Below are 115,343 nucleotides of genomic sequence, written 5' to 3' on the forward strand. Positions count from 1 at the left end.
AACTGGACTGGCCTCAGCCCGCGCGCTACGTCTCCGGGACGCTGGTCCCGGCCACCCGCCCCCGGCTGATCCACTGGCCGGACGCCCCCACCCCGTACACGCCGCCGATCCCCTTCTACCTGATGGTCTGCCAGCTCGCGGGGACGACGCCTACGTGGGAGGCGCAGTCGTCTCGGGGAGAGATCCCGATGCGGCAGCGCGGCTGACGACGCGGGCCCTGGGCGGGGCCTTTGCCGACGGGGCCTTCTCTATACGGAGAGCGAGTTCCAGGTGCTCTCGTCGGCCGACAGCAGGTCCCGGGTACGGTCCGGCGGCAGCAGCGGGCCGTGGTCGGCCGCGACGCGCAGGGCGGACGCCGCCGTCAGATGGCCGAGGCGCAGGGCCCGTACCGGATCGTCGTGGCGCAGCAGACCGGCCAGGAAACCTCCGGCGAACGCGTCGCCCGCGCCCACCGGCTCGACCACCCGCACCGTCGGCGCGCGCACCGTGTACGTGTCGGGGCCGACATACGCGGTGGCCGCCCGCGCCCCGTCCTTGACGACCAGCACGCGCGGCTCCGGCAGGAGGGCGCGGACCGTGTCGGCGGAGGTCAGGGCCGTGCCCCAGAGCGCCTGGGCCTCGTCGAGCCCGACCAGGACGAGATCCGCGCGGGCCGCGAGCGACAGCAGGACATCGGCGGCCGGCTCGTCGCCCCAGAGCGCGGGGCGGTGGTTGACGTCGAAGCTGACGGCGTACGGCCGCTCCGGGCGCAGCGCCCGCTCCACCAGGGCGCGGCAGGACGCCGAGAGCGCCGGGGTGATGCCGGTGAGATGGACAAGGGCCGCGTCCCGCACCGTCGGAGAGTCCAGGGCGGACGGTCCCAGCGCGGAGGCCGCCGATCCGGCGCGGTAGTAGTGCACGGTGGTCGCGTCCGTGCCGGGATTCTTGACCAGCAGGCCGGTGGGGCGGGCCGGGTCGGTCCGTACACCGGAGACGTCGACGCCCGACGCGGCGATCCGCTCCCGGACCCGCCGCCCGAAGGGGTCGTCGCCGAGCGCTGACACCCAGCGGGCCGGCACACCGTGGTCGGCGAGATACATCGCGACGTTCGACTCGGCGCCCGCGACGTCGAGCCGCAGCAGTTCGGCGGTGTCGAGCGGTGCGACCGGGTCGGGCGCCAGGGCCGCCATGGTCTCGCCGACACAGACGACCGGTCCCGGGCGCAGGAGCGGACCCGTACTCACGAAGGGCCGCCCTGGGCACCGGCGCGTACGACGTCCAGGAAGACGCGAGCGCGGGCGCGCAGCGCGTCGTCACCGGCTCCGCCCGCCGGGCCGGCGGCGTCCCCCACGAGGGGGGATCCGACGCCGACCGCGAGCGCCCCGGCGTCGAGATACGCGCGGGCGGCTGCGGCGTCGACACCCCCGACCGGCACGAACGGGACGTCGGGGAACGGGCCTTGGAGCGCGCGCAGATACTCCGGGCCGCCGGCCTGGGCGGCGGGGAAGAGCTTCACGGCGCAGGCTCCGGCGCGCAGCGCGGCGACGATCTCGGTGGGCGTCATCACTCCGGCGAGTACGGGCAGTTGGAGCTCCCGCGCGGCGGTGACGCCTGCGCAGACGGCGGGCGTGACGACGAAGTCCGCGCCGGCCCGGTGCACGGCGCGCGCGTCGTCGGCGGTCAGGACGGTGCCGGCACCGAGGGGCGCGCCGGGTCCGAGCGCGGCGCGGGCCCGCGCGATGACGTCCAGCGCGTCCCGCCCGCTGAGGGAGACCTCCACGAGGGCGATGCCCTCCTCGACCAGGGTGAGTACGGTCCTGAGCGCCGCGTCGGGGTCGTCGCCGCGCACGATGGCGACGAGTCGATGGGCACGCAGGGCGGCCGGCAGATCCACGGGGGTTCCCTTCTGGGTGGGTGGTGGCTGGTGGGCGGTCGAACATTCGAGGCTACGTGCGCCTCGGGGACCCACCGCGCGCGGTGGGTGCGCTTGATGACGGGGTGCGGTCGACGCCCCCCGGTGGCCAGTGCCAGGTGGGCCCGGCTGTCGCCGGTCGACGGTCGACGGGGGACGGCCCGTCCAACCGATCTCGTGCGCCCCGGACGCCTCCGCACGCCGTCCATGGGGGCGCGGGGCTCCCCCTCGTCCCTCGGCGTACGCGGGCGACGGCCACCGGCACACCCCACGTGTGCCGGTGGGCCTGGCTGTCGCCGGTCGACGGGGGACGTGGGACGGCCCGTCCAACCGATCTCGTGCACCCCGGACGCCTCCGCACGCCGCCCCAGCGGGCGCGGGGCTCCCCCTCGTCGCCCGGCAGACGTGGGCGACGTCGGCGACGCGGCGAGCGGGCGCCCAGGGGCGTGAGCCCGGACCTCCCGGCCATCGGTCGCTACCGGCGCACCCACGTGTCCGGCCGTGTTCACGGGGACGGCTCGTCGGTCGTCGCCGTGATCGTCAGGCGCCAGTGGGCCTCGCCCGACGTCGGGACCCGTGCGGCGTCGGTCTCTCCCGCCGTCGACAGGTCGAAGACGCGGCCGAGCATCGGTTCGACGCCGATGGAGCGGTACGGCGCGTTGGCGGGGAAGCCGCCGAGGTTGCGCCAGAGGGCGACGGAGACGGGCCGGCCCGGTGCGTCGACGCTCAGGTGCAGCGTGTTCCGGCCGTCGCGCACCGACACCCTCGGGGTGGCGACGATCGCGCCCACGGCCGTGCCGTCGTCCGGGCCGAGCCGGTCGAGCGGCACATCGGCGACCAGGGGCCAGGCGCCCGCGATCCGGCGCGCCCCCTCGTCCGGGTAGAGGTGGGTCGGCGTGCCGTCGGGGATGCCGAGGGTGGCGTCGGGCGACACGTCCAGGAGCGCGTGGGCGGCCCAGAGGAAGCGGTGGCCCGGTGCGGCCGTGAGCCGGTAGTCGGCGACGAGCGCGTCCCCCTCGCTGCGGATACGGCGTACGAGATGGAAGTCCGGGCAGTCGACCCACTCCTCGTCGCCGGCCCGGTGCCAGGGCCGGGACCACGCGTCACCGTGGTCGGGGGCGCCGCGCACCGTCGGGACGCACTCCTCTACTCCCCCGGCGTCGGCGAAGGCGTCGCCCGGCGTGACGAGGGCACGGCGCGGCTCGTCGCGCCGCCACAGCCACTCCCGGCCGCCCGCGCGCAGCGATGTCCACCGGCCGCCGTGCGCGCGGTCGGTCTCGGCGCGGACCGGCACGCTCACCATTCGGCGAACGAGCCGTCGTCGTGGCGCCAGAGCGGGTTGCGCCAGGCGTGCCCGGCCCGGTCGGCGGCGCGTACGGCGTTCTCGTCGACCGTGACGCCGAGCCCCGGCAGTTCGGTGCGGTGCGCGTGGCCGTCGGTGAAGCGGAACGGTTCGGTGTCCACGACGTACGACAGCAGGTCGGCGTCCTTGTTGTAGTGCAGGCCCCTGCTCTGCTCCTGGATGAGGAAGTTCGGGGTGCAGAAGGCGACTTGGAGGCTGGCGGCCAGCGCGATCGGGCCCAGCGGGCAGTGCGGTGCCAGCTGCGCCCCGTAGGTGTCGGCGAGCGACGCGATGCGGTGCACCTCCGATATGCCGCCGGCGTGCGAGAGGTCGGGCTGGGCCACGGCGATGCCCGCGGCGAGCGCGGGCAGGAACTCGGCGCGCCCGTAGAGCCGTTCGCCGGTCGCGACGGGTACGGGGCTGGACGCGATCAGCCCGGCCAGCAGATGCCCGTGCTCCGGCAGCAGCGGCTCCTCCACGAACAGCGGGTGCAGCGGGGCGAGTTCGGACAGGACCCGGCGGGCGCCCGCCGGGCTGAAGCGGCCGTGGAAGTCGACCGCGACGTCCCGGTGCGGGCCGAGGACCGCGCGTGCCGCCGCCACCCGCTCGACCACGGCGGCGGTCTCGGCGGGGCTGGTGATCGGGGACGTACGCCCGGCGGCGTTCATCTTCACGGCGGTGAAGCCGGCCTCGACCTGTGCCGTGACCTCGTCGGTGAGCCGGGCGGGTTCGTCGCCGCCCACCCACGCGTACACCCGCACCCGGTCCCTGACGGGCCCGCCGAGGAGGGCGTGCGCGGGCGCGCCGTACGTCTTGCCCGCGATGTCCCACAGGGCCTGGTCGATCCCGGCGACGGCGCTGGAGAGCACCGGGCCGCCCCGGTAGAAGCCGCCCTTGGTCATGACCTGCCAGTGGTCCTCGATCCGCAGCGGGTCCTGGCCGACGAGAAACTCGGCGAGGACGTCCACGGCCGCCCGTACGACCTCCGCCCGGCCCTCGACCACCGGTTCGCCCCAGCCGACGGTGCCGTCGTCCGTCTCGATACGGCAGAACAGCCAGCGGGGCGGGACGAGGAATGTCTCCACGCGAACAATCTTCACTTCGCCTCGGAGCCTTTCGTCTCGGGGGCGCCCGGTGCGCCCGCCGTGCCGTGCACCTTGTCCAGGTCGCGGACCGCCTGGTCGAGCAGCGCCCGCATGGCCTGCTGCGCGGCGTCCGGGTCCTGGGCGCGTACGGCGTCCAGGACGGCGCGGTGGCTCGGCACGGGATCCTCGCCGTGCGGTGAGGAGTGCACGATCCGGTCGCGGTGGGCGAGGCCGGACTCGATGACCATCTCCATGCGTTCCAGCAGCTCGTTGTGGGTGGCGGCGAGGAGCGCGCGGTGGAAGGCGAGGTCGGCCTCGACCGCGTGCGCGGCTCCGCCGTCCCCCTCCCCCATCTCCGTCAACGCCGCTTCCAGCGCGGCGAGATCGGTGTCGGTGCGCCGCTCGGCGGCGAGCCGGACGGCGGCCGGTTCGATGATGCCGCGCACCTCGCCGAGGTTGCGCAGCAGGTTCAGGTCCGTGCCCGTGCTGGTGCCTTCGGCGAACTGCCAGCGCAGGACGTCGGCGTCGAGGAGGTTCCAGTCGGAGCGGGATCTGACGAACGTCCCCCGGCGCTGCCGCGCGTCGACCATTCCCTTGGCGGCGAGCACCTTCAGCGACTCGCGCAGGGCGGTCAGGCTGACGTCCAACTCGCGCTGGAGTGCCACGAGATCGAGGGTGGCGCCCTCGGGGATCTCGCCGCTGAGCACCCGGCGCGCGAGAGTCTCCACGGTCTGGCCGTGCACTCCGCGGCGCGCGTATGGCGTCATGTGTCGTTCTGCCTTTCTGCTGGTCTCCCGTGTGGGGCGGTTGGTCGTGCGGCCGGGTCGACGGCCGTCAGGCCGAGGCCTTCACGACACTCCATCCGCCGTCCACGAGCAGACTCGATCCGGTGATGTAGGCGGCCTCGTCGGCTGCCAGGAACGCGATGGCCGCCGCGACCTCCTCGGGGGTGCCGAAGCGGCGCGCCGCCGTGCCCTCGACGCTGAGGGCCCGCTCCTGTTCGGGTACGCGGTCCCACGCGGCGGTGAGGATCGGTCCGGGGAGCACGGCGTTGACGCGTACGTCGGGCCCGTACTCGACGGCGAGTTGACCGCACAGCGAGAGCAGCGCGCCCTTGCTCGCGGCGTAGGCCGGGTGGCCGGGGATGCCCATGTGCGCGTGGACCGACGACGTCAGCACCACGGCGCCGCGGTGGGCGCGCAGATCGGGCAGCGCGGCGCGGAAGCCGAGGAAACCGCCGGTGAGGTTGACGGCGAGCTGGCGCTCCCAGGAGGCGACGGTCATCTCGTGCGCGGGGCTGACGTCCACGGTGTAGGCGTTGCTGACGAGGACGCCGACGGGCCCGTGGCGGTGGGCGGCGGCCACGACCCGGTCCCAGTCGTCCTGTTCGGCGACGTCGGCCCGTACGAAGTCGGCCCGGCCCCCGTTGTCGCGGATGCCAGCGGCGACGGCCTCGCCGTGCGCCGTGTCGATGTCGGCGAGGATCACGGCGGCGCCCTCGGCGGCGAGCCGGGACGCGGCGGCGGCTCCGATGCCCGACGCGGCTCCGGTGACCACGGCGACGCGGTCGTGGAAGCGGGCTGGTGCGTTCATGAGGCGGTTCGGCTCCTCCGGGTGCGTGGCCGCCTCGCGGCGGCCCTGGCGACGTGGGCGACTGTAGTGAGCGTGCGGGTCATGGGGTCACCGCTGCCGGTTCCGGGCCGTCCGTCCGGGTCAGAACCACCAGTTCGGCGTCGTGGTCGGCGCTCCAGTGGAACGGCAGCCCCGAGTGCAGCAGATACCCGCCGCCATACACCGTGCCGGACTCCTCGTCCCGGTACCGGGCCGCCGGGTCTAGTCCCCGCAGCCGCAGCCGGGCCGGGCGTCCCGGCACGAGCGGCGCGCCGTCGAGCGGGCCGGTGTTCCAGGCGGTGACGACGGTGCGTGCGCCGGCGCCCCCTCCGGCTTCGTCGTACTGAACGCCGCAGGTCGGCTCGGCGGGCGAGTTGAGCAGCCGCATCTCGCCGTGGTGGACGACGTCGCGGATCTCCTTGTAGCGGGCGATCCAGCGCGCGGCCTCGGCGCGCTGCTCGTCCGTCCACTTCAGGATGTCGGCGCCGATGCCGAGGACGCCCGACAGGGAGCTGACGAAGCGGAAGGCGAGCGTACGGGGCCGGGGGTCGAAGATGCCCGGCGCGTCCGTCACCCAGGAACTCATCGTGTGCGGCGCGTGGGCGTGCAGATAGCCGTACTGGATCGTGAGCCGGTCGAGCGGGGCGGTGTTGTCGCTGGGCCAGAGGACGTCGGTGCGGGCGAGTGTGGCGTGGTCGATCCGGCCGCCGCCGCCCGCGCAGCCCTCGACGGTGACGTGCGGGTGCGCGGTGCGCAGATGGTCGAGTACGCGGAGGTAGCCGGCCACGTGCGCGGCGTCGAGGTCCTGGTTCTCGACGGGGCGCGGGTCGTCGGGCCGGCCGCGTTCGGTGGGCGGGCGGTTCATGTCCCACTTGAGATAGCTGATCGCGTACGTGCCGAGCAGCCGGTCCAGGGTGGCGATGACGAAGTCCTGGACGTCGGCACGGCCGAGGTCGAGCAGGAGCTGGTTGCGTACGAGGGTGACGGGGCGGCCTTCGACACGGTAGACCCACTCGGGGTGTTCGGCGTGCAGGGCCGAGCCGGGGCTGACGGCCTCGGGCTCCACCCAGAGTCCGAAGTCCAGCCCCAGCTCGCGCACCTGGGCGATGAACCGGTCGAAGCCCTCGGGGAATTTGGCCGGGTCGGGATACCAGTCGCCGAGGCCGCCGGTGTCGTCGTCGCGGCCGGTGAACCAGCCGTCGTCGACGACGAACAGCTCGGCGCCGATGTCCGCGGCGACGCGCGCCAGCGCCAGTTGGCCGGCGGCCTCGACGTCGAAGCCGGTGGCCTCCCAGGAGTTGTAGAGCACCGGGCGCGGCCGGTGCAGCCGCTCGCTCGAGAGCCGCCGTTCGTAGCGGTGCCAGACTCGGGCGAGGCCTTCGAGTCCGTCCGGGCTGAACGCGCAGGCCAGTCGCGGGGTGGTGAGCGTGGCTCCGGGCCCGAGGCGGACGGCGCTCTCGAACGGCTGCCGGCCGGCCCGTACGCGCAGCGCGCCGCCCGGCTCGGCGTCGGCGGTGATGTGCCAGCCGCCGGACCATTCGAGGGCGATGCCGTAGGTGGGGGTGGCGCCCTCGGCGGGGGCAGCCGCGTCCTGGATCGCCAGCCAGGGCGCGTACGCGTGCCCCGGGACGGACTGGGTACTGGCCAACTCGAAGCGGCCACGGGTGAGTTCGAGCTGGGTGAGCTGGAACTCGTGCGACCACTGGCCGGCGAGGTAGGTGAGCCGCGCCGTGTCGGTGACGGGGATGTTGACGGCGGCCGAGTCGAAGCGTTCCAGGCGCAGTTCGGTGTCGCCGGTGGAGCCGAGTTCGGTCCAGCGGAGGATCACGTCGGTGCCGGGCACGGTCTCGTAGCAGAGGGTCGTGGTCAGTCCGAGTGTGTCGTCGGCGAAGACGAGGCGCAGCGCGTGGTCGCCGTCGGCGCTCGCGCCGGTGAAGCTCCACCACACGCCGCGCTCCTCGCCGGGGCGCTGGGCGACCAGGTCGGCGCCGGTGAACGGCCGTGGCCCGTAAGGGATGTACTCGGCGGGGGCGGCGTCGGCGGGGGTGATGAAGTGCGTACGGCGTGACCAGTCGAGCGGGGACGGTCCCTGTTCGGCGCCGTGCGGTCCCCAGGCGGAGAGTTCCGCCCAGCCCTCGCCCGGGGCGAGGGCGACGGCGTAGACGGTGTTCGTGGTGCGGAGCAACCACGGTTCGCGCGGGGTCATTTGACCGCTCCCAGATTGAGTCCGGCGACGAAGTGGCGCTGGAACCGCAGGAATACGAGGACGGTCGGGGCCGCCGCGATGACGGAGCCGGCCGCGATCACATTCCACATGGACACATATTGGCCCTGGAGTCCGATCAGTGACGCGGTGATCGGCATCTGGCTGTCGGTCCGCAGCACGGTGATGGCCCACAGCAGATCGTTGAAGATCCAGGTGAAGGAGAGCGCGCTGAGCGCGGCGAGCGCGGGTTTGGTCAGCGGCAGCACGATGCGCGAGTAGATCTGCCAGGGGCTCGCCCCGTCGATCACCGCGGCCTGCTGGATCTCGACGGGGAGGGACCGCATGAATCCGTAGAGGACGAAGACGTAGAAGCCGACGCCGAAGCCGATCTGTACGCCGATGAGCGCGTACAGCGTGTCGTACAGGCCGAGGCTCTCGCTGATCCGGGAGACCGGGATGAGCAGGATCTGCGGCGGCAGCAGATTGCCGCCGAGCATCAGCAGCAACAGCGTGCGGCGCAGCGGCAGTTGGTAGCGGCTGAGGGCGAATGCGGCCATCGACGCGAGGGCCAGTGTGATGAGCACGGTCGGCACGGTGACGAGCATGCTGTTGATCAGCGCCCGCTGCTGGCCGCCGTCGACCCAGGCCTGGCGGAAGCCGTCGAGGGTGAAGGAGTGCGGCAGACCGCCGAGCCCGTTGGCGGCGATGTCGTCGAACGAGCGGACGCTGGTGACGAGGACCAGCGCGATGGGCAGCAGCCACAGGACGGACAGGGCGCCGGCGCCGAGGTGGAAGCCTGCGGTGGCCAGTCTGCGCCGGGTGGCGGTGGAGCCGGAGGTGACGGACATCAGTCGGCCTCCCGGAAGGCGCGGACGAGATACGAGGCGATGACCCCGAAGGCCAGCACGAAGATCACGACCGCGAGGGCGGAGCCGTAGCCCAGTCGCAGCGACTGGAAGGCGGTGGAGTACATGTACGTGGAGAGCAGTTCGGACGAGTGGTACGGCCCGCCGCGGGTGAGGGCCCAGACCACGTCGAAGGAGCGCAGCGAGTCGATGACGATGACCGAGAGGACGACGGCGTTGACGCTGCGCAGCTGCGGCAGGGTGATGTGCCGGAAGCGCTGCCAGCGGCTCGCGCCGTCGACCTTCGACGCCTCGTAGAGCACCGGGTCGATGCCCTTGAGGCCGGCGATGTAGAGGATCATCACGTAGCCGATCTGGCGCCAGAGGGCGGGCACGATCACGGCGTACAGGGCGGTGTCCTGGTCGGCGAGCCAGGAGCGGGTGAGGCCGCCGAGGCCGACGGCTTCGAGGAACTGGTTGATCAGTCCGTCCGGTTGGTACATCGCCTGCCACACGAGGGCGGTGGCGACGAGCGAGAACACGACGGGCAGGAAGAGCGCGGCCCGGTAGAAGCCGACGCCGCGGCGCTCCTGCTGGAGGAGCAGCGCCGCGCCGAGGCCGAGGAGCGCGGAGAGCCCGCCGAAGAGCAGCAGCCACAGGACGGTGTCGAGCACGGCGGTACGGAAGACGGCGTCGCCGAACATCTCACGGAAGTTGCCGAGGCCGATGAAGCGCGGCGCGGAGACACCGTCCCAGTCGGTCAGGGAGAGGTAGAAGCCCTGGACCGCGGGCCAGAACACCCAGAAGGCCTCGGCGAGCAGCGGAACGAGGACGAAGGCGAGGACCACGGGCGGGACCCGGGTGGACCGCTTGCGCCGGGGCCGCCGGTCCTCCGCCGAACTCGGCTGTTCCTGTTGCCTCTTCAGGGGCCCGGTGACGACCGCCGCCATCTCAGCGGCCCCAGATTTTCTGTGACTCGCGCTGCCAGGTGGTGAGGATGGAGCCGATCTCCTTGGGCTTGGCGAGGAAACGGGTGAGCGCGGCGTCGGCGGGCGGCTGGAGCGCGTCGCTGGAGTCGCGGTTGAAGTACTGGGTGAGTTCGGCCGCGCCCTCGATGAGCGCACGGCCCTTCTTCACGAGGGGGGTTCCGCTGTCCTTGGCGTCGGGGTGGGTGGGCAGCGCGGTGCCGGAGGAGTTCTTGATGTACGTCTCCTGCGCCTCGGCGGTGGCGAGGTAGCGCAGCAGCTCCTTGACCTCGGTCTCGCGGCCGGTGCGGGCGCTGGCGAAGTAGCCGTCGGTGGGGGCCTCTTCGGCGACCGGGACCTTGGGGTCGATGACGGGGAAGCGGAAGAAGTCGATGTCCTCCAGTGTCCCCTTGGGCGCGGAGTCGGCGAAGAACGTGCCGATCAGCATCATTCCGGTACGGCCCTGGAGCAGGGCGGTGGTGGCGTCCTGGAAGGGCAGGGCGGTGCCGTTCGGGTCGAAGTAGGGCAGCGCCTCGCCCCAGCGGTCGAAGACCTTGCGGACCTCGGGGTCGTCGAACCGGCGCTTCCCGGCGAGGAGTTCACGGTGGTAGGCGGCGCCGTTGAGCCGGATGTTCAGGTAGTCGAACCAGGAGGACGCCACCCAGGGGGTGTTGCCGCCGGCGCCGAGGCCGATCGGTGCGACGCCCTTGCCCTTGAGGGTGTCGCAGAGGTCCAGGAACTCGTCCCAGGTCTTGGGCTCCTCGACGCCCCACTTGGCAAAGTTCGACTTCCGGTAGAAGACGCCCCACCAGTAGTAGGAGGTGGGGACGAAGACCTTCTTGCCCGCGCCCGAGGTGCAGAGCTTCGCCAACGCGTCCGTGTAGCCGCTGAGTTCGGGCTTGGTCCAGACGTCGCTGATGTCGAGGAGCAGGTCTTTCGCGGCGTACGACTCGGCGACCGAGCCGGGGTACCAGGTGTAAAGGTCCGGCGGGTTGGCGGAGGTGAGATAGGTCGGGAGCTGGGTGCGGAAGGTCTCGGAGGCGACGGTGTTGAGCTTCGCCTTCGCGCCGCCCTTCTTGACGAAGCCCGCGACGACCTTGCCCATGGCCGCCTTGGCCTGCGGTGAGGAGAGGTTGGACTGGACGGTGACCTCGCCGCCCGACTCGCTCGTGCCGGTCGATCCCGAGGTGACGCAGCCGCTGAGCAGCGCGGCGGCGCCGACGGCGCCGGTGCCGGCGAGGAACTGGCGGCGGCCGGGTGGTGGGGTGGTCATGGGTGAACTCCCTGTCGGACGGTGCGGGTTGGGTGGTGCGGGGTGGGGCCGGCCGGAGTTGCCGCTCCGGGCCGGCCCCGGACTCGCTGACGAGCGGGCGGCCATGAGCCGGATGTGCTGACGAGCGGGTGGCTATGAGCCGGACGTGCCGACGAGCGGGTGGCTACGAGCCGGATGGGAAGCCGGTCTGGTGGACGCGGCCGTCGACTCCTCGGAAGGCGGTCAGTACGGTGTCGCCGGGTCCGGCGGTCGCGCCGAGCGCGCCGTCGAAGACGCCGCTGACGAACTCCCCGCGCGCCGACCAGTCGCCCCAGCCGCCGGTGCCGCCGCCACCGGCGGAATCGGAGTCGTACGCGCGCTGCCAGAGCGTGTAGTCGCCGGCCCGCGCGTACAGCCGTACCCCGCCGTCCACGGCGACGAGCGTCGGACTGCCGCCGACCGTCCCGCCGAGCGACGTCCACGGCGACCAGGTCCCGGCCGTGTCCCGGACCCGCCACCACACCGCGTCCTCGGCGGTGCGTACGGCGACATGGGTCCGGCCGGCCTCGTCGACGACGGCGGACGGCCGCCCGTACACGGTCCGGTTCTCGGGCGCGCCCAGGCTCGTCCATCCGGAGCGCGGGCCGCGGGACCGGATCTGCCCGTCCTCGTCGTGCGCGAGGAGCGTCCAGCGCGTGGCGCTCTCGTAGGCGACGGACGGCGCGTCGGCGAGGCTGCCGCCGAGCTTCTGCCAGCCTCCCCAGCGGCCGTCGGTGAAGGCGCGCCGGTACGCGGCGTCGTCGGTGCCGCGTACGAAGACGTCGATCCGCCCCGGGTCGGCGGCGGAGGTGTAGGCGGCGGGCTGGCCGAGGATCCGGCCGTGTGTCGGCCCGCCGAGGTCGGTCGTCCGGGACGACCAGTGCCCGTCACGTCCGCTCTGCTGCCGCAGCGAACCGTCCGCGCCCCGGGTGAACGCGGTCAGCCGGTCGCCGTCGCGCACCAGGGCGGGACTGGCGGTGGAACGCGTACCGAGCGAGGCGCCCGGCGCGTCGTCCCGGCCGGCGAGGGTGAGGAAGGCGGTGCCGTGCGCGGGGACGGTGACGGTGTAGGAGCCGCTGTGCGTGCCCCGGTCGGCGCGGGCGCGGACGTCCCGTACGGCGACGTCGCCCGTCAGTCCGGCGTCCGCGAAGGTCAGGGTGCGCGTCGCGGCCTTGTCCGAGCGGTTGAGGAGGACGACCGCGCGTTTGCCCGCGCCCTTGAGGGTCTTGCTGTAGACATCGCCGGTGGCGTCGGTCGCCACGCGTACGCCCTGGATGGCGAGCGGGTCCTGGTCGACGGCGATGATCTCCGGGTTGCGCAGGGTGTCGATCATCGACTGCGGCAGGGTGCGCGGGTCGGAGCCCATGACCAGGGGCGAGCCCATGACGGCCCACATGACGAGCTGGGTGGTCGACTCCTCCTCGGTCAGCTCGTACGAGCCGTCTTCCAGCTTGCGCATCGGGATGAGGTAGTCGGGGTCGTTGTAGCGGCCCGGCCCCTGGGCCTCGGGGTGCCAGGCGTTGGCGTCCATGTTGCGCAGGACGTTGGCCCACTGGCCGGTGGAGGGGGTGCCGAAGGCGACGTCGGTGCCGGTACGCCAGGAGTCACCGGTCCGCGGCCCGTAGACGTAGGTGTTGTGCGCGTCCTGCTCGGGGGTGTGCGGGATGCCCCAGTCGTCGGTCAGCGGGTTGCAGAGGTTGAGCAGCATCGGGCGGCCGGACTTGGCGACGGCGTCGCTGAACTCCTTGAAGGCGGGGCCCGGGTCGAGCTTCGCGCCGATCCCGCAGAGGAAGTCGACCTTGATGGCGTCGATCTTCCAGTCGGCGAACTGCCCGGCGTCCTCGGTGTAGTGGCCGCGGCTGCCGAGCCCGCAGCTCTTGCCGCCGTCGTAGGCGCCGGCGTCGGTGTAGATGCCGGCCTTGAGCCCGCGCTGGTGCAGATACGTCACGAGGGCGGGGATGCCGGAGGGGAAACGGCCGGGGTGCGCGGCGAGGCGGCCCTCGCCGTCACGGGGGTTGTCGGCCTGCCAGCCGCCGTCCAGCCAGACGATGTCGTAGCCGGAGTCCCGGAGGCCGCTGCTGACGAGGTGGTCGGCGACCGACCTGACCTCCTGCTCGGTGGGGGCGCCGAGGCCGTAGTAGGTGTTCCAGCCCATGTACGGCGTGGGGGCGAGGCCGCTGTCGTAGTACTCGGGGGCGCCCTGGTCGACGGCCTGGGCGGCGGGCCGGTGCACGGGACGGTCCACCGAGCGGTCCAAGGGCCGGTCCACGGGGCGGTCGACGGCCTGGGCGGACGGCACGGCCACGGCGAACAGCGCGGCGACGACGACGGCCACCGTTGCCCGATGCGAAGTCACTGATGTCTCCCGAAGGTTGGGGTCACGACGAAGACTGTCGCCGCGTGGCCCGACCCTGTCAACGATTATTACTAATTAATTTAAACAAGTGACTGGCAGGGCCATCGATCTCACCGGACCGGCCATCCGTCCGGATACCGATCACATAGGCTCGACCGCACCATGAAGAGCAACCACACATCGCTCGGTCCCAAGGCCGACAAAGAGACGGTGCGCCGGCACAATCTGAGCCTGGTACTACGGGCCGTGCGGGACGAGGGCGAAGCGACCAGGGCCGGTGTGGCGGCGCGGGTCGGACTGACCCGGGCCGCGGTGTCTTCGCTGGTCGAGCAGTTGCTGGACAGCGGATTCCTCTCCGAGTCCGGCAAGACGTTCAGCGGACAGGCGGGCCGGCCCGGCACCGTACTGAAGGTGACCCGCTCCGGTCCGGCCGGCATCGGCGTCGAGATCAACATCGACTATGTGTCGGTGTGCGTGGTCGACCTGTCGGGCACCGACCGCGTACGCCTCACCGAACACCTCGACAACCGCGGCGCCGCGCCGGCCGAAGTCCTCGCCCGTGGCGCGCGGATCGCCGCGCGCACCCTGGACTCGGCCGCCGAGCAGGATCTGTCTCCGGTGGGGGTGCAGCTCGCGCTGCCCGGTCTGGTCGCCGGGGGTACGGTCCGCCAGGCGCCGAACCTGGGCTGGAACCGGGTGCCCGCCGAGGAGTTGTTCGCGGCGGCGCTGACGGAGGCGGGGCCCGCCGCGCCGGCACTGCCGGTGCGCTCGGAGAACGAGGCGAATCTCGCGGCGCTCGCCGAGCTGTGGTTCGGCGGCCTGGGCGGGATCCGCAGCTTCCTCTATCTGTCCGGCGAGATCGGCGTCGGGGGCGCGTTGGTGCTCGACGGCGAACTGCTGCGCGGCGCCAACGGTTTCGCCGGTGAGATCGGCCATGTGGTGGTCGACGCCGACGGTCCGCTGTGCCGGTGCGGCGCACACGGCTGTCTGGAGCAGTACGCGGGCCAGTCGGCGCTCCTGCGGGGCGCCGGGCTCGACGAGAACGCCGGGGTGCCGGGCGTCGCGGAGCTTGAGGCGCTGGCCAGGAGCGGCGACAAACGTGCGATCGCCGCGATCGGCGAGGCCGGCCGGATGCTGGGCCGTGTCCTGTCGGGCGCGGTGAATCTCTTCGACCCCGACGCGGTGGTACTCGGCGGGATCTACCGGGGTCTGATGCCCTGGCTCTCGCCGCCCGCCGACGGCGAGTTGACGGACCGGGTGGTGTCGGGCCTCTGGCCGCACGACAGTGGCCGCCTACGCGCGTCATCCTCGGCGGGCGACGCGGCACGGGGCGCGGCGGCACTGGTGGTCCGGGCGGTGCTGGCGGACCCGGTGGCGTACGCGGAACGCACGAGCGCGTAGCGCGTACGGCGCGGGGCGTCGCGGAGTCGACGGGGCGTCGGGAGGCGTCAGGTTGTCGGCCGGGGCCCATCACCCCCGCGTGGCAACGGAGTTGAAGGCCGGCCGATGTCGGGGGAAGCCGGTGCGGGGGGTACCCCGTACGCGAGGCGGGTCGGCGGGCAGCCCGCCTCGCGTCGTGTCAGGGCGCGGTGGTCAGCGGGCGCACAGCAGGTGGTCCATGGCCAGCTGGTCCAGCTGCTCGAAGGCCATGCCCCGGCTGGCCGCGGCCGAGACGTCGAAGTCCTCGTACGCGGTGCGGTCCGCCAGCAGGGCGGTCACACCGTCGGCCGCGGTCGGCAGCGCCAGCTCGTCCAGGCGCGCGGCGCGCAGCGCCTCCTGGACCTCCGGGTCCGCGCGGAACGACGCGGCGCGCTCCTTGAGGATCAGGTAGTTGCGCATGCAGCCGGCGGCCGACGCCCAGACCCCGTCGAAGTCCTCGGTGCGCGGCGGCTTGAAGTCGAAGTGCCGCGAGCCGTCCCAGCCCGCCGTCTCCAACAGGTCCACCAGCCAGAACGCGGCGCGCAGATCACCGGCGCCGAAGCGCAGGTCCTGGTCGTAGCGGGTGCCGTGCTGGCCGTTGAGGTCGATGTGGAAGAGCTTGCCCGCCCACAGGGCCTGCGCGATGGCGTGCGGGAAGTTGAGCCCGGCCATCTGCTCGTGGCCGACCTCGGGGTTGACGCCGTACAGCTCGGGGCGCTCCAGGCGCTCGATGAAGGCGAGCGCGTGGCCGACGGTCGGCAGCAGGATGTCGCCGCGCGGCTCGTTCGGCTTGGGCTCGATGGCGAACTTGATGTCGTACCCCTGCGACACCACGTACTCGCCGAGCAGGTCGAAGCCCTCCTTCATCCGGTCCAGCGCGAGGCCCACGTCCTTCGCGCCACCGGACTCCGCGCCCTCCCGGCCGCCCCACGCGACGAACCGCTTCGCGCCCAGCTCGGCGGCCAGGTCGAGGTTGCGCAGGGTCTTGCGCAGCGCGAAGCGGCGGACGTCGCGGTCGTTCGCCGTGAAGCCGCCGTCCTTGAAGACGGGGTGGGTGAAGAGGTTGGTGGTCACCATCGGCACGACGAGACCGGTGGTGTCCAGCGCCTGCCGGAAGCGCTTGATGTGCGCCTCGCGTTCGGCGTCGGTCGAGCCGAAGGGGATCAGGTCGTCGTCGTGGAAGGTCACTCCGTACGCGCCGAGTTCGGCGAGGTGCTGTACGGACTCCGTGGGATCGAGCGCCGGGCGCGTCGCGTCTCCGAACGGGTCCCTGCCTTGCCAGCCGACCGTCCACAGGCCGAAGCTGAACTTGTCCTCGGGGGTGGGAGTGAAACGTTCCGTCATTTCTCTGGCCGCCTTCATACCTCAGGTCCGGCAGGTGCAGACCTTTTTGTTTCCTGACATGACTAATAATGCACGTCTGGATGGACACGGAAAAGACCCCGCGTTCGCCCAACCCTGTCCGAGGGGTCGAACAGCCCCTTGGGCAAGGAAATGACGCCCATGTCTGCCGGATGCTCGACAACATCACGTAATTTGTTGGCTTGCGGCCAAAATACCGCCGCAAGCCCGGGATTCAGGAAGAGGTACGACCGTGCCGCACAGCCAGGTGGTCATCGGCGTCGACAGCTCGACCCAGTCGACCAAAGCGGCGTTCACCGACGCGGCGACCGGACGGCTCCTCGCCGTCGGACGCGCGCCGCACCGGGTGACCGGCGAGGGCGGGGCCCGGGAGACCGACCCCGAGGTGTGGTGGCAGGCGCTGCGTGAGGCCGTCGCCATGGGGCTCAAGGAGTCCGGAGTACCGGCGTCCGCCGTCACCGGTATCGCGGTCGCCGGGCAGCAGCACGGACTGGTGGTGCTCGACGCCGCCGGAAAGCCGCTGCGGCCCGCGCTGCTGTGGAACGACACCCGCTCCGCCCCGCAGGCCGCCGCGCTCACCGAGGCGCTGGGCGGGCCCGACGCGTGGCTCGCCAGGACCGGCTCCGTGCCCGTCGCCTCCATGACGGCGGCCAAGTGGCAGTGGCTCCGCGAGAACGACCCCGCGTCCGCCGACGCCGCCGCCGCGGTCCGGCTGCCGCACGACTTCCTCACCGAACGTCTCGCCGGCACGGCGGCCACCGACCCCGGCGACGCGTCGGGCACCTGCTGGTACTCGACGGCGACCGGGGCGTACGACCCCGAACTGCTCGCGCTCGTCGGCCTCGACGCGTCGGTGCTGCCGGACGTCGCCCCGACCGGCGCCGCGCGGGTCGGTTCGCTCACCGCCTCGGCCGCCGAGGAGCTGGGGCTGCCCGCCGGTATCGCGGTCGCCGCCGGGACCGGCGACAACATGAGCGCGGCCGTGGGGCTCGGCCTCGGCGGCGCCGGGCTGCTGGACCACCCCGTGCTGAGCCTCGGCACGTCGGGCACGGTCTTCGCCGCCACCCGCACCCGGCCCGCGTCGGCGGCGCTGTCCGGGTTCGCGGCGGCCGACGGTACGTTCCTGCCGCTCGGCTGCACCCTGAACTGCACGCTCGCCGTCGACAAGGTCGCCGAACTGCTGCGCCTGGACCGCGACGACGTGGCACCGGGCGGCGAGGCGGTGCTGCTGCCGTACCTCGACGGCGAGCGCACCCCCGATCTGCCGACCGCCGCCGGACTGCTCACGGGCCTGCGGCACGACACGACGCCGCAGCAGTTGCTCGGCGCGGCCTACGAGGGCGCGGCGTACACCGTGCTGCGCGCGCTGGACGAGGTCCTGCGCGCCTGCGGACTCGACCCCGCCGACCCGGCGGTGGCGTCCCGGCCGCTGCGCCTGGTGGGCGGCGGCGCCCAGGGCCGTACGTGGGTGGAGACCGTACGGCGGCTCTCCGGCCGCCCGGTCATCGTGCCGGAGAGCGGCGAACTGGTCGCCCTGGGCGCGGCGGCGCTGGCGGCGTCCGCCGCCAGCGACCAGGACCCGGTGGCGATCGCCGCGTCCTGGCAGACCGGGGACGGTCCCGAACTCCCGCCGGTCGCACGGGACATGGAGACCTGGGAGCGCGTCGGCTCGGTGCTGGACCGGGCGGCGCCGAGCCTGCTGTCGTAGCGCGCGGACGCACGAGGACGGCACGGAACGGGTGGGGCACCGGCGGACGGACACACGCCGGTGCCTGGCCCGGATCGCCCTCTTGTTGGTGGGTCGGGGACCGACCTACGCTGCGTTCGCGCGGTGTCGCCGCGCGCCGGAGGAGGACGAGACCCGCCCATGTCCGACGCACGAGAAGACGACGCGCAGACCGATGCGCAGACCGATGCGCCGACTGACGCGCTGAGCGACGCGCTGCCCGACGCGGACATCCTGGGGGCCCTCACCCGGTACTCGGCCAGGGGCGGCGGCCCCGCGCTCGGCGGCGCCCGGCTCCGGCATGTCAGACGCCGGCAGCTGCTGCGCTGCCGGGTCGTGCGCTTCACCGAGCGACGCCACGAGACTCCCCGCACGGCCTTCGGCAGGGAGGACCTGTCGGCGCTGCCTCTGTACGAAGGCGCCATTACCGACCACCCGTTGCCGGTGCCCGAGGGCCCCGGCAAGATCACCCTGGTCCGGGCCGGCTCCTACCGGCCGGTGCCCTGCCCGTGCGACAACGGCACCCAGCAGTGCGCCGGTTGCTCGGGCAGCGGCGGGCATCCGTGCACCTGCCGCAACGAGCCGCCGCCGTGCGACGTCTGCCTCGACGTGGCACCGTGCGCGGCGTGCGAGGAGACCGGTGGGCGCCGTTCCCGTACGACGAAGGCGCGCCCCGCCGCGACGGGTCCGGGCGTCACGGCGCCCGGCGCCGCGCGGATCACCTGTGCGGTGTGCGGGACGCCGGAGGCCGCGTGCCCGCGCTGCTCGGGCCGGGGCAGGGTCCGGTGCCCGCACTGCGAGGGCAAGGGGCGTGAGATCTGCGCGCGCTGCTCGGGGCGCGGCGTCGGCACACACGACGTGTGCGGCGGCAAGGGCAGCCTCACGCACTGGGTGGAGGGCACGGTCGAGTACGCGCACGAGACCGCCACCCTGTCGCTGCCCAAGCCCGATTGGCCGGACAAGGTCCGGGAGCGGCTGAGCAGCGCCGCGCGGTGGCAGAAACGTGCCGTACCCCGGGGCGGCGGCGTACCCGCCGGCGTCGACGCCGAGCACCGCACCGCCGTGGCGACCCATCTGGCGCGTGGGCGGGTGGAGCTGTCCCGGCGGGTGACTCTCGAAACGTGCCCCCTGGCGCGGGTGGAGCTGATGGACGACCCGAACCGGGTCTTCCATGTCTTTCCCGGCGCCCACAGCCTCGAAGTCGTCTCGACCCTCTCGGACCGGCTGAAGCACCGGCTGATAGCGGCCGGGGCGGTCATCATCATCGTTGCGGTCCTGGTGCTGCGGCTGCTCGCATGAGCCCTGTCCGGGCGGTCTTGCCGGACAACGCATCCGACATCCGCGGGCGCGGGGTGGCGGGCCGGCCGGGCGTCAGTCCGTCGTCAGGCCCGACGCCGACTCCGTGAGCGCGTCCAGGACCGGGCGGATCAGCGGGTGGCGGTCCGCGCCCCTGCGGACCGCGGCGAACACCCGGCGGGTGGCGGGCGGGCCGGACACCGGGCGTACCACCGTGCCCTTCAGCTCCATCCCGCGCAGGGCCGAGCGCGGCACGAGCGCCACCCCGGCGCCCGCGCCCGCGAGGGCGACCACGGCGCGGAAGTCGTCCGACGAGTGCACCAGGCGCGGTTCGAAGCCCGCCAACTCGCAGGCCAGGCGCATCACTTCATGACAGGGATTGCCCGGGTACGGACTGATCCAGTCGCTGTCGGCCAGCTCGGCGAGCGGGACCTCCAGCTCGCGGCCGAGCGGATGGTCCTCGGGCAGAACCGCGTCGAACGGCTCGGCGTACAGCGGTACGCGCGCCAGCCGGGGATCGTCCTCGGTGGGCGCGCCCCGGTACTCGACGGCCAGCGCCACGTCCGCCTGCCCGTCGAGCAGCAGCGGCAGGCTCTCGTCGCCCTCGGAGTCCCGCACCCGGACGCGGATGCCGGGGTGCGAGTGCGCGAGCCCCGCGATGGCGGGGGCCAGCACCTCGGCGATCCCCGTGGCGAACGCGGCGACCGTGACCTCACCGGCCGCGCCGCCCGCGTACGCCGCCAGCTCCGCCTCGGCGCGCTCCAGCTGGGCAAGGACCTCGTGGGCATGGGTGAGCAGGATCTCCCCGGCGGCCGTCAGCCGTACGCCCCTGCCGCTGCGGGTCAGCAGGGCGTGGCCGGTCTCCTGCTCCAGGGCGGCGAGCTGCTGGGAGACGGCGGACGGGGTCAGATACAGCGCGGCAGCCGCGGCGGTCACCGTACGGTGGTCCGCCACGGCTCGCAGGATGCGCAGGCGCCGGGGGTCGATCACTCAGCCATGGTGCCAGGCCGGGCCGGTTTCGGGCGGGGGCCCTCAGCCGCGCAGCGCCTGGCGGGCGTCGACGAACGCCGCCACCGCCCGCCGTACGTCCTCGGTCGAGTGCGCCGCCGACAGCTGGACCCGGATCCGCGCCTGTCCCATGGGGACGACGGGATACGAGAACCCGATCACGTACACGCCGCGCTCCAGCAGCAGCTCCGCCATCCGCCCGGCCTCGGCGGCGTCGCCGATCATGACGGGGGCGATGGCGTGGTCGCCGGGCAGGATCTCGAACCCGGCCGCCGTCATCTCCGTACGGAAGAGGGCCGTGTTCGCGTTCAGCCGCTCGCGCAGCCCGTCCGCGCTCTCCAGCAGATCGAGGACCTTGATCGACGCGGCGGCGATGACCGGGGCGAGGGAGTTGGAGAAGAGGTACGGGCGTGAGCGCTGGCGCAGCAGCGCGACGATCTCGGCGCGGGCGGCGACGTAGCCGCCGGAGGCGCCGCCGAGTGCCTTGCCGAGGGTGCCGGTGATGATGTCGACGCGGTCCATCACGCCGTGCAGTTCGGGGGTGCCCCGGCCGCCGGGGCCGACGAAGCCGACGGCGTGCGAGTCGTCGACCATCACCAGGGCGTCGTAGCGGTCGGCGAGGTCGCAGATCTCGGCGAGGGGCGCGACATAGCCGTCCATGGAGAAGACGCCGTCCGTGACGACGAGGCGGCGGCGGGCGTCCTGCGACTCCTTGAGGCGGGCTTCCAGCTCGGCGAGGTCGCGGTTGGCGTAGCGCAGCCGGCGGGCCTTGGAGAGCCGGATGCCGTCGATGATGCTGGCGTGGTTGAGGGCGTCGGAGATGACGGCGTCCTCGGGGCCGAGGAGGGTTTCGAACACGCCGCCGTTGGCGTCGAAGCAGGAGGAGTAGAGGATCGTGTCCTCCTGGCCGAGGAACGAGGAGAGGCGCTGCTCCAGCTCCTTGTGGATCTCCTGGGTGCCGCAGATGAAGCGTACGGAGGCCATGCCGTAGCCCCACCGGTCGAGCGCGTCCTTGGCGGCGGCGACGACGTCGGGGTGGTCGGCGAGGCCGAGGTAGTTGTTGGCGCAGAAGTTGAGGACGTCACCGGTGCCGGCGGCGACGGAGACCGAGGCGTTCTGCGGGGTGGAGATGACACGCTCGGGCTTGAAGAGACCGGCGTCGCGGATCTCGTCGAGGGTGGCGCGGAGGTCGTCGCGGACGGACGCGTACATACGGGGCTCCGGGGTGGTGAGGGGTCGGCGGGGGTCGTACGAAGAAGGAGGGGCGTCATCGGAGGGCGGGCCGGGGCGCGGACCCGGGCGTCCCGGCGTCGTGCGCCCGGCCGGGCTGGCGGGTGTGGCAGGTCTAGCGGGTGTGGCGGGGCTGCCGGGACACGTGCTACGCCCAGTTGAGGATGATCTTGCCGCCGGTGGCGGTGGCCGCCTCGTCGAAGGCCGCGTCGAAGTCCTCGTAGCCGTAGCTGCCGGTGATGACGGGCGTGAGGTCGAGGCCGCCTTCGAGCAGCACGGTCATCGCGTACCAGGTCTCGTACATCTCACGGCCGTAGATGCCCTTCACCGTGATCATCGAGGTCACGATCTTCGCCCAGTCGACGGCGAACTCGCTCGCGGGCAGTCCGAGCATGGCGATCCGGCCGCCGTGGGTCATGTTGTCGACCATGTCGCGCATCGCCTCGGGGCGGCCGGACATCTCCAGGCCGATGTCGAAGCCTTCCTTGAGGCCGAGCCGCCGCTGCGCCTCGGCGATGCCGGTGCCGGGGGCCGACACGTCGAGGGCGAGGGTGGCGCCGACCTTGCGGGCGATCTCCAGGCGTTCGGGGCTGACATCCGTGATGGCGACGTTGCGCGCGCCCGCGTGGCGGGCGACGGCAGCCGCCATGATGCCGATCGGGCCCGCGCCGGTGATCAGCACGTCCTCACCGACGAGGGGGAAGGTGAGCGCGGTGTGCACGGCGTTGCCGAACGGGTCGAAGATGGCCGCGATGTCGAGGTCCACGGGCGAGCGGTGGACCCAGACGTTCGAGGCGGGCAGCGCGACGTACTCGGCGAACGCGCCGTCCCGGCCGACGCCGAGCCCGACCGTGCTGCGGCACAGATGCCTGCGCCCGGCAAGACAGTTGCGGCATTTGCCGCAGACCAGATGGCCTTCGCCGCTCACCAGGTCACCGACGGCGATGTCCTGGACGTCGGCACCGACGGACGCGACCTCGCCGACGAACTCGTGGCCCAGTACGCGCGGTGTCTGGACCGCCTGTTGCGCCCAGCCGTCCCACGCGCGAATGTGCAGGTCGGTGCCGCAGATGCCGGTGCGGAGCACCTTGATGAGGACGTCCGAGGGGCCGGCCTCCGGCTCGGGCACGTCGGTGAGCCGCAGCCCCGGCTCGGCGTCACGTTTCACAAGTGCCTTCATCGGGGCGGCTCCAGGTGGTGCGGATCGTACTGATCATTGTCAGCACCAATCTGCCGCCGCCGCGACCGTTCAGTCCATCGAGGATTTCTTAAGCGGGTCGACAGCGGAGCTTCACACAGAACGGAATTCCACGGGAAGAACCACTGAAATCAGACACACGGCCGAATATGAATTCGCCCACTTGTACGGACCGAAGTACGCCGTCCGAGGGGTGGGACGCCGCCGTTCCCCTTACGATCAGTGCCCACCGCGAGTCACGAGTGGGAGTGAGACAGCGTGAGCAGTGCGTTCAAGGCCTCAGTGGTCAAGGCGGCGCAGGCCGGGGACGAGCGCGCCAGGGACCAGCTCGGCCACGAGTCACTGCCGCTGGTCCACCAGCTCGTCGGCCACGCCCTGCACGGTCACCCGGAAGTGGGCGCCGTGGCACGGGAGACGGTGCGGCACGTTCTCGACGGACTCGACGGGCTGCGCCGCCCGGCCGACTTCCGCTCGTCCCTGCTGACCACCACGATCGCCCGGATCCGGGTCCACGCGGACTATGTGTACGACCCGGCCGTCCCCCGCCCCGACTTCGACTTCGTGGATCTGATGATCAGCCGTCTGGGGCTGTCCGGTCAGCACCGGGAGGTCGCCGAGGCCACGCGGTGGGTCGACCGCGAGCACCACGTGCTGGTGCCGCTGTGGTGGCTGGAGACCACCGGTGAACTCACCCGGCAGGAGGTCGTCGCGGCGCTGGCCGCCAACTCCCAGCAGGTGGAGGCGCGGATCGAGCGTATGGAGTACGAGTGGGAGACCGCCCGCGTGGTGGTCCGCGCACTGTCGGCCGAGCCGCCGTGCGTCCTGCTGGAGCAACTCGTGGGCGGCTGGGACGGCATACCGTCCCCGCTCTGGCGTGAGCGGATAGCCGGGCACACCTATGAGTGCACCGTCTGCTCCGCGTACGCGACCGGGCTGGTGCCCGCCGAGGACCTCGTCGCCGGCCTCCCGCCGGTGCCGGTCGGTGCCCGGCCGGACCCGGCTGTGGCGTCGTACGGCGGTGGCGGTGGCCGCGGCGCCGGTGACGGCCGGGGCCGCGACCGGGCCAGGGACGCCCGGCGCCGGGAGCGACGGGCGAGACGCCGCCGCGTACTGACCGTGACCGCCGCCGTCGCCGCGCTGCTCACCGCCGCCGGAATGGCCCACCGTGTCACGAACGAGAGTGACCAGGACGACTCGCGCGCCTCGACCGCCGTCGAACCGGAGGCGCTGGAGCCCAAGTCGGCCGCGAGCCGTACGGCGGAGTCGGCCTCCCCCTCCCCCTCGCGCACCAGCGCGAGCCCGTCGCCCTCGCCGACCCGCTCCCCGTCCAAGAAGGCCGCCAAGCCGAGCAAGACCGCGCCCGATCCGCGTCCCTCGACGGCCGATCCGGCCCCGAAACCCGATCCGAAGCCGACGGCGGACGACCCGAAGCCGGGCGGCGGGGGCGGCGGCTTCGCCGCGCAGGTCACGACGCTCGTCAACTCCGAGCGCGCCAAGGCCGGTTGTGGCCCGGTGAGCGCCAACGCGCAGCTGGGGACCGCCGCGCTGCGGCACTCCCAGGACATGGCGGCCAAGGGCTACTTCGACCACAACAGCCCCGACGGCAGGGACCCGGGCGACCGCATCACGGCGGCGGGCTACCGATGGACCACCTACGGCGAGAACATCGCCAGGGGGCAGCAGACGCCCGCCGAGGTGATGGAGGGCTGGATGAACAGCCCCGGCCACCGGGCGAACATCCTGAACTGCGCCTTCGAGGAGATCGGTGTCGGGATCCACGACGCGTCCGGCGGACCGTGGTGGACCCAGGCGTTCGGCGCGCGGGGCTGACGGCCGGTTCTCGGTTCCGGGTTCTCGATTCCGGGCGTGGGCTCGGTTCAGGGTGCGGCGCGGGCTGGGCGCAGGCACGGCGCGGGCTGAGAGATCCCCCGCCTTTCGTCTCTCCCGGTCACCAGCCCGTGACGTATCGAGCACGATCAGGACTATTTCAGTTGCCGTTCGAACGTGTCCGCACAGATTCCGCCGTAACCGATCTCTCCAGCGGTGTACGGGCAAGCCCGTACCGCCCTTGACATGGGAACCCCGCCGTACCCGCCCGCCAAGTGATCCCGGCCACTCCGCATACGGTCAAATCCGGCCAGGCATCGGTCGGTCGAACTGTTATTGACGAACCGTCATGGGCATATACGCTCCACTCGAACAGCCGCCGCCCCACACCACCGCGTACCAGCCTTTCACCGAAGCCGCCCTGCGCCCACACATCCCCCAGGAGACCGGTCATGACGTGCGTCGAGGAACAGGTCTTGGCCCGGCAGCTACCGGCCGTACCGTTCTACTGCCCGGTGGAACCGGCCATGCATCCCGGCGTGGACGTCCTGAACGACCTGACGGTGGACTGGATGCTGCGGCAGAATCTCGACACCGACGAGCACCAGCGCAAGCGTCTCGCCGTTTGCGACTTCGGCGGACTCACCGCGTCGACGATGCCCTACGGGAAGCTCGAACCCCTCACCCTGATGGCCAAGTTCCACGCCGTGCTCTTCTCGCTCGACGACGGTGTCTGCGACGAGACCGAGGCCACGGCGGATCTGCTGGCCCAGGAGACCTCGCGCATCCTGCGTGCCGTCGAGGCACCGGCCGCGAACTCCCGCTCCGACTCCCCGCACACCGCCGCGCTGCGTGCGCTGCGGACGGAGCTGGAGAGTTACGCGTCCGCGCAGCAGCTGCGCCGCTGGACGGATGCCATGCGGGTGTACACGTCGGGGCTGGTGTGGGAGGCGTCCTGGCGTCGCAGCGCCGAACTCCCCTCGCTCAACGACTACATCACCCTGTGGATGCGAGCCATAGGGATGGCGCCGACCACCGCGATGATCGAGGTCGTCGGCGGATTCTCCGTGACCGACGAGGAGTTGGCGGATCCGCGCGTCCAGGCGCTCACCGAGATCACCTGGACGCTGGTCAGTTGGGACAACGACCTCTACTCGCGGAACAAGGAACTGCTGCGGGCCGGCGACGACCTCAACCTGATCGACGTGCTCTGCCAGGAGTTGGGCTGTGAGCCGCGCGAGGCGCTGAAGCACGCGGTGGCGATGCGCGACCGGGTGATGGTGCTGCACGGCCGGCTGACCGAGCAGGTCCTCCTGGACGCGAGTCCCGAACTGCGCGCCTATCTGGAGGGGTTGGGGCAGTTCGTCCGGGGTCATCTCGACTGGGCGTCGGTCTGCCCCCGCTACTCGGTGCCGTCGGGACCGGCGGCGCAGCCGGGCGGCTGGTGGAAGCGGTATCCCTCCGACGCGGGCCGGGAGCCGCTGCCGATCCCCACGATCTCGTGGTGGTGGGAGCAGTTGGACACCAAGGTCTGACCCCAGGCCCGACCGCCCCCACACCGCCACTCCCGGCGCGTCAGTAGCCTCGCCACCACCGCACCACGGCCTGCCAGGCGCGGGCCGGTGCGGCGGGCCGGCGCTGCTGCGGGATCTGTCCCGCCTGCGGCGGCGTCACCGGTGGCTGCTGGCCGGTGGGTGCCATCGGCACGGGCGGCGGTACGACGGCGGGACCGGGCGCGCTCCGCGCGGGCACCGGGCGGGGCGACTCCACCTGCCACTCGGTGCGCGGCGCGTGCTGCGGTGTCGCCGAGGGCGGCCCTGCGACATCCTGCGGCGGGCGCGCGGCGAAGGTCACCGGCAGCTCCTGGAGATGCCGGGACATCAGCGCAGCCGACCAGCGCAAGTCCTCCTCGGGCACGGCCAGTTGGAGGTCCGGCAGGCGCAGCAGCAGCGCGTCGATGCCGGTGTCGGCGATCGCCCGCCCGATGTCCTGGCCGGGGCATTCGTGCGGGCCGCCGCTGAAGGCGAGATGCGCGCGGTTGCCCTGCATGGAGGCGTTGACGTCGGGCCGTACGACCGGGTCGACGTTGGCGGCGGCGATCCCGACGACCAGCGCGTCGCCCGCCTTGATCCGCTGTCCGCCGAGTTCGGTGTCACCGACGGCCCACCGGCCGAAGATGGTGGTGAACGGCGGCTCGTCCCAGAGGGTCTGCTCGACCGCCTCGGGCAGTGTCATATGGCCGCCGCTGAGCTGGGCGCGGAAGCGCGGGTCGGTGAGGACCATGCGGAGCACGTTGGCGATGAGGTTGGCCGTGGTCTCGTACGCGGCGATCAGCACCAGCCGCAGATGCTGGGCGACCTCGGCGTCCGTGAGTCCGGCCGGGTGCTCGACGAGCCAGCTCGCGAAGTCCTCCTGGGGCGCGGCCCGGCGCCGGGCCACCAGCCGGTTCAGGGCCCCCATCACGTACTCGTTGCTCTCGACGGCCGTCTCGGTGCCCTTGATCATGTCGCGGGCCGCCTGGACCAGCCGTTCGTTGTACTCCTCGGGCATGCCGAGGATCTGGATCATCACCATCATCGGCAGATGCTCGGCGAAGCGGCTGACGAGATCGGCCTTGCCGTCCTGGCAGAAGTCGTTGACGAGCCTGTTGCTGTAGCGGTTGATGAAGCGCCGTACGCCCCGGTGGTCGATCCGGGCGATCGAGTCGGTGACCGCGCCGCGCAGCCGCTCGTGGTCGGCGCCGTCCGCGAAGACGCAGATGGGCTGCCAGGTGAAGATCGGCGCGAGGGGGTGGTCGGGCGGCACGCTGCCGTCGTTGACGGCGCTCCAGCGGCGGGAGTCGCGCGAGAACTGGGAGGGGGTACGGGTCATGTGCAGGTTCTCGCTGTGGCCGAGGACCAGCCAGGCCGGTACGTCGCCGTGCAGCAGGACCGGCGCGACCGTGCCGTGCTCGGCGCGCAGCTTCTCGTACAGGCCCATGGGGTCGTTCTCGGCCTCGGGGCCGTAGAGCCGGCGCAGCCCGGAGGGCGCCAGGTGGTCGCCGCCGAAAGCGTCGGTGACGAGTCCGTGGGCCGGGCAGCCGGGCGGCGGGGCGGCGTGTTCGTCCGTGCCCGGCCGGTGCGAATAGGGCGTTGTCACGGTCACTCCAGGGAGGGGAGGAAGCCAGGAAATAGAGGGAGAGGAAAGGGAGAGGAAGGAGGGGGGATCAGGCGGGCAGGGCCAGCGAGTGCAGATAGCGCATGAGGGTCAGCAGGACGTCGCGGCTCGACGCCCGCAGCCGCGCGTCGCAGTCGACCATCGGCACCTCGTCGGGCAGGTCGAGCGCGGTGCGCAGCGCCTCGACGGGATGGCTCGGCGCGTCGGGGAAGGTGTTGACGGCGACGACGAACGGCACACCGCGCTCCTCCAGCCGCCCGATCACGTCGAAGCTGACTTCGAGACGGCGGGTGTCGACGAGGACCACGGCGCCGAGGGCTCCTTCGAACAGGCCGTTCCAGAGGAACCAGAAGCGTTCCTGGCCGGGGGTGCCGAAGAGATAGAGCACCAGTTGCTCGCTGATGCTGATCCGGCCGAAGTCCATCGCGACGGTGGTGGCCGTCTTGGTCTCCACCCCGGAGTTGTCGTCCACGCCGATACCGGCCTGGGTCATGGTCTCCTCGGTGGTGAGCGGGCGGATCTCGCTCACCGACCCGACCATGGTGGTCTTGCCGACCCCGAATCCGCCCACGATCACGACCTTCACCGCGGAGGTCGCCGTGGTGGGAAGTACGTCCTCGTTCCTGGGGCCCGTGATCGTGTCAGAGCTTCTGGAGTCCATGCATCACCGCTTCGAGAAGGGACCTGTCGGGAAGTGAGGCGCGGGCGACGGGCGCCCGGGACTCGACCAGATCCGTCGTGAGGAGGTCGGTCAGCAGGGCCGTCACCACGCTGAACGGCAGACTGAGATACGCCGACAGCTCTGCCACGGACAGCGGCGCCCCGCACAGCCGCAGGATGGCGGCCTGTTCGGGCGGCACCGTCGGTGAGGGGGCCTCGCGCGCCACGATCATGGTGACGAGGTCGAGCGAGGCGCGCTCGGCGCCGTCCGGGCCACCCGTGATCACGTACAGCCGTTCCGGGTCCCCCACGTCCGCCCCGGGCAGCCTGCGTTCTCGTCGGGGAGGAGTCATCCGGTGTGCCCGTCGTGGCGCGGCGGGCTCGTCAGATGGGCGCCGATCCGTACGACCATGTCCCGCATCCGGGCGCCGACGAGTCCGGCGTCTACCGTCTCGTCGGCGAGTACGGCGAGATAGGCGCCGGTGCCCGCCTCCATCAAGTAGAAGAATCCGCCGCTGACTTCGATGACGACGAGCCGCATCCGGCCGTCGCTCATGGGGATCTCGGCGGCGACGGCGGCGGCGAGGCTCTGAAGGCCGGCGCAGGCGGCTGCGAGCCGGTCGGCGACGTCGGGGTCACCGCCGTGCCTGGCGATCCGCAGTCCGTCGGCGGAGAGCACGACGATCTGCTGAACCTGCGGAACGCCGTCCGCGAGTTCCTTGAGCATCCAGTCCAGGTTGGCGCGCTGCTGGATCACTTCAGGTCCCCTTTGCCCCACACGTCGTCTGATTCGCCTCGGTCGCCGGGCCGGTCCGGCGGCGTGTCCTGTGCTCCTGTCACACCGGTGGCCCCGGTGACTCCCGTGCCTCCGGTGAGTCCGGTGGTTCCGGTGGCTCCGGTCGACGGCTCCTGCGGGTGCGGTTCGCCGTTGACCGCCTTGGTGAAGGCTTCGAGCCAGATGCCGGGGCCGGGTTTCTGGGTCTCCCCGGTGGCGTTCGCCGTACCGTTCGAGCGGGGCGATACCGGTGCGGGCGCCGGTGCCGGTGTGCGGACGATGTTGTGCGAGCCGAGCGGCGCCCTGCCGCGGCTGCGGCGCTGCGGAAGGCCGTTCGCCGTCCACTCGGTGACGACGGGGGCGTCGTCCTCCAGCGCGGCCCTGACGGGCGCCGGCCGGACCGGTCCGGTGGCGGGTCGGGGCGCGGCGGGGGCTGCCGGGGCGGGGCCGGACGCGGGACGCGCGACCGGGACCGCCGCGCCGGCCGTACGCGGCTTGCGCATCTCGGGCAGCTCGGTGCCGCCGACCCCCAGCGCCGTCGCGCCGATGCCGTGGGCGATACCCGGCGCGGGCCCGGTGGTGACCACGTCGCGGGGGACGACGAGGACGGCGCGGACGCCGCCGTACGCGGACTGCCGCAGCGAGACCTGGAGGTTGTACATCTGACAGAGGCGGCCGACGACCGCCATGCCCAGGCGCGGGGTCTCGCCGAGGTCGTTCAGGTCGATACCGGCCTGCGCCTGCGCGAGCATCCGCTCGGCCCGGGTCCGTGCCTCCTCGCTGAGACTGACGCCGCCGTCCTCGATCTCGATGGCGATACCGGTCTGCACCTCGACGGCGGTCACATGGACGCGCGTCTGCGGGGGCGAGTAGCGGGTGGCGTTGTCGAGGAGTTCGGCGCACGCGTGGATGAGCGGTTCGACCGCCGTACCGACGATGGCGACCTTGGCGATCGAGTGCAGATCGACCCGCTGGTACTCCAGGATCCGGGACATGGCACCGCGCAGCACGCTGAACAGCGGTACGGGCCGGGGCCATTGACGGCCGGGGCGGGCCTTGCCGAGTACGGCGACGCTGTCGGCGAGCCGTCCGATGAGGGCGGTGCCGTGGTCGATGCGCAGCAGGTCGTCGAAGACCTCCGGGTCACGGCCGTGGTGCTCCTCCATCTCCCGCAGCTCGCTGGCCTGTTGGTGCACGAGGGACTGGACGCGACGGGCGATGTTGACGAAGGAGCGCTGCGCGGACTCACGCATGGCCTCCTCGTCGTCCACGATGCCGAGGATCGCGAGGAGCAACGCGCGCTGCGAGTCGGGGAGTTCGCGGTAGCGCTCGTCACCGTCGACGATGACGTTCATGACTTCCTGGGGTGAGTTACCCCGGCGGAGCTGGTGGATGGCGAGCGGCATCAGTTCCTTGCCGAGGCGCACGCTCTGGCTGTCGTGTTCGGCGATGCGCCGTTCCAGGAAGGCGACATGCTCCCCGTAACGCGCGTGCAGGTCGCGCGTCGCCTCTCCCCTGCGGGCGATCTCCGTCGCGCCCCAGCTGACGAGGACGGTGGCGACGGCGCCGTACAACGCGACCGGTATCCGGGCGGCGTCGGCGACGAGGACCACGACGACGGCCGTTGCCGTCGCCATCAGGGCCGCGGAGAGCAGAAGCGCGCGAACGGTGGGTGACGCTTGATCATTCATGGGTGCTTCAACACGAACCATGTAAGCCCTCTGGCGGTCGATTCAGGGGTCGGGGTATTCGAAACTATTGCGGCACATGGGAACAAGCGCCTGATTCCGTGGCAACTCGGCGCGCTCCGCGAGAGCTTAGTGCGGGCGGAACAGCGCATCGGCATATTCATGAACCTCATGCGCGGGCGCACTCAACAGGCATAGACTCGCGCGTTTTGCACGGAGCGCTCCGGCGACGGCACACATAGTGACGACGTCAGTTCGAGAAACGGGACCTTGTGCGCACGCGGAGCGGCGGCTCCGAGGTCCGTTTCGTTCAAGACCGGCGGTCGCCGGACACCGCAGACTCGTCCCATGGACCTCACGCACACCCCGAACCTCAGCGACGCCGGCGCCTTCATGACCACCCACGCCCGGCTCCTGGACCGGCGCCGCTTCGAGCTGCTGCGCGGGACCGGCACCCCCGCCTCCGTCGTCACCGCGCTGGACGCCTACCGGAACGGGGACGGCGGTTACGGGTGGGCCCTGGAGCCCGATCTGCGGTCCGCGCTGAGCCAGCCGGTCGGCGCCCTGCTCGCCTTCGAGGTGTTCGAGGAGTGCGGGCCCGCCGTCTTCGCACGTGCGGCCCAGCTGTGCGACTGGCTGGAGTCGATCACCCGCCCCGACGGCGGGCTGCCGTTCGCCCTGCCGATGACCGGCCCGGACGCGGCCGGCTCCGCCCCGTTCTGGGTGTCGGCCGACGCGGAGGTCTCCTCGCTCCATATGACGTCGGAACTCGCGGGGGCCGCGCACCGGGTGGGCCGCAACGACCCGGCCGTACGCGACCACCCCTGGCTCGCGCGGGCCACCGCCTTCTGCCGCGAGCGGATCGCCGCCCTCGTACGGCCGCCGCACGTGATCGAGTTCCGGTTCGTGCTGGACTTCCTCGACACCGTCCACGACACCCACCCGTGGGCCCCGGCCGAGCTGAACCGGCTCGCCGCCTTCCTGCCGAAGGACGGCAGCCCGCTGCCGGTCGACGACGGCGCCGAGGGCGAGGCGCTGCGGCTGCTCGACTTCTCACCGCTGCCGGGCCGCCCGCTGCGGGCGCTCCTGGACCCGGCGGCGGTCGCCGCCGAACTCGACCGGCTCGCCGCCGACCAGCGCGAGGACGGCGGCTGGACCGTCGACTGGGTGCCCCACTCCCCCGCGGCTGCCGTGGAGTGGCGTGGATACGCCACGGTCCGGGCCCTCACGATCCTGCGCGCCCACGGCATCCCGCTCGCGCACGACCGCTGACGCACGACCGCTGACGGATGAACACCGGCGACTGACCACTGGCGCACGGCCCCTGACGGACGGACGCCGAGCACGGCCGACGGGGGCGCGGCGGCCGGACGGTGATACCTCCGGTCGGCTCACGCAGCCGTGCGGGCGGCCGGGTCCGTTCCTACGGTGGCTGAATGATCATCAGATCGCTCCTGCGCCCCGCGTTCGCCGGCACGGTGGCTCTGACCACCGGACTGACCGGACTGCTGACCCTCCTCCCGGCGTCGGTGTCCACCCCGACGGCCACCGCCGCCACGGCCGCCGCCGGGCCTGCGGACCCCTCGCTGCTGTACCGGCCCGGCACCCAGCTGCGCGCGGCGTCCGGCGCGCCCGCGCCGCCCAAGGACGTCTCCGCCCTCTCCTGGGTGGTCGCCGACGCGCGCACGGGCGCCGTTCTCGCGGCCCACGACGCGCACCGCGCGCTGCCGCCGGCCAGCACGCTCAAGACGCTGTTCGCCGTCACCGCCCTGCCCCGGATCCCCTCCGACGCCCGGCACAGCGTCACCGAGGCGGACCTCACGGGGATCGGCGACGGCAGCAGCCTGGTGGGCGTGGCGCCCGGTGAGACGTACGACGTGGCCGATCTGTGGCGCGGTGTGTTCCTCAGCTCGGGCAACGACGCGGTACGGGTCCTCGCCGGGATGAACGGCGGCTGGGACTCGACGATCGCTCAAATGCAGGCCAAGGCACGAGAGTTGGGCGCGAAGGACACCCGTGTGGTCTCCCCCGACGGGTACGACGAACCGGGCCAGGTGTCGTCGGCGTACGACCTCGCGGTGTTCGCCCGCGCCGGGCTGAGGCTGCCGGCCTTCGCGGAGCACTGCGCGACCGTCGAAGCCCAGTTCCCGGGACGTGACGGTTCGACGTTCGGCATCCGGAACACGAACAAACTGCTGACGGGCGCCGACGGCGTGGAGCGCTACCGGGGGCTGATCGGCGTCAAGAACGGCTACACCACGAACGCCGGGAACACGCTCGTCGCGGCGGCCCGGCGCGGGGACCGCACACTGCTGGCGACCGTGATGAATCCGCAGTCCGGTGCCTCGCAGGCGGTGTACGAGGAGGCCCGGACCCTGCTGGACTGGGGGTTCGCCGCCGCGCCCGCCGTCACCCCCGTGGGGTCGCTGGAGCCGCCCCGGCCGCCGAGCCCGCCCCGGCAGGCGGCGGAGGAGGAGAAGCAGGGGCCGGTCGCGCGGGCGGGACGGGCGGCGGGGCCGGGCGGGGAGTCCGTACGGCCCACGGCGGGAGCCCGGTCTGCGCACCTCACCGGGACGGCGCGGTCCGAGCCGGCCGACCGGTCGGCCACGGCGTCGGCAGCGGTTGGGTATCTGCTCCCGATCGCGTTCATCGGCGCCGCGTGTCTCGCCGCGCTGGCGCTGTTCCTCGTACGGCGCGGCGTGCGACGACGGCGGCACCCGGCGCAGCCCCCGCTGTGAGCATCGAGGGTGCGGCCGACGGCGACTGCACGCGCAGTGGCGACATGGAACGTCATGTGGTGGTCGTGGTGCAGCCCCCGTGCGGCGGTGGCCGGCGGGTCTGGGTGGACGGCCACGACGCCGGTCGCGCGCGCCGGGCCGCCGATGTGGCGGAGCTGCTGCGCCGGGCCGGTGTGGATCCCGCTCGGCTGACCGACACCGGGACGGTCGAGTGGCGCGGCGGCGGCCCGCGGTCCTGGCGGTGACCCGCGCCAACGCTGGGGGTCACCCCCGCCGACCATGGCGGTGACCTACGACGCCGGTCTGACGGTCGGCTACGCCGGCCCCGTCGTCCCCGCCGTCCGCAGGTCGTCCAGGGCCCGCCCGGCCCGTTCCACCAGTCCGTCCGCGCCGCACTCCTCGGCCAGTACCCGGCCCCGGCCGAGGTCGGACGCCGACCGGGCGGCGATGCCGTACTCGACGCGTGCGACCGCCAGCTCGTACGTGCAGGGTGAGGCTTCCAGATGGGTGACGGCCTCGGCGAGCAGCTCGACCGCGGCCGGTCCTTCGGCCAGTGACGCGGAGCAGCACAGCGCGACGCCGATCGCGGTGTGCGTGCCGAAGCGCTCGGCGCGGTCCCGGGCGTACGCGGCGAGTTCGGCCGCCCGCTCGGGCTGTGTGTCGGCGAGCGCCCGCGCGAGATCGATCGCCCAGGGCGCCACCACCCCGTTGTGCCGGCCCCGGATCGTCAACGCCCGCCCCGAGGTTTCGAGTTCGGTGATCGCCTCCTCCGTACGGCCGAGAGCGAGCAGCAGCCTGCCCCGGACGGAGCGGGCGTCGGGGATGGCGAGGGAGGACGCGTACGGCGGTGCGAAGGCGTACCGTTCGGCGGCTTCGCGCGCCTCTTCGACATGGCCACGGGCGAGGAGCGTGTCGACGAGCATGCAGATGCCGTTCCAGTGCATCGGCAGCCGGTCGCCGACCCGGTCGGCGAGGCGCAGGCTCTCGCGCAGATACGTCTCCGCGTCCACGAGACGGCCACGTCTGCGGTGGGCGTAGCCGACGAGCGTGTGGGCGAAGGCGAGATGGCCGCCGCTCCAGCCGGAGATCTCGAAGGCCCGCATGCCCTCGTCGAACAGGGCCTCGGCGCGGTCGAGTTGGTCGGCGAAGGCGAAGGACAGCGCGAGCAGGGCGGGCGGTTCGAAGCCCCAGGACGTACCGGTCCAGCCGGTGCCGGGGGCGAGCGCCCCGTCGACCAGGGCGCGTTCGGCGATCTGGACGATCTCCTCGGCGTTCTCACCGCGTGCGGTGGCGTCGAAGGCGCGCAGCATGAGCAGGACTCGTTCGGTGTTGTCGCGTCCGCCGAGTCCGGCGGCGGTCTGCGCGAGACGGCGGCTGCGTGCCCGGCCGTCGTCCTCGGTGTCCTGGACGCCCTCCCACAGGAAGTGCGCGGTCTTGAGACGCATCTGGGCGGGTCCGGGCGGGGTGCGCTCCGCTTCGGCGGCGACGACCTGGGCGGCCTCCCGGGTCTGGTCGTTGTGTGTCAGTGCCTGGGAGAGCCGGAAGACGGCGTCGACGCGCAGGTGTTCGTCCAGGAGCTGGGTGTTGATCGCGTCGCGGAGGTGGCCGACGGTGGTGGCCGGTGACGAGAGAAGAGTCGCGCAGCCCAGTTCGTACAGGACCTCGGCCCGTACCCGGGGCAACGGCGGTTCCAGCAGGGCGCGTTCGAGACAGCGGCGCGCGGCGTCGGGGGCGCCGACCGCGAGATGTTCGGCGGCGGCCTCGCGCAGCTGCGCGACCAGTTCGGCGTCGTTGTCCGGGTGGACTTCGAGGAGGTGCCGGGCGGCGAGGGCGGCGCCCCGGCCGCTGCGGCTGACGAGCCAGGCGGCGCGGCCGTGGAAGGCGGTCCGGGTGGCCGGAGGGATGGCGCGGTAGACGGCGGTGGCGATGAGGGGGTGGACGAACTCCAGCGGGTCGGTGCCGACGAGGATGCGGGCCGTGCGGAGCCGTTCCGCGCTGTCGGCCGCCTCCGCCGGGCCCATTCCGGCGAGGGACACGACGAGTTCGAGGGAGATGTCGGTCCCGAGTATCGCGGCGGCCCAGGCGAAGCGGGTCGTGGTGGTGCCCAGTTCCTCCAGCCGGGCGATGAGTCCGGTGCCCCGGGTCATGGCGCCGAGCGCGCTGAGGGCGCCGGCGGATCCGCCGACGGGGTCCAGGGCCTCGTCCCGTGCCTTGGCGAGCAGTTCGACGGTTTCGTAGGCGTTGCCGCCGGTGACTTCCCACACCTCGCGGCAGAACGGGTCGTCGGCGTGCTCGCCGAGGGTGGCGCGGGCGAGCTTCGCGGTGGCCTCGGAGGTCAGTGCCTTCAGGGTGACGAGGAGCCGGGCGCTCTCGCCGAGCGCCCGCAGGAGGTGCGCGCATTCGCCGATCGCGTCCTCGCTGCGGTACGCGACGACGACCAGGATCGGCGGGCCGCCCGTACGCCGGGCGAAGGACGCCAGCCAGGCGAGGGATTCCAGGTCGGACCAGTGCGCGTCGTCGACGACCACGACGAGCGGGGGCAGTGTCTCGGCGAGTCTGCGGAACAGGGTCTCCAGGCCGTCCCGGACACCTTGCGGGTCGGCGGGTCGCGCGCCGGGCGGCGCCACTCCGAGGGCGGGGCCGACGATGTCGTAGCCGTCGCCGAGCAGTTCGCGTACCTCGCCGGGGCCGCGCGCCGTGAGGGCGGGCTGGAGCAGTTGCCGTACGACGTGGAACGGCACCGACGTCACGGTCTCGCCGCCGCGCGCCGACCACACCGTGCAACGACCGGCCCCCATCCGCCGGACCTCGGCGAGCAGCGCGGTCTTGCCGAGTCCGGCGGCGCCCCGGTAGACGAGGAGTCCGCCGGACGGTGTGTCTCCGAAGAGCCCCTCCACGGCGTGCGCGGCGGCGGCGATCTCGGGCTCGCGTTCGAGGAGCGGGAGGCCGGCCGAACCCGTAGGCGGGGACATCATCACCCTCCTTGGTTGAACGGGCGTGCAGGTCAGGTCACGACCCTAGCCCGAGCGTCCCGCCGGTGGGCAGGGATCCGCGCGGATCCGCGCGTTTTCGGCCGGTGCCGGTCGATCACCTGTACGCGTCCGAAGTCTCTATGGTCACAGCATGCGAGAAGAACAGACGGAGCGCGCGGCGCCGTTGGTCTGGAAGGGCGTCAACTACAACGCGGGGACGGACTATTCGGGCCGGGGCTCGGCGCCGCCGCCCTGGCCCGACGAGGTCGTACGGAGCCATATGGCGCTCATCCGGGGCGAGTTGAACGCCAACTCGGTCACGGTGTTCGGCACGGACATCGACCGGCTGGCGGCGTACGCGGGCTTCGCCGCCGAGGCGGGGCTGCATGTCTGGTTGCAGCCCCGCCTCATCGAGGGCGACGCCGAAGCGACCCTGACGCACCTCGCGGCGGCGGCCGAGGCGGCGGAGGGACTGCGACGGCGGCACGGAGCCGTCGGCCTCAACGTCGGCTGCGAGCTGACGGTCTTCGGCTCGGGCCTGATCCCCGGCGACACGTACGGGGAGCGCACGGCGAAGCTGTCGCTCCCGCAGTGGTGGCCCCGTATGCCGGAGTTCAGCGAGAAGTTGAACGGGGTGCTGGCCCGCGCGGTGGACGTGGCACGTGCGCGCTTCGGCGGCCCGCTGACGTACGGCGGCGCGCTGTGGGAGCAGGTGGACTGGTCGGGCTTCGACTTCGCGGGCCAGAACTACTACCGGATGGCGTACAACACCGAGCACTACACGGACGGTCTGCGCGCCCATCTGGACCACGGAAAGCCGCTGCTGATCACCGAGTTCGGCTGCTGCACCTTCGAGGGCGCGGCGGCGGCCGGGCCGACGGGCTTCGACATCATCGACTGGTCGGCGGATCCGCCGGTGCTGGGCGGCTCCTACGTGCGCTCGGAACAGGAACAGGCCGGCTGTCTGACGGACCTGCTCGACCTGTACGAGGCGCACGGCGTACACGGCGCGTACGTCTACGAGTTCGCCGCGTCGAAGCCGTACTCGCCCGATCCGGCGCGCGACTTGGACATGGGGAGCTTCGGTCTGCTGAAGGCGGTCGACGGGGGCTGGGAGCAGAAGGAGTCGTTCCGGGCGGTGTCGGGCCGATTCGCCTAGAGACGGTCTTCGCGGGTCCGTCCGCCGCCCCGGAGGGAGGCGAGGACCAGGCGGCCGTAGCGGGTGGTGAGCGCCGCGGCCGTCGCGACGACGGACAGGCCGAGGGCGACGAGGAGGTGCGGGACCGACTCGTCGCCGAGTACCTGGAGGATGCCGAGCGCCGTGCCGAGGGGCAGGCCGAGGATGGTGAGGACCCCCAGCGCGCCGCTGATCTGCTGGCTCTCCAGGGTCTGTACCAGCCGACTGTGGTCGGCGGCCTCCGCGAGGATCTCGGCGAACCGTTCGGGGAGGCGGTGCTGGTGCTGGAAGGCGCGCAGCAGACCGTTGGCGGGGCCGTGGGCCGTGAGGTGCTGACGCCAGTAAGTGCCGCGGAAGCGGGCGATGTTCTTCTCCAGCGCGGTCACCCGGCGGGTGAGGCGTTCGGAGTCGAAGACCTCGGACAGTTCCTCGGTCAGCTCGTCGATGTGGTCGCGCTGGAGCGAGCCGAGCAGCAGGGCGTCGAGATAGACGGTGCGGGCGTGCAGGGCGCCGAAGTCGTAGAAGTCGCCGTCCCCCGTGTCGGCGCGGTGTCCGAGGAACGCGGCGCCGTGCCGCAGCACCAGGGCGCTCCAGTCGGCGGATATGCGCACGGTGGAGGCGTCGTGGTTCGGGACGCTCTCGGGGGCGAGGGGGAGGTCGCCCCGGCTGGAGCGGGAGGCGAGCTGCCAGAGCCAGCGGTCGGCCGCCGGCGGGAGGATCGTCTCGGGGTCCGGGCGCAGCGCCGGTGTGTGGTGGGCCTCGGGGGTCAGGAACGCGACGGTGTACGGGCGGGCGAGGGCGAACGTGCCCGCCCCGTCCCGTACGTCGGCGATCCCGTCGAGAAGCGCCACCGGGTCGAGGGGGCCGGTGAGGGGTTCGGGTCCGGCGGTGGGGCGGTGGCCGATGGCCCGCAGGACCGGGAGCAGCGGTCGGTCGAGGGCGAAGTGCAGTACGGCGAGGGCGTGTTGGGGGTTTCGGGCGGTGGCGGTGCGCAGGATCTCCAGACCGGCGAGGCGAAGGCCCTCATGGGTGACGGGGAGGGGCCGGTGCCAGCGGCAGGGACGGTCCGGGGTGCCGTAGAGGACGCGGGCGGAGGCCGGGGCGAAGTACCGGGACCGGGTGGCCGTGTCGGTGCGGCGGCTGCCGAGTTCGAACGGGTACGGGCCCGGGGCCCAGCCGGAGCGGGCGTCCGGTGTGCCGCGCAGCCGGACCGGGAGGACGACGGTGAGGGTCTGGCGCGCGCCGATGACGGATTCGAGATCGTGGGCGGGGCCGGAGCTGGGGTCGGGTCCGGGGCCGGTCATCGCTGGAGGTTATCGCGCGACGCCGGGCGCGAGGGAGGCGGCGCAGGCGTCCCGGTCCCGGCGTGGCCCGCTACGGCTGGTAGGGCGGCGCCATACCCCAGCCCCAGCGCGGAACGGGGGCGTGGGGTGGTGGGGTGGCGTCCGGCTGGGAGTTCTCCATGGCGATACGGGTGCCCCACTCGATGTAGCTCACGAACGCGGCGCGGAAGTCCGGGTCGGCGCGAAGGCCGACGTCGTCCGCCGCGTCCATCAGCAGATCCACCCACCGCCGGCGCTGCCGCGGGGTGATCGCCCTGCCGATGTGATGGGCCAGCATGTTCTCGTAACCACCGTGGTGGGCGGTGTAGTCGGCGGGGCCGCCGAAGACCTCGCCGATCCAGAGTGCGACATGGTGCGGATGTTCCTCGGTCATGCCGGCGAACACCGGTGAGAGCAATTCGTCCGCGCGGACCAATTCGTAGAAGCGGTGGAAGAGCCGCTCGAAGACCTCACTGCCCCCGGCCCACTCGTAAAGCGTCGGGGGCACGGGCGTACCGGCGCCGGTTCCGACGACTTCGGTCGTGGTGTAGTGGCGCATTTCTTCGATCGCGTCGAGGTAGGGCCGGATCTCGGCGAAGAACGCACGGAACTCTTCGCTGGATCTGAAGTCCTCCAGATGCTTCTCGAGCGACTTCCAGTGGACCCGCAGGATGTAGTGGCCGGGCTCCTCGACACAGCGGGACAGCTCGAAGTCGAGGCAGACGGGCGACCGCGCCAGGGGCCCGGCCGCGCGGGCGTAGGCCGCTTCGAATTCGGTGGCCTCACCCTCGGGAATTCGATAGCGAATGTATTCGATGATCATGCCCCTCACCTCCGGCAGCGAGAATACACAGATTCCTCCGAAGGACCGGGTATCCACTATTTCTCGATCCGCATTTCTCGGATCCGCCGGCCGATCACCCGACGGCACGCGTACGACACCCGAGCTCCGGGTGTCGTACGCCGAAGTCCCAGGTCGGACAGAAGCGCCGGTACCGGGCACCCACCGAAAAACAGTCCCAGATGCGCGTATGTTGCCTTCTCCTGGATGCCGCGCCGTTTCCCCGGAAATACCGTGACCAGGCAATACGTGTGGCCCGCACGGGATTTCCGGGGGCCTGCCGAGCGCATGTCTCCTTCGATGAATCTGCACACCGAACGCGCAGGCAGGCACAGTTCGCCGTCAGGTCCGTACCTACGGTGGACCGCACGCACCGTCTTTGATGCGGGAATGTCCACTTCAGGGTGATCGATCGCGTGAAGAAGATGCCACCAAGCGATGGACGCCCAACCACGCCGAGGTGCGCCAACTCCACGTTCCGGCTTCGTCGTTCGGCGCCGAGTTGGCTACTCGACAGGCCGGCGTGCTTTGATCCTTCGCACCGCGGAAGTCACCCCGGCGCATTCGGCGGATTCACGGATCCTGATATCCGAAGAATCCGAAGGAGCCGCCCCGACGACCGCTGCGGCGGCCGGTGCGCCAGTACGGCGAAGCCGGTCACCGCCAATGTGAAATAGCCATGCGAAGGGAATCTCACATCATGAACCGCTCCCCCCAGGTTGAGACCCAGGAAATCTCCGACAGCGACCTCGACAACGTGTCGGGCGGTCTTGTCGGCGGACTCGTCGGCACCGTCACGGGCACCGTCGACTCCATCGTCCCCGTCTCCAGCACGGTCGGCGGCGTCGTCGGCACCGTCGAGGGTGCCACCGGCATCAACACCTCGGGTGTGACCGGTCTCGCCACGGGCCTGGTCTCCAGCCTCTGAGTCCAGCACCGCTCAGCCGCGCCGGTCGTGTGCCCCGGGTCCCGGGCCGCACGACCGGCGCGGCCGTGGTCGTCGGAACACCGAGCAACTCAGGGAAGAGCGTCGTGCAATTCCGCCAACAGGCCCTTTCCAAGCTCCAGTCGGCCGAGGAGATCGACCTGCCGGTGCGCTTCGCCCGGCCCCAGGGCTGTCTCGTCCTGGCCGTCACGGTCGTCGTCATGATCGCCGCGGCCGGCTGGGCGGTGGCCGGCAGTGTCTCCTCCACCCTCTCGGCACCGGGCATCCTCACGCACGCGCAGGGCAGTTACGTCCTCCAGAGCCCCGTGGCCGGCCAGATCACGGACGTACTCGCCGAGGAGGGCGACCGGGTGGCCGCCAACTCCCCCCTGGTGAAGGTCCGCACGCCCGAGGGCAGCACCGAGGTCCGCACCATCGCGGCCGGCCGGCTGACGACCCTGGTGGCCGCCGTCGGCTCCGTGATCACCACCGGCGCGGATGTCGCGGCGGTGGAACGGGTGGAGAAGGCCGGTGATCCGCTGAGCGTGATGCTGTACGCCCCCGCCGAGAGCGGCGGAACCGTCCCCGTCGGCGCCTCCGTCGACGTCACCGTCCAGTCGGTGCCGAAGCAGCGGTACGGCGTGCTGCGCGGCCGGGTCGAGTCCGTCGGCCGCGTCGCCGAGACCAGCAGGCGCATCACCGGGTTCCTCGGCAGTACGCAGTTGGGCGAGCAGTTCTCCCGCGAGGGCCCACCCGTCGCCGTACTGGTGCGACTTGACGGGTCGTCAGTCACCAAGTCCGGCTACACCTGGTCGTCGCCGGACGGGCCGCCGTACGCCGTCGAGTCCATGACCCTGGCCACCGGCTCCATCCGGCTGGCCGAACAGCACCCGATCGATTGGCTGCTCCCGTGAGCCCGCAACGGCACCAGCGGCACCAGCTTCCCCCGGCCCCGCGGAGGAAGCACCAGCAGCAGGGCGAACGGCAGCCGCCGTCCGGCCGGCGCCGGGCCGCCAAGCGCACCCGGCGTACGACCGGCGCCCCCAGGCCCAAGGCCGTCCGTACCCCCACCGTCCTCCAGATGGAGGCCCTGGAATGCGGCGCGGCCTCCCTCGCCATGGTGCTCGCCCACTACGGCCGCCATGTCCCCCTGGAGGAGCTGCGCATCGCGTGCGGTGTCTCGCGCGACGGCTCACGCGCCTCCAACCTCCTGAAGGCGGCGCGCAGTTACGGCCTGACGGCCAAGGGCATGCAGATGGAGGCGGAAGCCCTCGCCGAGGTCCGGGCGCCCGCGATCCTGTTCTGGGAGTTCAACCACTACGTCGTGTACGACGGCATGGGCCGCAGGCCCGGCAGCCGTGGCGTACACATCAACGACCCCGACAAGGGGCGCCGGTTCGTCCCGGCGGCGGACTTCGACACCAGCTTCACGGGTGTGGTCCTCGTCTTCGAGCCCACCGAGGCCTTCCGCAAGGGCGGTCGCAGGCCCGGCATCATGAGCGCCATGCCCGCGCGCCTGCGCGGCACGGCCGCCACCCTGCTGGCCGCGCTGCTGGCCAGTCTGCTGCTGGTGGGGGTGGGCGCGGCGGTGCCCGCGCTGAGCCGTACGTACATCGACATGTTCCTGATCGGCGGTCAGACGTCGCTCCTGGGGCCGCTGTTCGCGTCCATGGCGACGATGGTGGTGCTCACCGCCGTACTGACCGGGCTCCAGCAGGCGAATCTGCTGCGCGGGCGGATCATCTCGTCCACGCTGAGCGGCGCCCGGTTCCTGCGGCATCTGCTGCGGCTGCCGGTCACGTTCTTCGCCCAGCGCAGCCCGGCCGACCTCGTCCAGCGGCTCCAGTCCAACGACGCGGTGGCCGAGACGCTGTCGCGGGACCTGGCGGCGGCAGGCGTGGACGGGGTCGTGGTGATCCTGTACGCCGCGCTGCTGTGGTCGTACGACCCCCAACTCACCCTTTTCGGCGTGCTGATGGCGCTGCTCAACGTGGTCGCGATGCGCATCGTGATCCAGCTGCGCTCCACCGGTACCCGCAAGCTCCGGGCGGACAGCGCGCGGCTCACCAACACCTCGTACACCGGCCTTCAGCTGATCGAGACGATGAAGGCGACCGGTGGCGAGAACGGGTACTTCCGGCGGTGGGCCGGCCAGCACGCGACGACGCTGGAGGAGCAGCAGAAGCTCGGTGTGCCGAGCGCGGCGCTGACGGTGGTCGCGCCCACGCTCGCGACGCTCAACAGCGCGCTCATTCTGTGGATCGGCGGGCTGCGGGCGGCGGAGGGAGCCATCTCGATCGGTCTGCTCGTGGCGTTCCAGGCGCTGGTGGTGCGTTTCACCGCGCCGATCACCCGGCTGAACGGGGTGGCCGGCCGGATCCAGGACTTCGCCGCCGACGTGGCCCGGCTGAAGGACGTGGAGAGCTTTCCCGTCGACCCGCTCTACTCACGGCAGCGGCCGGACGCGAGTACGCGCCGGCTGACGGGCCATGTGGAGCTGGAGAGCGTCGTGTTCGGCTACAGCCCGCTGGACGCGCCGCTGCTCGACGGCTTCTCGCTGACGGTCGGCCCGGGGCAGCAGGTCGCGCTGGTCGGCGGGTCCGGGAGCGGCAAGTCCACGGTGTCCAGGCTCATTTCGGGCCTCTACAGCCCCTGGGAGGGGATCATCCGCATCGACGGGCGGCGGCTGGAGGACATACCCCGCGGCGCGCTCGCCGCGTCGGTGTCCTTCGTCGACCAGGACGTGTTCCTCTTCGAGGGCACGGTCCGGGACAACGTGGCGCTGTGGGACCCGTCGATACCCGACGACGCCGTCGTCACCGCCCTCAAGGACGCCGCGCTCTACGACGACGTGATCGCGCGCCGCCCCGAGGGCATCCACGGCCGGGTCGAGCAGGACGGCCGTAACTTCTCCGGCGGTCAGCGCCAGCGGCTGGAGATCGCCCGCGCGCTGGTCAGGCGGCCGAGCATCCTGATTCTCGACGAGGTGACGAGCGCGCTGGACGCCGAGACGGAGCGCGTGATCATCGACAACCTGCGGCGGCGCGGCTGCGCGTGCGTGGTCATCGCGCACCGGCTCAGCACGGTGCGCGACAGCGACGAGATCGTGGTGCTCGACCACGGCACGGTCGTGGAGCGCGGCAGGCACGAGGATCTGGTCGCCGCCGAAGGTCCGTACGCGCGACTCGTCAGGGAGCACTGACGTGACCTCGACGACAGCCGGCGCGGGTGCGGGCATGGGCGGTGGCACCGGAGCGGGCGGGGGCCTCGATCCGGTGATCCACGCCCTCGGCGCGCTGGGCACACCGGTCGACTGCGCCGGAGTGCGCAACGTACCGCTGGAGGGCCCGCACGTCCTGTGGCTCGTCACCGGGGGCGCGCTGGATCTGTTCGCCGTCGACGCGGCGGAGCGCGGGCAGTGGCATTTCCTCGGCCGTCTCGAAGCGGGGACGCTGCTCCTCGGGCCGGTCGACGGGCCCCGGCACACGTTGCTGAGCAGGCCGTCGCAGGACTGCGCACTGCGGCGGATCGCGCTGCGGGAGCTGTACGCGCCGCCGCCCGCGTACGCCGATCCGTACGGCGCGTACACCGATCCGTACGGCGCCGCCCAGGGGGATGTGCACACGCCCCCGGTCCCGACACCGCTGGAGCACGCCTTCGCCCTCGGCGCCGCTCGCGGCCTCGGCGCGCTCTTCCAGACTCCGCTCGACACCCGCCCGTCCACCGACGGCGCCGTGTCCGACGACGACGTGCTGTGGATGCCGGTCTCCCCCGGCAGCGTCCAGTACGGCGCCTCGTACAGCGCGGACGCGGCGGGCGATCTGCTGGTCAACGCCGCGATGTGGCAGCGGATGATCAACCAGCAGCGCCGGCTGCTCTCCGCCGTCGACCAGTGGATCGAGCGGCAGGAGCGCGCGCACGAGGACCGGACGGCCGCCGGAATCAAGGCGGGTGAGGCGGTACGGGCACGGGCGGACGAGGCGCTGGTGGCGTCCATCGGCCGCCCCGGCAGCACGGCCGGCGAGACAGGGGCGGCCGGAGACGACGCCGCGCGCGACGCGACGTTCGCGGTCTGCCGACTGGTCGCGGCGGCCTCCGGCATCACCCTCGCCGACCACTCGCGCGGCGCGGGCACCCCGCTCGACGCCCGCGTCGGCCCGGTCGAACGCATCGCGATCGCCTCCCGGGTCCGTACCCGCGCGGTCCGGCTCGACGGCCCCTGGTGGCGTACCGACTCGGGGCCGCTCGTGGGTCATCGGGCCAAGTCCGGCGCTCCGGTGGCGCTGCTCTGGCGGCGCCGCCGTTACGAGGCGGTCAACCCGGCCACCGGGGCGCGGCTGCGCGTCGGCGAGCGGAACGCCGACGACTTCGAGCCGCGCGCGGTGATGTTCTACCGCCCGCTGCCCGACGAGCCCATGACCCCGTGGCGGCTGCTCCGTTTCGGGCTGCGCGGCAACCGCGCCGATCTGCGCGCCCTGGCGCTGACCACGCTCGTCACGGTGGGGCTCGGCGCGCTGGTGCCGCTCGCGACCGGACGGGTGCTCGGCGAGTACGTGCCGAGTGCCCGGACCGATCTGATCACCCAGGTCTCGCTCGCCGTCATGATCACCGGCATCGTCTCGGCCACCTTCATGCTGACGCAGAGCCTCACCATCCTGCGGATGGAGGGCCGTATCGAGAGCACGCTCCAACCCGCCGTGTGGGACCGGCTGTTGAGACTGCCGACGAAGTTCTTCGCCGAACGCTCCACCGGTGAACTGGCCAGCGCGGCGATGGGCGTCAGCGGGATCCGCCGGGTGCTGTCGGGCCTCGGGCCGGTGATCGTGCAGTCGGCCGCCGTCGGCGCGATGAGCCTGGTCCTGCTCCTCGTGCACAGTGTCCCGCTCGCCCTGGCGGCGGTGGGGATGCTGGTCGTCATCGGTGCCGTGTTCCTCGGGCTCGGACTGTGGCAACTGCGCTGGCAGCGGCAGTTGGTGGAGCTGGGCAACAGACTCAACAACCAGGCGTTCCAGACCCTGCGCGGGCTGCCGAAACTGCGGGTCGCCGCGGCCGAGGGCTTCGCGTACGCGGCGTGGGCGCGCGGCTTCGCGCGCTCGCGCGAACTCCAGCAGCGGGCGGGCCGGGTCAAGAATCTGACGACGGTGCTGGACGCGGTCTATCTGCCGTTCTGCTCCCTGGTGATGTTCATGCTGCTGGCCGGTCCGGCGCGCGGCACGATGACCGCCGGCGAGTTCCTGACCTTCAACACCGCCGTGACGATGCTGCTGACCTCCGTCACCCAGCTCACCGGCGCGCTCGTGTCGGTTTCCGCGGTGCTGCCGATGTTCGAGCAGATCAAGCCGGTGCTCGACGAGGCGCCCGAGGTCGGCGACACGGGCGCCCAGCCGGGTGTGCTGACCGGCGCCGTCGAGGCCAGGAATCTCTCCTTCCGCTACACCGACGACGGCCCGCTGGTGCTCGACGACGTGTCGCTGCGGATGGAGCCCGGCGAGTTCGTGGCGGTCGTCGGCCCCAGCGGCTGTGGCAAGTCGACGCTGCTGCGGCTGCTGATCGGCTTCGACCGGCCGGTCACCGGAAGCGTGCTGTACGACGGGCAGGACCTGGCCGCACTCGACCGGGCGGCCGTACGACGCCAGTGCGGTGTCGTCCTTCAGAACGCGCAGCCGCTCACCGGCTCCGTCTGGGACTGCGTCTGCGGCGCCGAGACCTTCTCGCAGGAGGAGGTGTGGGAGGCCGTGGAGATGGCGGGTCTCGCGGAGGACATCAGGCAGATGCCGATGGGGCTGCACACCATGATCGCCGGAGGAGGAGCCATCTCCGGCGGCCAGCGTCAGCGCCTGATGATCGCGCAGGCCCTGGTGCGGCGTCCGCGGCTGCTCTTCCTGGACGAGGCCACCAGCGCGCTGGACAACGAGACACAGCGGATCGTGATCGAGAGCACCCGCAAGCTGAACGCGGGCCGGCTGGTGATCGCCCACCGGCTGTCGACGGTTCTCGACGCGGACCGGGTGGTGGTCATGGAGGCGGGGCGGATCGTCGAACAGGGGCCGCCGACCGCCCTGTTGGCGGACGAGGGCGGCCGACTGCGCGAGCTGGTGCGACGTCAGCTGAGCTGAGACAGAAGCCTGTTGACACTCCCGCACCACCACGCGAGAGTCACGGCAATGGAGATCAGCACACTGACGGCGGCCGAACGGCGCGTGTGGGACGCCTTCCCGACGGGCGAGGTCGTGGACTTCCGGACGGCCGACGATCCGGGTCCCACCGCAGGGGCCGGATGGGGTCCGGAGCGCAGCCTGCGGGCCGATGTGGTGCGCGCCGTCCTGCTCGGCGGGGCGCGGCGCGACGGGGAGATACCCGCCCTGCGGGTGATGGGGGCCCGGATCACCGGGGCGCTCAACTTGCGCTACGCGAGCGCCGATTGCCCGATCAGCCTGGGCGACTGCTTCCTGGACGACGTGCCCAATCTGTACGGGGCCCACGTCCGGCAGCTCAATCTCAGCGGGTCCGTGCTGCCCGGGATGACGGCGGCGACGCTGCGGGTGGACGGTGTGCTGCGGCTGACCGGCTGCCAGGTCCGGGGCCCGGTGCGGCTCGGGGGCGCGCAGATCTCGGGGGCGGTGTTTCTCGACCGGGCGCGCTTCGCGGCGGCGGAGCCCGGGCCCGCGCCGGCCGGCGACCGCGACTCCGACCCCGGGCCGGAGCCGGAGCCGGAGCCCGAGCCGTTGCTCCAGCTCAACCACGCCACCGTCGGCGACGATCTGTGGGCGCCCGGACTGCGGGTCGGGGGTCAGCTGCGGCTCGACTCCGCCACCGTCGCGGGCTCCGTCAATCTGGACGACGCCGTCCTGACCGCTCCCGGCCGCACGGCCCTCGACGCGGAGAGGCTGACCGTCGGCGCGGACCTGCGCGGTAAGCGGCTGCGCGCGCGGGGCCGGGTCAATCTGAGCGCGGCCCGTGTCCCCGGTCAACTCAACCTGGCGTACAGCCGGTTGTCGTGTCCCGGCGGGGTGGCCCTGCGGGCGAGCAGCTGTGTCGTCGGTGAGCTGTGGCTCCGGGAGGCGGAGCGCGTGGAGGGCACGGTCAATCTGCGGCGCGCGCAGATCGATGTGCTGTTCGTGCCACCGGAGGTCTGGCCCGACAGCGTCCGGTTCGACGGGCTGACGTACGGGACGCTCACCCCGCACGAGCCGGCCGGCCGGCGGCTGACCGTCCTCGAACGGGACGGCGACGACTATGTGCCGTACGCGTACGAGCAGTTGACCGCCGCGTACCGCCGCATCGGCGACGACGCCGCCGCCCGGACCGTACAGCTCGCGAAGCAGCGGAGGCAGCGCCGGGGGCTCGCCTGGTACGCCCGGCTCTGGGGGCATGTCCAGGACCTCACCGTCGGCTACGGCTTTCGGCCCATGCGCGCCGTGGCCTGGATGCTGTCGCTGCTGCTGGTGGCCTCGGTCGCGTACGCCGCCCGGCAGCCCCGTCCCCTGAAGCCCGACGAGTCCCCGGACTTCAACCCCGTCTTCTACAGTCTCGATCTGCTGCTGCCGATCATCGACTTCGGGCAGGAGCGGGCCTTCACCCCGGAGGGCGGCTGGCATCAGGGGCTCTCCTACGTCCTGATCATCACCGGCTGGATCCTGGCCACGACGATCATCGCCGGCGTGACGCGGGCCGTCAGCCGTCAGTGAGCGGGAGGGGAGACGGGGCGGGAGACGGGGCGGAGGACGGGGCGCCCGCGCGGGTGCGGCGGGGGCGTGATCGAATCAGGGTCGCGGACGGACGACTCGGGAGGCGGGCGGACAGTGGGTGACGGCGCGGGGTCCAACTGGGCGGGCAACATCGTCTTCTCGGCCGACCGGGTGCACCGCCCGGCCACGCACGACGAGTTGCGCGCGCTGGTGGCGGGCGGTTCGCGGGTACGGGCGCTGGGCAGCGGGCACTCGTTCAACCGGATCGCCGACACCGACGGCGCCCTGGTCTCGCTGGCCGCGCTGCCCCGGACCGTGGACGTCGACACGGCCGCCGCCACGGTGCGCGTCGGGGGCGGCGTACGGTACGCGGAACTGGCCCGGCGGGTGGACGACCGGGGTCTCGCCCTGCACACCATGGCGTCGCTGCCGCACATCTCGGTGGCGGGATCGGTCGCCACCGGCACGCACGGCTCCGGTGACACCTCCGGTTCGCTCGCGACCGCCGTACGCGCGGTGGAACTGATCACGGCGGACGGCGAGTCGCTGACGCTGGACCGGGAGAAGGACGGCGACCGCTTCGCCGGCTCCGTGGTGGCGCTCGGCGCGCTCGGCGTGGTCACCGCGCTCACCCTGGATCTGGTTCCGGCCTTCGACGTACGGCAGTTCGTCCGGACCGGGCTGCCGCTGGACGTGCTGGCGGAGCACTTCGACGCGATCACTTCGGCGGCGTACAGCGTGAGCCTGTTCACGGACTGGCGGGAGCCGCGCTTCGGCCAGGTCTGGCTGAAGTGCCTCGACGGCGACCCGGCGAGGGGTTCCTCCGGGGCGGACACGGGCGGGCGACACTCCGCCGGGCCCGACTTTCCGTGGGCCGGGCCGGCCGAGGCGCCGATGCACCCCGTGCCTGGCATGTCCGCGACGCACTGCACCGAGCAGGGCGGGGTGCCGGGACCGTGGCATGCCCGACTGCCGCACTTCCGGGCCGAGTTCACCCCGAGCAACGGGGAGGAGTTGCAGTCCGAGTATCTGCTCCCGCGCCGCCACGCCGTCGCGGCGCTGCGCGCGGTTGCCGCGCTGGGGCCGGTGCTCGCGCCGGTGCTCCAGGTCTGCGAGGTACGCACCGTGGCCGCCGACGCGCTGTGGCTGAGCCCGGCCGAGGGCCGGGACACGGTCGCGCTGCACTTCACCTGGATCAAGGACACGGCGTCGGTGGTGCCGGTGATCGCGCGGCTGGAGGCGGCGCTCGACGGTCTCGACGCACGGCCGCACTGGGGCAAGGTGTTCACGACGGAGCCGGCCGAGCTGCGTGGCCGCTATCCGCGTATGGCCGACTTCCTGAAGCTGCGCGACTCCCTGGACCCGGCCGGCAAGTTCACGAACAATTTTCTGCGCCGGCTGCTGTACGAGGGCTGACCCGGCGGGAGCGCCCGTCCGGGGTCGCGCATGGCCAAAAGCCCGTCGGACCATGGCCGGAACAGCGCCAATTTGCCAACACCGTTGCGCAATCCCTCGCCGAAGGCACCGACCGGTGGTATCTACAACATGGCCGCCACTCTCCCCCCGCACCTCCCTCCACGCGCGCACGCACCATCGGACGCACCACGCGCACCCCCCATTCCCCGGCGGCCCGTAGGAAGGACCTGCCTTGCGAAGAACTGCCTCACGCCGTGCGCAAGCTCTCCTCAGCCTCCTGGTGTTCGCCCTCGCGGCGACCCTCATGACGCTCACCCAGACGCCCGCCGCCGCGGCGCCCGCCGCTCCCGTCTTGCCCGCCGAGTCCAACGGCGGCGTCCGGATCATGCCTCTCGGCGACTCGATCACCCACGGGCACAACATCCCCGGCGGGTACCGCATCAACCTCTGGCAGCACCTCGCGACCGGCGGCTACACGGTCGACTTCGTCGGCTCGCAGTTCAACGGCCCGCCGGAGCTGGGCGACCACGACCACCAGGGCCACTCGGGCTGGCGTATCGACCAGCTCCGTTCGAACATCGACGGGTGGCTCGCCGCGAGCGACCCGCGCACGATCATGCTCCAGATCGGTACGAACGACGTCAACCAGAACTACGACCTGGCGAACGCCCCGGCCCGGCTCTCCGACCTCATCGACCGCATCCTCCAACAGAAGCCGCAGATCGAGCTGTTCGTCGCGACGATCACACCGGAGTCCAGCCCCGACCTCGAAGCCCGGGTCAAGACGTTCAACGCGGCGCTGCCCGGCATCGTCAACAGCAAGGGTCCGCGCGTCCATCTCGTTGACATGTACAAGGCATTGACGGTGACCGACCTCGCCGACGGCGTCCACCCCAACGCCGCCGGCTACGCCAAGATGGCCGTCGTCTGGTACAACGCGCTGCGCTCGGTGCCCGGCAGCCTCGTTCCCCTCGCGCAGCCCGGCCAGGGCACCCTCGTCAACGCGCAGTCGGGCCGCTGCCTCGACGTCGACGGCGCCGTGACGGCCACGGGCGCGCGGACGATCGTCTACGACTGCCACCGCAGGGCGAACCAGCAGTGGGCCCGTACGGCCTCCAACGAGCTGCGCGTGTACGGCGACCGCTGCCTCGACGCGAGCGGCGCGGCCACGGCCGACGGCACACCCGTCATCATCTGGGACTGCCGCGGCACGGCCAATCAGCAATGGCGCGTCAACGCCGACGGCAGTGTCGTCGGCGTCGCCTCCGGCAAGTGCCTGACGCCGGTGGCGGGCGGTACGGCGAACGGTACGAAGCTGGAACTGCGCACCTGCGGCGGCGGCGCCGGCCAGCGCTGGACCATGGCCGCGTAGTCGACACCGCGTAGTCAGCGAGGTCCACGCCGGTCCGCGGGAGCCGACCACCGGCGACAGGACCGACCCGATATCGCCGGGCGCGCCGAAAACGGCCGCCCGGCGATGTCGTACCCCCGTGGAATCATGTCGCACGACCGGATTTCGACCGGATGTGGTGCGTCACGAGAGGCGTCATGGGCGACGGAGCGGGGCCTGAGGGGAAGTTGGTGCCGGTGGGCGGCGGCGCGCGCGCCGTGCTCGACCGGGCCGACCGCCTGCTCGCGGCGGCGCGCCGGGTGACCGCCGACCACACCGAGGTACGGGGCGGCGCACTGAGCGCCATCACCCCGCTGCGCGACGCCCTGGTCCGCCAGGAGTTGGCGGGCATCCCGGTGTCGCGGCTCGCGGACGTCACCGAGGGCCGGCTCCGGCTGGGCACGCTCGAACAGGCCGGGTACGGGGACGTCGGGAAGGTGCTCGACGCCACCCCGTACGAGCTGCGCCGTATTCCCGGCATCGGCGCGCAGAGTGCCGGTCACGCCGTCGCCGCCGCCCGGCGTCTCGCGGAGGCGATGGAGGAGCATGTCGCCGTCCGGCTGGACGCCGACGACATCGGCGATCCCCATGCGACAGCCCTGGTCGTCGCGTTGAACCGGATGGTGAACGCGGGGCCCGACATCCCCCGTGCCCTCGCCGCGGCGGCCCGGATCGAGGCCGAACTCGCCCCGCTGCTGCCCCCGGCGCGCCCGGCCGGCGACCGGCTGCGCATGCTGCTCATCGGCAAGGGGCGCAGACAGCAGGCGCGGCGGGCGATCCAGTCGGTCGACGCGTTCCTCGACGACGCCGCCGCCCGCGAGGTGCCGCTGCTGCTCGCCCAGGCGGCCACGGATCTGCTCCGGCCCGTCGTGCCGGCGGACGAGGCGTGGCTCGACTTCCAGGTGCGCCCCGCCGACTATCTGGTCCTCCTCGCCGAACTGTCCGACGTCACCCCGGACGTCGAGGCCGCCGAGGGCTTCCTGCCCGGCGACATCTCCGAACGGGTGCGGACGCAGCGGCTGGACGACACCCACCGGCGGGTCTCGCTGCGCGGTTACCAGGCGTTCGGGGCGCGGTTCGCGCTGGCGCAGCGCCGGGTGATCCTGGGCGACGAGATGGGTCTGGGCAAGACGATCCAGGCCATCGCCGCCCTCGCGCACCTCAAGGCCGAAGGCCGTACGCACTTCCTGGTGGTCTGCCCGGCAGGCGTGGTCATCAACTGGGTCCGGGAGATCGAGTCGCGCAGCACGCTGCGGGCGTACCGGGTGCACGGCCAGGACCGGTCGACAGCCCTCGGGCAGTGGACACGGCACGGGGACGTGGCGGTCACGACGTACGACGTACTCGGCTCCCTCGGCGTCCCCGAGGACGTGCCGGTCGGCATGCTCGTCGTGGACGAGGCGCACTATGTGAAGAATCCCGAGACCCGGCGCTCGCGGACGGTGGAGGGCTGGGCGGCGCGCACGGACCATGTCCTGTTCCTGACCGGGACGCCCATGGAGAACCGGGTGGGCGAGTTCCGCAATCTGGTGCGTCATGTGCGGCCCGATCTGCTGCCCGGGATCCGGGACGGCGACGCCGCCCTCAGCTCCGAGATCTTCCGCAAGGCCGTGGCGCCCGCGTATCTGCGCCGTAATCAGCAGGACGTCCTCACCGAGCTGCCCGAGCTCCAACAGGTGGACGAGTGGGAGGAGTTCAGCCCCGCCGGGCGCGCCGCGTACCGGCGGGCCGTGGCGGCGGGCAACTTCATGGCGATGCGGCGCGCCGCGTACGCCGATCCCGCCACCTCGGCCAAGCTGCGGCGGCTGCGCGAACTGGTCGCCGAGGCGGAGGTGAACGGTCTGAAGGTCGTCGTCTTCTCCTTCTTCCGCGAGGTGCTGACGGCCGCGGAGGAGGCCATCGGTTCGGCCGCCTCGCCCGACTCGCCCACCACCGTCTTCGGTCCGCTCAGCGGCCAGGTGCCGGCCGCCCGGCGGCAGGAGCTGGTCGACGGCTTCGCCGAGGCGTCCGGGCACGCGGTGCTGCTCAGCCAGATCCAGTCGGGCGGTACGGGTCTCAATCTCCAGGCCGCGTCCGTGGTCATCCTGTGCGAGCCGCAGGTCAAGCCGACGCTGGAGACGCAGGCCATCGCCCGCGCCCACCGCATGGGGCAGATACGGCATGTCCAGGTGCACCGGCTGCTGACCGCCGACAGTGTCGACCAGCGCATGCTGCGGCTGCTGGACACGAAGCGGCGGCTCTTCGACGCGTTCGCCCGGCACAGCGATGTCGCCGAGTCGACGCCTGACGCGGTCGACATCTCGGAGCAGTCGCTGGCCCGGCAGATCGTCGCGGAGGAGCAGGAGCGCATGGCGCTCCTGCCGGGTCCCGCCGCTCCCGCTCTCTGACGGTCGCCCGGCGGTTCTCCGACGGTCCGTCAAACGCCCCTGCCGGGACCGGTGGGGGCGTTCGTCGTGCCCCCGCCCCCTCCCGTGTTACCTCTGCGAAAACCGTTGACAAGCCGTTGACATGATTGCAACCTGTGAATCGCAAAAAAGTAAGCAAGTGGCTCAATTTCTTAAGTCTCTTCTCGCAACTTCATGGCAGCGCTCCGCCCTGCCCCCTCGTTCCAACCGAACAGAGGACTACATGAGACGGAAGCAGCTCAGACCCCGACCGCTCAGCTGGCGATTGATCACCGGCCTCCTCATGGCCGGTCTGATCGCCGTCGGGCTCACTCCCCTCTCGGCCACCGCCGCCGAGCGCCCCAACCAGTCGATCGGCAAGAGCGTGTCGGCGAGTGGGTCCGAGGGGAACCACCCCGCCTCCAACGTCACCGACGGCAATCAGGCGTCGTACTGGGAAGGCCCGAACAACGCGTTCCCGCAGACGCTCCGAATCGACCTCGGCACGAACGTCGCCGTCGATCAGGTCGTGCTCAAACTCCCCACCACCTGGGAGGCCCGCACCCAGGCCCTCAGCGTCCAGGGCAGCACCGACGGCAGCAGCTACACCACCCTCTCCGCGTCGCAGGGCCGGCTGTTCACCCCCTCGTCGGCGAACACCGTCACCATCGACTTCCCGGCGAGCAACGTCCGTTACGTACGGCTGAACATCACGGGCAACACGGGCTGGCCCGCGGCGCAGATCTCCGAGTTCGGGATCTACGGCCCGGCGGGCGAGGACCCGGGCGACCCCGACCCGGGTGACGACGGCACGGATCTGGCGCGCGGCAAGCCCATCGAGGCGTCCTCGACCATCCACACGTTCGTCGCGGCCAACGCCAACGACGGTCAGCTGAACTCGTACTGGGAGTCCACCGGGCACCCGTCGAACCTGACGGTGAAGCTCGGTGCCGAGGCCGACATCACCTCCGTCGTGGTCAAGCTCAACCCCGACTCGGCGTGGGGCGCCCGGACCCAGAGCATCCAGGTGCTCGGCCGCGCTCAGGGCGCGACCGCGTTCACCTCCCTCAAGGCGCGCGCCGACTACAGCTTCAACCCGGCGACCAACCAGAACTCGGTACGGATCCCGGTCACGGGCCGAGTCGCCGATCTCCGGCTCCAGATCTTCTCCAACACCGGCGCGCAGGGCGGCCAGGTCGCGGAACTCCAGGTCATCGGGGTGCCCGCGCCCAACCCCGACCTCACCGTCAACGCGCTCTCCTGGTCCCCCGCCGCCCCGGTGGAGACCGACGCGACGACCGTGAGCGCCACGGTGCGCAACGTCGGCACGGCCGCGTCCGGCCCGACGACCGTGAACGTCAGCATCGGCGGCGTGGTCGCCGGCAGCGCCTCCGTCGGCGCGCTCGCCGCGGGTGCCTCGCAGACCGTCCAGGTCGCCGCGGGCAAACGCGCCGAGGGCAGCTACAAGGTGACGGCGGTGGTGGACCCGACCGACACGATCGTCGAGCAGGACAACGACAACAACAGCTTCACCGCGACCGGTTCACTGGTCGTGGGACAGGCTCCCGGGCCCGACCTCCAGGTGCTGAGCGTCAACTCGACGCCACAGAACCCGGCCGTCGGCGCCCAGGTGCAGTTCACCGTGGCCGTACAGAACCGTGGGACGACGGCGTCCGGCGCCACCACGGTCACCCGGGTGACGGTGGGCGGCACGACGCTGAACACCAACACACCGTCGATCGCGGCCGGTGCGACAACGAACGTGAGCGTCAACGGCAGTTGGACCGCCACCAGCGGCGGCGCCAACATCGTCGCCACCGCCGATGCGACGAACGTCGTGACGGAGACCAACGAGACGAACAACGCGTTCTCCCGCTCGATCGTGGTCGGGCGCGGGGCGGCCGTCCCGTACGTCGAGTACGAGGCGGAGGCCGGCCGCTACCAGGGCACCCTGGTGGAGGCCGACGCGGAGCGCACCTTCGGGCACACCAACTTCGGCTCCGAGTCCTCGGGCCGTAAGTCGGTACGGCTCAACAGCACCGGCCAGTTCGTGGAGGTCACCTCCACCAACCCGGCGAACTCGATCGTGGTGCGCAACTCGATCCCCGACGCCCCGAACGGCGGCGGCACCGAGGCCACGATCAGCCTGTACGCCAACGACACCTTCGTGAAGAAGATCAACCTCTCCTCGAAGCACAGCTGGCTGTACGGCAACACGGACGGTCCCGAGGCGCTGACCAACACGCCCCAGGCCGACGCCCGGCGGCTGTTCGACGAGTCCAACTCACTGCTGTCCACGACCTATCCGGCGGGCACCAAGTTCAAGCTCCAGCGCGACGCCGGTGACAGCGCGTCCTTCTACTACATCGACCTGATCGACCTGGAGCAGGTCGCGCCCCCGGCCGCCAAGCCCGCCGAGTGCACCTCGATCACGGACTACGGCGCGGTGCCGGGCGACGGGATCGACGACACGACCGCCATCCAGTCGGCGGTCACCGCCGACCAGAACGGCAGCATCGCGTGTGTCTGGATCCCGGCGGGCCAGTGGCGCCAGGAGAAGAAGATCCTGACCGACGACCCGCTGAACCAGGGGCAGTACAACCAGATCGGGATCAAGAACGTCACCATCCGCGGCGCGGGCATGTGGCACTCACAGCTCTACACGCTGACCGAGCCGCAGAACGCGGGCGGGATCAACCACCCGCACGAGGGCAACTTCGGCTTCGACATCGACGACAACACCAAGATCTCGGACATCGCGATCTTCGGCTCCGGCCGGATCCGCGGCGGCGACGGCAACGCCGAGGGCGGCGTCGGCCTGAACGGCCGGTTCGGCAAGAACACCAAGATCTCGAACGTGTGGATCGAGCACGCCAACGTGGGTGTCTGGGTCGGCCGCGACTACGACAACATCCCGTCCCTCTGGGGCCCCGCCGACGGTCTTGAGTTCACCGGGATGCGGATCCGCAACACCTACGCCGACGGCATCAACTTCACCAACGGCACGCGGAACTCCAAGGTGTTCAACTCCTCGTTCCGCACCACCGGCGACGACTCCCTGGCGGTCTGGGCCAACCGGTACGTCAAGGACACGTCGGTCGACGTCGCGCACGACAACTCGTTCACCAACAACACCATCCAACTGCCCTGGCGCGCGACCGGGATCGCGGTCTACGGCGGTTACGGCAACAAGATCGAGAACAACATCGTCTCGGACACGGCCAACTACCCGGGCATCATGCTGGCCACCGACCACGACCCCCTGCCCTTCTCCGGGCAGACCCTCATCGCCAACAACGCGCTCCACCGCACGGGCGGTGCCTTCTGGAACGAGGACCAGGAGTTCGGTGCGATCACCCTGTTCGCGGCGAGCCGGGACATCCCCGGCGTCACGATCAGGGACACCGACATCTACGACTCGACGTACGACGGCATCCAGTTCAAGACGGGCGGCGGCACCATGCCGGGCGTCGTGATCGACAACGTCAAGATCGACAAATCCAACAACGGCGCCGGCATCCTCGCCATGAGCGGGGCGCGCGGCAGCGCGACCCTGAGCGACGTGACCATCACAAACTCGGCGGACGGCGACATCGTCACCCAGCCGGGCTCGGGCTTCGTGATCACGGGCGGCCCGGCGCCGGCGCTCTCCCCGAGCAAACTGACGGGTGGTGGGCGAAGGTGACCCTGCCGTAGGGCGCTGAACGCGACAGGTGCGGATCGAGGTCGGCCTCGATCCGCACCTGTTTCGCGCGGCCCGCCGCCGGGGTGCCACCGCCCGGCGGCGCCCGGCGCGCTGACGGAGTGTGGGAGTGGCAGCACCCGGAATGTCCGGAGATATCGTTCCCGAGGAGTCCCCGCCTCAGTCACACACCCCGCTCGCCCGCTCGTCACACCCCGCTCGACACACCCCCGCTCGTCACGCCCCACTCGTCGACCTACGGAGATCCCATGGCCCGCGCCGTGCGGAAGCACCCCGCTCACTCTCTGGGGGCCGTGGAGCCTCCCGGCAACACCCAGACGGCCGTGGGTGTGGCGATCGCGACGTTCCTAGTCGTCGTTCTCGCCATGGTGTCCGGGTCCGCCGTATGGCTGCTGGGGCTGCTGGTGTTCCTGCCGGGTACCGCCTCGGCCCTGTGCACCGTTCGCCAGACGCGGCTCATCTCCGCGTGGACCACGCTCGTCGTGACGGTCTCCGTGCTGCCGTGGGACAACTCCGGCGGAGGGCGCTGGATCGACCGGGTCCTGCTGGTGCTGTTCACCCTCGCGCTGGGGATCACCTCCGTCTACGCCTGCCATCGCCGGATCGCGCGGGAGCGCGAGATGCTGCGCCTGCGCTCCACGGCCGTCGCCATACAGCGGCACATCCTGCATCCGCTCCCCCTCGTCACCGACGACGTCATGGTCAACGGCCTCTACGAGCCTCTTCAGGAGGAGAAGCTCATCGGCGGTGACATCTACGACGTCGTGGCCTCGCCCTGGGGCACGCGCGTGCTGATCGGAGACGTACAGGGCAAAGGGCTCGCCGCCGTCGGCGCCGCCTTCGCCGTCATCGGCGCCTTCCGGGAGGCGGCCCACCGGGAGCCCACCCTCACCGCGCTGGTCGACGCCCTGGACGCGGCGGTCGTACGGCACAACTCCTACGCCGAACAGACCGGCGACGACGAGCGCTTCGTCACCGCCCTCGTCCTGAGCATCGACGCCCACACCGAGGTACAGGCCGTCAACTGCGGCCACATCCCGCCTCAGTTGACGCATCGGGGCACGGTCACCACGCCCCCGCTGGCGACGGGCGTCCCGCTCGGCCTCGCCGATCTCGCCGCCGAACCGGGAACCGTCGACTGGTTCGCGTTCCCCGCCGACTCGACGCTTCTGCTGACCACGGACGGCCTCACCGAGGCCCGCGCCCCCGACGGCACGTTCTACCCCGTCGACGAGCGGCTTGAGGGCCATCTCGGCCTCACCACCACCGACCTGCCGCAGGCTCTGTACGAGGACGCCCTCGCGTTCGCGGGAACGGAAGGCCTCCACGACGACATCGCGCTCCTGACGGTCCGCCGCTCACCACGCCGCTGAGCCCGACCCGATCCCCGCCCACGCTCCCACTCCCCGACGGCGGTGAGTTCATCGTCTCCGTGAGCGCGCTCCGCGCCCCCGACGAGTCGTCGGGCCCGCCGGAGGCCGATCTCGGGGTCGTTCCCACCGCCTCCGGAGAGAAGCCCGCACCGGCTTCGCATCCGTCGCGCGGACATGTACCGCCGCACGCCTCTACCGGCGCCGTCCCTTGCCTCCCGACATGTGCCGTCCCGTGCGGCCCGACACGTTCCGGACTCTCCCCGGCGTACCGCACGTTCCTTTCCCGCCACCGGCCGCGGGCACGCTCCGTGGGTGCTGCCCCCCGGCGACGAATCGCATATACGTAAATGCCGGCTACTGGGGCTCACCGGTACCGCGGCCGTGGCCGTCTGCGGCGCGAGTGCCGGTGCCCTGCCGGTCGACGAGGCTGCGGTGCCGTCGTCCGAAGCGGCGGCGTTCGGGCTCTTCGGCGCCTACTTCGGGCTCGTGCTGCTCGTCGCGGCCTGGGCGTGGCTTGGGCGCGCCGTGCGCGGACCGCGCCCGCCCGGCGCGCGCAGCATGGTGGTCACGCTCGTGGTGTGGGCCGCGCCGCTGGTGATCGCGCCGCCGCTGTTCAGCCGCGACGTGTACAGCTATCTGGCGCAGGGCGCGATGGTGGACGCCCAGATCGACGTGTACGCCCACGGCCCCGACCAGCTCGGCGGTCCGCTCGCCGCGCAGGTCGCGCCCGTCTGGCGGGATACACCGACCCCGTACGGCCCGCTGTTCCTCCTCTTCGCCTCGCTGATCACGCGCGCCTCGCAGACGCAGCTCTCGGCCGGAGTGCTCGGTATGCGGCTGGTCGCGCTGCTCGGGGTGGGCCTGATGGTGCTGTCGCTGGTGCTGCTCGCCCGGCGCGGCGGCACCGCTCCCGGCGCCGCGCTGTGGCTGGGGGCGCTCAATCCGCTGCTTCTGCTGCATCTGGTGGCCGGCGCGCACAACGACGCCGTCATGCTGGGTCTGCTCGGTATGGCGCTGGTGGCCGCGAAGGGCCGCTTCCCGGTGCTGGGCGCGGTCCTGATGACGTTCGCCGCGCTGGTCAAGGCGCCTGCCGCGCTGGGGCTGCTGGCGGTCGCCGCGTTCTGGGCCGGTGGGCTCACCGGGCGCCACCGGTGGCTCAGGGCGGCGGGCGCGACCGCCGGTGCCGCCCTCGCGACGACCGCCGTGGTGACGGCGGTCACCGGCACCGGCTACGGCTGGATCAGTGCGCTCAACACCCCGGTGTCCCCGCACAATTGGGCTCTGACCTCCCTGCTCGGCCGGATGACCGCGTCGGTGCTGCACGGTGCGGGCAGTGATCTCGCGCCGTTCGCCCTGGACGCCTGGCGCCTGGCCGGCCTGGCGGCGACGGCCGTCGCCGTGCTGGTGGTGTGGCTGCGGCGGCCCCGGCACAGCCCGCTGTACGCGCTGGGGCTGAGTCTGATCGCGGTCGCCGTCCTGGGCCCGGCGATCCGCCCCTGGTACGTGCTGTGGGGCCTGTTCCCGCTCGCGGCGGCGGCCCCGGCGGGACCGGCGCGGCGGGTGGTGGCCGTCGCCAGCGGGGTGCTCGCGCTGGCCCAACTGCCCAGCGGTATCGCCGCGGACGGGTTCCAGTTGGCGCTCGCGACATGCGGCGGACTGTTCGCGGTGGTCGCGCTCTGGTGGGCGCGGGAGATGTCGGGCGACGAAGTGACGCTGACCGCGCGGGAATCGGGGCGGGTCGCGTGAGCGGCGGCATCGGCACGACGAGGCGCGGCCCGCACCGCAGACATCTGCTGCTGGGCGTGGTGTGCGCGAGTGTGACGGCCTTCGTCGCGACCGTCCCGTTCCACCGCGACTGGTTCGACCTGTGGGTCTACTACGACGCCGTGCGCCACTGGACGGATTCCGGGGGCGGGCTGCGCGGCGACGGGCTGTACGACTACCGGGTGCCCGGCCAGGTGTACGGATTCACCTACCCGCCCTTCGCCGCCCTGTGTGTGCTGCCGCTGTCGCTGTTCAGCTGGCCGGTCGCGCTCATTGTGGGCGTCGCGGTGAACCTCGGCGCACTGGCCCTGCTGCTGCGCCGGCTCGCCGAACCGGTTATCCGCCGGCACGGCCTGGACCGGTGGACCAGTTACGTCCTGCTGCTGTGCCTGCTCGCCCTGCTGGAACCGGTCTACGACAGCATCAGTTTCGGCCAGGTCAACCTCCTGCTGCTGGCCCTCGTCCTCACCGACGCCCGGCTGCTGTCCACCGGCAGCCGGTGGGCCGGCGTCGGCATCGGGCTCGCCGCCGCGGTCAAACTCACCCCCGCGATCTTCATCGGCTATCTGATCGTCACCCGCCGCGGGCGCGCCGCGGGGACGGCCGTCGCGGTCGCGGTCGGCGCGACCCTGCTGGCCATGGTGGTCGCGCCGGGTGCCTCGTACGCGTACTGGACACACGCCCTGTGGGACACGAGCCGCATCGGCGATCTCAGTTATGTCTCCAACCAGTCCTGGCAGGGCGTCCTCGCGCGGCTCTCCGCACCCGCCGAGCCGGACCGGCTCTGGTGGGCCTGCGGTGTCGTCGCGGTCGTCGGCGTCTGGGCGTACCGGGTCGACAAGGCCAGAGCGGTGGGCGACGTGCGCGGCGGCATCGCGCTGACCGGGGCCGCCGCCTGCCTGGTCAGCCCGGTCACCTGGGTGCACCATCTGGTCTGGCTGCTCCCGGCACTCGCGGTCCTCGCCGACCGGGCCCTCGAACCGCCGCGCCGCAGGGGCCGGTTGATCGTGGCGGTGGGGGTGTACGTGATCCTGTGCAGCTACGTCGTATGGCTGTGGCGGTACGACGCGAGCGGTGTCGGGGGCTTCCTCGGCAGCAACACCTTCGTCTGGACGGAGCTGGCGCTGCTCCTGGCGCTCCCCGTCCGGCCGCCGCACCCGGCGTTCACAGCACCTTCCGGCGGACCAGCGCGGCCAGCACCAGAGCCCCGGGGAGCAGCGGCAGCCACACCGTGACGATGCGGAATCCGAGGACGGCGGCGGTCGCCACATGGACCGGGGAGCCCGCGCCGACGAGCGCGATGAGCAGCGCCGCCTCGACGGAGCCGATCCCGCCCGGCGTCGGCACGATCCCGGCGACGATGGTGGCGGCCAAGTAGGCGATCACGATGTCGACGGTCGGCACCGGCATCTCCAGCGCGCGGGCCACCAGGACCAGGACGGTGGCCTGGCAGACGGGGAAGGCGAGCGCCCCGGTCCACAGGGCGACCGCCCGCGCGGGCCTGGTGTGGAGGGCACGCGCGTCGGTCAGCGCCGTGCGCAGGAAGTCCCGGACGAAGCCGCGCAGCGGCGGCACCGACCACAGCGCCAGCGCCACCAGCGTGAGCCCGCCGACCAGGATGAGCAGCGCCAGCATGCCGCGCTCCGCCGGCAGCAGTCCGCCCAGCGGGATCGCCTGGGGGTTGCTGACCATGAGCGTGAGCAGCAGGACGTACTTGCCGATCGGCTGGGCCAGCGAGTAGAGGGCGAGGGCGGCGCAGGCCCGCGCGGTGGGGATGCCGCGGCCCTGGAGGAAGCGCAGTGTCACCGCGTGCGCGCCGAGCCCGGCGGGCAGCAGATGGTTCGCCGAGCCGGCCGCGACCTGGGAGGCGAACAGCCGCCCGGTGGGCAGCCGTTCCATGACGGTGCCCTGGCGCATCAGACAGACCGGGATCCAGCACGCCCCGGTCATGACGACGGCGGCCAGCAGCCAGTCTTGGTCGGCGCCGCGCAGCTCGTCGACGCCCGAGAGGATCACCGGCCAGTTCCCGGCCACCCAGGCGGCCACGAGGAGCAGCGGCACGAGACAGACCAACTGCCGCAGCGGCAGCCGCCGCAGCGCGGCGGGCAGGGTGATCGACGTCATCGACACGGCGCAGCCGTCCTTCCATGACGCGCCAGGGCGCGGGAGGGGGGATTCCCTCTAGACATCCCCCGTCCGCGCGACGTTGAAGTGTCGTCCGTCCGTCGGCCGGCGGAACGGCACACACGCACAAGCCCTCATCCGCGCCCGGACGGCGGGTCGCCCGGGGCGACTTCGAGGTCCATGAGCGGTGCGTACTGCTGGCCCGCGTAGCAGTCGGTGTCGTGCGGGTCGCCCTGGACGGTCGGGCGGGGCAGGGAGACCTTGACCGCGAGGGCGAGCGGGTGGTGGACGAGCAGGATCTTCTCCGGGTCGGTGTCGTAGAGGGTGGCGAACAGTTTCCTGTCGAGGAACCCGGTGCTGATGAGGGCGTCGTAGGCGGCCCGGTCGTGGCACATGAAGTCGAACGTCAGAGTGAAGGGGCCGGCGTTCTTGGAGCGGACCAGGGAGCAGTAGTCGAGCAGGGTCGTCACGGGGTCACAGCTCCTCGGTGGTGGTGCGGAACAGCTCGGTGGGGGTGACGCCGGTGGCGACGTGGTTGAGGGTGAAACGGTAGAGCGCCCCGCGGTCGGTCTCGGGCGGGGAGTAGGGGTAGGCGAGGGTGGAGACCAGACCGTCGTACTCGGGGATCGGCAGATGGCTGCTGGCGTGGGCGACGAACGTGGCGACGGCGTGGGCGGTTTCCTGGTCGGGTGCGGTGACGGTGATCAGGACGCCGAGTTCGCGCGGGGTGAGCGGGTCGGGTTCCTGGCCGGCGAGGACGGCGCCGCTGCCGTAGAGGCGGTAGTCGATGTCGATGTCGGCGGGGTCGACGGCGCCGCCGAAGACATCGAGGATCTTGGCGTCGAAGTACCGCTTGGCCAGGGGCAGAAGCCCCGGCAGCGCGTCGATGACGACGCGGTCGCGCACCCCGCCGAAGATGACGGTCTGGTGGCCGACGAGTTCGGCGCCTTCCAGTTTGTTGGTGTAGCCGTCGGCCGGGAGGTAGCGGGCGCCGCGGACGCGGACGGTCCGCTCGTCGAGCGCCTCGTAGGTGGCGTCGGTGGTGTCGAGCACGCCGGAGGGTTCGGTGATACGGAAGGGGTCGGCGTTCTCGTACAGGGTGTGCGCGGCGACCGACCGGGGGGTCAGCCGGCTGCCGGTCGCGAGGGTGGTGACGTCGAAGTGGTCGTCCCGGAGGGTGGCGAGGAGCCCGTTCGCGGACGGGGGGACGGCGCAGGCGGCCCCGCACTCGACGGTCTTGGCCAGGTGCCAGGTCAGGCCCGGGTCGGCGTCCCGCAGTTGAGGGAGGGCGGCGAACAGGGCGGTGTCGCTGGCCCGGCCGGCGAGGATCACGTCGCAGCCGTCGTGCAGGGCGTCCTGGATGGGTTCGACGCCCATCATGGCGACGGTGTGGCCGCGGTCGAACATCTCTCTGTCGATCTCCGGCGCGTGCGGGAGCGGTTGGACGCGTCCGGCGTCGTAGAGGCTCCGGAGGCGGGCCGGAGACTGGTCGGAGTAGATCAGGCCGAGCTTGAAGCGCAGATTCTCCTCGGCGGCGACAGCGCGGGCGAGGCCGGCGACCCAGTCGACGCCGACGTCGCGGCCGGATGTCCCGCAGGAACCGATGATCAGCGGTACGCCGAGCCCGTCACGGGCCTTGAGCAGCAGGCGCAGGTCGCGGGTGACGGCCTGGGCGGACAGCTTCGGGATTCCGGAGCCGAGGGCGGCGGGGCCGGAGTCGGTGGATCCGGCGTCGCAGGCGATGACGTCCGGGCGGGCTTCGACACCGCGCGCGAAGGCGTCGGCGTCGAAGCCGGCGCCGAGTGCGCCGGTGGGGGCCAGGATGCGCAGTTCCATGAAGGGGGTGCCTTTCGGGCATACGGGTGGGTAAAACGGAGTTGACGGTGCGTCAGGTCGCGGGCGGGCCGGGGACGCGGCGAGCCAGCCGGGTGAAGACGAGGAGGGTGACGCCGGCGAAGAAGGCGGCGTTCAGGAGCATGTAGCGCCAGCTGGTGAGGTCGATCGTGGTGCCCAGGATCGCCGGGCCCAGTGCCATCCCGGACGCGGAGGCGATCGTGTAGAGGGCCGTGTACGTGCCCAGGACCTTCTGCGTGGGCGCCAGATTCCAGAGCAGGACCAGGGCGTTGACCGCGAACGACGCGTATCCGAGCGACGAGAGGATCATCGACACGATCGTGCCGGGCACGGTCGGAACGCCGAAGCCGAGAAGGAGGCCCGCGATGAACAGCCCGACCCCGTGGCGCATCGCGCGCAACTGCCCCAGCCTCTCGGAGAGATAGGCGATCGGCAGTACGCAGACGAGGAACGCGACCGCGCCGGGCAGGGCCAGACCGCCGGCCTCGCCGCGCGTCAGGCCGAGGACCTGCGTGCCGTACGGGGTCATGAGCGAGCGCAGCGCGGACCACATGCCGGCGAAGCAGAAGATGCCGATCATCAGCAGCAGCGTCGGGCTGGAGGGGGAACGGACCGCGTCCTTCAGAACCGCCCAGGGCGAGCCGAACTCCCGCTCCCGCTCCGCCTTTCCCTCGTCGTCGGGCTTCTCGCCGGGCGTCTCGTCGGGCGTCTCCTCTGGCAGCAGCGCCTCGGTATGGCGGCGGCCGAGGAACGTCCACGACAGGCCGAGCATGATCAGCATCAGCAGCGGCGGGATCGCGAAGGCCAGCCGCAGGGAGCGGTCCACGACAAGGAGGCTGATCAGGGAGGAGACGACGATGGTCAGGCTCACTCCGGCCTTGATGAATCCCTGGGCCTTGCTGCGCCGGGGCGCGGAGACGTAGTCGGATATGAGGGTCTCGGTGACGCCTTTGAAGGCGTTGGCCACGGCCGCGAAGCCGACCACGCACACCATCAGCGCGGGCAGGTTCGTTGCCCATGGGATGAGCGCGAACGGCACGGTGGCGATGACGGCGCCGATGAGGATGATCGGCCAGCGGCCGGTACGGCGGCGGGCCAGCTTGTCGGAGAGGAACCCGACCGACGGCTGGGTGAAGATGCCCCAGGAGTGGTCCAGGCCCATGATCAGCCCGATCACGCCCGCGGAGGTGAAGTAGTGCCGCAGCTGCTCGGGGACCTGGGCGTCGTAGAAGTTCCACATCGCTTCCTGGGCGAACACCGCGAGGGTCACCCAGAGCACGGCACCGCGGTTCATGCGCTCGCCCACGCGCGGGGGCGGCGTGGTCGTCGCCGCGCCGGGGGCGGGCGGGGAGGCAGCCATCATTGCGACTCCTATGCCACATGCTATAGCAAGAGGGACCTACCTCGCCCGTCCCTGGGCGGTGGGCAGGCTACTGGGGGCGGGGTCAGCCGCTGGAGAGCTGGACGAGCGCGGCGCGGTGGTGCCGCGCCGCGAGCAACTCGGCGCGCTCCTCGTCCCGTTCGAGGAGCGCGTCCAGCAGCTCCCGGTGCTCGTCATACCGGGCACGGAACGCCTCGGCGCGCTCGGGCACGAGCCTCATCGTGAGGTCGTGCCGCTCCTCGTCGCTGAACGCCCGCGCCTGGCCCAGCAGTCCGGTCAGCACCGGGTTGCCCACGCACTCCTCCACCTGGTGGTGGAATTGGCGGAGCTTACGGAGGACGGTCGCGAGCCGGTCGGCGACCTCGGCGTCCGCATCCCGCTCGGCGACGGCCTTCTCGATGCCGGCGACCAGTTGGTCGGTCTCGTTCAGCAGGGAGACCAGGCCGGTCAGCTGCGCGGCGGTGGCGTTGCGGGCCGCGAGCCCGGCCATGAGGGCGGACAGCCGGACCTCGGCCTCGACGATCTCGGACCGGGCCGCCGCCGAATGGTCGGCGATACGCAGGGCGCGTGGGCCGACGCGCTCGACGACCTTCTCGTGCACCAGTTGGCGCAGCGCCTCGCGTACCGGGGTCGGACTGACGCCCAGCCGGGCGGCCAGATCACGTTCGGTGATCTTCTCGCCCGGCCGCAGCACACCTTCGCGTACGGCGCCCCGAAGCTGCCGGTAGGCCTGATCGGCCAGCGACATCGTCTCCATGGGGCCCAGGGCGTCAGTGCTCATGGCCGTAAGCCTGCACCTGCTATAGCAAACAGTCAATGCCCGAGGAGGCACGAGGAGCCGCCAGGAGGGAGTACGTGCACCCGCCGGCCCCGCCCCCGCACAGGCGCCGTGGCCGGACGATGGGCGACCGGGGCGGAACCTCCCGGCCGGACGCAACGGGTATTACGCCACCGCGCCGCACCGCGCAGCGCAGCGCGAAACGCCTCTGATCCGGTATCAGGCGGGCGCCCATTCCTATTGCCCAAGGCTCCCATTTCTTTCTGCCGAAGAAATGCGTGTGCCGCACAACCGCACGGACCGGTTCCTGTCCTAATGAATTTCTATTCATCCCAACGAGTGCACCGAATTCGAATTTTTGGCGGGGTGTCCATCAGAATGATGGAGCCTCCCGTCGTCGTCGTAGTCGTTGGAGATGCCGTTGCCCAGTCATGTCACTTCCGCCCACGACCACAGCTTTTCGTCCCCGGCTCCGTCCTTGGGATCGTTCCACGACCCCAGGGACGTCACGAGTTTCGCGCCCGCCGCGCTCGGATACGCCCTCTTCGGCACCCGCTGGCTCCAGGCCCCGCTCTATTTCGGCCTGGTGGCCGCACAGGGCGTCTATGTCTACAAGTTCTTCAACGAGCTGTGGAAATTAATCGTTCATGTCATCAACGGGCACGCCGACGAGACGTATGTCATGCTCGCCGTCCTCAAACTGGTCGACGTCGTGATGATCGCCAATCTGCTGATTATGACGATCGTCGGCGGTTACGAGACCTTCGTCTCGCGCATCAACCTCCAGGGCCATCGCGATCAGCCGGAATGGCTCTCGCACGTCAACTCGAACGTGCTCAAGGTCAAGCTCGCCACTGCCATCGTGGGCATTTCGTCCGTCCATCTCCTACAGATGTTCGTCGACGTGCACCACACTTCCCGGCACGCGCTGTTGTGGGGGACCGTGATCCACATGGCCTTCATCCTGTCCGCCGGAATTCTGGCCTATATGTCGGGCCCCATGCTGGAGTCCCGGAAGAGCGTTCACCGGTGCGGTGGCCATGAGGACGGTGGCCACGGCGACAGCCACGGAGAAGGAAGCGTGCGGCTGATCCCGAAGCCGTCCGCCGGGCGCCACGACGACGCCCCGTCAGCGGGTCGCACGGCGCCCTCCCTCTCCAAGGCGACACCGGCACCGGCTCCGGCTCTGCCCTCGGCCACGCCGGGTGGAGGCTCGGGCGCCGAGTCCCGTATCCGCGCCGCGGGCTTCCCCGCCCCCAAGACGCTGGAGGACTTCGACCACGACTTCCCCCGGTCGTTCGACCGGGAGGCCGTGGCGATGCTCGGCAAGTTGGACTTCATCACCGCCAAGGAGAACGTGCTCCTCCTCGGCCCACCCGGCACCGGCAAGACGCATCTCGCCGTCGCCTTCGGCACCCGCGCCTGCCAGGCCGGCCACCAGGTCCTGTTCGCCACCGTTGTCGAATGGGCCGCCCGACTCGCCGACGCCAAGGCCGCGGGCCGCCTCACCGAGGAACTGGCCCTGCTGGACCGCTACCCCCTGCTGATCGTCGACGCGCTCGGGTACTTCCCCTTGCAGGCCGAGGAGGCCCAGCTCTTCTTCCGCCTCGTCGCGCACCGCTACGAGCGCGGCTCACTGATCGTCACCAGCGACAAGCCCCTGAGCGGCTGGGACCTCGTCCTCAGCGGCACTGCGGTGGCCTCGGCCGTGATCGACCGACTCGTCCACCACTCCGAGATCATCAGCGTCGAGGGGGACAACTACCGCATGCGCGAGCACGGCGGCTTCGGCTTCGCGTCCCCGGCCGTCTGCTGAGGCGGCCTGCTCCGGGCCGACTTCACAGAAAGAACTCCCAGCCCGGACGGGTCCGGGCTGGGAGTTCTGTGCATGCCGGTGGGATCAGGTCGTCGTTGACGGCTTCTCGCGGAGGGCGTCGACCACCGCGCGTTCCAGGACCGCCGACTCGTGGATCAGGGTGCCCTTCTTGCCCATGGAGGTGTCCCTGATGAGGTAGCTCCGTTCGCCCAGGTACTCCAGGGTGGTCGAGTCGAAGATCCAGGCGGTGCGTTCACCGGTCCGGGTGTTGTCGCGGGCCACGCCGATCCCGTGCCGGCCGGCGGCGTCCGCCGCGTCGGAGTCCTCGGTCACGCCGGGGATTTTCGCCGCCGCCTTGTAGAGGGCCGCGGCGGTCTTCGGTGGCATCACCGTCTCCCGCAGCAGTTCACCGATGGTGTCGAAGGCGTCCTGGGCCTGGTCCCGGTCCCTGGCCGGGGTGTCACGCGAGTCCTGGTCCCGGGCGATCTCTGTGGTGAGCCGCCGGAGCAGGGCGTCGGGGTCGGTGGGCAGCGAGGCCAGCCACGTGTATGTCGGCCGGTTGAGGCCCGCCGGGGAGCCGACGGCGGGCTGGCTGTCCGGGACCCCGACCTTGATCGGGAAGTACGAGTCGTCCTGGTGGATCAGGCCGACATCGATCACCGGTCCCGCCTTCTGTGACATCCAGACCTCACGCTCGCGGGGTTCGGTCAGTTTCGCCGGGCCGCCGAGATCGCCGTCGTTCTCGGTCTGGAGTGTCCTGACGTACACGAACTGGTGGCCGGTGACCGTCTGTTCACCGCTCTTCTCGGCGACCGAGGCGATCCGGTCGAGCAGCACGGCCGCGCTACGAGGGGGCGTGGGGTGGGAACCCGTGCCTGCGGCGGACGGTGCCGGAGCGCGGTCCTGGCCGGTCACGGCGAGCGTGGTCAGCAGCACTCCTCCCAAGGCCAGCCCGGCGGCGGGCAGCAGGACGGCAGGGCGCAGGAGGCGGGGGCGGGGGCGGGGGCCGGCGGTGACGCGGTCGCCGTCCTGGTCGATCAGACGCATCAGGGTGTCCTTGTGGTGGAGATGACGGCCCGGGGGCAGGTCCCGTTCGGCCGGGGCCGGTAGCAGCCGGGCCAGTTCCTCGCGTTCGGCACGCTCGGAGCCGGAGGTGCGGTTGTTCATCGGGCTTCCTCCTGGATGGGCAGGGCCGCGTTCGTGGCCCTGCTCTCTACCTCTCCGCGGCCGGGGCGGGGTTCCCGGCCGGATCGGACCGCTTCCGCGAGCCGTACTTCCGGCGCGGGCCCGTCCGGCGTCCGGCCGAGTTCCCCATCGGTGAGCCGGCGCAGCCGGGTACGGGCACGGGACAGCCGTGACCGCACGGTGCCCACCGGGATGCCCAGGGCCTCGGCGGCCTCGGCGTAGTCCAGCCCGGACCAGACGCAGAGGGCCAGCACCTCGCGTTCCTGGCGGCGGAGTCCGCCCAGTGCCTGCCGGACCGCGGCGAGCCGCCGTGTGTCGTCGACGCGTCCGACCGTGGCGTCCGCGATGTCCGCCACCGGTTCCGGGGCGGGGTGGCGGGCCAGGAAGGCCAGGCGCCGTCCGATGCCGCGGTTGGCGTTGCGTGCTTTGTTGGTGGCGATCCCGAGCAGCCACGGGCGCAGTGAGTCGCCTTCCGGCTCGACGGTGTGACGAGTACGCCAGGCCGCCAGGAAGGTCTCGGACAACACCTCCTCGGCCGTCGACCAGTCGCCCGACAGCCGATAGGCGTGGTTGTAGACCGCCCGCGCGTACTCCTCGTAGAGCGCGGCGAACGCCTCGCGGTCGCCCGCCCTGATCCGTGCGCGCATGCGCTCCCGATCTCCCTGTTCATCACATCTCACATCACCTACCTCTCCGGTCGGGCCGAAGGGTTCCGGTGACCCGCACCACACCGCGGAGCCAACCGCGGGTCCGCCGATATCGTCCGGCCCACCCCGCCAACGGCCGGTGATGACGCGACCTTGCCGCTGCCGCCGAGCCTCTGCCGAACAAGATCCCGCGCACACGAAGAACTCCCAGCCCGGACGAATCCGAACTGGGAGTTCTGTGAAGCCAAGCGGGACAATTACGTGAATTACCCGTGGTGTCCGAGGGGGGACTTGAACCCCCACGCCCGATAAAGGGCACTAGCACCTCAAGCTAGCGCGTCTGCCATTCCGCCACCCGGACGAGTGGTCGAACCTCGGCGTTTCCGCCGGGCGACATGGTGAACGATACCAGGGCTCGGGGGTGCTCTTCACCCGCATATCCCATGGTCCGGGGCGCACCGGGGCGGGTGCGGAACGGGTTGGCGCGGCCCCGTACGCTCCTGCGGGGCGCGCAGGAGCGTACGGGGCCGTGGGCGGACCCGCCCTAGGGCTTGGGATCCTGGGAGATGCGGACCATGTTGCCCGAGGGGTCGCGGAACGCGCAGTCGCGTGGGCCCCAGGGCTGGTCCATGGGCTCCTGGAGGACCTCGGCGCCCGATGCCCGTACCGTCTCGAAGGTCGCGTCGAGATCGTCGGTGCGGAAGATGAGCTGGCCCAGGACGCCCTTGGTGAGCAGTTCCTGGAGGGCGTCGCCGTCGGCCTGGGAGCGGCCGGCGTGCGGTTCGGAGAGGACGATCTCAAGGCCCGGCTGGGTGGGGCTGCCGATGGTGACCCAGCGGTAGTCGCCCGACGAGACGTCGTTGCGCACCTCGAAACCGAGTGCGTCGCGGTAGAAGGCCAGCGACTCGTCGGGGTCGTTGACGGTGACGTGGCAGTACTGGAGTGCGATGGTCATACGGACAACGCTAGGCGGCCGTTCCGTCGCCCGCTTCTCGAATCCTGCTCGGTCCGTCCCTGGTCGGGCGGGTGCGTACCTTCGCCACGCACTCGGGCATCGCCGTCACCGCTCCGTGCTCGCGGGCGGCGTACGCGCTCGGGGTCTCCCCCAGGATCTCGGTGAACCGGGAGCTGAACGAGCCGAGCGAGGTACAGCCCACCGCCATGCACGCGTCGGTCACGCTCGTACCCGCGCGCAGCAGCGCCATCGCGCGCTCGATGCGGCGGGTCATGAGATAGCTGTACGGGGTCTCGCCGTAGGCCGCGCGGAACTGCCGCGAGAAGTGCGCCGGTGACATCAGAGCGTGCCGCGCCATCGTGGGCACGTCGAGCGGGCGCGCGTACTCGCGGTCCATCAAGTCTCGGGCCCGGCGCAGATGCGCCAGGTTGGCGAGATCGTTCGGGTCCATGTCTACGAAGCTACACCGGCTCACTGACAACGCCGCCGACCTGGGGAATCGGCTGAGGAGGGGTCCGGCGACCTCAGCCGATTCCGGTTCAGGGGGTGTCCGTCCGCGGGGTCACGGCATCAGGTGGTAGTCCGGGAAGTTGCCCGGCGGGCGCTCGCCGTCCGGGCCGTTGGTGACCGCCTTGACCAGCAGTTCGCCGCCGACGAAGGCGCCGCGCCAGGAGTGCCCGAAGCCGCCGAACAGCTCGTCGCGGTCGCCGCGTGAGCGCGGCCGGCCGTGGCCGACCTTGAACGCGCGGATCTGGGGTGACAGCCGCGCGTACGTCTGCGGGTCGTCGGTCGCCAGCGTGGCGACCAGCGCGCCGTTGGAGGCGTTCATCGCCGCGAGGAGTTCCGCCTCGGTGTCGACCAGGACGATGGTGTCGACCGGGCCGAAGGGCTCCGCGTGGTGCAGCGGCGAGGACGGCGGCGGGCCCAGCAGGGTCACCGGCGCGAGGTACGCGGAGGTGTCCTGGCCGGGCAGGAAGCGGCCGTCCGCGAGGGATCCGTGGTGGATGGGGACCGCGCCGCGGTCGATGGCCTCGGCCACCTGGTCGTCCAGTTCCTTGACCTTGGCCGCGTTGATGAGCGGGCCGAAGTCCAGCTCGGGCAGCGGGTCGTCGGGGTGCTCGACGGCCAGGGGGTGGCCGATGCGGATGGAGCGTACGGCGGGGAGATAGGCCGCCAGGAAGTCCGCGAAGAGCGAGCGCTGGACGACGAAGCGGGGATAGGCGGTGCAGCGCTGCTTGCCGTAGTCGAAGAGCTTGGGGATGACGGCGGTCAGGGCGTCCCAGTCGGTGTGGTTCCAGACGCCCCAGGTGTTGAGTCCCTCCTGTTCGAGGATGTGGCGCTTGCCGAGGTCGGCGACGGTGGTGGCGATCCGGGCGCCGGTGTCGCGACCGCCGACGAAGGAGACGCAGCCGATCTCCGGGGAGCGGACCAGCGCCTCGGAGAGCTGTCCGCCGCTGCCGCTGACGAGGGTGATCGGCAGTCCCTCGCGGGCGGCGAGGGCGGAGGCGAGGGTGAGGCAGGCGACGCCGCCGTCGGTGGGCGCCTTGGCGATCACGGCGTTGCCGGCGAGGGCCTGCACCAGCATGGCGTGGACCAGGACGGACATGGGGTAGTTCCAGCTGGCGATGTTGGAGACGGGCCCCGGCAGCGGGCTGCGGCCGTCGAGCATGGGCTCGACGCCGTCGACGTACCAGCGCACGCCGTCGATGGCGCGGTCGACGTCCGCCTGGGCGAGGCGCCAGGGCTTGCCGATCTCCCAGACGAGGAGGAGAGCGAGCAGTTCGCGGTGCTCGGTCAGGGCGTCGAGGGTGGCGCCGACGCGGGCGCGGCGCTCGGCCGGCGGGATGTGGCGCCAGGCGCGGTGCTGGTCGAGCGAGGCGCGTACGGCCCGCTGGGCGGCGTCGGCGTCGAGCCGTGGCGGGCCGACGATGGGGCTGCCGTCGACCGGGGTGGTGGCGGGGAGGGTACGGCCGCCGTCCTGCCAGGACGCGGACCAGAGGTTGAGCACGTGATCGTCCCGGAAGGCCTCGGGAGCGACGGCGAGGCACTGCTGCCAGGCGTCGGACCAGGCGGTGCCCGGCTTCAGGATGAGGGTGGGTGCCATGGTGTTCTCTCCGCTCGTAAGGGGGCGGTCGCGCGTGAAAGCGCGGTTGCCGGACGAGGTGCACGGGTCGTCCGGGTACGGCGAGATGGTGCGTGTTGTTCCGGCCCGGCCCCGCCCGGTGGCCGGTGGCGGATGCCCGGTGGCCGGTGGCCGGTGACGACGGAGCGGGGCTCGTGGGTGAGGGCTCCGTCCTGAGGGGGCGGAACCGGCTCGTGACGACGGCGACGAACATGACACGTCCCCCGCCACCGGCGAAGGAACGGTGGAGCGGTGGAGCCGTGGAGCGGTGGAGCGCTGTACGGACGAGGGGTGTCCCCGGTCCCGCCCGGGAACCGTGGACGTTCCCTCCGGCCGCCGAGGGCGACGGCCGGAGAGCGGCGGAACCGGGACCGGACCGCGTGCGAGCCGCGGCCCGGTCCCGTCCCCCGGCCGGACGTCCCGTCAGGACGCCGTGATCGCGATGCGGTCCAGGACCAGACGGGCCGTCTCCGACGGCGTTGAGCCGACGCGTACGCCGACGGCCTCCAGTGCCTTCTTCTTCGCCTCCGCCGTGCCCGACGAGCCCGAGACGATCGCCCCGGCGTGGCCCATCGTCTTGCCCTCGGGGGCGGTGAAGCCGGCGATGTAGCCGACCACCGGCTTGGTCACATGGTCGGCGATGTACGCCGCCGCGCGCTCCTCCGCGTCGCCGCCGATCTCGCCGATGAGCACGATGAGTTCGGTGTCCGGGTCGGCCTCGAAGGCCGCCAGGGCGTCGATGTGGGTCGTGCCGACGACGGGGTCCCCGCCGATGCCGACCGCCGACGAGAAGCCGATCTCGCGCAGCTCGTACATCAACTGGTACGTCAGCGTGCCCGACTTGGAGACCAGTCCGATCCGGCCGGGCTTGGTGGCGATGTCGGCCGGGATGATGCCGGCGTTGGACTGGCCGGGGCTGATCAACCCGGGGCAGTTGGGGCCGATGATGCGGGTGTCGCTCTTCTCCGCGTACGCCTGGAAGACGACCGCGTCATGGACGGGGATGCCCTCGGTGATGACGACGGCGAGCCCGATGCCCGCGTCCACGGCTTCCAGCACCGCCGCCTTGGCGAACGGCGGTGGCACGAAGACGACGGTGACGTCCGCGCCGGTCGCCGCGATGCCGTCGGCGACGGAGCCGAAGACGGGGACCGCGCGGCCGTCGAAGTCGACGCTCTGGCCCGCCTTGCGCGGGTTGACGCCGCCGACGACGTCGGTGCCGGCCTCCAGCATGCGACGGGTGTGCTTCATGCCCTCGGCGCCGGTCATGCCCTGGACGAGGACCTTGCTCTCCTTGGTCAGGAAGATCGCCATTGCTTTGCTCCTTATCCGGCGTTCGCGAGTACGGCGGCCTGGCGCGCGGCGCCGTCCATCGTCGTGGCCTGTTCCACGAGGGGATGCGCACGGTCGTCGAGGATGGCGCGGCCCCGCGCGGCGCTGTTGCCGTCGAGGCGTACGACGAGCGGTTTGGTCAACCGGACGGATTCCAGGGCCTGGACGATGCCTTCGGCGACGGCGTCGCACGCCGTGATGCCGCCGAACACGTTGACGAACACGGACTTGACGTCGGGGTCGGACAGGATGACGGAGAGTCCGTCGGCCATGATCTGCGCCGACGCGCCGCCGCCGATGTCGAGGAAGTTGGCGGGGCGGGCGCCGCAGCCCGCGACGACGTCGAGGGTCGACATGACGAGCCCCGCGCCGTTGCCGATGATGCCGACCTCGCCGTCGAGCTTGACGTAGTTGAGGCCCTTGGCGGCTGCCGCCGCCTCCAGCGGGTCGGCGCCGGGGTCCTGCTGGTCGTCGCCCCAACGGCTCTGCCGGAACCGGGCGTTGTCGTCCAGGGTCACCTTTCCGTCAAGTGCGAGGATGCGGCCGTCGGTTGTCCGCACGAGCGGGTTGACCTCGACCAGCAGGGCGTCCTCGCGGATCAGGACCTGCCAGAGCGATTCGAGTACGGGGGCGGTCTCCGGCGGGAGTTGGGCGGCCGTCGCGATCTCCGCGGCCTTGGCCGCCGTGACGCCCTCGGCCGGGTCGACGGGGATGCGGGCCACCGCGTCGGGGCGGGTCGCGGCCACCTCCTCGATGTCCATACCGCCTTCGGCGGACGCGATGGCGAGGAAGGTCCCCGCGGCGCGGTCGAGCACGTAGCTGACGTAGAACTCGGTCTCGATGTCCACCGGTTGGGCCAGCATCACCGTACGGACGGTGTGGCCCTTGATGTCCATCCCGAGGATCTGGCGAGCGGTCAGTTCCGCCGCCGCCGGGTCGGCGGCGAGCTTCACCCCGCCTGCCTTGCCCCGGCCTCCGGTCTTCACCTGTGCCTTGACGACGACCCGGCCGCCGAGCCGCTCCGCCGCGAGGGCGGCCTCCCTGGCGAACTCGACGGTTTCGGCCTCCGGCACGGCGATGCCGTACTCCGCGAACAGGTCTCTGGCTTGGTGCTCGTACAGATCCATGCCGGCTCCCACTGCAACAGAAAGGAATGAAAGTGCCGCACGCCCCCTGGACACCACCCGCCGAATGCGGGATAACAAGCTTCATACAGTATTCGTAGACTGTATGCAATCCATCGCGGGAGTACTGGGGAGCACCTACAGGAGCCCCCCGACCTCCCCTACGAAGGGACAAGACAACCTCATGCCCGACGACAGCCAGGAACTCATCTCCGGTGGTCATCTGGTCGCCAAGGCGCTCAAAGCAGAAGGTGTCGAGGTCATCTACACCCTCTGTGGCGGCCACATCATCGACATCTACGACGGCTGCGTCGACGAGGGCATCGAAGTCGTCGACGTACGCCACGAGCAGGTCGCCGCCCACGCCGCCGACGGTTACGCGCGCATCACCGGCAAGCCCGGCTGCGCCGTCGTCACCGCCGGACCGGGCACGACCGACGCCGTGACCGGTGTCGCCAACGCGTTCCGTGCCGAGTCACCCATGCTGCTGATCGGCGGCCAGGGTGCGCTCACCCAGCACAAGATGGGGTCGCTCCAGGACCTGCCGCACGTGGACATGATGACGCCGATCACCAAGTTCGCGGCAACCGTCCCCGACACGGCCCGCGCGGCCGACATGGTCTCCATGGCCTTCCGTGAGTGCTACAACGGCGCTCCCGGCCCGTCCTTCCTGGAGATTCCGCGCGATGTCCTCGACGCGAAGGTCCCGGCCGACAAGGCACGCGTACCCGCGGCCGGCCAGTACCGGGCCTCGACCCGTTCGGCCGGTGACCCCGCGGCCATCGAGAAGCTCGCCGATCTGCTGGTGCACGCCGAGAAGCCGGCGATCCTGCTCGGCAGCCAGGTGTGGACCACTCGGGCCACGGACGACGCCATCGAACTCGTACGGACGCTGAACGTACCCGCCTACATGAACGGCGCGGGGCGGGGCACCCTGCCGCCCGGCGACCCGCACCACTTCCAGCTCTCCCGCCGCTACGCCTTCACCAACGCCGACCTCATCATCATCGTCGGCACCCCCTTCGACTTCCGGATGGGTTACGGCAAGCGGCTCTCCCCCGACGCGACGGTCGTCCAGATCGACCTCGACTACCGGACGGTCGGCAAGAACCGCGACATCGACCTCGGCATCGTCGGTGACGCCGGTCTGATCCTGAAATCGGTCACCGAGGCGGCGAGCGGTCGCATCAACGGCGGCTCCGTCAAGCGCAAGGCGTGGCTGGAGGAGCTGCGCGCCGCCGAGCAGACCGCGATCGAGAAGCGGCTGCCGAATCTCAAGAAGGACAGCTCGCCCATCCACCCCTACCGCCTGGTGAGCGAGATCAACGACTTCCTCACCGAGGACTCGATCTACATCGGCGACGGCGGCGACATCGTCACCTTCTCCGGCCAGGTCGTGCAGCCCAAGTCGCCGGGCCACTGGATGGACCCGGGCCCGCTCGGCACGCTCGGCGTCGGCGTCCCCTTCGTCCTCGCGGCGAAGAAGGCACGGCCCGACAAGGAGGTCGTGGCGCTCTTCGGCGACGGCGCCTTCTCGCTGACGGGCTGGGACTTCGAGACGCTGGTGCGCTACAACCTGCCGTTCGTCGGCATCGTCGGCAACAACTCGTCGATGAACCAGATCCGTTACGGCCAGAAGGCCAAGTACGGCGACGAGCGCGAGCGGATCGGCAACACCCTCGGCGACGTCCACTACGACAAGTTCGCCCAGATGCTGGGCGGTTACGGCGAAGAGGTCCGGGACCCCGCCGACATCGCACCCGCGCTCCAGCGGGCCCGCGAGTCCGGACTGCCGTCGCTGATCAACGTCTGGGTCGACCCCGACGCGTACGCCCCCGGAACCATGAACCAGACCATGTACAAGTAAGGGAGGCCATGATGACCCAGGCTCTCGAAGCCCCGGAGAACTCCCCCGACACGAGCCCCCAGGCGCTGAGCGGTGTCCGTGTCCTCGACATGACGCATGTGCAGTCCGGTCCCTCGGCCACCCAGATCCTCGCCTGGCTCGGCGCCGACGTGGTGAAGGTGGAGGCGCCCACGGGCGACATCACCCGCAAGCAGCTGCGCGACATCCCCGATGTCGACTCGCTGTACTTCACGATGCTCAACTGCAACAAGCGCAGTGTCACGCTGAACACCAAGAGCGAGCGTGGCAAGGAGATCCTGACCGAGCTGATCCGCCGCTCGGACGTGATGGTCGAGAACTTCGGCCCCGGCGCGGTCGACCGGATGGGTTTCACCTGGGAGAAGATCCAGGAGATCAACCCGAAGATCGTGTACGCCTCGATCAAGGGGTTCGGCGAAGGCCCGTACACCAACTTCAAGGCGTACGAGGTCGTCGCGCAGGCGATGGGCGGCTCGATGTCGACCACCGGCTTCGAGGACGGTCCGCCGCTCGCGACGGGCTCGCAGATCGGCGACTCCGGCACCGGTATGCACGCGGTGGCCGCCATCCTGGCCGCGCTCTACCAGCGGACCGCCACCGGGCGCGGGCAGCGTGTGAACGTCGCGATGCAGCACGCGGTGCTCAACCTCTGCCGGGTCAAGCTCCGTGACCAACAGCGCCTGACGCACGGCCCGTTGGCCGAGTACCCGAACGAGGACTTCGGCGACGAGGTGCCGCGCTCGGGCAACGCCAGCGGCGGCGGTCAGCCCGGCTGGGCGGTCAAGTGCGCGCCCGGCGGCCCGAACGACTACGTGTACGTGATCGTCCAGCCGGTCGGCTGGAAGCCCGTCAGCGAGCTGATCGGCCGGCCCGAACTGGCCGAGGACCCCGAGTGGGCGACCCCCGAGGCCCGGCTCACCAAGCTGGGCAAGATGTTCCAGCTCATCGAGGAGTGGTCCGCCACGCTCCCGAAGTGGGAAGTGCTGGAGAAGCTCAACGCGTACAACATCCCGTGCGGCCCGATCCTCTCCACCAAGGAGATCATCGAGGACGAATCGCTCGCGGCCAACGACATGGTCGTCGAGGTCGCGCATCCGCAGCGCGGGACGTTCACCACGGTAGGGAGCCCGCTGAAGCTCTCCGACTCCCCCGTCACCATCACCGCATCTCCGCTGCTCGGTGAGCACAACGCGGAGGTGTACGTCGGCGAGCTGGGTCTCGGCGACGAGGAACTGCGCCTGTTGAAGTCGAACGGAGTCATCTAGTGGCGGACAGCAATGCGTTCAAGCCCGACAAGGACGCCGTCGGGGCGATCATCGAGGCGGCCCTCGCTCAGGGCCGTACCTCGCTGACCGCGCCCGAGGGCAAGGCGGTGACGGACGCGTACGGCATCCCGACCCCGGGCGAGGCACTGGCGGAGTCGGCCGACGACGCCGTGGCCGTGGCGGCGCGGCTCGGCTTCCCGGTCGCGATGAAGATCGTCTCGCCGGAGATCCTGCACAAGACGGACGCGGGCGGTGTGCAGATCGGCGTCTCCTCGGCGGCCGAGGTGCGCTCCGCGTTCACCACGATCGTCTCCAACGCGCGCAAGTACGACCCGAACGCGCAGATCCTCGGCGTCCAGGTGCAGCAGATGGTGCCCGCGGGCACCGAGATCCTGATCGGGACCGTCACCGACCCCACCTTCGGCAAGGTCGTCGCCTTCGGCCTCGGTGGTGTCCTGGTGGAGGTGCTGAAGGACGTCACGTTCCGGCTCGCGCCGGCCACCAAGGACGACGCGCTGTCCATGCTGGACGGCATCCGGGCCGCGGAGATCCTGCGCGGGGTACGGGGCGGCGCGGCGGTCGACCGTGACGCGCTGGCCGATCTCGTGGTGCGGGTCTCGCAGTTGTCCGCCGACTTCCCCAACATCGCGGAGGTGGACCTCAACCCGGTCTTCGCCTCCGAGAACGGGGTCATGGCGGCCGACGTACGGATCCTGCTGACCGACGAGGTGCCGGTCGCACGGCGCCGCTACTCGCGCGAGGAGATCCTCACCTCGATGCGCCGGCTCATGGAGCCGCGTTCGGTGGCGGTGATCGGGGCCTCCAACGAGGACGGCAAGATCGGCAATTCGGTCATGCGGAACCTCATCGACGGAGGGTTCGCGGGCGAGATCTACCCGGTCAATCCCAAAGCCGATGACATACTCGGCCGTAAGGCGTACAAGAGCGTGATGGATGTTCCCGGTGAGCCTGATGTGGCGATATTCGCGATCCCCGCGAAGTTCGTCGCCACCGCGCTCGCCGAGGTCGGCCGCAAGAACATCCCCAACGCCGTCCTGATCCCCAGCGGTTTCGCCGAGACCGGCGAGCACGAACTCCAGCAGGAGATCGTGACGATCGCCGAGGAGAGCGGGATCCGGCTGCTCGGGCCGAACATCTACGGCTACTACTCCACCTGGCAGGACCTCTGCGCCACGTTCTGCACCCCGTACGACGTCAAGGGCGGCGTGGCACTGACCTCGCAGTCCGGCGGCATCGGGATGGCGATCCTCGGCTTCGCGAGGACCACCAGGACGGGTGTGTCGGCCATCGTCGGGCTCGGCAACAAGTCGGACCTCGACGAGGACGACCTGCTGACCTGGTTCGGTGAGGACGACAACACCGACTGCATCGCGATGCACCTGGAGGACCTGAAGGACGGCCGGGCGTTCGTGGAGGCGGCGCGCGCGACCGTCCCGAAGAAGCCGGTGGTCGTCCTGAAGGCCGGGCGTACGGCGGCCGGCGCGAAGGCCGCGGGCTCGCACACCGGGGCCCTGGCGGGCGACGACGCGGTGTACGAGGACATCCTGCGGCAGTCCGGCGTCATCCGGGCGCCGGGGCTGAGCGACATGCTGGAGTACGCGCGCGGCCTGCCCGTACTCCCCACCCCCAAGGGCGACAACGTCGTGATCATCACGGGCGCCGGCGGATCGGGTGTGCTGCTGTCGGACGCGATCGTCGACAACGGGCTGTCGCTGATGGAGATTCCGCCGGACCTGGACGAGGCGTTCCGCGCCTTCATCCCGCCCTTCGGGGCGGCGGGCAACCCGGTGGACATCACGGGCGGCGAACCGCCGTCCACGTACGAGGCCACGATCCGGCTCGGGCTGGAGGATCCCCGGATCCACTCCCTGGTGCTGGGTTACTGGCACACGATCGTCACCCCGCCGATGGTCTTCGCCGAGCTGACGGCGCGGGTGGTGGCCGAGTTCCGCGAACGCGGCATCGAGAAGCCGGTGGTGGCGTCGCTGGCAGGCGACGTCGAGGTGGAGGCCGCGTGCCAGTACCTCTACGAACGGGGCGTCGTGGCGTACCCGTACACCACCGAGAAGCCGGTCGAGGTGCTCGGTGCGAAGTACCGCTGGGCACGGGCGGCGGGGCTGCTGTGAGGACCGGGCAGCCGGCCCGGCACCGGCCGGGGGTCCGGGGGTTGTCCCCCGGGACAACACGGCCGCTGGGCACGGGCGGCGGGGCTGCTGTGACCGTCGTGACACGGGGCTCGGAACTGTGGGGAGGCGCCGGATGAGCTGACGGTGCGACCCAGGGGGCCTGTGGATTCCGCTCATCGCAGGCCCCCCGCACGAAGAGAACGGACAGGGGGCGCTGGCCTGACTTCTTCGACGCAAGGGGTTCGATCGACAATGGCGACAACTGACATCTCCGCTTCTGTCCCCTACCAGGAGGTGACGGACCGGAACGGACGTATCTACCGGATCGGGCAGTCCGACCGGCAGATCATGGGCAGGCCACGCTGGACGATGGTGCTCTTCCCGTGGATCGGCATGATGGGAATCAGCTCCTCGGAGTACGCGTTCACCGCGGCCGAGGACACGCTCCACACGGCGCACGCGTGGAGCAGCGGGCACATCTTCTGGCTGATGGGTGTCTGGATCTTCTTCCAGGCGGCCGTGGCCTTCCCCGCGGGGCAGCTCCGTGAGAGCGGCAAGCTGCCCGCCCGCTACGCGATGATGCTCGGCGCGCTCGGCACGCTGCTGGGGTACCTGTCCCTGGCGTACGCGCCGCACGTGATCGTGGCGTACATCGGCTTCGGTATGTTCAGCGGTATCGGCGCGGGTCTGGTCTACGCGACCTGCGTCAACATGGTCGGCAAGTGGTATCCGGAGCGCAAGGGAGGCAAGACCGGCCTCGTCAACGGCGGTTTCGCCTACGGCTCCGTGCCGTTCGTCTTCCTGTTCAGCACGTACATGGACCTGAGCAACTACCAGGGCGTTCTCGTCTTCGTGGGTGTGGTCTGCTGCGTGATGGTGGCGGCCTCCGGCTGGTTCTTCAAGGACCCGCCGAAGTTCTGGTGGCCCGAGGGTGCCGACCCGCTGAAGGTCTCGGACGACCCGAGGATCCGGCGCGCGCTGGAGAAGAACCCGCCGGCCGTCCGGCAGTACACACCGAAGGAAGCGGCACGCGTACCGGTCCTGTGGATGATGTGGTTCTGCCTGCTCTGCACGGCGGGCATCAACATCTTCGGTATCGCGATGCAGGTTCCCTTCGGCAAGGAAATGGGCTTCGCCGGCGGAATCGTGGCCACGGCCATGTCGCTGAAGGCCATCGTGAACGGCACGGGGCGCGGCGTCATCGGCTGGATATCCGACAAGTACGGACGCCGTCAGACACTGATCTTCGTCTGTGTGGTCCTCGGTATGTCGCAGTTCGGCGTGCTGGCCTCCGGATCGATCGGCAACATGCCGCTGTTCCTGGTCTGCTCGATGATCTCCGGCTTCGGCGGCGGCGCGATCTTCCCGCTGTTCGCGGCCATGACGGCGGACTACTTCGGCGAGAACAACAACGCGTCGAACTACGGCATGGTCTACAGCTCCAAGCTCATCTCCGGTCTCGTCGGTGCCGGTGTGGGTGGGGTCGTGGTGAGCAACTGGGGCTACAACACGGCGTTCATCATCGCCGGTGGCGTCGGACTGTTCTCGGCGTGCCTCGCGATCTTCCTGAAGGCACCGGGCAGGCCGGACATCAGGAAGATCCAGGCCAATCCCAACCCGATCGGCCGGGAGGACGCCTGAGCGGACCCGGATCACGGGATCGCTGACACATATACGAGGCCCCCTGTGCGGCTCCGGAAGGAGTCGTACAGGGGGCCTCGTCATGCCCGGTCGGAGGCGGGGATCAGCAGCGCTTCTCGCGCAGCGAGTGCAGGTGGTCCGCCGACTTCTGGGCGAACAGGATGGAGTCGACGGGGTTGTCGTGCTCCGCCTGCCAGTGGTGGTCCCGGCGGCCGTTGTGGGTCTTGTTCACGGCCGAGATGAACTTCTTGTAGTCGATGTCGCCGTCGCCGACGTCGACCATGTCGTAACCGTCGCGCGCCTCCTCGTTCTTGACGCCGTCCTTGACGTGGAAGAGGGGGTAGCGGTCGGGCTGCTTGAGCACGTACTTCAGCGGGTCGAGCGGCGCGGGCTTCCCGTCGCCGGTCACGCTGAAGCGGTGCTTGGCGGCGAACGCCCAGTAGATGTCCATCTCCAGATAGACCAGCTTGGGGTCGGTCTCCGCGAGCAGGACGTCGTAGAGGCGGACGCCCGGCTGGTCGCTGGCGAAGGAGAACTCCTCGGCGTGGTTGTGCTGGTAGAACTTCATGCCGCGCTTGCGGGCGGCTGCCCCGTAGGTGTTGAAGTCCTCGGCGGCCTTCTTCCAGGCGTCGACGGTGTCGCCGTGGCGCCAGGGGCCCGACGCGGTGCCGATGTGGTCGAGGCCGAGCGCCTGGGCGTCGTCCAGCACCTTCTCCAGGTTCTGGGCGAAGCTGTACGCGTCGGGGTTGTTGTCGTCGGCGTAGTTGACGTGGCTGCCGATCGGGCGCAGGCCGTGGTTCCTGGCGAGCTTGCGCAGCTGCGGGATGGTGATGTCGCCGGCGCTGCCCTGGGTGTAGCCCGCGTACTCGATCTCGTCGTAGCCGAAGCGCTCCAGCTCCTCGAAGACCTTCGCGAAGCCGAGCGAGTTGACCTTGTCACGCAGCGAGTAGAGCTGGATGCCGAGGTGGCCCGGGGTGAGGACCGGCTCGGTCTTGCCGTGCCCGTGACCGTGACCGTGGCCGTGTCCGTGGCCCCGGCCGCGGTCCGCCGCGGCGGCGGGAGTGGCCGCCGAGAGACCGAGTATCGCTGCGGCACCGGTACCCGCGGCCACACCCAGCATGTTGCGCCGGCTGAGCTTGGCTGCGAGCTCCGGGTCGACTGACTTCTTGCGGCTCATGCGTGGAACTCCTTAGATCAGTGCAGTCCTGCGAGATTGAGGAGCAGGGATTTCACGTCGGTGGCCTGGGTGCGGCCGGCGACGGCTTCGGGGGTGGAGCAGAGGATGAGCGGACCTTCGTCGTCGCTCAGCGGGAGGCGGCCGTGGCTGCCGCGGATGGGTGAGGGGTCCAGGGGGACGACGGCGAGCCGGTAGCGCATGCCGAGCTTCTTGCGGGCGATGGCCTTGGCCGCCTTGACCTTCACATACGGGTCGAGGGGGTCCATGAACAGCTCGACGGGGTCGTAGCCCGGCTTGCGGTGGATCTCGACCAGCTGGGCGAAGTCGGGCGCCTTGGCGTCGTCGAGCCAGTAGTAGTACGTGAACCAGGCGTCGGGTTCGGCGACGGCGACCAGTTCGCCGGAGCGCGGGTGGTCCAGGCCGTAGTTCTTCTTGCCCTCGTCGTCCAGGAGTTCCTCGATGCCGGCCAGGTCCTTGAGCGCCTCGCGGGTCGCGTCCAGGTCCTCGGGGCGGCGCACATAGATGTGCGAGATCTGGTGGTCGGAGACGGCGAAGGCACGCGACGCCATCGGGTCCAGATACTCCATGCCGTCCTGGGTGTGGACCTCCAGGAGTCCGGCGCGGCGCAGGGCCCGGTTGATGTCGACGGGCCGGGAGACATTGGTGATGCCGTACTCGGACAGGGCGACGACGGTACGGCCCTCACGGCGCGCGTCGTCCAGCAGCGGGCCCATCGCCGCGTCGAGGTCGCGGGCCGCCTGGTGGGAGCGCGGGTCGTCGGGGCCGAAGCGCTGGAGGTCGTAGTCCAGATGCGGCAGGTAGCACAGCGCCAGGTCGGGGCCGCGGGTGTCGATGATGTGCCGGGTGGCGTCGATGATCCACTGCGAGGAGACGAGGTCGGCGCCGGGGCCCCAGAAGTGGAAGAGGGGGAACGTGCCGAGTTTGTCGTGGAGTTCGTCGTGCAGCTCGGGCGGCCGGGTGTAGCAGTCGGGCTCCTTGCGGCCGTCGGCGTAGTACACGGGGCGGGGCGTGACGGTGTAGTCGGTGTCGGCGCCCATCGCGTACCACCAGCAGATGTTGGCGACGGTGTAGCCGGGGTGGACGCGGCGGGCGGCGTCCCAGAGCTTGTCGCCGGAGACCAGCCCGTTGTGCTGGCGCCACAGGAGCACGTCGCCCAGTTCGCGGAAGTACCAGCCGTTGCCGACGATGCCGTGCTCGGACGGCAGGGTGCCGGTGAGGAACGTGGACTGCGCGCTGCATGTGACGGCGGGCAGCACGGTGGTCAGCGGGGCCTGCGAGCCCGCCGCGGCGAGCTTCTTCAGATTCGGCATATGGGCCAGGAGCTGGGGCGTGAGTCCGACGACGTCCAGGACCAGCAGCGGGGTGGGGGCGGTGGCGGGGTCGGCGGTCACGGCAGCTCCTTGAGGCCCAGGTCGACCAGCAGGTCGCGGGCCAGTGTCAGTTCGGCGGCGATGCCCTCGGCGAGCCGGCCGCGTGAGCGGGGGCGCAGCTCGGGCGGGAGCGCCTGCCAGGTGTACGTCTCGACCTCCAGGTGGCGGGTCAGCGGTTCGGGACCGCCGACGAGCCGGGCGAGGGTGTCCTGGAGTACGGGGAGGGTGGAGGTCAGGGGCGGGGCGGGGGGCGCGTGCAGGGGCACGTGGAAGTGCGAGCGCCAGGGCGCGCCGTCGGGCAGCGCCTCACCGGCCAGGGCCTCTTCGAGGTCGTCGGTGCCGCGCAGCCCGGCGGCCGTCCGGGTGCGGGTCTGGTGCAGGAAGCGCGGCTCGGCGAAGGCGGCCAACGCGTCGCGTACCTCGGGCAGATGGGGGTGCTCCGCGTGCAGCGCGGCGGAGAGCTGGGCCTTGGGGATGGTGACGCCGGCGTCGGCGAGGGCTTTCAGCGCGGTCGCCGGGTCCTCGAAGGAGGTGGCCAGATGGCAGGTGTCGACGCAGATGCCGATGCGGGCGCTGGCGACGTCGGTAAGCGGCCCGATCGCGTCGGCGGTGGTCTCGACGGTGCAGCCGGGCTCGGGCTCCAGCGCGATCCGGATGGATTTGCCGGTCAGCTCCTCCAGGGCGTCGAGCCGTTCGGCGAGGGTGGTGAGCGCGGCGTGGGCGGTGCGGGCCGCGTCGTCGTCGAAGGCGGTGCGCCAGGCGAGCGGCAGCGTCGAGACGGAGCCCTCGGTGACGTCGTCGGGGAGCAGCGAGGCGAGGAGGCGGGCGAGGTCGGTGGTGTGGGCGAGGCGTTCGGGGTCGGCCCAGTCCGGTTTGTAGACGCGGTACTTGACCTCTTCGGCGCCGAAGCCCTCGTACGGAAAACCGTTGAGCGTGACGACCTCCAGGCCGCGTCGCTCCAACTCGCCTTTCAGTCCGCGCAGTTGGACGGGGTCGTTGATCAGGGAGCGGGCGGCTCCCTTGGCCAGCCACAGGCCGATGCCCAGCCGGTCCCGGCCGAGGCGCTTGCGCACCGGCTCGCAGTGGTCGCGCAGTTGGGCGAGGACGCCTTCAAGGGTCTCGGCGGGGTGCACGTTGGTGCAGTACGAGAGGTGGACGGTGGAGCCGTCGGGGTGGCGGAAGCGCATGGCTCACTCACCGCCGCGAAGAATGGAGTTCCCCTCGTGGAGGGCTTCCGGCGCCGGGACGTCGAGCTGGAGTCTGCCGCTGAGGCCGTAGAACTCGACGGGGTTGCGCCACAGGACCTTGTCGACGTCGTCCTCGGAGAAACCGGCCGCGAGCATCGCGTCGCCGACCTTGCGGGTCTTGAGCGGGTCGCTCTTGCCCCAGTCGGCGGCGGAGTTGACGAGGACGCGGTCGGTGCCGTGGGAGCGGAGCACGGAGACCATCCGGTCCTCGTCCATCTTGGTGTCCGGGTAGATGGAGAAGCCCAGCCAACTGCCCGACTCCGCCGCGTCCTTGACGGTCGTCTCGTTGAGATGGTCGAGCAGGACGTGCTCCGGGTCGAGATTCGACTCGCGTACGACGTCGATGGTGCGGCGCAGCCCGGTCAGCTTGTCGCGGTGCGGGGTGTGGACCATCGCGGGCAGCGCGTACTCGGCGGCGAGCTGGAGCTGGGTGGCGAGCGCGACGTCCTCGGCGGGGGTCATGGAGTCGTAGCCGATCTCGCCGACGGCGACGACGCCGTCCTTGACGAGATAGCGGGGCAGCTCCTCCAGGACGGGGGTGCAGCGCGGGTCGTTCGCCTCCTTGGGGTTGAGGGCGAGCGTGCAGTGGTGCGCGATGCCGTACTGCGCGGCGCGGAACGGCTCCCAGCCGAGCAGCGCGTCGAAGTAGTCGAAGAAACTCGCGGGTGAGGTACGGGGCTGGCCGAGCCAGAAGGACGGCTCGACGAGCGCACGGACTCCGGAGGCGTACATGGCCTGGTAGTCGTCCGTGGTGCGGGAGGTCATGTGGATGTGGGGGTCGAAGATACGCATCAGGACTCCTCGCCGGTCATGTTCAGTACTCGGTGCAGGTCTGGGGGGACCGACCGGCCCGCCGCGGTGCGCTCCGACGCGAAGTCGGTGAGCATCCGGGCGAGTTCGGCGTCGCCGTGGGCGCGGTGCTCCGCGCCGGCGACGGCGGCGACGGGCACGCCGGTGAAGAGGCACTTCAGTACGGCGTGCCGCCAGGCGTGCGGGTCGAGATGGTCGGCGGCGTACGGGCCGACGGCCGCCTCGACCAGCCTGGTGTCATTGGTGCGCAGGGCGTCCTCGACGAGCGGCAGGGCCTCGGGGCCGGGGACGCGGTGCGGCAGGGCGAGGAGTACGGCGCGGCGCTCGGCGGCGGCGCCCTGGTGGTAGAGGCGCGTGAGGGTGGCGACGTCGGCTCCGGCGTGCTGGAGGAGCAGGGTGCGGACGTCGTCGGCGTTGTCCTGTCCGCAGTGGCGGCCGGCGGCGGCGAACCTCAACTCCCACTTGGGGACGGCAACGTTGTCTTGTCCCCTGCCCGACTCCGCCGCCTCGGCCAGTGCCTGGTCCAGCCAGGCGACGGCCCTCGCGTCGAGCCGGGCGTCGATCTCCTCGCGGTTCATGCCGGTGCTCCCGTCGAGCGAAGGAAGTCCAGGGAGGCGCGGGCCATCTCGGGGCCGGCGTGCGAGTGCCGGGGCAACTCCACGACGGTCAGGCCCTGGTAGCCGGTGGCGTCGAGCGCGGCCAGCACGGGCGGGAAGTCGATCTCGCCGTCGCCGAACGGCAGATGCTCGTGCACACCGCGCCGCATGTCCTCGATCTGTACGTGGCGCAGCCAGGGGCCGGCGTCCCGTACGCAGTCGGCGGGCGACGCGGGCTCCAGACACTGGCAGTGGCCGATGTCCAGGGTCAGGCCGAGGGGTTCGGGGTCGCCGAGGAGCCCTCTGAGGTGGTGGAATCCGGCGATGTCGGCCAGGAGATGGCCGGGCTCGGGCTCGATGGCGACGGGGACGCCGGCGGCCTGGGCCGCGTCGATGACCGGGGTGATCGACTCCTCCAGACGCTTCCAGGCGGTGTCCGGGTCGGTGCCGTCGGGGGTGATGCCGCTGAAGCAGTGCACGGCGTGCGCGCCGAGATCGGCGGCGACCCGCACGGCGGTGACGAGCAGGGCGGTCCGGGCGGCGCGGCCCTCGGGGTCGGGGTCGAGCAGGGTGGGCCCGTGTTTACGGCGCGGGTCGAGCACATAGCGGGCGCCGGTCTCGACGGTGACGCCGAGGCCGAGTTCGGCGAGCCGGGCGGCCACCTTGGCGGTGCGGGCGGCGAGTTCGGGGGCGAGCGGGTCGAGATGCATATGGTCGAGGGTCAGTCCGACCCCGTCGTACCCGAGGTCGGCGAGCAGCCCGAGGGCGTCGTCGAGGCGCAGGTCGGTGAGCCCGTTGGTGCCGTATCCGTAGCGGATGGTCATGTCACACTCACCTTCTTCGCGAGCTTCCTGGCGAGCGGGACGAGCCCCATGACGGCGAGCCCGACGCCCGGGGCGCCGCCGCGCGCGGCGAGGGCGGCCTGGAACGGGATCATCGCCCGGATCCCCCCGCCGACGGCGCGCTGCGTGAGCTGCGGGGACGGATTGAGCGCGGCATGCAGGAAGGCCCGCCCGGCGGTACCGGCGAAGACGGCGGCGAGCACGGGCGCGACGAGCCCCGGGGGCCCGCTGTCGGTACGGGGCCGCCCCACCACGGCGGCGAGTACCCCGGTGGCGACGAGCGCGGCAGCCGGCGCCCCGACGGACCCGCCGTACACCTCCCGCCGGGAGACGGTGGTGACGGCGAGGGTATGCGCGCCGAGGAGCCCGGCGGGGAGGAGCGCGCCACGGGGCACGGACTCGGTGCCGGTGCCCCCGTGCCACGGGAGTGTGGCCGGGCGCGGACCGGCCGACCCGGCGAACTTGCTCGCCAAGGCCTCCACGGGCGTCCGAACGGGACCGGCCCCCGCACCGCGCGGCACGGCCGGGCCGGCGGCCCAGGCCGACAGCCGGGCGCCCGCGCCAGGCGCGGCGGGCGACGCCGAACCGGCCACCGAGCCGGTGGCCTTGGCCACCAGGGCGTCAAGCGGGGCGACGAACGACGAGGCCGTACGGCCTCGGTCGCCGGTCGACCGGGCGAGCTTGTTCGCCAACGTCTCCACCGGCGTCGTCGCACGGCCCCGGCGGGCCGGTCGGCCCGCCCAGGCCGACAGCCGGTCGAGTACGCCCCGACGTGTCGGCGGCATCAAGGATCGGATCGTCGGACGGGGCGTCCGGGCGGTGGCCGAGCTCGTTGCCGTGGCGCCCATCAGGACGTCCAGTGTGCGGGCCGCGCCCATGGCCAGTGGGCCCGCCGACGTGTGCTTCAGGCGGAGGTCGTACGCCCAGACCGTCGCCGCCAGGGCCGTCGAAAGGGCCAGGGTCGGGCGGCCCGCGCGGGAGGCCAGGAGGAGGCCGGTGGCGGTGAGGGCGCCCGCCGCCGTCAGGGCCGCGTTCGGGGTGATGCGGCCCGAGGGGATCGGGCGGTGGGGGCGTTCCACGGCGTCCTCGTCCCGGTCCGCCCAGTCGTTCAGCGCCATGCCCGCCTCGTACAGGCACAGCGACGCGCCGACGGCGAGTGCCGTGCCGCGGTTGGGGCGGACCCCGGCGGACGCCGCGCCCGCCAGGGCGTCGCCCGGGACGGTGAACAGCGCGGACACCCGCAGGAGTTCGGCCCAGGCGCGCAAGCTCACTTGCTCTCCTTCAGGCGCTCGGCGAAGGAGAGGAGCGCGTCGAACTGTTCCGCCAGCGCGGCGGGGCCGCCGTCCGGGTCCTTGAAGTAGAAGCCCAGCTCGGGCAGCGGGCCGGAGAGCCCCGCCTCGTGGGCGCGGGCGACCAGCCGGGCCAGGTCCAGGACCAGCGGTGCCGCGAGCGCCGAGTCGCAGCCCTGCCAGATCGTCTGGAGGATCATGCGGGAGCCGAGGAACCCGTCGAACGCGATGTGGTCCCACGCGGTCTTCCACTCGCCGAGCGCGGGCACGTCGTCGATGTGCACCTCGCCCTCGGGCGCGATCCCGAGCGTGTCGGCGAGGACCCGTTCCTTGCCGGCGTTCTTGGCGGCTGCCGCCGCCGGGTCGGCCAGCGCCGCTCCGTCCCCGCCGCCCAGCAGGTTGGTGCCCGACCAGGCCCTGACGTCGAGGGCGCGCTGGACGAACATCGGGGCGAGTACGGAACGGAGCAGCGTCTGGCCTGTCTTGCCGTCGCGGCCCGCGTGGGGAAGTCCGCAGGCCGATACGGCGTCCGCGAGGGCCGCGCTGCGCAGCCCGGTCGACGGGGTGAAGTTGACGTAGGAACAGCCGGCCTTGAGCGCGGCTGCCGCGTAGAGGGAGCTGGCCGGCAGCCGCGGGTCGTCCGCGGCGGGCTCGGGCTCGGTGGAGGAGACGTTGACGACGACGGCGCGCGCGACGCCGGTGCGCCGGACGAACGCGGTGATGTCGTCGGCGAACGCGGCGATCAGTTCGTCGTCGTCGCGGGTGTCGCCGGGCATCGGCCCGCCGGCGCGGATCTCCGCGTCGGCCGCTTCGAGTTCCGCGGCGATGCTGTTGGGCAGGCCGTGCGGCAGGACGCCGGCGGCGGCGAGCGCCTCGGCCCGCTTCGGCAGGGGGCAGCTCGCGGTGTCGTGGCCACCGAAGACCAGCGACGACAGGGCGGGCAGGCCCGACTCCGCGAAGGGCGGTGTCTCGGCGACCATGCCGGTCGCGGGGTGGAGCCCGGCGACGACCGCCGCGCATCCCGCTACGGCTGTCGTCGCGACGGAGCCGCGTGCTCCGACGAACCAGACTCCGGTACGTCCTGCAGTCGAATCGTTGGTGGTCACGGGCTGCCTCCCTGCCGGGTGGGTGTGTTGGTGGACGGCGGGCGGGGGGTACGGCGCCTCCCCGCCCGCCGCCGGCTGGCGGCCGGCCTCCTGGTGGGTTGCCAGGAGGCCGGGTGGCGCTCCTAGCCGGTGCTAGGAGGCCAGTTCCCTCAGTTGGATGTTGCGGAACGCGACCTGATCGTCGGCACCATGATTCTGGATGCCGAAGTAGCCGTCCTTCAGGCTGCGCGCCGGATCGGTGTTGGTGAAGTCGTTGATCTTGACTCCGTTGAGGATGACCTGGACCCGTTCACCCTGGACCTTGATCTCGTAGCTGTTCCACTGGCCCGGAGGCCGCAGAACCTGGTCCCTGGCCTTGATGTTGGCCGACTTGAAGCCGTAGATCGCACCGGTGGTGCGGTCCACCGCGTCCGAGGCGTCGATCTGGATCTCGTAGCCGTTGTTGACGGCGGACCAGGGGTCGTCGGAGGCCGGGAAGCCGATGAAGACACCGGAGTTGTCGTCCCCGTCCATCTTCCAGTCCATCTTCAGGGAGTACGAGCCGAGCGACTTGGGCTGGTACCAGAGCATGCCCATGCCGCCCTCGGTGTGCAGCTCGCCGCCACCGATGTTGAACTTGCCCGGTCCGGCCTGCTTCCAGCCTTCGAGGGTCTTGCCGTTGAAGACTGACCGGTAGCCGGTGTTGGGCTTGCAGTCGGCCTTCACCTGGCCGGCCGCGTAGCGCAGACCGCCCAGCAGGTGCTCACGGAAGGCCGGTTCGGCGTACGACTCCTTGGTGTGGCCGCCGCCGGTGTAGAACGACCGGCCGCCCTCGTACGTCTGGCACCAGGCGATCGGGTGGTCGCCCTTCATGGTGCCGCCCTGGTAGGTCGTCTCGTCGAGGGTGGCGAGGACCTTCACGTTCGAGCGGGGGTTGTCGCGGTAGTTGTACCACTCGTCCGTGCGCTGCCACTCGTCGTCCAGGTGACCGGTCGACGGGTGGTTCTTGTCCTCGACCCGTACGGTGGCCTGCTGGATCTGCGGGTGACCGGAGAAGTAGGCACCGACGAGCTTGCCGTAGTAGGCCCAGTCGTACTCGGTGTCCGACGCGGCGTGGACGCCCATGTAGGCACCGCCGGTGGAGATGTAGTACTCGAAGGCCTTCTGCTGCTCGGGGTTGAGGACGTCACCGGTGGTGGAGAGGAAGACCACCGCGTCGTACCGGGCGAGGTTGTTGGTGGTGAACTGCGCGCCGGTCTCGGTGGCGTCGATCGTGATGTTGCTGCTCTTGCCCAGTTCCTTCAGCGCCGCGATCCCCTCGGGGATGGCGTCGTGGCGGAATCCGGCGGTCTTGGAGAAGACGAGGACTCTCTTCTCGGTCTTGCCGGCGGCCTGGTCGCTGATCTCGAAGTCGTCGAGGTCGTAGAGCGCGCCCTCGCCGCCCTTGAAGACGAGGAACAGCTCCGTGGTGGCCTTGGGCACCGAGCGCAGCGGTACGTCGATGTCCTGGAAGGTGTCCCAGCTGCCGGTCACCGGTATCGGCGCGGAGCCGAGGAGCTTGCCGGTGGCGGAGCCCGTACGCACTTCGAGGAATCCACCCGAACCGCCGGAGGAGACCCGGGCGGTGAGGGTCTTGGACCCGGTCAGGTTGTACGGCTTGAAGGAGATCCAGTCGTCGTTGCTGATGTCGCCGACGGTCTTGCCGCCGTTGGCCGACGCCTTGTCGTACGTCTTGATGCCCGACTGGGCCGTGAAGTGCTCGGCCTGCCGGTGGCGGGGCTGGAGCTGCACCTGGTCGTGCGTGGTGAGCGCGGCCTGGCCGCCGCCTCCGCCGTCGGTGTACTCGGCGTCGATGACACCGAAGATGTCGGCGTTGGGGTCGTGCTCGCCGTCCGCCGGGGCGGTGATGGTGCCCTCGCAGCCCTTGGCCGAGGTGATCGGGTGACCGTGGCTGTCGTGGCCGAGGATGTAGTTGACGGTGACCTTGGAGCAGTCGATCGGACCGTCCTCGGGGTCGGTGACGGTCACCTTGAAGGGCAGCTTGTCACCGAACTTGAAGAGGGCTCCGTCGGCGGGCACGGTGAGCGTCACCTTGGGCGCGGTGTTGCCGACGACGACGCGCACGGAGGCGCTGCCGGTGTGACCCTTGGGGTCGGTGGCGGTGAGCGTCGCGGTGTAGGTGCCGTTCTTCTTGTACACGTGGCTGGGGTTGGGCTCGGTGGACTTGCCGCCGTCACCGAAGTCCCAGGCGTACGTCAGCTCGTCGCCGTCGGCGTCGGCGGTGCCCGCGGAGGAGAAGTTCGCCCGCAGCGGCGCCTTGCCGGACGTCTTGTTGGCGGCGGCCACGGCGACCGGGGCCCGGCCGTCGGCGATGTTCTCGATGCGGTAGACGGCCGAGTTCTCGTCGCCGCCGAACCAGGCGCGGCCGTAGTCCAGGACGTAGAGCGCGCCGTCGGGGCCGAACTCCATGTCCATGACCTGGGTGCCGGTCCACGGGAAGTCGTGGATGCTGGTGACGGTGCCGTCCGCGTCCTTCTCGATGCGCTTGATCCACTCGCGGCCGAACTCGCCGGCGAAGAAGTCCCCGTCGTACTCCTCGGGGAACTTCGCGGCGGACTCCAGGTCCGGGTCGAAGTTGTAGACCGGGCCGCCCATCGGGGACTCGGAGCCGTCACCGAACTCCGGGACGCTGTTCCCGTTGTACGGGATCCAGGCGGCCTGGGCCGGCGGCAGGTCGGTGAGACCGGTGTTGTGCGGCGACGTGTTCTTCGGCGCGGCGCAGTCGAACGCCGGGCCGGAGGTGCCGGTCGCGAAGTCGTAGTCGCGGTAGGCGTCGTTGTCGCCGGTGCAGTACGGCCAGCCGAAGTTGCCGGCCTCCGTCATACGGGCGAACTCGACCTGGCCGGCCGGGCCGCGGGTCTCGGACGCCGCGCCCGCGTCGGGACCGTACTCACCGACGTACACGATGCCGGTCTTCTGGTCGACGTTGATACGGAAGGGGTTACGGAAACCCATGCCGTAGATCTCGGGGCGCGTCTTCTCCGTGCCGGGGGCGAAGAGGTTGCCCTCGGGGATGGTGTACGAACCGTCCTCGGCGACCTTGATCCGCAGGACCTTGCCCCGCAGGTCGTTGGTGTTGCCGGAGGTGCGCCGGGCGTCGAAGGCCGGGTTGCGGTTGGAGCGTTCGTCGATCGGCGTGTAGCCGTCGGAGGCGAAGGGGTTGGTGTCGTCACCCGTCGACAGGTAGAGGTTGCCGTCCGCGTCGAAGGCGATGTCGCCTCCGACGTGACAGCACAGGCCGCGGTTGGTCTCGATGTCGAGAACCTTCTTCTCGCTGGCCTTGTCGAGGGTGCCGTCCTCCTTCAGCGTGAAGCGGGAGAGCCGGTTGTACCCGTCGAAGGGGGCGAAGTCGGCAGCCGTGCCCGTCTCGGGTGCGTCACCGGCGGGGGTGTCGAGCACCGGGGAGTAGTAGAGGTAGATCGCCCGGTTCTCGGCGAAGTCGGGGTCGATCCCGACGCCTTGGAGGCCTTCCTCGTCGTGTGTGTACACGTCGAGCTTGCCCGCGACCTTGGTGTCGCCTGCGGCGTCGGTGATGCGGAGCGTGCCGTCGCGCGAGGTGTGCAGCACCTGGCGGTCCGGCAGGACGGCGAGCGACATGGGCTCGCCCACCTCGTCGGCGCCCTTGGCGAGGGCGACCTGCTGGAAGGTGTCGTCCGTCGGGTGGGGATCGTCCGGGTGCGCGGCGGCGGGGACGGCGGAGATGGTGCCGGCTATCAGCGCGCCGGCGACGAGTGCGAGGAGGGATCTGGATCTATGACGTCTTCTGGGCACGAAAGTCCTCCAGGGGTGGGGCTGTTCGTACGTGCGGGTGCCGGGGCGACGTGGAACACCGCCCCGACGTGCCTGAGGAACGTTCTGTGCGAGCAACGTGCCCCCTACATCTCGCTGGACGTTAGCCCGGTTGGTCCGCGCCGGAAAGACCTTGCGCAGCAATTGGGTTCAACTTTTTCCTGGTTGAGGACAAAGGCAGAAATGGCAGACCGGACGGCCCGGCGGTGGTTGCTGGCCACCGCCGGGCACGTCCCTGTCACCACACCGTGCCGGCTACGTAGGCCCCTCCTTGAGCTGGATGTTCTTGAAGGAGACCTGGTCGTCGGCCCCATGGTTCTGGAGACCGATGTAGCCGTCCTTGAGGCTGCGGACCGGGTCGGTGTTGGTGAAGTCGTTGATCACGACTCCGTTGAGGAACACCTGGAGGCGCTCCCCGTCGACCCTCAACTCGTAGCTGTTCCACTCGCCCGGCGGCTTGAGCGCCTTGTCCCTGGCCTCGATGTCGGCGGCCTGGAATCCGTACACCGATCCCGTGGTGCGGTCGTCGGCGTCGGTGGCGTCGATCTGGACCTCGTAGCCGTTGTTCACGGCCGAGTTGACGTCGTCGGAGGCCGGGAAGCCCACGAAGACACCCGAGTTGTCGTCGCCGTCCATCTTCCAGTCGAGCTTGAGCGAGTACGAGGACAGTTCCTTGGCCTCGTACCAGAGCAGGCCCATGCCGCCCTCGGAGCGCAGCTCACCGTCGACGACCGCGAACTGCCCCGGTCCGGCCTGCTTCCAGCCGTCCAGTGTCTTGCCGTCGAAGATGGGCGTGTACCCGGGGTCGGGGTCCGGGCCGGGGCCGGCGCCGGCCGGGGTGCAGTCCGCCTCGACCTGCCCGGTGGCGTACTTCAGTCCGCCGAGCAGATGGTCGCGGAAGGCCGCCTCGGCGTACGACTCCTTGGTGTGGCCGCCCCCGGTGTAGAAGGACCGGCCGCCCTCGTAACTCTGGCACCAGGCGATCGGGTGGTCGCCGCCCATGTTGCCGCCCTCGTAGCTCGACTCGTCCAGCGAGGCGAGGACGCGGGCCTGGTCACGGGGGTTGGTGCGGTAGTTGTACCACTCGTCCGTACGGTCCCAGGTGTCCTCCAGATGGGCCGTGGCCGGGTGCTCGTGGTCCTCCACCTTCACCGTGGCGGGCTGGATCGCCGGGTGGGAGTCGAAGTAGGCCCCCACCAGGCCGCCGTAGAACTCCCACTCGTACTCGGTGTCGGCGGCGGCGTGGATGCCCAGATAGCCGCCTCCGCCCGCGACATACTCCTCGAACGCCTTCTGCTGATCGGCGTTCAGCACGTCACCGGTGGTGGAGAGGAACGCCACCGCGTCGTACTCGGCCAGATTCCCGGCCGTGAACGCGCCGGCGTCCTCCGTGGACTCGACCGTGATCCCGGTGGACTCCCCCAGCTCCTTCAGGGCCGCTGTGCCGGCCTCGATGGAGTCGTGCCGGAAGCCCGCCGTCTTGGAGAAGACCAGGACACGCTCGCCCGCCTCGACGGGTGACTCCCCGGTGATCTCGAAGTCGTCCACGTCGAAGAGGTCACCCTCGCCGCCCTTGAAGGACAGGACCAGATCGGTCGTCTCCGCCGGGGCGCCGGTCAGCGGTACCTCGACGTCCTCGAACGTGGTCCAGCCGCCGGTGTCGGGCACCTCGACGGAGCCGAGGAGCGTGCCGTCGGCCGCGCCGGCCCGTACCTCCAGGGTGCCGCCGGCGCCGCCGGAGGAGACCCGTGCGGTGAGCTTGGTGGCTCCCGCCAGCAGATACGGCTTGAAGGAGATCCAGTCGCCGTTCGATATGCCGCCGACGGTCTTGCCGCCGTTGGCTCCCTCGCGGTCGGTCACGGTGGTGCCGGACTGGTCGCCGGCGTGCTCCGCCTGACGGTGCCTCGGCTGGATCTCGGACTGGCCGTGGCCGGTGAGCGCGGCCTGGCCGCCGCCCCCGCCGTCGGTGTACTCGGCGTCGATCACTCCGAAGATGTTGGCGTTGGGATCGTGTTCGGCGTCCGCGGGCGCCGTGATGGTGCCCTCGCAGCCGGTCTTCGAGGTGATCGGGTGGCCGTGGCTGTCATGGCCGAGGATGTAGCGGACGGTGACCTTGGCGCAGTCGATGTCCTCCCCGTCCTCCGGGTCGGTCACGGTCACCTTGAACGGCAGTTCGTCGCCGAAGCTGAACAGCGTGCCCGGCGCGGGCAGTTCCAGCTTCACCACCGGTGCGGTGTTGCCGACGACGACCTGCACGGACGCGGTGCCGGTGAGCCCGCCGGGGTCCTTCGCGGTGACGGTCGCCGAGTAGGTGCCGTTCTCCTCGAAGGTGTGGGTCGGGTTCGGGTCGGTCGACGTTCCGCCGTCGCCGAAGTCCCAGGAGTACGTCAGCTCCTCACCGTCCGCGTCGGTGGTGCCCTCCGACGAGAAGGCCACCTCCAGCGGTCCGGTGCCCGACGTCTTGTCCGCCGCCGCGACCGCGACCGGGGCGTAGCCCTCGGTGGCGTTCTCGATGCGGTAGAGCGCGGAGTTCTCGTCACCGCCGAAGTAGCCGGTGCCGTAGTCCAGGACGTAGAGCGCGCCGTCGGGGCCGAACTCCTGGTCCATCACCTGGGTGCCGGCCCACGGGAAGTCGTTGATCGAGTCGACCGTGCCGTCGGCGCCCTGGTCGATGCGCTTGATCCACTTGCGGCCGAACTCGCCGGCGAAGAAGTTCCCGTCGTACTCCTCGGGGAATTTGACGGGCGAGTCGAGGTCCGCGTCGTAGTTGTAGACGGGACCGCCCATCGGGGACTCGGAGCCGTCGCCGAACTCCGGGACGCTGTTCCCGTTGTACGGGATCCAGGCGGCCTGGGACGGCGGCAGGTCGGTGAGTCCGGTGTTGTGCGGCGAGTCGTTCTTCGGCGCGGCGCAGTCGAAGGCCGCGCCGGAGGTGCCCGTGCCGAAGTCGTAGTCCTTGAAGGGCTCGTTGTCGCCGGTGCAGTACGGCCAGCCGAAGTTGCCCGCCTCGGTGACGCGGGCGAACTCGACCTGTCCGGCGGGTCCGCGGTCCGGGTTCGCCGCGCCCGCGTCGGGACCGTAGTCACCGACGTAGACGACACCCGTCTCCTTGTCGACGGAGATCCGGAACGGGTTACGGAAGCCCATGGCGTAGATCTCGGGCTTCGTCTTCTCCGTGCCGGGGGCGAAGAGATTGCCCTCGGGGACGGTGTACGAGCCGTCGTCCGCGACCTTGATACGCAGCACCTTGCCGCGCAGGTCGTTGGTGTTGCCGGACGAACGGCGGGCGTCGAAGGCCGGGTTGCGGTTCGCCCGGTCGTCGATCGGTGTGTAGCCGTCGGAGGCGAAGGGGTTGGTGTCGTCACCCGTCGACAGATACAGGTTGCCGTCCGCGTCGAAGGCGATGTCTCCGCCGACATGGCAGCAGGTGCCCCGGGAGGCGGGGACGTCGAGGACCTTCTTCTCGCTCGCCTTGTCGAGGGTGCCGTCCTCGTTCAGCGTGAAGCGCGAGAGCCGGTTGACCCCGTCGAAGGGGGCGAAGTCGGCGGCGGTGCCCGTCTCGGGCGCGTCGCCGGCGGGAGTGTCGAGTTTGGGCGCGTAGTAGAGGTAGATGGCCCGGTTCTGGGCGAAGCCGGGGTCGACCCCGACTCCTTGCAGTCCTTCCTCGTCATGGCTGTAGACGTCGAGGGTGCCGGACACCTTGGTGGTGCCGCCCTCGTCGGTGATACGCAGTGTGCCGTCGCGCGAGGTGTGCAGGACCTGGCGGTCGGGAAGCACCGCCAGGGTCATCGGCTCGCCTGCTTCTTCGGCGCCCTTGGCCAGGGTCACCTGCTGAAACGTGGGGGCGGCGGCTTGTCTTCCAGGGTCGGCGGCGTTGGCCGGCACGGCGCTGAGGGTGGAGCCCGCGAGCAGGGCTCCGGTCAGCAGTGCGAGAAATGATCGGCCTCTGGGACGTCGTTGACTGTGCACGAGAGTCCTCCGGAAATGCCTGTGGTACGTGCGGGTCCGAGGAGAAGAAGGAGCATGGGGCTCACCTCGGGTGGGGGGATGGGGGGAGTGCTCGTCCAAGCACCCGTGTTCCCGCATCTGTTGTTCTCGGTCCGCTGTCTCTCCGGGGCGCGCCGTCGCACCGGTGATCAACATGGCCTTTACATCTCAGTGACCGTAACTCTGTTCGTCCGAGACGGAAAGCCCTTGCGCAGCGGTGAAGTTCAACTTTTTCCCGCCTCAGGACAAAGGTCGTCCGGGCATGCCTGAGGGCCCGGCGGGGAAATCGCCCCCGCCGGGCTCCAGTTGACGCCGTGTTACTCGCCGCCGCCGAACGCCGCGTCGAAGGACGCGGTGGGCCGGTCGAAGTCGAACCGCTTCAGATCGCGCAGCGCCTCGGGGGCGCCGGAGAGCCGGTCCATGCCGGCGTCCTCCCACTCGACGGAGATCGGGCCCTCGTAGTCGATCGCCCCCAGCATGCGGAAGACGTCCTCCCACGGCACGTCGCCGTGCCCGGCGGACACGAAGTCCCAGCCGCGCCGCGGGTCGCCCCACGGCAGGTGCGAACCGAGCCTGCCGTTGCGGCCGTCGAGACGCTTGCGCGCCTCCTTGCAGTCGACGTGGTAGATCCGGTCCCGGAAGTCGTAGAGGAATCCGGTCGGGTCCAGGTCCTGCCAGACGAAGTGGCTCGGGTCGAAGTTCAGCCCGAACGCGGGCCGGTGGTCGACCGCTTCGAGCGCCTGCTTCGTCGTCCAGTAGTCGTACGCGATCTCGCCCGGGTGGACCTCGTGGGCGTAGCGCACACCCTCGGTGTCGAAGACGTCGAGGATCGGGTTGAACCGCTCCGCGAAGTCCTCGTAGCCGCGCTCGATCATGCCGGGCGGCACCGGCGGGAACATCGCCAGCAGATGCCAGATGGACGAGCCGGTGAAGCCGATGACGGTGTTGACGCCGAAGGCCGCCGCGGCGCGCGCGGTGTCCTTGATCTCGGCGGCGGCCCGCCGGCGTACGCCTTCGGCCTCGCCGTCGCCCCAGATCCGGGCCGGCAGGATGTTCTGGTGGCGCTCGTCGATGATGCTGTCGCAGACCGCCTGGCTGACCAGGTGGTTGGAGATCGCCCAGCACTTGAGGCCGTACTTGTCGAGCAGCTGGTGGCGGCTCTCCAGATAGCCGGGGTCGCTGAGCGCCTTGTCGACCTCGAAGTGGTCGCCCCAGCAGGCCAGTTCCAGACCGTCGTAACCGAAGTCACGGGCGAGCCGGCAGACCTCTTCCAGGGGCAGATCGGCCCACTGGCCGGTGAACAGTGTGAACGGGCGTGGCATACGGACCTTCCCTCAGGAGTGGGTTCCGGACGGGGCCGGCACCGGGGTGTAGATGGCGTTCTTCTCCGCGCTGTCCTCCACGGCGGCGAGGACCCGCTGCACCTGGAGACCGTCGGCGAAGGAGGGCAGGGGATCGGTTCCGGCGGCGATCGCCTCGACGAGATCCTTGGCCTGGTGCACGAACGTGTGCTCGTAGCCGAGCCCGTGGCCCGGCGGCCACCAGGCGTCCAGGTACGGGTGCTCGGACTCGGTGACCAGGATCCGCCGGAAGCCGGCGGTGACCGCGGGCTCCGACTGGTCGTGGAACGACAGCTCGTTGAGCCGCTCCAGATCGAAGGCGAGCGAACCGCGCTCACCGTTGATCTCCAGGCGCAGCGCGTTCTTGCGGCCCGCCGCCATCCGGGTCGCCTCGAAGGACGCCAGCGCCCCCGAGGCGAGCCGGCCGGTGAACAGCGCGGCGTCGTCCACCGTGACCGGGCCCGTCTCCACGCCACCGGTCGCCGAGAGACCGGCCGACGCCCCGGAGAGCAGCGGCCTCTCCCGTACGAAGGTCTCGATCATCGCGGAGACCCCCACCAGCGGCTCCCCCGCCAGGAACTGCGCGAGGTCCACGATGTGCGCGCCCAGGTCGCCGAGCGCCCCCGACCCCGCGTGCTCACGCTTGAGCCGCCAGGTGAGGGGGAATTCGGGGTCGACCAGCCAGTCCTGGAGGTAGGTGACCCGTACGTGCCGCAGCGCGCCGAGCCTGCCCTCCTCGATCAGCCTGCGGGCGTACGCGATGGCGGGCACGCGCCGGTAGTTGAAGCCCACCATGGCCAACTGGCCGCGGGACCGGGCGGCCTCGGCGGCCCGGACCATGGCCTCGGCCTCGGCGACCGAGTTGGCCAGCGGCTTCTCGCACAGGACGTGCTTGCCCGCCTCCAGCGCGGCGATGGCGATCTCCGCGTGGCTGTCCCCCGGCGTGCAGATGTCGACCAGCTGCACGTCGTCACGCGCGATGAGGTCCCGCCAGTCGGTCTCCGCGGCGGCCCAGCCGAGTTTGTCGGCCGCCTTGGCGACGGCCGTCTCGTCCCGTCCGCAGATCGCGGCGAGACGTGGCCGCATCGGCAGATCGAAGACATGGCCCGCCGTGCGCCAGCCCTGGGAGTGGGCGGCACCCATGAACGAGTATCCGATCATGCCGATACCGAGTGGCGGCGGTGCGCCGGCTTCCTTCTCCGACGCTTCCCTGCTGGTCATAAGGGAGTACTCCTCGTCTGTTCGCGCGTGTGGGGGTCAGGCCCTGGGGGGAGTCCTGCCGGTCGGGCCGGACTCCGTGAGCCCGGCGGGATCGGCAGGACGCCCCCAGCAGGGCGGAGCCGGTCAGCTGAAGCCCTGGGGCAGGTACTCGTCGATGTTCGCCTTGTCGACGACCGCCGAGAACAGGGTCACCTGGGCCGGGATCTCCAGTCCGGCCAGACCGCTGACGCCCTTGCCCTGACCCAGCGCGCGGGCGAGGTCGATCGCCGACGAGGCCATGATCGGCGGGTAGAGGACGGTCGCCTTCAGGACGCTGTTGTCGGCCTTGATGGCGTCCATGGCCGCCTTGGCACCGGCGCCGCCGACCATCAGGAAGTCCTTGCGGCCGGCCTGGTCGATGGCGCGCAGCGCGCCGACACCCTGGTCGTCGTCGTGGTTCCACAGGGCGTCGAACTTGGACTGCGCCTGGAGCAGCTGGGCCATCTTGGCCTGGCCGGACTCGACGGTGAAGTCGGCCGCCTGGCGGGCGACCTTCTTGATGTTGGGGTAGTTCTTGAGCGCGTCGTCGAAGCCCTGGGTGCGCTGCTTGGTCAGCTCCAGGCTGTCGGGGCCCGACAGTTCGATGACGGTGGCGTTGGCCTTGTCCTTCAGCTTCTCGCCGATGTAGTTGCCCGCGTTGACGCCCATGCCGTAGTTGTCGCCGCCGACGTAGCAGCGGAAGGCCTGCGGGTCGGCGAAGATGCGGTCCAGGTTGATGACGGGGATACCCGCGCGCATCGCCTTGAGACCGGCCTGGGTGAGGGCCTTGCCGTCGGCCGGCAGGATCACCAGGACGTCGACCTTCTTGTTGATCAGGGCGTCGATCTGGCCGATCTGGGCGGCGGTGTCGTTCGAGCCCTCGGTGATGTCGAGGGTGACGTCCGAGTACTTCTTCGCCTGGGCGCGGGCGTTCTCGTTGATCGCGTTGAGCCAGCCGTGGTCGGCCTGGGGGCCGGCGAAGCCGATCGTGACGGGCTTGCCGGGCTTGTCGTCGGCCGCCGGCTCGGTGTTCGCCGCGGGCTCGTCCTTCTCGTTGCTGGTACAGGCGGTCAGGAAGGCACCCGCGCCGATGGCGGCGGTGCCGAACAGCAGACCTCTACGGCTCGTTTCTGGCATGGCGGTTCGTCCCCTTCAGGATGCTCTTGAGCGGTGCGTAGGAAGCGGTGCGTCGGGAAGCGGTACGGGGTCGGCCCCGGGGTACGGGGTCAGGCCTCGCCGTTGCGTGCCGTGCGGTGCTGTACCAGTACGGCGGCGATGATGATGGCGCCCTTGGCGATCTGCTGGACGTCGCTCTGGAGGTTGTTGAGCGCGAAAATGTTGGTGATGGTGGTGAAGATGAGGACACCGAGGACGGAGCCGACGATCGTGCCGCGTCCGCCGCTGAGCAGGGTGCCGCCGATGATCGCCGCCGCGATGGCGTCGAGTTCGTAGAGGTTGCCGTTGGTGTTCTGGCCGGAGCCGGAGAGCACGATCAGCATGAAGGCCGCGATGCCGCAGCACAGACCGGAGAACAGGTAGAGGTACAGACGCTGCCTGCGGACGTCGATACCGGCGAGCCGGGTCGCCTCCGCGTTGCCGCCGACGGCGATGGTGCGGCGGCCGAAGGTCGTACGGTTCAGCAGCAGCCAGCCGACCACCGTCACCACCGCGAAGATGATGACGAGCGGCGGGACGCCGAGGATGTACGAGTCCCGGGCGGCGAGGTCCAGCACCGACTTCAGGGTGACGATCTGCGTGTTGCCGTCGGTGATCAGAAGCGCGAGACCGCGGGCGGACGCCATGATCGCCAGGGTCGCGATGAACGGCGCCATACCGCCGTACGCGATCAGCACTCCGTTCACCAGACCGCAGGCCAGACCCACGATGATCGCGGTGAACAGGATCCCGGCGAAGCCGTACTCCTGGGTCGCCAGGGTCGTCGCCCACACCGAGGCCAGGGCCACGATCGCACCGACCGACAGGTCGATACCGCCGCTGGTGATGACGAACGTCATGCCGACGGTGACGACACCGATGATCGACGCCTGGGTGAGCACCAGTTGGAGGTTGCTGGTGTCCAGGAACTGTTCGGGCTTGGTGATACCGCCGACGACTATCAGTGCGGCGAGCACGCCGAGCAGCGAGAGCGTCCGGAAATCCAGCCGCAGCCCGAGCGGCGGCCGGCTCCCGGAGCCGCCCGGTGTCTTCCCGGCGGGCTTGGTCAGCGGCACGGAGGTGGTGTCGGCCGGGGCGGGTGCGGCGTCGGGCCCGCCCTGCCGCGCCTCAGAGGCAGGCTGTGTCATGGCGTCGGACTCCCTTCCATCACAAGGTCGAGTACACGGTGTTCGTCGAGCTCCTGGGCGGGTGACGTGTGGACGACACGGCCCTCCCGGAGCACCAGCACCCGGTCGGCGAGGCCCAGGACCTCGGGGACCTCGCTGGAGACGAGCAGTACGGCGAGGCCGTCGTCGGCCAGCCGGCGGATCACGGAGTACAGCTCGGCGCGGGCGCCGACGTCCACACCGCGGGTGGGTTCGTCGAGAAGCAGCACCCGGCAGCCGCGGAGCAGCCAGCGGGCGAGGACCGCCTTCTGCTGGTTGCCGCCGGACAGGGTGCGGATGATCGCGTCCGGGTTGTCGGGGCGCAGGGAGAGTTCCCGGGTGGCTCCCTGGGCGGCTTTGCGCTCGGCGGTGCTGTCGATCCAGCCGCCCCGGGAGAACCGGGACATGGACGACACCGACACATTGCGCGTGACCGACTGGATGAGCAGCAGGGCCTGCGCCTTGCGCTCCTCGGGGGCGAGGCCGAGGCCGGCGCGTACGGCGGCGCGGACGCTGCCGGGCTTCAGCTCCTGGCCGTCGACCAGCACCCGGCCGCCGGTGGGCTTGCGGGCGCCGAAGATGGTCTCCAGGATCTCGGAGCGGCCCGAGCCGACGAGACCCGCGAGGCCGACGATCTCGCCGGGCCGCAGTTCGAGGTCGACCGGTTCGAACTCCCCTTTCCTGGTGAGTCCTTCGGTCCGCAGCACGGGCTCGCCGCGCGGGGCGTCGGCGACGGCCGGACGGTCGGGGAAGACGTACGCGACCTCGCGGCCGGTCATCAGGGAGACGACCTCGCTGGTCGGGGTCTCCTTGGCGGGCAGACCCACGGCGACGGTGCGGCCGTCCTTGATGACGGTCACCCGGTCGCCGATGCGGCGGATCTCCTCCAGCCGGTGGGAGATGTAGATGACGGCGACACCGTCGGCGGTGAGGGTGTCGACGATCCGGAAGAGGTTGTCGACCTCGTCGGGGTCGAGCGCGGCCGACGGCTCGTCCATCACGATGAGGCGTACGTCGTGGGAGAGCGCGCGGGCCATGGAGACGATCTGCTGGTGCGCGGCGGAGAGTTCGCCGACGAGCCGGCCCGCGGGGATCTCGGGGTGGCCGAGGCGCGCGAGCAGCGCGGTGGCCGATGCCCTGGCCTCGCCGCCCTTGACGACGAAGCCGGCGGAGGTCGGCTCGTGGCCGAGGAAGATGTTCTCGGCGACCGACAGGCCCTCGACCAGGTCGAGTTCCTGGTAGATGGTCGCGATGCCGAGCTTCATCGCCGCGATGGGTGACTTGAGCTGGACCTCTTCGCCGCGCCAGGTGATGACACCGTCGTCGGGCTGGTGCGCGCCGGCGAGCACCTTGATGAGTGTGGACTTGCCGGCCCCGTTCTGGCCGAGCAGACAGTGGACTTCGCCTGCCTGGACCGCCAGGTCCACGCCGTCCAGGGCGCGGACGCCCGGGAACAGCTTGGTGATGCCGGACATGGTGAGCAGGTGGCCTTCGGGTGGTGCTGGTGCCATGGCGTATCCCCTCGGCGGATGCGGCCGGTGTAGAGGGCGTGCGGGCGTGCGGAACAGGACCTACGGGTGGTGCGGGACGTGCGGCTCGTACGGATGGTGCGGCGCGCGGGTGGTGCGGTGGTGCGGCTCGCGCGGGTGGCGTCAGGAGGTGCGTGACGCCGTGACCGTTGATGCTTTTGTTATGTCTTTTGCTGTTATTTCGGTGGTGCGGGTGAAGCGTGTGCCGTACGGCCGGACGCCTTGGGTGTCGGTGTCAGGCCGGGGAGAAGAGGTGGTCGCTGATGAGCCGGGCCGCGCCGGTGACCCCGGCGGTCGGCCCCAACTCCCCCAGGACGATGGGGAGGTTGCCGGTGGCCAGCGGGAGTGACTGGCGGTAGACCTGGGTGCGGACGCTGGCCAGCAGGGTGTGGCCGAGTCCGGTCACCCCGCCGCCGATCACGACGAGGGCGGGGTTGAAGAAGCTGACGAGTCCGGCGATGACCTGGCCGACCCGGTTGCCGCCCTCGCGGATGAGGTAGAGGGCGGTGGGGTCGCCGGCCGCGGCGGCCACGGCGACGTCGGCGGCGGTGAGCCGGCCGGCCGCCTCCAGGCGCGCGGCGAGTTCGGCGGAACGGCCCGTGCGGGCGGCGTCCTCGGCGTCCCTGGCGAGCGCGGCACCGCTGAAGTGGGCTTCCAGACAACCCCTGTTGCCGCAGACGCAGGCGCGCCCGTCGGGCTCGACACGGATGTGGCCGATGTCGCCCGCGCTGCCGGTCGTCCCCCGGTAGACCTCGCCGCCGACCACGATGCCGCAGCCGATACCGGTGCCGATCTTGACGCAGAGGAAGTCGCCGACGGAGCGTGCGACGCCCGCGTGCTGTTCGCCCATCGCCATCAGGTTCACGTCGTTGTCGACCATGACGGGGCAGCCGAGGTCCTGGCTGAGCGCCTCGCGTACGGGGAAGCCGTCCCAGCCGGGCATGATCGGCGGTGCGACCGGTACGCCCTCGGGGAAGCGGACGGGGCCGGGGACGCCGATGCCCGCGCCGTCGTAACCGTCGGCGAGTCCGGACGCCTTGAGCTTGGCGGCCATCGCGAGCACCTGCTCGAAGACGGCGACCGGGCCCTCGCGGACGTCCATGGGGTGGTTCACATGGCCGAGCACTTCGAGTTCGGCGTTGGTGACGGCGACGTCGATGGACGTGGCGCCGATGTCGACACCGAGGAAGCGGAGGGCGGGCGCGAGCCGGATGTTGTGGGAGCGGCGGCCACCGCGCGAGGCGGCGAGTCCGTCGGCGACGACGAGTCCGGTCTCCAGCAGCCGGTCGACCTCGACGGCCAGCTTGGAGCGGGAGAGGTCGACCTGATCGCCGAGCTGGGCGCGGGAGTTGGGCCCACCGTCACGCAAGAGCCGGAGCAGTCGCGCCTGATGAGCGTTCGCGGGTCGTGCGGTCATACGTCTCACGCGCCCCTCCCCGCCTCTCGGCTGTGTGTGATGTCGCTCCGCCGGGTGTTGTTTCGACGGGCTTTCGAGGGGAACGTAGCAGCGCTTTCCCCGAGTGGGAAGAAGTTGAGCAGGAATCCCTCCTAACTTTCTCCACAGTCAGGACAAAGGCGTTTAGCCGTCCGCCGGGACCGGACAGACGGAAGGCGCCCCCGGCACGTGCCGGGGGCGCCTCACTGTTCATTCGCACATGTGCGAATCCGCTTACGGGGTGCCGGATTCGACCGTCAGACCTGGGTGTCGCCGCGGTGGTGGTACGTGGTGCGCGTCTGCTCGGTGTGGGAGCGCATGACCGCCGTGGCGGCCTGCTCGTCCCGCGCGGAGATCGCCGCGATCAGGGCCCGGTGCTCGATCCACGACTGCTTGCCGCGCTGCCGCGCCACCGGGGTGTAGTACCAGCGCACCCGGCGGTCCACCTGCGCCGCCAGCTCCGCCAGGACGACGTTGCCCGCCAGTTCCATCACCTTGGCGTGGAAGGCCGCGTTCGTCGCGACCGTGAGGTCCACGTCGTCGTCGGCCACCGACTGCTCCCCCTTGGCGCAGAGCGCTTCGAGCGCGGCGATCCCGGCCGAGCCGGAATTCGCGGCCGCAAGCCTCGCCGCCTCGGCCTCCAGCAGCGTACGGACCGAGAGAAGCTGGTCCGCCTCCGCCTCCGTCGGCTCATGGACGAACGCGCCCTGCGCGGGACGCAGATCGACCCACCCCTCGGTGTTCAGCCGCTGGAGCGCCTCGCGTACGGGCTGCCGGGAGACCCCGAGATGGCCGGCGAGTTCGCTCTCCACCAGATGCTGTCCGGGCCGGAGTTGGCGGACCGTGATGAGCTCGAGGAGTGCCTCGTAGACGCGCTCGCGCAGCGGACCAGGGCGTTCGAGCTTGGGCACTGAGCCTTGCGGCAGTCCTGCGGACAACATGCGGTCCCCCTCCTGGCTGATCTACACGGTAAAGATCTCGGCAACAGACAGCAACGATTGGCTATCGTCTACAGTCTACCGAGAACCGTAGCGGATCAGGGGCAGCGGATGACCTGTCCGGCGTAAGAGAGATTTCCGCCAAACCCAAAAAGGAGCGCCGGAGCGCCGGATTCCACCTCGCCGCGCTCGACCAGCTTGGACAGCGCCATCGGGATGGAGGCGGCGGAGGTGTTGCCGGAGTCCACGACGTCGCGGGCGATGACCGCGTTGACCGCGCCGATCTTCTGGGCGACGGGCTCGATGATCCGCAGATTGGCCTGGTGGAGGACGACGGCGGCCAGGTCCTCGGGGGCGATGCCCGCGCGTTCGCAGACCTTGCGGGCGATCGGCGGAAGCTGGGTGGTGGCCCAGCGGTAGACGGACTGGCCCTCCTGCGCGAAGCGCGGCGGGGTGCCCTCGATCCGTACGGCGTTGCCCATCTCGGGCACCGAGCCCCAGAGCACGGGGCCGATTCCCGCCTCCTCGCCCGGCCGCACGGCCTCCACGACCGCCGCGCCCGCGCCGTCGCCGAGGAGGACGCAGGTCGAGCGGTCGGTCCAGTCGGCGATGTCGGCCATCTTGTCCGCGCCGATGACCAGCGCGCGGGTGGCGGCGCCCGCGCGTACGGCGTGGTCGGCGGTGGCGAGCGCGTGGGTGAAACCGGCGCAGACCACATTGAGGTCCATCACGGCCGGTGAGCCCATGGCGAGCCGCGCGGCGACGCGGGCGGCCATGTTGGGCGACCGGTCGATCGCGGTGGACGTGGCGACCAGGACGAGGTCGATGTCCGCCGGGGTGAGGCCGGCCGCGGCGAGCGCCTTGGCCGCGGCGTGCGCCGCCAGCTCGTCCACCGACTCGTCGGGCCCGCCCACATGCCGCGTCTTGATCCCGACGCGGCTGGTGATCCACTCATCACTGGTGTCGACCATGCCCGCCAGGTCGTCGTTGGTGAGCACCTTGGCGGGCTGGTAGTGCCCGAGCGCGGCGATACGAGAGCCGGTCATGCCCGGGGGCCTCCTCTTCGGTCGACGTCAGGAGATCCCCAGTCTCGTCAGCGACTCACGAGTAAGGGGGCAGGTGACCCAACAGGATTCCCCGCCTCCTCTTGGAGACTCCGGATCATCCGGCGTCCTGTGAGGTCACCCGACATCACCCGGAGTCACTTGGTGAAGAGCTGGGTGGCCTTCTGGACCAGTTCGTACAGACCGTACGCGAGGGGGACGCCCACCCAGAGCCAGGCGAAGACGATCAGCGGGGTGCGCCGGGACTCAGACACTGCGCTCCCGCTCTCCGGTGCTGTGCTCATCGGGGGTCTCCTTCCGTGCGGCGGACTTCGCCGTCTCCGGCTTGGTGCCGGGTGTGTCGGCGGGCAGATGGTGGCGCGGATGTACGGGGCGTACCAGCTCGTTGGCCACGAAGCCGACGACCAGCAGCCCGATCATGATGGTCAGCGAGAGTCCGTACAGCCCGGGGCCGCTCTTGCCCGCCTCCTCCTGGCTGTCGGCGACCCGGTTGACGATGAGCGGGCCGAGCACGCCGGCCGCCGACCAGGCGGTGAGCAGCCGTCCGTGGATCGCGCCGACCTGGTAGGTGCCGAACAGGTCCTTGAGATACGCGGGGACGGTCGCGAAGCCGCCTCCGTAGAAGGAGAGGATCACCAGCGCGCAGATGATGAACAGCGGTTTGGAGGAGTCGCCGAACTGCGCGATCAGCAGATACATCAGGGCGCCGGCGCCCAGGTAGAGGCGGTAGGTGTTCTTCCGGCCGATCACGTCGGAGGTGGACGACCAGCCGATCCGGCCCGCCATGTTGGCCGCCGACAGCAGCGCGACGAAACCGGCGGCGGCCGAGACGGAGACCGGTGTGCCGGTGTCGGCGAAGAAGTCGGTGATCATCGGGGCGGCCTTCTCCAGGATGCCGATGCCCGCGGTGACGTTCATACAGAGGACGATCCACAGCAACCAGAACTGCGGTGTGCGCACGGCCGATCCGGCGGAGACCTGGGCGGTGGTGACGAGGGCCGACGCGGGCGCGGACGCCTTCGCCGCGGCCTTCGGTGCCGTACCCGGGCGCGGTACGCGGATCAGCAGGACGCCGAGCAGCATGAAGACCGCGTAGACCAGGCCGTGTACGAGGAAGGCCTTCGCGATGCCCTCGTTGGTGGCGCCGAAGGACTCCAGCATCTGCGCGGACCAGGGGGAGGCGATGAGCGCGCCGCCGCCGAAGCCCATGATCGCGATGCCGGTGGCCATGCCGGGCCGGTCGGGGAACCACTTGATGAGTGTCGAGACGGGCGAGATGTAGCCGATGCCCAGTCCGATGCCGCCGACGAAGCCGTAGCCGAAGACGATCAGCCAGAACTGTTCGGTCGCGGCGCCGAGCGCGGACAGCAGGAAGCCGGACGAGAAGCAGACGAGGGCGACGGTCATCGCCCAGCGCGGGCCGTTGCGTTCGACGAGGGTGCCGCCGAAGGCGGCGGACAGTCCGAGCATCACGATGCCCAGCTGGAAGGGGAGGGCGCTCTGGGTGCCGGAGAGGCCGAGAGCGGATTCCAGCGGCGGCTTGAACACGCTCCAGGCGTAGGCCTGACCGATCGAGAGGTGCACCGAGAGCGCTGCGGGGGGTACCAGCCAGCGGCTCCAGCCGACCGGGGCGAGGGGTGGGGTCATGGTCGCGAAGCCTAGGAACGGTCCGGACCGTTTGGGAAGATCTTTGACCCGTTCATGTCCGGGCCCAGGTCGACCGTATGCCGACGACGGAACTCTTGTCGGCAGTAATTCCATACTGTAGACAATATATCGTCGGCAAAGTATGTCCCTTTCGCTGATTCCGCGCTTCTCCCAACACCCTCAGAGCGAACGGAGAGCCCCACGGTGAAAGTCGCAGTCGTCGGCGCCGGTGCCATCGGCGCCTATGTCGGAGCCGCGCTCGATCGAGCAGGCGCCGAAGTCCATCTCATCGCCCGTGGACCGCATCTGGCGGCCATGAGGCAGCACGGAGTCCGGGTGCTGAGCCCGCGCGGCGATTGGACCGCGCGGGTGCACGCCACCGATCAGCCGGCCGACATCGGTCCGGTCGACTATGTGTTCCTGGGTCTCAAGGCGAATTCGTACGCGGCGTGCGGGCCGCTCATCGCGCCTCTGCTCCAGGACCACACGGCGGTCATCGCCGCCCAGAACGGCATCCCCTGGTGGTACTTCCACCAGCACGGCGGCCCGCACGACGGCCGCCGTATCGAGAGCGTCGACCCCGGCGGCTCGGTCAGCGCCGCCCTCCCGCCGGAACGCGCCATCGGCTGTGTCGTCTACGCGGCGACGGAGCTGGAAGGGCCTGGCGTCGTACGGCACTTGGAGGGCACCCGGTTCTCCATCGGGGAGCCCGACCGGTCGCTCTCACCACGCACCAAGGAGTTCGGCGAGGCCATGCGGGCGGGCGGGCTCAAGTGCCCGGTCGAGGCCGAACTGCGCGACGAGATCTGGATCAAGCTCCTCGGCAACATCTCCTTCAACCCGATCAGCGCGCTGACCCGCGCCACGATGCGGGAGATGTGTCTGCACCGCACCACCCGGGAGGTCATCGAACTGATGATGACCGAGACGCTGCGGGTGGCCGAGGCGCTCGGCTGCCACCCCGACATCTCCGTCGAACGCCGGCTGGCCGGCGCGGAACGGGTCGGGGACCACCGGACGTCCACACTCCAGGACCTGGAGAAGGGGAAGCCGATGGAGCTGGACGTGCTGCTCGCGGCGGTCGTCGAACTCGCCGCGATGTGCGACGTCGAGGTGCCGACGCTGCGCACGGTCGACGCGATCTCGGACCTGCTGGCCCGAGGCGTGGCCGCGTAGCGGTCCGCCCGGAGCGGGGTCGGCGGGCCCGTTGAACGCACCTGTCCCCGATCGCCGTACGGGCTCGGCCGAGCCCGTACGGCGATCGGGGACGAACCGGCCCACGGCGCGCCCCGCCCCGCGCCCGATGGCGAAATCCCGTACGCAAGACTTCCGCTTCACGCGGCCCATCGGGATACTGTATGCAATGGCGCGGCCACAAGCCATGACTCATGAGGGAGCGCAGCGTGAAAAGCAGCGCAAGAAGGCGGGATCGCACGCCGAAGACCTATGCCAGGCTCGAACACCCCCTGGTGCGGGACGAGAAGGGCGGCCCCTTCCGGCAGGCGACCTGGGAAGAAGCACTCGACCGGGCGGCCGAGGGGCTGGGTGCCGCGCGCGGCGCGTTCGGCATGTTCTCGTGCGCCCGGGCGACCAACGAGATGAACTACGTCGCGCAGAAGTTCGCGCGGGTGGTCATGGGCACCAACAACGTCGACTCCTGCAACAGGACTTGTCACGCCCCGAGCGTCGCCGGACTCTCCGCGGCCTTCGGATCCGGCGGCGGCACCTCCTCCTACGGAGAGGTCGAGCACACCGATCTGATCGTGATGTGGGGCTCCAACGCCCGCTTCGCGCACCCGATCTTCTTCCAGCATGTCCTCAAGGGCATCAGGAACGGCGCGCGGATGTACGCCGTCGACCCACGGCGCACCAGCACCGCCGAGTGGGCCGAGAGCTGGCTGGGGCTCAACGTCGGTACGGACATCCCGCTCGCCCACGCCGTGGGCCGCGAGATCATCCACGCCGGCCTGCACAACAAGGCGTTCATCGAACAGGCCACCACCGGCTTCGAGGAGTACGCGGCCGAGGTGGAGCCGTGGACCCTGACGGTGGCCGAGAAGGTGACGGGCGTACCCGCCGCGGCGATCCGCGACCTCGCCCACGCCTACGCCCGCGCCGAGCGGGCCCAGTTGTGCTGGACGCTCGGCATCACCGAGCACCACAACGGCACGGACAACGTCCGCGCGCTGATCAACCTGTCGCTGCTCACCGGGCACGTCGGACGGTTCGGCTCCGGGGTCCAGCCCCTGCGCGGACAGAACAACGTGCAGGGCGGCGGCGACATGGGGGCGATCCCCAACCGGCTGCCGGGATTTCAGGACATCCTCGAACCGGACGTACGGCGGAAGTTCGAGACCGCGTGGGACACCGTGATCCAGCCCCACTACGGCCTCAACCTCACCGACATGTTCGAGGCGATGGAGACCGGCGACCTCAGGGCCGTCTACTGCATCGGTGAGAACCCCGCGCAGTCCGAGGCCGACAGCGAACAGGCCGTCACCCGGATGAAGGCGCTCGACTTCCTGGTGGTGCAGGACATCTTCCTCACCAAGACGGCCGAACTGGCGGACGTGGTCCTGCCCGCCACCGCCGCCTGGTGCGAGACGGACGGCACCAGCACCAACAGCGAGCGCCGGGTCCAGCGCGTACGCAAGGCGCTCGACCCGCCGGGCGAGGCGCGCGAGGACATCGACATCATCTGCGACCTGGCCACCCGTCTCGGGCACCCGTGGAAGTTCGCGGACGCCGAGTCCGTCTGGAACGAGCTGCGCGAACTGTCCCCCGACCACTACGGGATGACGTACGACCGGCTCACCGAGCACCACGGCATCCAGTGGCCGTGCCCCGACACCGAGCGGATCGAACCCACCTATCTGCACGGCAGGTTGTGGGAGGCGGACCCCGCCAAGCGCGGCAGGCTCGCCCCGTTCGGCATCGTCAAGCACGACCCGCCGGTGGATCTGACGGATGATCAGTACCCGATCAGGCTCACCACGGGACGGCGGCTCGACTCGTACAACACCGGTGTGCAGAGCGGGAGTTTCGCCTCCCCGATGCGCCGGGGCGAGTATCTGGAGCTGTGCCCGGAGGACGCCGAGCAGTACGGCGTCGAGGTCGGCGAGGAGGTCCAGATCTCCTCACGGCGCGGCAGTGTGCGGGCGCCCGTCTGGATCGACCCGGGGCTGCGTCCCGGGCTGGCCTTCATGACCATGCATTTCCCGGACGAGGTGGACACCAACCAGCTGACGATCGAGGCGAACTGCCCGATCGCCGGTACCGCCGAGTTCAAGGCCTCGGCCATCCGCATCGACAAGTTGCCCGGATACGTGACAGAGATGTCCGCGACAGCGGCGAGGAGCTGAGAATCAGTGGATCTGCACTTCGGTGACAGCAAACCGACGGACGAGGAACGGGCGGCGGTCGACTCACTGCTCGGCCCCGCCACGTCGGCGTGGGAAGGCGCGGAAGACCGCTCGGACGCGGATCTGCGCTGGGCCCGCGGTGGTCGCGAGGCACGCGAACGGCGCGATCTGCTGTTGCCGGGGCTGCACGCCGTCAACGACCGCGTGGGCTGGATCAGCGAGGGCGCGCTCGCCTACCTCTGCCGGCGGCTCACGGTGCCGCCGGCGGAGGCGTACGGCGTGGCCACGTTCTACGCGATGTTCGCGGTCAAGCCCCGGCCCGCCAAGGTCCTGCACGTCTGTACCGACCTGGCGTGCGCGGCGAAGGGCTCCGCCAAGGTCTGCGCGGACCTGGAGGAACGCGTCGGCGCGGCGGGATCGGTGGCCGACGGCTACGTCTGGCAGCCGAGCCCGTGTCTGGGACTGTGCGAACGGGCCCCGGCGGCACTGGTGTTGCAGGCGGGCACCCCGTCCGACACGGTGCCCGCGCAGCGCGACCCCCGGCTGAGGGATGTCGGCGCCTCGGCGCGGGCGGCCGGCCCCGCGGCTGTGGCGGACGAGGGCGGCAGCGCCGAGGTCACCCCCATCCGGGCCGACCTCGCCGCGAACGGCGCCGTGGTCATGCCGCTGCGGACACCGGTCAACGGCGCGTCGCAGGACGGCTCGAAGGACGCACCGCACGACACGCCGCACGACGCCTCGGCCGAACCGGCCCCCCGGCGGCAGGCGTTCGCCGTCGTCGCGCCGGCCACCGCCGACGCGCTGGTCGACGCCGCCACCGCCCCGGAGGACGCCCCCGAGGAGCCCTCCGCCGCGCTGGCCGTACCGCAGGCCGGGCAGGAGGGCCTGATACTGCTCCGACGGGTCGGCGTCGTCGACCCGTACAGCATCGACGACTACCGGTCGCACGGCGGATACACCGCCCTGCGGACCGCCTTCGACATCGGACCGGCCGGAGTGATCCGCGAGGTCACCGACGCCGGGCTGCTCGGCCGGGGCGGCGCGGCCTTCCCCACCGGGCGCAAGTGGCAGGCCACCGCGTCCCAGCCGGACCGGCCGCACTATCTGGTCTGCAACGCCGACGAGTCCGAGCCCGGCACCTTCAAGGACCGGGTGATCATGGAGGGCGACCCGTTCGCCCTGATCGAGGCCATGACCATCGCCGGCTACGCCACCGGCGCCCATGTCGGCTACCTCTATCTGCGCGGCGAGTACCCGCGCGCCCTGCACCGGCTGGAGAACGCCCTCACCCAGGCCCGGCTGCGCGGAT

At 71.1% G+C, this 115,343-nt stretch carries 83 protein-coding genes, 1 tRNA gene and 1 pseudogene (2 of these 85 cut by a window edge); 30 read left to right on the top strand and 55 right to left on the bottom strand.

The features are described from left to right. Positions 1-206, top strand: the 3' end of a protein-coding gene (locus ACFYNU_RS03140; RefSeq protein WP_356589696.1) for a hypothetical protein. 220 nt of this gene lie to the left of the window's left edge; the window shows 206 of its 426 coding nt (coding positions 221-426); its start codon lies off the left edge, out of view; the stop codon is at positions 204-206. 42 nt (positions 207-248) lie between these two features. Here ACFYNU_RS03140 and ACFYNU_RS03145 read toward each other — a convergent pair whose 3' ends face one another. The 11 genes from ACFYNU_RS03145 to ACFYNU_RS03195 all read right to left on the bottom strand — a co-directional run bounded on the left by ACFYNU_RS03145 (position 249) and on the right by ACFYNU_RS03195 (position 13,592). Then, a complete protein-coding gene (locus ACFYNU_RS03145) occupies positions 249-1,223 on the bottom strand; it encodes a sugar kinase (RefSeq protein WP_356589527.1) in 975 nt (324 codons plus the stop codon). Further along, the gene (locus tag ACFYNU_RS03150) at positions 1,220-1,873 is read right to left on the bottom strand and encodes a bifunctional 4-hydroxy-2-oxoglutarate aldolase/2-dehydro-3-deoxy-phosphogluconate aldolase (protein WP_356589529.1); all 654 of its coding nucleotides are present in this window, start codon (positions 1,871-1,873) and stop codon (positions 1,220-1,222) included. The genes ACFYNU_RS03145 and ACFYNU_RS03150 overlap by 4 nt, the downstream gene beginning before the upstream one ends. A gap of 523 nt (positions 1,874-2,396) precedes the next feature. Then, positions 2,397-3,194, bottom strand: coding sequence for a hypothetical protein (locus tag ACFYNU_RS03155; RefSeq protein WP_356589531.1), 798 nt, complete (start codon positions 3,192-3,194; stop codon positions 2,397-2,399). Next, a complete protein-coding gene (dgoD, locus tag ACFYNU_RS03160) occupies positions 3,188-4,333 on the bottom strand; it encodes a galactonate dehydratase (protein ID WP_356589533.1) in 1,146 nt (381 codons plus the stop codon). Before dgoD ends, ACFYNU_RS03155 begins: the two co-directional genes overlap by 7 nt. After that, entirely contained in the window at positions 4,330-5,085 is a 756-nt protein-coding gene (locus tag ACFYNU_RS03165; protein WP_356589535.1) for a FadR/GntR family transcriptional regulator, read from the bottom strand. The genes dgoD and ACFYNU_RS03165 overlap by 4 nt, the downstream gene beginning before the upstream one ends. 67 nt (positions 5,086-5,152) lie before the next feature. After that, a complete protein-coding gene (locus tag ACFYNU_RS03170; protein WP_356589537.1) occupies positions 5,153-5,911 on the bottom strand; it encodes an SDR family oxidoreductase in 759 nt (252 codons plus the stop codon). A 79-nt stretch (positions 5,912-5,990) separates the two neighbouring features. Further along, entirely contained in the window at positions 5,991-8,135 is a 2,145-nt protein-coding gene (locus ACFYNU_RS03175) for an alpha-galactosidase (RefSeq protein WP_356589539.1), read from the bottom strand. Then, on the bottom strand, positions 8,132-8,983 hold the full coding sequence (locus tag ACFYNU_RS03180; protein WP_356589541.1) for a carbohydrate ABC transporter permease: 852 nt from the start codon (positions 8,981-8,983) through the stop codon (positions 8,132-8,134). Before ACFYNU_RS03180 ends, ACFYNU_RS03175 begins: the two co-directional genes overlap by 4 nt. Beyond that, positions 8,983-9,930: a sugar ABC transporter permease gene (locus ACFYNU_RS03185; protein WP_356589543.1), complete on the bottom strand. Its 948-nt coding sequence runs from the start codon at positions 9,928-9,930 to the stop codon at positions 8,983-8,985. Before ACFYNU_RS03185 ends, ACFYNU_RS03180 begins: the two co-directional genes overlap by 1 nt. Before the next feature lies 1 nt (position 9,931). Next, positions 9,932-11,218, bottom strand: a complete 1,287-nt coding sequence (locus ACFYNU_RS03190) for an ABC transporter substrate-binding protein (protein ID WP_356589545.1) — start codon at positions 11,216-11,218, stop codon at positions 9,932-9,934. A 163-nt stretch (positions 11,219-11,381) separates the two neighbouring features. Further along, a complete protein-coding gene (locus tag ACFYNU_RS03195) occupies positions 11,382-13,592 on the bottom strand; it encodes a glycoside hydrolase family 27 protein (protein ID WP_388764945.1) in 2,211 nt (736 codons plus the stop codon). Between the two features lie 162 nt (positions 13,593-13,754). Between ACFYNU_RS03195 and ACFYNU_RS03200 the strand changes: the two genes are divergently transcribed. Then, on the top strand, positions 13,755-14,993 hold the full coding sequence (locus tag ACFYNU_RS03200) for an ROK family protein (protein WP_356589547.1): 1,239 nt from the start codon (positions 13,755-13,757) through the stop codon (positions 14,991-14,993). Between the two features lie 192 nt (positions 14,994-15,185). Here the strand turns inward: ACFYNU_RS03200 and xylA are convergent, their stop codons facing one another. Continuing rightward, positions 15,186-16,355 carry a xylose isomerase gene (xylA, locus tag ACFYNU_RS03205; protein ID WP_356589549.1) on the bottom strand — a complete coding sequence of 390 codons (1,170 nt, stop codon included), beginning with the start codon at positions 16,353-16,355 and terminating at the stop codon, positions 15,186-15,188. Positions 16,356-16,605: 250 nt separating this feature from the next. On the opposite strand from xylA, the gene xylB reads away from it, so the two are divergent. Both xylB and ACFYNU_RS03215 read left to right on the top strand, forming a co-directional pair. Further along, complete coding sequence (gene xylB, locus ACFYNU_RS03210; protein WP_356589551.1) at positions 16,606-18,081, top strand: xylulokinase; 1,476 nt, start codon at positions 16,606-16,608, stop codon at positions 18,079-18,081. 159 nt (positions 18,082-18,240) lie between these two features. Next, positions 18,241-19,398 (top strand): hypothetical protein, encoded by a 1,158-nt coding sequence (locus ACFYNU_RS03215; protein WP_356589553.1) that lies wholly within the window; start codon positions 18,241-18,243, stop codon positions 19,396-19,398. 72 nt (positions 19,399-19,470) lie between these two features. On the opposite strand, the gene ACFYNU_RS03220 is transcribed toward ACFYNU_RS03215, so the two are convergent. The 3 genes from ACFYNU_RS03220 to tdh form a co-directional block, all read right to left on the bottom strand. Further along, the gene (locus tag ACFYNU_RS03220; RefSeq protein WP_356589555.1) at positions 19,471-20,385 is read right to left on the bottom strand and encodes a LysR family transcriptional regulator; all 915 of its coding nucleotides are present in this window, start codon (positions 20,383-20,385) and stop codon (positions 19,471-19,473) included. 42 nt (positions 20,386-20,427) lie between these two features. Further along, entirely contained in the window at positions 20,428-21,615 is a 1,188-nt protein-coding gene (locus ACFYNU_RS03225; RefSeq protein ID WP_356589557.1) for a glycine C-acetyltransferase, read from the bottom strand. A 166-nt stretch (positions 21,616-21,781) separates the two neighbouring features. Further along, positions 21,782-22,813, bottom strand: coding sequence for an L-threonine 3-dehydrogenase (tdh, locus tag ACFYNU_RS03230; RefSeq protein WP_356589559.1), 1,032 nt, complete (start codon positions 22,811-22,813; stop codon positions 21,782-21,784). Between the two features lie 276 nt (positions 22,814-23,089). On the opposite strand from tdh, the gene ACFYNU_RS03235 reads away from it, so the two are divergent. Further along, positions 23,090-24,661 (top strand): CAP domain-containing protein, encoded by a 1,572-nt coding sequence (locus tag ACFYNU_RS03235; protein WP_356589561.1) that lies wholly within the window; start codon positions 23,090-23,092, stop codon positions 24,659-24,661. A gap of 449 nt (positions 24,662-25,110) precedes the next feature. Beyond that, positions 25,111-26,193 carry a hypothetical protein gene (locus ACFYNU_RS03240; RefSeq protein WP_356589563.1) on the top strand — a complete coding sequence of 361 codons (1,083 nt, stop codon included), beginning with the start codon at positions 25,111-25,113 and terminating at the stop codon, positions 26,191-26,193. Positions 26,194-26,233: 40 nt separating this feature from the next. Here ACFYNU_RS03240 and ACFYNU_RS03245 read toward each other — a convergent pair whose 3' ends face one another. From ACFYNU_RS03245 to ACFYNU_RS03265, 5 genes are all read right to left on the bottom strand, one after another. Then, a complete protein-coding gene (locus ACFYNU_RS03245; protein WP_356589565.1) occupies positions 26,234-27,796 on the bottom strand; it encodes a cytochrome P450 in 1,563 nt (520 codons plus the stop codon). 67 nt (positions 27,797-27,863) lie between these two features. After that, positions 27,864-28,475 carry an ATP/GTP-binding protein gene (locus ACFYNU_RS03250; protein WP_356589567.1) on the bottom strand — a complete coding sequence of 204 codons (612 nt, stop codon included), beginning with the start codon at positions 28,473-28,475 and terminating at the stop codon, positions 27,864-27,866. Next, entirely contained in the window at positions 28,456-28,827 is a 372-nt protein-coding gene (locus ACFYNU_RS03255; RefSeq protein ID WP_356589569.1) for a DUF742 domain-containing protein, read from the bottom strand. Before ACFYNU_RS03255 ends, ACFYNU_RS03250 begins: the two co-directional genes overlap by 20 nt. After that, entirely contained in the window at positions 28,824-29,231 is a 408-nt protein-coding gene (locus ACFYNU_RS03260) for a roadblock/LC7 domain-containing protein (RefSeq protein WP_023537351.1), read from the bottom strand. Before ACFYNU_RS03260 ends, ACFYNU_RS03255 begins: the two co-directional genes overlap by 4 nt. Continuing rightward, positions 29,228-30,961, bottom strand: a complete 1,734-nt coding sequence (locus tag ACFYNU_RS03265) for an ATP-binding protein (protein ID WP_356589571.1) — start codon at positions 30,959-30,961, stop codon at positions 29,228-29,230. Before ACFYNU_RS03265 ends, ACFYNU_RS03260 begins: the two co-directional genes overlap by 4 nt. Before the next feature lie 324 nt (positions 30,962-31,285). Here ACFYNU_RS03265 and ACFYNU_RS03270 point away from each other — a divergent pair, with 324 nt between their 5' ends. The 3 genes from ACFYNU_RS03270 (at position 31,286) to ACFYNU_RS03280 (ending at position 33,920) form a co-directional block, all read left to right on the top strand. Further along, complete coding sequence (locus tag ACFYNU_RS03270) at positions 31,286-32,209, top strand: hypothetical protein (protein WP_356589573.1); 924 nt, start codon at positions 31,286-31,288, stop codon at positions 32,207-32,209. Between the two features lie 164 nt (positions 32,210-32,373). Continuing rightward, positions 32,374-33,675, top strand: coding sequence for a serine hydrolase (locus tag ACFYNU_RS03275; protein ID WP_356589575.1), 1,302 nt, complete (start codon positions 32,374-32,376; stop codon positions 33,673-33,675). Beyond that, positions 33,672-33,920: a hypothetical protein gene (locus ACFYNU_RS03280; protein ID WP_356589577.1), complete on the top strand. Its 249-nt coding sequence runs from the start codon at positions 33,672-33,674 to the stop codon at positions 33,918-33,920. The genes ACFYNU_RS03275 and ACFYNU_RS03280 overlap by 4 nt, the downstream gene beginning before the upstream one ends. 69 nt (positions 33,921-33,989) lie before the next feature. Here ACFYNU_RS03280 and ACFYNU_RS03285 read toward each other — a convergent pair whose 3' ends face one another. Beyond that, positions 33,990-36,647 (bottom strand): AAA family ATPase, encoded by a 2,658-nt coding sequence (locus tag ACFYNU_RS03285; protein WP_356589579.1) that lies wholly within the window; start codon positions 36,645-36,647, stop codon positions 33,990-33,992. Positions 36,648-36,798: 151 nt separating this feature from the next. Here ACFYNU_RS03285 and ACFYNU_RS03290 point away from each other — a divergent pair, with 151 nt between their 5' ends. Further along, complete coding sequence (locus ACFYNU_RS03290; RefSeq protein ID WP_356589581.1) at positions 36,799-37,806, top strand: abortive infection protein; 1,008 nt, start codon at positions 36,799-36,801, stop codon at positions 37,804-37,806. Here the strand turns inward: ACFYNU_RS03290 and ACFYNU_RS03295 are convergent. Continuing rightward, a complete protein-coding gene (locus ACFYNU_RS03295) occupies positions 37,803-39,128 on the bottom strand; it encodes a hypothetical protein (protein WP_356589583.1) in 1,326 nt (441 codons plus the stop codon). The two genes, ACFYNU_RS03290 and ACFYNU_RS03295, sit on opposite strands and share 4 nt — an antisense overlap. Positions 39,129-39,198: 70 nt before the next feature. Continuing rightward, complete coding sequence (locus ACFYNU_RS03300) at positions 39,199-39,969, bottom strand: antibiotic biosynthesis monooxygenase (protein ID WP_356589585.1); 771 nt, start codon at positions 39,967-39,969, stop codon at positions 39,199-39,201. 718 nt (positions 39,970-40,687) lie between these two features. Here ACFYNU_RS03300 and ACFYNU_RS03305 point away from each other — a divergent pair. The 12 genes from ACFYNU_RS03305 to ACFYNU_RS03360 all read left to right on the top strand — a co-directional run bounded on the left by ACFYNU_RS03305 (position 40,688) and on the right by ACFYNU_RS03360 (position 61,865). Continuing rightward, positions 40,688-40,915 carry a type A2 lantipeptide gene (locus tag ACFYNU_RS03305; RefSeq protein WP_356589587.1) on the top strand — a complete coding sequence of 76 codons (228 nt, stop codon included), beginning with the start codon at positions 40,688-40,690 and terminating at the stop codon, positions 40,913-40,915. A gap of 104 nt (positions 40,916-41,019) precedes the next feature. After that, complete coding sequence (locus ACFYNU_RS03310; RefSeq protein ID WP_356589589.1) at positions 41,020-41,826, top strand: hypothetical protein; 807 nt, start codon at positions 41,020-41,022, stop codon at positions 41,824-41,826. Further along, entirely contained in the window at positions 41,823-44,114 is a 2,292-nt protein-coding gene (locus ACFYNU_RS03315; protein ID WP_356589591.1) for an NHLP family bacteriocin export ABC transporter peptidase/permease/ATPase subunit, read from the top strand. Before ACFYNU_RS03310 ends, ACFYNU_RS03315 begins: the two co-directional genes overlap by 4 nt. Positions 44,115-44,148: 34 nt before the next feature. Further along, the gene (locus tag ACFYNU_RS03320; protein WP_356589700.1) at positions 44,149-47,028 is read left to right on the top strand and encodes an NHLP bacteriocin export ABC transporter permease/ATPase subunit; all 2,880 of its coding nucleotides are present in this window, start codon (positions 44,149-44,151) and stop codon (positions 47,026-47,028) included. 48 nt (positions 47,029-47,076) lie between these two features. After that, entirely contained in the window at positions 47,077-48,600 is a 1,524-nt protein-coding gene (locus tag ACFYNU_RS03325) for a membrane-associated oxidoreductase (protein ID WP_356589593.1), read from the top strand. Positions 48,601-48,714: 114 nt separating this feature from the next. Further along, complete coding sequence (locus ACFYNU_RS03330) at positions 48,715-50,016, top strand: D-arabinono-1,4-lactone oxidase (protein ID WP_356589595.1); 1,302 nt, start codon at positions 48,715-48,717, stop codon at positions 50,014-50,016. Between the two features lie 232 nt (positions 50,017-50,248). Further along, positions 50,249-51,388, top strand: a complete 1,140-nt coding sequence (locus tag ACFYNU_RS03335; RefSeq protein ID WP_356589597.1) for a ricin-type beta-trefoil lectin domain protein — start codon at positions 50,249-50,251, stop codon at positions 51,386-51,388. Positions 51,389-51,564: 176 nt separating this feature from the next. After that, entirely contained in the window at positions 51,565-53,793 is a 2,229-nt protein-coding gene (locus ACFYNU_RS03340; RefSeq protein WP_356589599.1) for a DEAD/DEAH box helicase, read from the top strand. A 241-nt stretch (positions 53,794-54,034) separates the two neighbouring features. Further along, positions 54,035-57,475 carry a CARDB domain-containing protein gene (locus ACFYNU_RS03345; protein WP_356589601.1) on the top strand — a complete coding sequence of 1,147 codons (3,441 nt, stop codon included), beginning with the start codon at positions 54,035-54,037 and terminating at the stop codon, positions 57,473-57,475. A 266-nt stretch (positions 57,476-57,741) separates the two neighbouring features. Beyond that, positions 57,742-58,866, top strand: a complete 1,125-nt coding sequence (locus ACFYNU_RS03350; protein ID WP_356589603.1) for a PP2C family protein-serine/threonine phosphatase — start codon at positions 57,742-57,744, stop codon at positions 58,864-58,866. A 315-nt stretch (positions 58,867-59,181) separates the two neighbouring features. After that, a complete protein-coding gene (mptB, locus tag ACFYNU_RS03355; RefSeq protein ID WP_356589702.1) occupies positions 59,182-60,612 on the top strand; it encodes a polyprenol phosphomannose-dependent alpha 1,6 mannosyltransferase MptB in 1,431 nt (476 codons plus the stop codon). After that, a complete protein-coding gene (locus ACFYNU_RS03360; RefSeq protein WP_356589605.1) occupies positions 60,609-61,865 on the top strand; it encodes a glycosyltransferase 87 family protein in 1,257 nt (418 codons plus the stop codon). Before mptB ends, ACFYNU_RS03360 begins: the two co-directional genes overlap by 4 nt. On the opposite strand, the gene ACFYNU_RS03365 is transcribed toward ACFYNU_RS03360, so the two are convergent. The 5 genes from ACFYNU_RS03365 to ACFYNU_RS03385 form a co-directional block, all read right to left on the bottom strand. Next, the gene (locus tag ACFYNU_RS03365) at positions 61,795-62,754 is read right to left on the bottom strand and encodes a lysylphosphatidylglycerol synthase transmembrane domain-containing protein (RefSeq protein ID WP_356589704.1); all 960 of its coding nucleotides are present in this window, start codon (positions 62,752-62,754) and stop codon (positions 61,795-61,797) included. The two genes, ACFYNU_RS03360 and ACFYNU_RS03365, sit on opposite strands and share 71 nt — an antisense overlap. 134 nt (positions 62,755-62,888) lie before the next feature. Then, positions 62,889-63,224, bottom strand: a complete 336-nt coding sequence (locus ACFYNU_RS03370) for a DUF4387 domain-containing protein (protein ID WP_356589607.1) — start codon at positions 63,222-63,224, stop codon at positions 62,889-62,891. 4 nt (positions 63,225-63,228) lie between these two features. Next, positions 63,229-64,590, bottom strand: a complete 1,362-nt coding sequence (locus ACFYNU_RS03375) for an acyclic terpene utilization AtuA family protein (protein ID WP_356589609.1) — start codon at positions 64,588-64,590, stop codon at positions 63,229-63,231. A 52-nt stretch (positions 64,591-64,642) separates the two neighbouring features. Further along, positions 64,643-65,968, bottom strand: coding sequence for an MFS transporter (locus ACFYNU_RS03380; protein WP_356589611.1), 1,326 nt, complete (start codon positions 65,966-65,968; stop codon positions 64,643-64,645). An 85-nt stretch (positions 65,969-66,053) separates the two neighbouring features. Then, positions 66,054-66,770 carry a GntR family transcriptional regulator gene (locus ACFYNU_RS03385; RefSeq protein ID WP_356589613.1) on the bottom strand — a complete coding sequence of 239 codons (717 nt, stop codon included), beginning with the start codon at positions 66,768-66,770 and terminating at the stop codon, positions 66,054-66,056. Positions 66,771-67,245: 475 nt separating this feature from the next. On the opposite strand from ACFYNU_RS03385, the gene istB reads away from it, so the two are divergent. Then, complete coding sequence (istB, locus tag ACFYNU_RS03390; RefSeq protein ID WP_356589615.1) at positions 67,246-68,583, top strand: IS21-like element helper ATPase IstB; 1,338 nt, start codon at positions 67,246-67,248, stop codon at positions 68,581-68,583. 84 nt (positions 68,584-68,667) lie between these two features. On the opposite strand, the gene ACFYNU_RS03395 is transcribed toward istB, so the two are convergent. From ACFYNU_RS03395 to sucC, 8 genes are all read right to left on the bottom strand, one after another. After that, positions 68,668-69,750: a CU044_5270 family protein gene (locus ACFYNU_RS03395; protein ID WP_356589617.1), complete on the bottom strand. Its 1,083-nt coding sequence runs from the start codon at positions 69,748-69,750 to the stop codon at positions 68,668-68,670. Then, positions 69,747-70,415 carry an RNA polymerase sigma factor gene (locus tag ACFYNU_RS03400; RefSeq protein ID WP_356589618.1) on the bottom strand — a complete coding sequence of 223 codons (669 nt, stop codon included), beginning with the start codon at positions 70,413-70,415 and terminating at the stop codon, positions 69,747-69,749. Before ACFYNU_RS03400 ends, ACFYNU_RS03395 begins: the two co-directional genes overlap by 4 nt. Before the next feature lie 273 nt (positions 70,416-70,688). Then, a tRNA-Leu gene (locus ACFYNU_RS03405) sits at positions 70,689-70,776 on the bottom strand. Positions 70,777-70,959: 183 nt separating this feature from the next. Further along, positions 70,960-71,370: a VOC family protein gene (locus ACFYNU_RS03410; RefSeq protein ID WP_356589620.1), complete on the bottom strand. Its 411-nt coding sequence runs from the start codon at positions 71,368-71,370 to the stop codon at positions 70,960-70,962. A 10-nt stretch (positions 71,371-71,380) separates the two neighbouring features. Further along, positions 71,381-71,821, bottom strand: coding sequence for a helix-turn-helix transcriptional regulator (locus ACFYNU_RS03415; protein ID WP_356589622.1), 441 nt, complete (start codon positions 71,819-71,821; stop codon positions 71,381-71,383). A gap of 111 nt (positions 71,822-71,932) precedes the next feature. Further along, the gene (locus ACFYNU_RS03420) at positions 71,933-73,474 is read right to left on the bottom strand and encodes an aldehyde dehydrogenase family protein (protein ID WP_356589624.1); all 1,542 of its coding nucleotides are present in this window, start codon (positions 73,472-73,474) and stop codon (positions 71,933-71,935) included. A gap of 441 nt (positions 73,475-73,915) precedes the next feature. After that, positions 73,916-74,806: a succinate--CoA ligase subunit alpha gene (gene sucD / locus ACFYNU_RS03425; RefSeq protein ID WP_356589626.1), complete on the bottom strand. Its 891-nt coding sequence runs from the start codon at positions 74,804-74,806 to the stop codon at positions 73,916-73,918. 11 nt (positions 74,807-74,817) lie between these two features. Beyond that, on the bottom strand, positions 74,818-75,951 hold the full coding sequence (gene sucC, locus ACFYNU_RS03430; RefSeq protein WP_356589628.1) for an ADP-forming succinate--CoA ligase subunit beta: 1,134 nt from the start codon (positions 75,949-75,951) through the stop codon (positions 74,818-74,820). Between the two features lie 181 nt (positions 75,952-76,132). On the opposite strand from sucC, the gene ACFYNU_RS03435 reads away from it, so the two are divergent. From ACFYNU_RS03435 to ACFYNU_RS03450, 4 genes are all read left to right on the top strand, one after another. Beyond that, a complete protein-coding gene (locus ACFYNU_RS03435; RefSeq protein WP_329074778.1) occupies positions 76,133-77,815 on the top strand; it encodes a thiamine pyrophosphate-binding protein in 1,683 nt (560 codons plus the stop codon). Positions 77,816-77,826: 11 nt separating this feature from the next. After that, entirely contained in the window at positions 77,827-79,098 is a 1,272-nt protein-coding gene (frc, locus tag ACFYNU_RS03440; RefSeq protein WP_356589630.1) for a formyl-CoA transferase, read from the top strand. Positions 79,099-79,145: 47 nt separating this feature from the next. Next, complete coding sequence (locus ACFYNU_RS03445; protein ID WP_388765128.1) at positions 79,146-81,245, top strand: acetate--CoA ligase family protein; 2,100 nt, start codon at positions 79,146-79,148, stop codon at positions 81,243-81,245. 252 nt (positions 81,246-81,497) lie between these two features. Further along, positions 81,498-82,886: an OFA family MFS transporter gene (locus ACFYNU_RS03450; protein WP_356589634.1), complete on the top strand. Its 1,389-nt coding sequence runs from the start codon at positions 81,498-81,500 to the stop codon at positions 82,884-82,886. A gap of 103 nt (positions 82,887-82,989) precedes the next feature. On the opposite strand, the gene ACFYNU_RS03455 is transcribed toward ACFYNU_RS03450, so the two are convergent. From ACFYNU_RS03455 to ACFYNU_RS03545, 19 genes and pseudogenes are all read right to left on the bottom strand, one after another. Then, complete coding sequence (locus ACFYNU_RS03455) at positions 82,990-84,063, bottom strand: sugar phosphate isomerase/epimerase (protein WP_356589636.1); 1,074 nt, start codon at positions 84,061-84,063, stop codon at positions 82,990-82,992. Positions 84,064-84,080: 17 nt separating this feature from the next. After that, a complete protein-coding gene (locus ACFYNU_RS03460) occupies positions 84,081-85,475 on the bottom strand; it encodes a nucleotide pyrophosphatase/phosphodiesterase family protein (RefSeq protein WP_356589638.1) in 1,395 nt (464 codons plus the stop codon). Continuing rightward, positions 85,472-86,641, bottom strand: a complete 1,170-nt coding sequence (gene eboE / locus ACFYNU_RS03465; RefSeq protein WP_356589640.1) for a metabolite traffic protein EboE — start codon at positions 86,639-86,641, stop codon at positions 85,472-85,474. Before eboE ends, ACFYNU_RS03460 begins: the two co-directional genes overlap by 4 nt. Before the next feature lie 3 nt (positions 86,642-86,644). Then, positions 86,645-87,493, bottom strand: a complete 849-nt coding sequence (locus ACFYNU_RS03470) for a TatD family hydrolase (protein ID WP_356589642.1) — start codon at positions 87,491-87,493, stop codon at positions 86,645-86,647. Continuing rightward, entirely contained in the window at positions 87,493-88,089 is a 597-nt protein-coding gene (locus ACFYNU_RS03475) for an EboA domain-containing protein (RefSeq protein ID WP_356589644.1), read from the bottom strand. Before ACFYNU_RS03475 ends, ACFYNU_RS03470 begins: the two co-directional genes overlap by 1 nt. Further along, positions 88,086-88,931 carry a sugar phosphate isomerase/epimerase family protein gene (locus ACFYNU_RS03480; RefSeq protein ID WP_356589646.1) on the bottom strand — a complete coding sequence of 282 codons (846 nt, stop codon included), beginning with the start codon at positions 88,929-88,931 and terminating at the stop codon, positions 88,086-88,088. The genes ACFYNU_RS03475 and ACFYNU_RS03480 overlap by 4 nt, the downstream gene beginning before the upstream one ends. A gap of 109 nt (positions 88,932-89,040) precedes the next feature. Then, positions 89,041-90,220, bottom strand: a pseudogene (locus tag ACFYNU_RS03485) (UbiA family prenyltransferase). Further along, positions 90,217-91,344 carry an inositol-3-phosphate synthase gene (locus ACFYNU_RS03490; RefSeq protein ID WP_356589650.1) on the bottom strand — a complete coding sequence of 376 codons (1,128 nt, stop codon included), beginning with the start codon at positions 91,342-91,344 and terminating at the stop codon, positions 90,217-90,219. The pseudogene ACFYNU_RS03485 and the gene ACFYNU_RS03490 overlap by 4 nt, the downstream one beginning before the upstream one ends. 132 nt (positions 91,345-91,476) lie before the next feature. Beyond that, complete coding sequence (locus ACFYNU_RS03495; protein ID WP_356589652.1) at positions 91,477-95,154, bottom strand: ThuA domain-containing protein; 3,678 nt, start codon at positions 95,152-95,154, stop codon at positions 91,477-91,479. A 273-nt stretch (positions 95,155-95,427) separates the two neighbouring features. After that, positions 95,428-99,141, bottom strand: a complete 3,714-nt coding sequence (locus ACFYNU_RS03500) for a ThuA domain-containing protein (protein ID WP_356589654.1) — start codon at positions 99,139-99,141, stop codon at positions 95,428-95,430. 335 nt (positions 99,142-99,476) lie between these two features. Beyond that, positions 99,477-100,481 carry a sugar phosphate isomerase/epimerase family protein gene (locus ACFYNU_RS03505; protein WP_356589656.1) on the bottom strand — a complete coding sequence of 335 codons (1,005 nt, stop codon included), beginning with the start codon at positions 100,479-100,481 and terminating at the stop codon, positions 99,477-99,479. Positions 100,482-100,493: 12 nt separating this feature from the next. After that, positions 100,494-101,720 carry a Gfo/Idh/MocA family oxidoreductase gene (locus tag ACFYNU_RS03510; RefSeq protein WP_356589658.1) on the bottom strand — a complete coding sequence of 409 codons (1,227 nt, stop codon included), beginning with the start codon at positions 101,718-101,720 and terminating at the stop codon, positions 100,494-100,496. 123 nt (positions 101,721-101,843) lie between these two features. Then, the gene (locus ACFYNU_RS03515; protein ID WP_356589660.1) at positions 101,844-102,875 is read right to left on the bottom strand and encodes a substrate-binding domain-containing protein; all 1,032 of its coding nucleotides are present in this window, start codon (positions 102,873-102,875) and stop codon (positions 101,844-101,846) included. 89 nt (positions 102,876-102,964) lie between these two features. After that, positions 102,965-104,041, bottom strand: a complete 1,077-nt coding sequence (locus ACFYNU_RS03520) for an ABC transporter permease (protein WP_356589662.1) — start codon at positions 104,039-104,041, stop codon at positions 102,965-102,967. Then, positions 104,038-105,570, bottom strand: coding sequence for a sugar ABC transporter ATP-binding protein (locus ACFYNU_RS03525; RefSeq protein WP_356589664.1), 1,533 nt, complete (start codon positions 105,568-105,570; stop codon positions 104,038-104,040). Before ACFYNU_RS03525 ends, ACFYNU_RS03520 begins: the two co-directional genes overlap by 4 nt. A gap of 253 nt (positions 105,571-105,823) precedes the next feature. Then, positions 105,824-107,005, bottom strand: coding sequence for an ROK family transcriptional regulator (locus tag ACFYNU_RS03530; RefSeq protein ID WP_356589666.1), 1,182 nt, complete (start codon positions 107,003-107,005; stop codon positions 105,824-105,826). A 275-nt stretch (positions 107,006-107,280) separates the two neighbouring features. Further along, a complete protein-coding gene (locus ACFYNU_RS03535) occupies positions 107,281-107,964 on the bottom strand; it encodes a GntR family transcriptional regulator (RefSeq protein ID WP_356584882.1) in 684 nt (227 codons plus the stop codon). Positions 107,965-108,059: 95 nt separating this feature from the next. After that, the gene (locus ACFYNU_RS03540) at positions 108,060-109,007 is read right to left on the bottom strand and encodes a beta-ketoacyl-ACP synthase III (RefSeq protein WP_356584881.1); all 948 of its coding nucleotides are present in this window, start codon (positions 109,005-109,007) and stop codon (positions 108,060-108,062) included. A 264-nt stretch (positions 109,008-109,271) separates the two neighbouring features. Further along, entirely contained in the window at positions 109,272-110,672 is a 1,401-nt protein-coding gene (locus tag ACFYNU_RS03545) for an OFA family MFS transporter (RefSeq protein ID WP_356584880.1), read from the bottom strand. A 204-nt stretch (positions 110,673-110,876) separates the two neighbouring features. Between ACFYNU_RS03545 and ACFYNU_RS03550 the strand changes: the two genes are divergently transcribed. The 3 genes from ACFYNU_RS03550 to ACFYNU_RS03560 all read left to right on the top strand — a co-directional run. Continuing rightward, a complete protein-coding gene (locus tag ACFYNU_RS03550) occupies positions 110,877-111,848 on the top strand; it encodes a 2-dehydropantoate 2-reductase (RefSeq protein WP_356584879.1) in 972 nt (323 codons plus the stop codon). 227 nt (positions 111,849-112,075) lie between these two features. Further along, positions 112,076-114,034 (top strand): molybdopterin oxidoreductase family protein, encoded by a 1,959-nt coding sequence (locus ACFYNU_RS03555; RefSeq protein ID WP_388764981.1) that lies wholly within the window; start codon positions 112,076-112,078, stop codon positions 114,032-114,034. A gap of 6 nt (positions 114,035-114,040) precedes the next feature. Next, a protein-coding gene (locus ACFYNU_RS03560) for an NAD(P)H-dependent oxidoreductase subunit E (protein ID WP_356584877.1) crosses the window boundary here: on the top strand, positions 114,041-115,343 show its 5' portion. It continues 788 nt past the right edge of the window; 1,303 of the gene's 2,091 nt are visible here — the first part of the coding sequence; the start codon lies at positions 114,041-114,043; the stop codon falls past the right edge of the window.

The sequence above is a fragment of the Streptomyces sp. NPDC006643 genome (assembly GCF_042870175.1).
Taxonomy (GTDB): Bacteria; Actinomycetota; Actinomycetes; order Streptomycetales; family Streptomycetaceae; genus Streptomyces.

Excerpts from the sequence above, each read along its gene's own strand:
- ACFYNU_RS03200 (WP_356589547.1), top strand. The coding sequence starts at position 13,755 with ATGAAGAGCAACCACACATCGCTCGGTCCCAAGGCCGACAAAGAGACG.
- ACFYNU_RS03345 (WP_356589601.1), top strand. The coding sequence starts at position 54,035 with ATGAGACGGAAGCAGCTCAGACCCCGACCGCTCAGCTGGCGATTGATC.
- ACFYNU_RS03305 (WP_356589587.1), top strand. The coding sequence starts at position 40,688 with ATGAACCGCTCCCCCCAGGTTGAGACCCAGGAAATCTCCGACAGCGAC.
- ACFYNU_RS03520 (WP_356589662.1), bottom strand. The coding sequence starts at position 104,041 with ATGACACAGCCTGCCTCTGAGGCGCGGCAGGGCGGGCCCGACGCCGCA.
- ACFYNU_RS03225 (WP_356589557.1), bottom strand. The coding sequence starts at position 21,615 with ATGTACGCGTCCGTCCGCGACGACCTCCGCGCCACCCTCGACGAGATC.
- ACFYNU_RS03265 (WP_356589571.1), bottom strand. The coding sequence starts at position 30,961 with ATGGTTCGTGTTGAAGCACCCATGAATGATCAAGCGTCACCCACCGTT.
- ACFYNU_RS03295 (WP_356589583.1), bottom strand. The coding sequence starts at position 39,128 with ATGACCGGCCCCGGACCCGACCCCAGCTCCGGCCCCGCCCACGATCTC.
- ACFYNU_RS03375 (WP_356589609.1), bottom strand. The coding sequence starts at position 64,590 with ATGGAACTGCGCATCCTGGCCCCCACCGGCGCACTCGGCGCCGGCTTC.
- ACFYNU_RS03470 (WP_356589642.1), bottom strand. The coding sequence starts at position 87,493 with ATGCGTATCTTCGACCCCCACATCCACATGACCTCCCGCACCACGGAC.
- ACFYNU_RS03510 (WP_356589658.1), bottom strand. The coding sequence starts at position 101,720 with ATGACCAGCAGGGAAGCGTCGGAGAAGGAAGCCGGCGCACCGCCGCCA.
- ACFYNU_RS03395 (WP_356589617.1), bottom strand. The coding sequence starts at position 69,750 with ATGAACAACCGCACCTCCGGCTCCGAGCGTGCCGAACGCGAGGAACTG.
- ACFYNU_RS03270 (WP_356589573.1), top strand. The coding sequence starts at position 31,286 with ATGGACCTCACGCACACCCCGAACCTCAGCGACGCCGGCGCCTTCATG.
- ACFYNU_RS03480 (WP_356589646.1), bottom strand. The coding sequence starts at position 88,931 with ATGACCATCCGCTACGGATACGGCACCAACGGGCTCACCGACCTGCGC.
- ACFYNU_RS03285 (WP_356589579.1), bottom strand. The coding sequence starts at position 36,647 with ATGTCCCCGCCTACGGGTTCGGCCGGCCTCCCGCTCCTCGAACGCGAG.
- ACFYNU_RS03155 (WP_356589531.1), bottom strand. The coding sequence starts at position 3,194 with ATGGTGAGCGTGCCGGTCCGCGCCGAGACCGACCGCGCGCACGGCGGC.
- eboE (WP_356589640.1), bottom strand. The coding sequence starts at position 86,641 with ATGCGCTTCCGCCACCCCGACGGCTCCACCGTCCACCTCTCGTACTGC.
- ACFYNU_RS03340 (WP_356589599.1), top strand. The coding sequence starts at position 51,565 with ATGGGCGACGGAGCGGGGCCTGAGGGGAAGTTGGTGCCGGTGGGCGGC.
- ACFYNU_RS03400 (WP_356589618.1), bottom strand. The coding sequence starts at position 70,415 with ATGCGCGCACGGATCAGGGCGGGCGACCGCGAGGCGTTCGCCGCGCTC.
- ACFYNU_RS03240 (WP_356589563.1), top strand. The coding sequence starts at position 25,111 with ATGACGTGCGTCGAGGAACAGGTCTTGGCCCGGCAGCTACCGGCCGTA.
- ACFYNU_RS03515 (WP_356589660.1), bottom strand. The coding sequence starts at position 102,875 with ATGCCAGAAACGAGCCGTAGAGGTCTGCTGTTCGGCACCGCCGCCATC.
- ACFYNU_RS03505 (WP_356589656.1), bottom strand. The coding sequence starts at position 100,481 with ATGCCACGCCCGTTCACACTGTTCACCGGCCAGTGGGCCGATCTGCCC.
- xylA (WP_356589549.1), bottom strand. The coding sequence starts at position 16,355 with ATGACGGAACGTTTCACTCCCACCCCCGAGGACAAGTTCAGCTTCGGC.
- ACFYNU_RS03350 (WP_356589603.1), top strand. The coding sequence starts at position 57,742 with ATGGCCCGCGCCGTGCGGAAGCACCCCGCTCACTCTCTGGGGGCCGTG.
- ACFYNU_RS03530 (WP_356589666.1), bottom strand. The coding sequence starts at position 107,005 with ATGACCGCACGACCCGCGAACGCTCATCAGGCGCGACTGCTCCGGCTC.
- ACFYNU_RS03215 (WP_356589553.1), top strand. The coding sequence starts at position 18,241 with ATGTCCGACGCACGAGAAGACGACGCGCAGACCGATGCGCAGACCGAT.
- ACFYNU_RS03545 (WP_356584880.1), bottom strand. The coding sequence starts at position 110,672 with ATGACCCCACCCCTCGCCCCGGTCGGCTGGAGCCGCTGGCTGGTACCC.
- ACFYNU_RS03410 (WP_356589620.1), bottom strand. The coding sequence starts at position 71,370 with ATGACCATCGCACTCCAGTACTGCCACGTCACCGTCAACGACCCCGAC.
- ACFYNU_RS03185 (WP_356589543.1), bottom strand. The coding sequence starts at position 9,930 with ATGGCGGCGGTCGTCACCGGGCCCCTGAAGAGGCAACAGGAACAGCCG.
- ACFYNU_RS03190 (WP_356589545.1), bottom strand. The coding sequence starts at position 11,218 with ATGACCACCCCACCACCCGGCCGCCGCCAGTTCCTCGCCGGCACCGGC.
- ACFYNU_RS03420 (WP_356589624.1), bottom strand. The coding sequence starts at position 73,474 with ATGGCACCCACCCTCATCCTGAAGCCGGGCACCGCCTGGTCCGACGCC.
- ACFYNU_RS03365 (WP_356589704.1), bottom strand. The coding sequence starts at position 62,754 with ATGACGTCGATCACCCTGCCCGCCGCGCTGCGGCGGCTGCCGCTGCGG.
- ACFYNU_RS03255 (WP_356589569.1), bottom strand. The coding sequence starts at position 28,827 with ATGACTCCTCCCCGACGAGAACGCAGGCTGCCCGGGGCGGACGTGGGG.
- ACFYNU_RS03250 (WP_356589567.1), bottom strand. The coding sequence starts at position 28,475 with ATGGACTCCAGAAGCTCTGACACGATCACGGGCCCCAGGAACGAGGAC.
- ACFYNU_RS03435 (WP_329074778.1), top strand. The coding sequence starts at position 76,133 with ATGCCCGACGACAGCCAGGAACTCATCTCCGGTGGTCATCTGGTCGCC.
- sucC (WP_356589628.1), bottom strand. The coding sequence starts at position 75,951 with ATGGATCTGTACGAGCACCAAGCCAGAGACCTGTTCGCGGAGTACGGC.
- ACFYNU_RS03450 (WP_356589634.1), top strand. The coding sequence starts at position 81,498 with ATGGCGACAACTGACATCTCCGCTTCTGTCCCCTACCAGGAGGTGACG.
- frc (WP_356589630.1), top strand. The coding sequence starts at position 77,827 with ATGACCCAGGCTCTCGAAGCCCCGGAGAACTCCCCCGACACGAGCCCC.
- ACFYNU_RS03415 (WP_356589622.1), bottom strand. The coding sequence starts at position 71,821 with ATGGACCCGAACGATCTCGCCAACCTGGCGCATCTGCGCCGGGCCCGA.
- ACFYNU_RS03455 (WP_356589636.1), bottom strand. The coding sequence starts at position 84,063 with ATGAGCCGCAAGAAGTCAGTCGACCCGGAGCTCGCAGCCAAGCTCAGC.
- ACFYNU_RS03170 (WP_356589537.1), bottom strand. The coding sequence starts at position 5,911 with ATGAACGCACCAGCCCGCTTCCACGACCGCGTCGCCGTGGTCACCGGA.
- ACFYNU_RS03380 (WP_356589611.1), bottom strand. The coding sequence starts at position 65,968 with ATGGCTGCCTCCCCGCCCGCCCCCGGCGCGGCGACGACCACGCCGCCC.
- ACFYNU_RS03525 (WP_356589664.1), bottom strand. The coding sequence starts at position 105,570 with ATGGCACCAGCACCACCCGAAGGCCACCTGCTCACCATGTCCGGCATC.
- ACFYNU_RS03385 (WP_356589613.1), bottom strand. The coding sequence starts at position 66,770 with ATGAGCACTGACGCCCTGGGCCCCATGGAGACGATGTCGCTGGCCGAT.
- ACFYNU_RS03275 (WP_356589575.1), top strand. The coding sequence starts at position 32,374 with ATGATCATCAGATCGCTCCTGCGCCCCGCGTTCGCCGGCACGGTGGCT.
- ACFYNU_RS03180 (WP_356589541.1), bottom strand. The coding sequence starts at position 8,983 with ATGTCCGTCACCTCCGGCTCCACCGCCACCCGGCGCAGACTGGCCACC.
- ACFYNU_RS03540 (WP_356584881.1), bottom strand. The coding sequence starts at position 109,007 with ATGACCGGCTCTCGTATCGCCGCGCTCGGGCACTACCAGCCCGCCAAG.
- ACFYNU_RS03300 (WP_356589585.1), bottom strand. The coding sequence starts at position 39,969 with ATGATCATCGAATACATTCGCTATCGAATTCCCGAGGGTGAGGCCACC.
- tdh (WP_356589559.1), bottom strand. The coding sequence starts at position 22,813 with ATGAAGGCACTTGTGAAACGTGACGCCGAGCCGGGGCTGCGGCTCACC.
- ACFYNU_RS03535 (WP_356584882.1), bottom strand. The coding sequence starts at position 107,964 with ATGTTGTCCGCAGGACTGCCGCAAGGCTCAGTGCCCAAGCTCGAACGC.
- sucD (WP_356589626.1), bottom strand. The coding sequence starts at position 74,806 with ATGGCGATCTTCCTGACCAAGGAGAGCAAGGTCCTCGTCCAGGGCATG.
- ACFYNU_RS03320 (WP_356589700.1), top strand. The coding sequence starts at position 44,149 with ATGGGCGGTGGCACCGGAGCGGGCGGGGGCCTCGATCCGGTGATCCAC.
- ACFYNU_RS03325 (WP_356589593.1), top strand. The coding sequence starts at position 47,077 with ATGGAGATCAGCACACTGACGGCGGCCGAACGGCGCGTGTGGGACGCC.
- ACFYNU_RS03165 (WP_356589535.1), bottom strand. The coding sequence starts at position 5,085 with ATGACGCCATACGCGCGCCGCGGAGTGCACGGCCAGACCGTGGAGACT.
- ACFYNU_RS03175 (WP_356589539.1), bottom strand. The coding sequence starts at position 8,135 with ATGACCCCGCGCGAACCGTGGTTGCTCCGCACCACGAACACCGTCTAC.
- ACFYNU_RS03475 (WP_356589644.1), bottom strand. The coding sequence starts at position 88,089 with ATGAACCGCGAGGAGATCGACGCCCGGCTCGACGCGAGGGCCGTCGCC.
- ACFYNU_RS03290 (WP_356589581.1), top strand. The coding sequence starts at position 36,799 with ATGCGAGAAGAACAGACGGAGCGCGCGGCGCCGTTGGTCTGGAAGGGC.